Source organism: Streptosporangium sp. NPDC002607 (assembly GCF_053592655.1).
In genome coordinates, this window is sequence record NZ_JBSFWD010000014.1 from 1 (window position 1) to 112540 (window position 112540).

109 protein-coding genes, 1 tRNA gene and 1 pseudogene (1 of these 111 cut by a window edge) are annotated in these 112540 nt (G+C 69.8%); 47 read left to right on the plus strand and 64 right to left on the minus strand.

Translation table 11 applies throughout. The features are described 5' to 3' along the window. Positions 1–475: 475 nt before the first annotated feature. A complete protein-coding gene (locus tag ACWD3H_RS17655; RefSeq protein ID WP_451955715.1) occupies positions 476–2422 on the minus strand; it encodes an HsdM family class I SAM-dependent methyltransferase in 1947 nt (648 codons plus the stop codon). Positions 2423–2576: 154 nt separating this feature from the next. Between ACWD3H_RS17655 and ACWD3H_RS17660 the strand changes: the two genes are divergently transcribed. The 3 genes from ACWD3H_RS17660 to ACWD3H_RS17670 all read left to right on the plus strand — a co-directional run bounded on the left by ACWD3H_RS17660 (position 2577) and on the right by ACWD3H_RS17670 (position 7215). After that, positions 2577–2798 (plus strand): hypothetical protein, encoded by a 222-nt coding sequence (locus tag ACWD3H_RS17660; protein ID WP_451955716.1) that lies wholly within the window; start codon positions 2577–2579, stop codon positions 2796–2798. A gap of 148 nt (positions 2799–2946) precedes the next feature. Beyond that, a complete protein-coding gene (locus ACWD3H_RS17665; protein WP_451955717.1) occupies positions 2947–5187 on the plus strand; it encodes a family 2 encapsulin nanocompartment cargo protein terpene cyclase in 2241 nt (746 codons plus the stop codon). Positions 5188–5430: 243 nt separating this feature from the next. Beyond that, positions 5431–7215, plus strand: a complete 1785-nt coding sequence (locus ACWD3H_RS17670; protein ID WP_451955718.1) for an adenylyl cyclase — start codon at positions 5431–5433, stop codon at positions 7213–7215. Here the strand turns inward: ACWD3H_RS17670 and ACWD3H_RS17675 are convergent. Then, positions 7202–7705: a CbtA family protein gene (locus tag ACWD3H_RS17675; RefSeq protein ID WP_451955719.1), complete on the minus strand. Its 504-nt coding sequence runs from the start codon at positions 7703–7705 to the stop codon at positions 7202–7204. The genes ACWD3H_RS17670 and ACWD3H_RS17675 overlap by 14 nt on opposite strands. Positions 7706–7724: 19 nt before the next feature. Continuing rightward, positions 7725–7862 carry a CbtB domain-containing protein gene (locus tag ACWD3H_RS17680; protein WP_451955807.1) on the minus strand — a complete coding sequence of 46 codons (138 nt, stop codon included), beginning with the start codon at positions 7860–7862 and terminating at the stop codon, positions 7725–7727. Positions 7863–8177: 315 nt separating this feature from the next. Between ACWD3H_RS17680 and ACWD3H_RS17685 the strand changes: the two genes are divergently transcribed. Together ACWD3H_RS17685 and ACWD3H_RS17690 are read left to right on the plus strand one after the other, a co-directional pair. Next, positions 8178–8753, plus strand: coding sequence for a histidine phosphatase family protein (locus tag ACWD3H_RS17685; RefSeq protein ID WP_355566745.1), 576 nt, complete (start codon positions 8178–8180; stop codon positions 8751–8753). A gap of 376 nt (positions 8754–9129) precedes the next feature. Further along, the gene (locus ACWD3H_RS17690) at positions 9130–9804 is read left to right on the plus strand and encodes a YoaK family protein (RefSeq protein WP_350921345.1); all 675 of its coding nucleotides are present in this window, start codon (positions 9130–9132) and stop codon (positions 9802–9804) included. Between the two features lie 122 nt (positions 9805–9926). On the opposite strand, the gene ACWD3H_RS17695 is transcribed toward ACWD3H_RS17690, so the two are convergent. From ACWD3H_RS17695 to ACWD3H_RS17705, 3 genes are all read right to left on the minus strand, one after another. After that, positions 9927–10490 carry a hypothetical protein gene (locus tag ACWD3H_RS17695; protein WP_451955720.1) on the minus strand — a complete coding sequence of 188 codons (564 nt, stop codon included), beginning with the start codon at positions 10488–10490 and terminating at the stop codon, positions 9927–9929. 168 nt (positions 10491–10658) lie between these two features. Continuing rightward, entirely contained in the window at positions 10659–11120 is a 462-nt protein-coding gene (locus tag ACWD3H_RS17700) for a DUF5990 family protein (protein WP_451955721.1), read from the minus strand. A 94-nt stretch (positions 11121–11214) separates the two neighbouring features. Next, positions 11215–12708 (minus strand): alpha/beta fold hydrolase, encoded by a 1494-nt coding sequence (locus ACWD3H_RS17705; RefSeq protein WP_451955722.1) that lies wholly within the window; start codon positions 12706–12708, stop codon positions 11215–11217. Between the two features lie 467 nt (positions 12709–13175). Here ACWD3H_RS17705 and ACWD3H_RS17710 point away from each other — a divergent pair, with 467 nt between their 5' ends. After that, positions 13176–13565, plus strand: coding sequence for a hypothetical protein (locus ACWD3H_RS17710; RefSeq protein WP_451955723.1), 390 nt, complete (start codon positions 13176–13178; stop codon positions 13563–13565). Between the two features lie 433 nt (positions 13566–13998). Here the strand turns inward: ACWD3H_RS17710 and ACWD3H_RS17715 are convergent, their stop codons facing one another. Further along, positions 13999–15375 (minus strand): polysaccharide biosynthesis tyrosine autokinase, encoded by a 1377-nt coding sequence (locus ACWD3H_RS17715; protein WP_451955724.1) that lies wholly within the window; start codon positions 15373–15375, stop codon positions 13999–14001. A 382-nt stretch (positions 15376–15757) separates the two neighbouring features. Between ACWD3H_RS17715 and ACWD3H_RS17720 the strand changes: the two genes are divergently transcribed. Together ACWD3H_RS17720 and ACWD3H_RS17725 are read left to right on the plus strand one after the other, a co-directional pair. After that, the gene (locus ACWD3H_RS17720) at positions 15758–16963 is read left to right on the plus strand and encodes an O-antigen ligase family protein (RefSeq protein ID WP_451955725.1); all 1206 of its coding nucleotides are present in this window, start codon (positions 15758–15760) and stop codon (positions 16961–16963) included. Positions 16964–16976: 13 nt separating this feature from the next. Continuing rightward, positions 16977–17894, plus strand: a complete 918-nt coding sequence (locus ACWD3H_RS17725) for a class I SAM-dependent methyltransferase (protein ID WP_451955726.1) — start codon at positions 16977–16979, stop codon at positions 17892–17894. Here ACWD3H_RS17725 and ACWD3H_RS17730 read toward each other — a convergent pair. Genes ACWD3H_RS17730 through ACWD3H_RS17740 form a run of 3 tightly spaced genes read right to left on the minus strand, consistent with a single transcriptional unit; the run spans position 17802 to position 22209 of the window. Then, a complete protein-coding gene (locus tag ACWD3H_RS17730; RefSeq protein ID WP_451955727.1) occupies positions 17802–19130 on the minus strand; it encodes a lipopolysaccharide biosynthesis protein in 1329 nt (442 codons plus the stop codon). The genes ACWD3H_RS17725 and ACWD3H_RS17730 overlap by 93 nt on opposite strands. Beyond that, entirely contained in the window at positions 19127–21049 is a 1923-nt protein-coding gene (asnB, locus tag ACWD3H_RS17735; RefSeq protein ID WP_451955728.1) for an asparagine synthase (glutamine-hydrolyzing), read from the minus strand. The genes ACWD3H_RS17730 and asnB overlap by 4 nt, the downstream gene beginning before the upstream one ends. Further along, positions 21037–22209 carry a glycosyltransferase gene (locus ACWD3H_RS17740; protein WP_451955729.1) on the minus strand — a complete coding sequence of 391 codons (1173 nt, stop codon included), beginning with the start codon at positions 22207–22209 and terminating at the stop codon, positions 21037–21039. Before ACWD3H_RS17740 ends, asnB begins: the two co-directional genes overlap by 13 nt. A gap of 416 nt (positions 22210–22625) precedes the next feature. On the opposite strand from ACWD3H_RS17740, the gene ACWD3H_RS17745 reads away from it, so the two are divergent. Continuing rightward, positions 22626–23426, plus strand: coding sequence for a methyltransferase domain-containing protein (locus ACWD3H_RS17745; protein WP_451955730.1), 801 nt, complete (start codon positions 22626–22628; stop codon positions 23424–23426). Between the two features lie 39 nt (positions 23427–23465). Here the strand turns inward: ACWD3H_RS17745 and ACWD3H_RS17750 are convergent, their stop codons facing one another. The 4 genes from ACWD3H_RS17750 to ACWD3H_RS17765 all read right to left on the minus strand — a co-directional run bounded on the left by ACWD3H_RS17750 (position 23466) and on the right by ACWD3H_RS17765 (position 26873). Beyond that, positions 23466–23693 (minus strand): hypothetical protein, encoded by a 228-nt coding sequence (locus ACWD3H_RS17750; protein WP_451955731.1) that lies wholly within the window; start codon positions 23691–23693, stop codon positions 23466–23468. Between the two features lie 585 nt (positions 23694–24278). Further along, complete coding sequence (locus tag ACWD3H_RS17755; RefSeq protein ID WP_350921417.1) at positions 24279–24467, minus strand: hypothetical protein; 189 nt, start codon at positions 24465–24467, stop codon at positions 24279–24281. A 770-nt stretch (positions 24468–25237) separates the two neighbouring features. Then, on the minus strand, positions 25238–26098 hold the full coding sequence (lgt, locus tag ACWD3H_RS17760; RefSeq protein WP_451955732.1) for a prolipoprotein diacylglyceryl transferase: 861 nt from the start codon (positions 26096–26098) through the stop codon (positions 25238–25240). Positions 26099–26483: 385 nt separating this feature from the next. Further along, complete coding sequence (locus tag ACWD3H_RS17765) at positions 26484–26873, minus strand: GntR family transcriptional regulator (RefSeq protein ID WP_451955733.1); 390 nt, start codon at positions 26871–26873, stop codon at positions 26484–26486. Between the two features lie 351 nt (positions 26874–27224). Here ACWD3H_RS17765 and ACWD3H_RS17770 point away from each other — a divergent pair, with 351 nt between their 5' ends. Next, on the plus strand, positions 27225–29339 hold the full coding sequence (locus ACWD3H_RS17770) for a TerD family protein (RefSeq protein ID WP_451955734.1): 2115 nt from the start codon (positions 27225–27227) through the stop codon (positions 29337–29339). A gap of 180 nt (positions 29340–29519) precedes the next feature. On the opposite strand, the gene ACWD3H_RS17775 is transcribed toward ACWD3H_RS17770, so the two are convergent. The 7 genes from ACWD3H_RS17775 to ACWD3H_RS17805 form a co-directional block, all read right to left on the minus strand. Beyond that, positions 29520–29804: a hypothetical protein gene (locus ACWD3H_RS17775; protein ID WP_451955735.1), complete on the minus strand. Its 285-nt coding sequence runs from the start codon at positions 29802–29804 to the stop codon at positions 29520–29522. Between the two features lie 31 nt (positions 29805–29835). Continuing rightward, complete coding sequence (locus ACWD3H_RS17780) at positions 29836–30255, minus strand: phosphatase domain-containing protein (protein WP_350921428.1); 420 nt, start codon at positions 30253–30255, stop codon at positions 29836–29838. After that, a complete protein-coding gene (locus tag ACWD3H_RS17785) occupies positions 30252–30428 on the minus strand; it encodes a hypothetical protein (RefSeq protein ID WP_355560368.1) in 177 nt (58 codons plus the stop codon). The genes ACWD3H_RS17780 and ACWD3H_RS17785 overlap by 4 nt, the downstream gene beginning before the upstream one ends. A 56-nt stretch (positions 30429–30484) precedes the next feature. Then, positions 30485–30661: a hypothetical protein gene (locus ACWD3H_RS17790; protein WP_355560365.1), complete on the minus strand. Its 177-nt coding sequence runs from the start codon at positions 30659–30661 to the stop codon at positions 30485–30487. A 51-nt stretch (positions 30662–30712) separates the two neighbouring features. Next, positions 30713–32155 carry a serine hydrolase domain-containing protein gene (locus tag ACWD3H_RS17795; protein ID WP_451955736.1) on the minus strand — a complete coding sequence of 481 codons (1443 nt, stop codon included), beginning with the start codon at positions 32153–32155 and terminating at the stop codon, positions 30713–30715. A 108-nt stretch (positions 32156–32263) separates the two neighbouring features. Beyond that, positions 32264–32926, minus strand: coding sequence for a response regulator (locus tag ACWD3H_RS17800; RefSeq protein WP_451955737.1), 663 nt, complete (start codon positions 32924–32926; stop codon positions 32264–32266). A 51-nt stretch (positions 32927–32977) separates the two neighbouring features. Next, positions 32978–34165 carry a sensor histidine kinase gene (locus tag ACWD3H_RS17805; RefSeq protein WP_451955738.1) on the minus strand — a complete coding sequence of 396 codons (1188 nt, stop codon included), beginning with the start codon at positions 34163–34165 and terminating at the stop codon, positions 32978–32980. Between the two features lie 537 nt (positions 34166–34702). On the opposite strand from ACWD3H_RS17805, the gene ACWD3H_RS17810 reads away from it, so the two are divergent. Both ACWD3H_RS17810 and ACWD3H_RS17815 read left to right on the plus strand, forming a co-directional pair. Next, the gene (locus ACWD3H_RS17810; protein ID WP_451955739.1) at positions 34703–35716 is read left to right on the plus strand and encodes an RNA polymerase subunit sigma-70; all 1014 of its coding nucleotides are present in this window, start codon (positions 34703–34705) and stop codon (positions 35714–35716) included. Between the two features lie 62 nt (positions 35717–35778). Continuing rightward, complete coding sequence (locus tag ACWD3H_RS17815) at positions 35779–36342, plus strand: dihydrofolate reductase family protein (RefSeq protein WP_355560350.1); 564 nt, start codon at positions 35779–35781, stop codon at positions 36340–36342. Here ACWD3H_RS17815 and ACWD3H_RS17820 read toward each other — a convergent pair. Next, positions 36332–36565 (minus strand): hypothetical protein, encoded by a 234-nt coding sequence (locus tag ACWD3H_RS17820; protein ID WP_451955740.1) that lies wholly within the window; start codon positions 36563–36565, stop codon positions 36332–36334. The genes ACWD3H_RS17815 and ACWD3H_RS17820 overlap by 11 nt on opposite strands. Positions 36566–36821: 256 nt before the next feature. On the opposite strand from ACWD3H_RS17820, the gene ACWD3H_RS17825 reads away from it, so the two are divergent. After that, positions 36822–37007 (plus strand): hypothetical protein, encoded by a 186-nt coding sequence (locus ACWD3H_RS17825; protein WP_451955741.1) that lies wholly within the window; start codon positions 36822–36824, stop codon positions 37005–37007. Between the two features lie 512 nt (positions 37008–37519). On the opposite strand, the gene ACWD3H_RS17830 is transcribed toward ACWD3H_RS17825, so the two are convergent. Together ACWD3H_RS17830 and ACWD3H_RS17835 are read right to left on the minus strand one after the other, a co-directional pair. Next, complete coding sequence (locus ACWD3H_RS17830) at positions 37520–37675, minus strand: hypothetical protein (RefSeq protein ID WP_451955742.1); 156 nt, start codon at positions 37673–37675, stop codon at positions 37520–37522. A 328-nt stretch (positions 37676–38003) separates the two neighbouring features. Continuing rightward, complete coding sequence (locus tag ACWD3H_RS17835; protein ID WP_355560339.1) at positions 38004–38450, minus strand: hypothetical protein; 447 nt, start codon at positions 38448–38450, stop codon at positions 38004–38006. 528 nt (positions 38451–38978) lie between these two features. Between ACWD3H_RS17835 and ACWD3H_RS17840 the strand changes: the two genes are divergently transcribed. Both ACWD3H_RS17840 and ACWD3H_RS17845 read left to right on the plus strand, forming a co-directional pair. After that, on the plus strand, positions 38979–39710 hold the full coding sequence (locus tag ACWD3H_RS17840) for a hypothetical protein (RefSeq protein WP_451955743.1): 732 nt from the start codon (positions 38979–38981) through the stop codon (positions 39708–39710). Between the two features lie 541 nt (positions 39711–40251). Next, entirely contained in the window at positions 40252–40587 is a 336-nt protein-coding gene (locus ACWD3H_RS17845) for an NUDIX hydrolase (protein WP_451955744.1), read from the plus strand. A gap of 210 nt (positions 40588–40797) precedes the next feature. Here the strand turns inward: ACWD3H_RS17845 and ACWD3H_RS17850 are convergent, their stop codons facing one another. Further along, entirely contained in the window at positions 40798–41109 is a 312-nt protein-coding gene (locus ACWD3H_RS17850; protein ID WP_355560327.1) for a hypothetical protein, read from the minus strand. A gap of 253 nt (positions 41110–41362) precedes the next feature. Between ACWD3H_RS17850 and ACWD3H_RS17855 the strand changes: the two genes are divergently transcribed. After that, on the plus strand, positions 41363–41929 hold the full coding sequence (locus ACWD3H_RS17855; protein WP_451955745.1) for a hypothetical protein: 567 nt from the start codon (positions 41363–41365) through the stop codon (positions 41927–41929). A 762-nt stretch (positions 41930–42691) separates the two neighbouring features. Here ACWD3H_RS17855 and ACWD3H_RS17860 read toward each other — a convergent pair. Further along, positions 42692–42765 (minus strand) — tRNA-Arg (locus ACWD3H_RS17860). Between the two features lie 326 nt (positions 42766–43091). Here ACWD3H_RS17860 and ACWD3H_RS17865 point away from each other — a divergent pair. The 4 genes from ACWD3H_RS17865 (at position 43092) to ACWD3H_RS17880 (ending at position 46721) form a co-directional block, all read left to right on the plus strand. Continuing rightward, positions 43092–43892 (plus strand): phosphotransferase, encoded by an 801-nt coding sequence (locus tag ACWD3H_RS17865; RefSeq protein ID WP_451955746.1) that lies wholly within the window; start codon positions 43092–43094, stop codon positions 43890–43892. A 49-nt stretch (positions 43893–43941) separates the two neighbouring features. Continuing rightward, a complete protein-coding gene (locus ACWD3H_RS17870; protein ID WP_451955747.1) occupies positions 43942–44865 on the plus strand; it encodes a cobalamin biosynthesis protein in 924 nt (307 codons plus the stop codon). Further along, a complete protein-coding gene (locus ACWD3H_RS17875) occupies positions 44862–46385 on the plus strand; it encodes a cobyric acid synthase (protein WP_355555886.1) in 1524 nt (507 codons plus the stop codon). Before ACWD3H_RS17870 ends, ACWD3H_RS17875 begins: the two co-directional genes overlap by 4 nt. Before the next feature lie 129 nt (positions 46386–46514). Further along, a complete protein-coding gene (locus tag ACWD3H_RS17880) occupies positions 46515–46721 on the plus strand; it encodes an SHOCT domain-containing protein (protein ID WP_350957082.1) in 207 nt (68 codons plus the stop codon). 18 nt (positions 46722–46739) lie between these two features. On the opposite strand, the gene ACWD3H_RS17885 is transcribed toward ACWD3H_RS17880, so the two are convergent. Continuing rightward, a complete protein-coding gene (locus tag ACWD3H_RS17885) occupies positions 46740–47774 on the minus strand; it encodes a 1-acyl-sn-glycerol-3-phosphate acyltransferase (RefSeq protein ID WP_451955748.1) in 1035 nt (344 codons plus the stop codon). A gap of 135 nt (positions 47775–47909) precedes the next feature. Beyond that, complete coding sequence (locus tag ACWD3H_RS17890) at positions 47910–48743, minus strand: patatin-like phospholipase family protein (RefSeq protein WP_451955749.1); 834 nt, start codon at positions 48741–48743, stop codon at positions 47910–47912. Between the two features lie 200 nt (positions 48744–48943). On the opposite strand from ACWD3H_RS17890, the gene ACWD3H_RS17895 reads away from it, so the two are divergent. From ACWD3H_RS17895 to ACWD3H_RS17905, 3 genes are read left to right on the plus strand one after another with little or no spacing between them, the layout of a single operon-like run. Continuing rightward, a complete protein-coding gene (locus tag ACWD3H_RS17895) occupies positions 48944–49864 on the plus strand; it encodes an ATP-binding cassette domain-containing protein (protein WP_451955750.1) in 921 nt (306 codons plus the stop codon). Then, the gene (locus tag ACWD3H_RS17900; protein WP_451955751.1) at positions 49833–50636 is read left to right on the plus strand and encodes an ABC transporter permease subunit; all 804 of its coding nucleotides are present in this window, start codon (positions 49833–49835) and stop codon (positions 50634–50636) included. Before ACWD3H_RS17895 ends, ACWD3H_RS17900 begins: the two co-directional genes overlap by 32 nt. Further along, entirely contained in the window at positions 50636–51673 is a 1038-nt protein-coding gene (locus tag ACWD3H_RS17905; protein WP_451955752.1) for a PucR family transcriptional regulator, read from the plus strand. The genes ACWD3H_RS17900 and ACWD3H_RS17905 overlap by 1 nt, the downstream gene beginning before the upstream one ends. Positions 51674–51790: 117 nt before the next feature. Here the strand turns inward: ACWD3H_RS17905 and ACWD3H_RS17910 are convergent, their stop codons facing one another. Genes ACWD3H_RS17910 through ACWD3H_RS17940 form a run of 7 tightly spaced genes read right to left on the minus strand, consistent with a single transcriptional unit; the run spans position 51791 to position 59321 of the window. Then, a complete protein-coding gene (locus tag ACWD3H_RS17910) occupies positions 51791–52753 on the minus strand; it encodes a quinone oxidoreductase family protein (RefSeq protein ID WP_355555899.1) in 963 nt (320 codons plus the stop codon). Between the two features lie 59 nt (positions 52754–52812). Continuing rightward, on the minus strand, positions 52813–54597 hold the full coding sequence (locus tag ACWD3H_RS17915) for a serine/threonine-protein kinase (RefSeq protein WP_451955753.1): 1785 nt from the start codon (positions 54595–54597) through the stop codon (positions 52813–52815). Between the two features lie 37 nt (positions 54598–54634). Further along, positions 54635–55330, minus strand: coding sequence for an HAD family hydrolase (locus tag ACWD3H_RS17920; RefSeq protein ID WP_355555903.1), 696 nt, complete (start codon positions 55328–55330; stop codon positions 54635–54637). Beyond that, a complete protein-coding gene (locus ACWD3H_RS17925; RefSeq protein WP_451955754.1) occupies positions 55320–56435 on the minus strand; it encodes an ABC transporter ATP-binding protein in 1116 nt (371 codons plus the stop codon). The genes ACWD3H_RS17920 and ACWD3H_RS17925 overlap by 11 nt, the downstream gene beginning before the upstream one ends. Beyond that, positions 56432–57289 carry an ABC transporter permease gene (locus ACWD3H_RS17930; RefSeq protein WP_451955755.1) on the minus strand — a complete coding sequence of 286 codons (858 nt, stop codon included), beginning with the start codon at positions 57287–57289 and terminating at the stop codon, positions 56432–56434. The genes ACWD3H_RS17925 and ACWD3H_RS17930 overlap by 4 nt, the downstream gene beginning before the upstream one ends. Then, a complete protein-coding gene (locus ACWD3H_RS17935; protein ID WP_451955756.1) occupies positions 57277–58155 on the minus strand; it encodes an ABC transporter permease in 879 nt (292 codons plus the stop codon). Before ACWD3H_RS17935 ends, ACWD3H_RS17930 begins: the two co-directional genes overlap by 13 nt. After that, on the minus strand, positions 58152–59321 hold the full coding sequence (locus ACWD3H_RS17940) for an ABC transporter substrate-binding protein (protein WP_350957099.1): 1170 nt from the start codon (positions 59319–59321) through the stop codon (positions 58152–58154). The genes ACWD3H_RS17935 and ACWD3H_RS17940 overlap by 4 nt, the downstream gene beginning before the upstream one ends. A gap of 429 nt (positions 59322–59750) precedes the next feature. On the opposite strand from ACWD3H_RS17940, the gene ACWD3H_RS17945 reads away from it, so the two are divergent. After that, positions 59751–60506 (plus strand): GntR family transcriptional regulator, encoded by a 756-nt coding sequence (locus tag ACWD3H_RS17945; RefSeq protein ID WP_451955757.1) that lies wholly within the window; start codon positions 59751–59753, stop codon positions 60504–60506. 6 nt (positions 60507–60512) lie between these two features. Beyond that, positions 60513–60845, plus strand: a complete 333-nt coding sequence (locus ACWD3H_RS17950) for a DUF6504 family protein (RefSeq protein ID WP_355555958.1) — start codon at positions 60513–60515, stop codon at positions 60843–60845. Between the two features lie 129 nt (positions 60846–60974). Here the strand turns inward: ACWD3H_RS17950 and ACWD3H_RS17955 are convergent. Continuing rightward, positions 60975–61553 (minus strand): annotated as a pseudogene (locus ACWD3H_RS17955) (DUF4328 domain-containing protein); the annotation flags it as partial. 110 nt (positions 61554–61663) lie between these two features. Further along, complete coding sequence (locus tag ACWD3H_RS17960) at positions 61664–62314, minus strand: response regulator transcription factor (protein WP_350921515.1); 651 nt, start codon at positions 62312–62314, stop codon at positions 61664–61666. Positions 62315–62518: 204 nt separating this feature from the next. Here ACWD3H_RS17960 and ACWD3H_RS17965 point away from each other — a divergent pair, with 204 nt between their 5' ends. Together ACWD3H_RS17965 and ACWD3H_RS17970 are read left to right on the plus strand one after the other, a co-directional pair. After that, entirely contained in the window at positions 62519–63085 is a 567-nt protein-coding gene (locus tag ACWD3H_RS17965; RefSeq protein WP_355555916.1) for an RNA polymerase sigma factor, read from the plus strand. Beyond that, positions 63072–64160 (plus strand): hypothetical protein, encoded by a 1089-nt coding sequence (locus tag ACWD3H_RS17970; protein ID WP_451955758.1) that lies wholly within the window; start codon positions 63072–63074, stop codon positions 64158–64160. Before ACWD3H_RS17965 ends, ACWD3H_RS17970 begins: the two co-directional genes overlap by 14 nt. 74 nt (positions 64161–64234) lie before the next feature. Here the strand turns inward: ACWD3H_RS17970 and ACWD3H_RS17975 are convergent, their stop codons facing one another. Continuing rightward, a complete protein-coding gene (locus tag ACWD3H_RS17975; protein WP_355555920.1) occupies positions 64235–65254 on the minus strand; it encodes an LLM class F420-dependent oxidoreductase in 1020 nt (339 codons plus the stop codon). A 110-nt stretch (positions 65255–65364) separates the two neighbouring features. Between ACWD3H_RS17975 and ACWD3H_RS17980 the strand changes: the two genes are divergently transcribed. Next, positions 65365–66855, plus strand: a complete 1491-nt coding sequence (locus tag ACWD3H_RS17980; RefSeq protein WP_451955759.1) for a sulfatase family protein — start codon at positions 65365–65367, stop codon at positions 66853–66855. On the opposite strand, the gene ACWD3H_RS17985 is transcribed toward ACWD3H_RS17980, so the two are convergent. Continuing rightward, a complete protein-coding gene (locus ACWD3H_RS17985; protein ID WP_350957109.1) occupies positions 66787–67539 on the minus strand; it encodes a FadR/GntR family transcriptional regulator in 753 nt (250 codons plus the stop codon). The genes ACWD3H_RS17980 and ACWD3H_RS17985 overlap by 69 nt on opposite strands. Positions 67540–67611: 72 nt before the next feature. Between ACWD3H_RS17985 and ACWD3H_RS17990 the strand changes: the two genes are divergently transcribed. From ACWD3H_RS17990 to ACWD3H_RS18045, 12 genes are all read left to right on the plus strand, one after another. Further along, positions 67612–68400 (plus strand): (Fe-S)-binding protein, encoded by a 789-nt coding sequence (locus ACWD3H_RS17990; RefSeq protein ID WP_355555925.1) that lies wholly within the window; start codon positions 67612–67614, stop codon positions 68398–68400. Further along, the gene (locus tag ACWD3H_RS17995; protein WP_355555927.1) at positions 68397–69809 is read left to right on the plus strand and encodes a lactate utilization protein B; all 1413 of its coding nucleotides are present in this window, start codon (positions 68397–68399) and stop codon (positions 69807–69809) included. The genes ACWD3H_RS17990 and ACWD3H_RS17995 overlap by 4 nt, the downstream gene beginning before the upstream one ends. Beyond that, on the plus strand, positions 69806–70426 hold the full coding sequence (locus tag ACWD3H_RS18000) for a LutC/YkgG family protein (protein ID WP_355555930.1): 621 nt from the start codon (positions 69806–69808) through the stop codon (positions 70424–70426). Before ACWD3H_RS17995 ends, ACWD3H_RS18000 begins: the two co-directional genes overlap by 4 nt. A gap of 279 nt (positions 70427–70705) precedes the next feature. Next, positions 70706–71533 (plus strand): sirohydrochlorin chelatase, encoded by an 828-nt coding sequence (locus ACWD3H_RS18005; protein ID WP_350921536.1) that lies wholly within the window; start codon positions 70706–70708, stop codon positions 71531–71533. Positions 71534–71587: 54 nt separating this feature from the next. Beyond that, complete coding sequence (gene cobT / locus ACWD3H_RS18010; RefSeq protein WP_451955760.1) at positions 71588–72670, plus strand: nicotinate-nucleotide--dimethylbenzimidazole phosphoribosyltransferase; 1083 nt, start codon at positions 71588–71590, stop codon at positions 72668–72670. 155 nt (positions 72671–72825) lie between these two features. Further along, entirely contained in the window at positions 72826–74058 is a 1233-nt protein-coding gene (cobA, locus tag ACWD3H_RS18015) for a uroporphyrinogen-III C-methyltransferase (protein ID WP_451955808.1), read from the plus strand. A 1076-nt stretch (positions 74059–75134) separates the two neighbouring features. Beyond that, on the plus strand, positions 75135–77240 hold the full coding sequence (locus ACWD3H_RS18020) for a dynamin family protein (RefSeq protein WP_451955761.1): 2106 nt from the start codon (positions 75135–75137) through the stop codon (positions 77238–77240). Then, positions 77237–78877: a GTP-binding protein gene (locus ACWD3H_RS18025; RefSeq protein WP_355555940.1), complete on the plus strand. Its 1641-nt coding sequence runs from the start codon at positions 77237–77239 to the stop codon at positions 78875–78877. The genes ACWD3H_RS18020 and ACWD3H_RS18025 overlap by 4 nt, the downstream gene beginning before the upstream one ends. A 138-nt stretch (positions 78878–79015) precedes the next feature. Further along, positions 79016–79822: a single-stranded DNA-binding protein gene (locus tag ACWD3H_RS18030; protein WP_451955762.1), complete on the plus strand. Its 807-nt coding sequence runs from the start codon at positions 79016–79018 to the stop codon at positions 79820–79822. 621 nt (positions 79823–80443) lie between these two features. Then, a complete protein-coding gene (locus ACWD3H_RS18035) occupies positions 80444–81742 on the plus strand; it encodes a GGDEF domain-containing protein (RefSeq protein WP_355555946.1) in 1299 nt (432 codons plus the stop codon). Positions 81743–81767: 25 nt separating this feature from the next. Then, positions 81768–83432 (plus strand): energy-dependent translational throttle protein EttA, encoded by a 1665-nt coding sequence (ettA, locus tag ACWD3H_RS18040; RefSeq protein WP_355555949.1) that lies wholly within the window; start codon positions 81768–81770, stop codon positions 83430–83432. A 127-nt stretch (positions 83433–83559) separates the two neighbouring features. Then, positions 83560–84000 carry an acyl-CoA thioesterase gene (locus tag ACWD3H_RS18045; RefSeq protein WP_451955763.1) on the plus strand — a complete coding sequence of 147 codons (441 nt, stop codon included), beginning with the start codon at positions 83560–83562 and terminating at the stop codon, positions 83998–84000. 96 nt (positions 84001–84096) lie between these two features. Here ACWD3H_RS18045 and ACWD3H_RS18050 read toward each other — a convergent pair whose 3' ends face one another. The 4 genes from ACWD3H_RS18050 to ACWD3H_RS18065 all read right to left on the minus strand — a co-directional run bounded on the left by ACWD3H_RS18050 (position 84097) and on the right by ACWD3H_RS18065 (position 87949). Further along, positions 84097–85632, minus strand: a complete 1536-nt coding sequence (locus tag ACWD3H_RS18050; protein ID WP_451955764.1) for a glycoside hydrolase family 13 protein — start codon at positions 85630–85632, stop codon at positions 84097–84099. 30 nt (positions 85633–85662) lie between these two features. After that, on the minus strand, positions 85663–86061 hold the full coding sequence (locus ACWD3H_RS18055) for a globin (protein ID WP_030917961.1): 399 nt from the start codon (positions 86059–86061) through the stop codon (positions 85663–85665). A 19-nt stretch (positions 86062–86080) separates the two neighbouring features. Continuing rightward, positions 86081–87130, minus strand: a complete 1050-nt coding sequence (locus ACWD3H_RS18060) for a mechanosensitive ion channel family protein (protein WP_355563310.1) — start codon at positions 87128–87130, stop codon at positions 86081–86083. Positions 87131–87664: 534 nt separating this feature from the next. After that, complete coding sequence (locus ACWD3H_RS18065; protein WP_350921562.1) at positions 87665–87949, minus strand: hypothetical protein; 285 nt, start codon at positions 87947–87949, stop codon at positions 87665–87667. Between the two features lie 341 nt (positions 87950–88290). Here ACWD3H_RS18065 and ACWD3H_RS18070 point away from each other — a divergent pair, with 341 nt between their 5' ends. Both ACWD3H_RS18070 and ACWD3H_RS18075 read left to right on the plus strand, forming a co-directional pair. Then, positions 88291–89862 carry an XRE family transcriptional regulator gene (locus ACWD3H_RS18070; RefSeq protein WP_433363749.1) on the plus strand — a complete coding sequence of 524 codons (1572 nt, stop codon included), beginning with the start codon at positions 88291–88293 and terminating at the stop codon, positions 89860–89862. Further along, positions 89859–90353 carry a GNAT family N-acetyltransferase gene (locus ACWD3H_RS18075; protein ID WP_350921566.1) on the plus strand — a complete coding sequence of 165 codons (495 nt, stop codon included), beginning with the start codon at positions 89859–89861 and terminating at the stop codon, positions 90351–90353. Before ACWD3H_RS18070 ends, ACWD3H_RS18075 begins: the two co-directional genes overlap by 4 nt. 274 nt (positions 90354–90627) lie before the next feature. On the opposite strand, the gene ACWD3H_RS18080 is transcribed toward ACWD3H_RS18075, so the two are convergent. Beyond that, entirely contained in the window at positions 90628–91086 is a 459-nt protein-coding gene (locus ACWD3H_RS18080) for an NUDIX hydrolase (protein ID WP_350921569.1), read from the minus strand. Between the two features lie 165 nt (positions 91087–91251). On the opposite strand from ACWD3H_RS18080, the gene purU reads away from it, so the two are divergent. Further along, complete coding sequence (purU, locus tag ACWD3H_RS18085) at positions 91252–92106, plus strand: formyltetrahydrofolate deformylase (protein WP_343983517.1); 855 nt, start codon at positions 91252–91254, stop codon at positions 92104–92106. A gap of 200 nt (positions 92107–92306) precedes the next feature. Here the strand turns inward: purU and ACWD3H_RS18090 are convergent, their stop codons facing one another. From ACWD3H_RS18090 to ACWD3H_RS18165, 16 genes are all read right to left on the minus strand, one after another. After that, complete coding sequence (locus ACWD3H_RS18090) at positions 92307–92696, minus strand: hypothetical protein (RefSeq protein WP_451955765.1); 390 nt, start codon at positions 92694–92696, stop codon at positions 92307–92309. A gap of 29 nt (positions 92697–92725) precedes the next feature. Continuing rightward, complete coding sequence (gene hypE / locus ACWD3H_RS18095; protein ID WP_451955766.1) at positions 92726–93865, minus strand: hydrogenase expression/formation protein HypE; 1140 nt, start codon at positions 93863–93865, stop codon at positions 92726–92728. After that, positions 93862–94989 (minus strand): hydrogenase formation protein HypD, encoded by a 1128-nt coding sequence (gene hypD / locus ACWD3H_RS18100; RefSeq protein WP_350921578.1) that lies wholly within the window; start codon positions 94987–94989, stop codon positions 93862–93864. Before hypD ends, hypE begins: the two co-directional genes overlap by 4 nt. A gap of 6 nt (positions 94990–94995) precedes the next feature. Further along, the gene (locus tag ACWD3H_RS18105; RefSeq protein WP_350921581.1) at positions 94996–95247 is read right to left on the minus strand and encodes a HypC/HybG/HupF family hydrogenase formation chaperone; all 252 of its coding nucleotides are present in this window, start codon (positions 95245–95247) and stop codon (positions 94996–94998) included. Next, the gene (locus tag ACWD3H_RS18110) at positions 95222–95614 is read right to left on the minus strand and encodes a hydrogenase maturation nickel metallochaperone HypA/HybF (protein ID WP_355563289.1); all 393 of its coding nucleotides are present in this window, start codon (positions 95612–95614) and stop codon (positions 95222–95224) included. Before ACWD3H_RS18110 ends, ACWD3H_RS18105 begins: the two co-directional genes overlap by 26 nt. Before the next feature lie 46 nt (positions 95615–95660). Beyond that, positions 95661–95765 (minus strand): DUF6893 family small protein, encoded by a 105-nt coding sequence (locus ACWD3H_RS18115; RefSeq protein WP_451955767.1) that lies wholly within the window; start codon positions 95763–95765, stop codon positions 95661–95663. Continuing rightward, positions 95759–96262 (minus strand): hydrogenase maturation protease, encoded by a 504-nt coding sequence (locus ACWD3H_RS18120; RefSeq protein WP_451955768.1) that lies wholly within the window; start codon positions 96260–96262, stop codon positions 95759–95761. Before ACWD3H_RS18120 ends, ACWD3H_RS18115 begins: the two co-directional genes overlap by 7 nt. Next, a complete protein-coding gene (locus ACWD3H_RS18125) occupies positions 96259–97731 on the minus strand; it encodes a hypothetical protein (protein ID WP_451955769.1) in 1473 nt (490 codons plus the stop codon). The genes ACWD3H_RS18120 and ACWD3H_RS18125 overlap by 4 nt, the downstream gene beginning before the upstream one ends. Next, a complete protein-coding gene (locus ACWD3H_RS18130; protein ID WP_451955770.1) occupies positions 97728–98360 on the minus strand; it encodes a DUF6084 family protein in 633 nt (210 codons plus the stop codon). Before ACWD3H_RS18130 ends, ACWD3H_RS18125 begins: the two co-directional genes overlap by 4 nt. Then, a complete protein-coding gene (locus ACWD3H_RS18135; protein WP_451955771.1) occupies positions 98353–99027 on the minus strand; it encodes a DUF5947 family protein in 675 nt (224 codons plus the stop codon). The genes ACWD3H_RS18130 and ACWD3H_RS18135 overlap by 8 nt, the downstream gene beginning before the upstream one ends. Continuing rightward, positions 99024–99614 (minus strand): NifU family protein, encoded by a 591-nt coding sequence (locus tag ACWD3H_RS18140; RefSeq protein ID WP_355563274.1) that lies wholly within the window; start codon positions 99612–99614, stop codon positions 99024–99026. Before ACWD3H_RS18140 ends, ACWD3H_RS18135 begins: the two co-directional genes overlap by 4 nt. 57 nt (positions 99615–99671) lie before the next feature. Further along, positions 99672–101453: a nickel-dependent hydrogenase large subunit gene (locus ACWD3H_RS18145; protein WP_451955772.1), complete on the minus strand. Its 1782-nt coding sequence runs from the start codon at positions 101451–101453 to the stop codon at positions 99672–99674. Position 101454: 1 nt separating this feature from the next. After that, on the minus strand, positions 101455–102531 hold the full coding sequence (locus ACWD3H_RS18150; protein ID WP_350921599.1) for an NADH-quinone oxidoreductase subunit B family protein: 1077 nt from the start codon (positions 102529–102531) through the stop codon (positions 101455–101457). Positions 102532–102596: 65 nt separating this feature from the next. Continuing rightward, entirely contained in the window at positions 102597–103322 is a 726-nt protein-coding gene (locus ACWD3H_RS18155; protein WP_451955773.1) for a D-sedoheptulose-7-phosphate isomerase, read from the minus strand. Beyond that, positions 103309–103557, minus strand: coding sequence for a HypC/HybG/HupF family hydrogenase formation chaperone (locus ACWD3H_RS18160; RefSeq protein ID WP_355563265.1), 249 nt, complete (start codon positions 103555–103557; stop codon positions 103309–103311). The genes ACWD3H_RS18155 and ACWD3H_RS18160 overlap by 14 nt, the downstream gene beginning before the upstream one ends. Further along, positions 103554–104210, minus strand: coding sequence for an SIS domain-containing protein (locus ACWD3H_RS18165; protein WP_451955774.1), 657 nt, complete (start codon positions 104208–104210; stop codon positions 103554–103556). Before ACWD3H_RS18165 ends, ACWD3H_RS18160 begins: the two co-directional genes overlap by 4 nt. 169 nt (positions 104211–104379) lie before the next feature. On the opposite strand from ACWD3H_RS18165, the gene hypF reads away from it, so the two are divergent. Next, the gene (hypF, locus tag ACWD3H_RS18170; protein WP_451955775.1) at positions 104380–106686 is read left to right on the plus strand and encodes a carbamoyltransferase HypF; all 2307 of its coding nucleotides are present in this window, start codon (positions 104380–104382) and stop codon (positions 106684–106686) included. A gap of 17 nt (positions 106687–106703) precedes the next feature. Here hypF and ACWD3H_RS18175 read toward each other — a convergent pair whose 3' ends face one another. From ACWD3H_RS18175 to ACWD3H_RS18185, 3 genes are all read right to left on the minus strand, one after another. Beyond that, the gene (locus ACWD3H_RS18175; RefSeq protein WP_451955776.1) at positions 106704–107051 is read right to left on the minus strand and encodes a VOC family protein; all 348 of its coding nucleotides are present in this window, start codon (positions 107049–107051) and stop codon (positions 106704–106706) included. A gap of 74 nt (positions 107052–107125) precedes the next feature. Further along, complete coding sequence (locus ACWD3H_RS18180; RefSeq protein WP_451955777.1) at positions 107126–107932, minus strand: helix-turn-helix domain-containing protein; 807 nt, start codon at positions 107930–107932, stop codon at positions 107126–107128. A gap of 85 nt (positions 107933–108017) precedes the next feature. Beyond that, positions 108018–110090 carry a prolyl oligopeptidase family serine peptidase gene (locus ACWD3H_RS18185; protein ID WP_451955778.1) on the minus strand — a complete coding sequence of 691 codons (2073 nt, stop codon included), beginning with the start codon at positions 110088–110090 and terminating at the stop codon, positions 108018–108020. A 318-nt stretch (positions 110091–110408) separates the two neighbouring features. Between ACWD3H_RS18185 and ACWD3H_RS18190 the strand changes: the two genes are divergently transcribed. The 3 genes from ACWD3H_RS18190 to ACWD3H_RS18200 all read left to right on the plus strand — a co-directional run bounded on the left by ACWD3H_RS18190 (position 110409) and on the right by ACWD3H_RS18200 (position 112159). Continuing rightward, positions 110409–110918, plus strand: coding sequence for an HNH endonuclease (locus ACWD3H_RS18190; RefSeq protein ID WP_030917850.1), 510 nt, complete (start codon positions 110409–110411; stop codon positions 110916–110918). An 89-nt stretch (positions 110919–111007) separates the two neighbouring features. After that, positions 111008–111829 (plus strand): GNAT family N-acetyltransferase, encoded by an 822-nt coding sequence (locus ACWD3H_RS18195; RefSeq protein ID WP_355554703.1) that lies wholly within the window; start codon positions 111008–111010, stop codon positions 111827–111829. 105 nt (positions 111830–111934) lie between these two features. Beyond that, positions 111935–112159: an FmdB family zinc ribbon protein gene (locus tag ACWD3H_RS18200; protein WP_355554701.1), complete on the plus strand. Its 225-nt coding sequence runs from the start codon at positions 111935–111937 to the stop codon at positions 112157–112159. A 77-nt stretch (positions 112160–112236) separates the two neighbouring features. Here the strand turns inward: ACWD3H_RS18200 and ACWD3H_RS18205 are convergent, their stop codons facing one another. Beyond that, on the minus strand, positions 112237–112540 hold the 3' portion of the coding sequence (locus ACWD3H_RS18205; protein WP_350929730.1) for a helix-turn-helix transcriptional regulator. Its footprint extends 179 nt past the window's final position; 304 of the gene's 483 nt are visible here — the last part of the coding sequence; its start codon lies beyond the right edge, outside the window — the gene reads right to left on this strand; its stop codon occupies positions 112237–112239.

A 112540-nucleotide genomic window follows, 5' to 3' on the forward strand; every position in this document is an offset into this window, starting at 1 on the left:
CGAAAGGAGCAGGTGATGTCCCCCCTCACCGACGACAGGCCGCAAGGCACGGTCGAACTCTCGATCGGTGGCATGACCTGCGCGTCCTGCGCCAATGCGTCCTCCTCCCACGGCGATCACAACCACTGTCTGTCTGGCGATCTACGCTCGAAGCATGACGACGCGCCAGTTCCGTGCCCAGCCCCGCGAACTCACCGTCAATGGGAGAAAGACACTCCGTCGCCCCCTTCGATATGGGGAGCGTCGGCATGCCAGGGCTCCGGCAAAGTCGGTTGAGGATTGTTGATCACATGAGGCCGAGGACGGCCAGGGTTCGGGCGGCGTCTCGAGAGGTGCCGGACGGCCTGGGCGATCGACGGGTGATCTCCTCCATGGTCGGCGTCGGCAACGCGCCGGCCTCGGCGGGGTCGACCCCGCAGCTATCAGCCATCGACCGGGCAGGGCCAGGTCGTGCCCGCCCGTACGGAAGGACACCTCAGGCCGGGGGAGCGAGGGTTCCGGCGGCGAGGGCGTGGGTCAGGGCGGTGGCGGCGGTCTGGCCCGAGGCGGTCAGCTCCCGGAGTTCGGCCTCGAAGGTGAAGATCCCGCGGAAGGTGTCGCCGTACCTTCGCTGCTCCTCGACCGAGAGGCGCGGCACCTGGGCGCGGCGCGGGTCGAAGCGGGTGGAGCCCGACTGGGTGCCGGTCGTGGCGCCCGGGGAGAGCGCCCGGACGAAGCCCGCGAGGAAGAACGGGTCCAGCCGGTCGGGGTCGGGGCGCAGCAGGACGAGCCGGGGGCCGAGCAGCAGGCCGGTCTCCTCGATCACCCGGGTGGCCAGGCCGCCGGTCCCGATGGCGGCGACCACGTCTCCGGGCTCGATCCTGACCCGGCCCTCGGGGCGGGTGCGCGTCTCCACCGCGCCCCCGTCCAGGACGTGCCGGTCGGTCAGCACCGGATCGCCCGAGCCGTCGATCTCGAAGCGCCCCGCCTGCCAGACGGCCAGCGCCCCGATCCGCTCCAGTTCCGCCAGCGTGACGGACGGCAACTCCTGACCGGTGCCGGGGACGGCCTCGGGGACGAGGGTGGCCAGCCGCCCGAGCCGCTCGGCCAGGCGCTCGCGGAGCAGGAGATAACCCTCCGCGGAGACCTGCTCCTCGGTGCCGAGATACCGGGAAGGGGTGACGTCGACGTCCTCGTCGACCAGCTCGATGATCGGGACCGTCCGGCTCTCGCCCGGCCTGTCGACGTCGAGGTCGGGGTCCGCGCGGAACTCGTGCCACCGCTCGGCCACCGCGTCGAGGTTTCCCAGGTCGGCCTCGGCCATCAGGACGCGGGAGGGGGTGCGGTCGTCGGCGGTGGGCTTGCGCAGCACCCAGATGTGCACGGGCAGCGCGGTGCCACCCGACGCGACCTTCGGGGGGAGGCCGATGACGGCCCGCAGGGTCCCGCGCCGCAGCAGGTTGCTGCGGATGCGGCGGCCCGAGCGGCGGTTGGCGGCGATCGCGGGCATCAGCAGCACCGCGACGCCACCCGGCGCCAGGTGGGCGAGCGCGTGCTGGACCCAGGCCAGCTCCGACTCCATCTTGGGCGGCAGCCCGTACTCCCAGCGCGGGTCGCTCGTCAGCTCGTCGTATCCCCAGTGGCGCTCGTTGAACGGGGGATGGCACACCACGGCGTCGACGGTCAGGTCGGGCCAGGCGTCATGGCGCAGCGAGTCGCCCGTCCTGACCTCGCCACCGGTCTCCGGCGCACCGCCCGCCTTCGCCCTGCCGCCCGCCCGCTTCCGGCCGGCCGCCGGCGTCTCGTCACCCGCTCCGGCCAGCGCCAGGCGTGACTGCGCCAGCCGGGCGAGGGAGTCGTCGTACTCCTGCCCGTACGCGCGCCGCCCCGGGGCCGCCGCGGCGAGGAGGACGCCGAGACCGCAGGCGGGGTCGAGGACGGATTGGGCGTGGGGCCCCGCCAGGTGGGCCATGAAGTCCGCGATCTCGGCGGGCGTCTCGGCCAGGCGGCGCGAGTGGACGTCGGCGTAGCGGTCCAGCAGGAAGCGGATGGCCCGGGGACCGCCCTCCTCCTCGGCGTACCGCCTGATCAGCTCCCATACGGGGGCCGGGACGGTGCGGGGCCGGCCCTGGCCGAGCAGGAGCTCGGCGGCCTCGGCGACGACCTCGCCGAGCCTGAGGTCGTCGCCGGCGGCGCGGACCTGCTGCCAGACGCGCTCGCGTAGCGGGAGCTCGGCCACCTTGCCCTGCTGGAGCAGCCACGCCTCGACGGCGCCGAGTGAGAAGGTCGGGCTGGTCGCCGTCCCGCCCACGGGCTCGGGGAAGTCCTCGTGCCGTCGCCGCCAGTTGCTCACGGCCGCGCGGCCGACGCCCGCCATCCGTGCGATGTCGGCGGCGGTGACGCTCGCCTCGTCCCCTGCCATCGCCAGCCTCCGTTTTCCCACGTCAGCTCATTCGACATGTGGACGACAACTTATCTCACAGCGTTGACGGGCGTCGATCGGCGGCATCGGGTACGTGTATTTGGTTCACGCGACGAGGGGGCCGGCGTAAAAGGACCTGCGAATTGTCGGTGGGGCAGGCAAGGATGACCCCATCATGGTTATCCACCCGTCTCTCCCGTTCACCGCCACGACGTCCCCGAGCGGGGACATCGTGGTCTTCTACGTCGGCACCGAGCCCCGGATGACACCGGAGCAGGCGCTCGCGTTCGCCGACCAGCTCCGTGACCTCGCGGCCGGTGCGTCGCGCCCGGGTCGCCGGGAGCACCGGTCGGTGGGCACCGGATGTCCTGACCGTGCCATGGCGTATTCGCGATAATCCCTTTCACTCTCCGTGGTCATTGCGTAACGTTCTGCCTGTCGTGGCTTCCGGAAAGGGGAGCCGCCTCATCGATTCGCCGTGCTCCCGACGCCCGATGCCCAGGGCGCTCCCGAGGACGTCGAAGTCGGATACGGAAGGACGGAACATGCAACCCTTCGAGCTCCCTGACTTCTACCTGCCGTATCCGGCCAGGCTGAACCCCCACGTGGAGACCGCGCGCGAGCACACCAGGGCCTGGGCGCACGACATGGGCATCCTCGATCCCGACCTCGGCATCTGGGACGAGGACAGGCTGGAGGCGATGGACTACGGCCTGCTCTGCGCCTACACCCACCCCGACGCGCCCGCCGGTGAGCTCGACCTCATCACCGACTGGTACGTGTGGGTGTTCTTCTTCGACGACCACTTCCTGGAGGCCTTCAAGCGCAGCGGTGACCTGGCCGGGGCCAAGGAATACCTCGACCGGCTGGCGGCCTTCATGCCGGTGCACCCCACCGGGCCCGCTCCCGATCCGGAGAACCCGGTGGAGCGCGGCCTGGCCGACCTGTGGGCCCGCACCATCCCGGCCATGTCCGCCGACTGGCGGGCCCGGTTCGTCGAGAGCACCAGGAACCTCCTCGACGAGTCCCTCTGGGAGCTCGCCAACATCAACGCCGGACGCGTCGCCAACCCGATCGAGTACATCGAGATGCGGCGTAAGGTCGGCGGTGCCCCCTGGTCGGCCAACCTGGTGGAGCACGCCGCGGGCGCGGAGGTCCCGGCCGCCGTCGCCGCCAGCAGGCCGATGCGCGTGCTGAGGGACACCTTCGCCGACGGGGTGCACCTGCGCAACGACCTCTTCTCCTACGAGCGGGAGGTCGGCGACGAGGGCGAGCTCAGCAACGGGGTGCTGGTCTTCGAGCGCTTCCTGGGCTACGACACCCAGCAGGCGGCCGACGCGGTCAACGACCTGATCACCTCCAGGCTGCACCAGTTCGAGAACACCGCCCTCACCGAGTTGCCGGCCCTCTTCGAGGAGCACGGCCTGGACCTGAAGTCCCGCATCGACGTCCTCGCGTACGTCAAGGGGCTCCAGGACTGGCAGTCGGGGGGCCATGAGTGGCACATGCGCTCCAGCCGCTACATGAACGGCGCCTCGCAGACCTCCCCGGTCGCCCCGGCCCTCCTCGGCGGTCCCGCCGGCCTGGGCACCTCGGCGGCGCGCATCAGGCTGGCGCCCGGCATCACCGGCCCGGGTGGGATCAGGAGTCACCTCCACGTCCCCCTGCAGAAGGTGGGGCCGGTGCCGCTGCCCGAGATCTACATGCCGTACCCGGCCAGGATGAACCCCAACCTGGACAGCGCCCGCCGCCACGCGGTGGAGTGGGCGCGCGAGATGGGAATGTTCGAGCAGCTACCCGGCTTCCCCGGGCTGGCCATCTGGACCGAGCGCAAACTCGACGGCTACGACTTCGCCATCTGTGCCGGGGCGATCAACCCGGACGCGCCCGGCCCCGAGCTGGACATCTCGACGTTCTGGCTCACCTGGGGGACCTACGCCGACGACTACTTCCCGGTGGTGTTCGGACCCCGGCGTGACATGCTCGGCGCGAAGGTGTTCAACGAGCGGCTGTCGGCGTTCATGCCGCTCGACCTCTCCGCCACCCCGCCGCCGGCCAACCCGATCGAGCGTGGCCTGGCCGACCTGTGGTTCCGTACGGCGACCCCCATGTCGGAGAGCGCGCGTGCCGAGTTCCGCCGGGCCGTCGAGGACATGACGGAGAGCTGGCTGTGGGAGCTGGCCAACCACATCCAGAACCGGGTTCCCGACCCGGTCGACTACATCGAGATGCGCCGCAAGACCTTCGGCTCCGACCTCACCATGAGCCTGTCCCGGCTGGCCCACGGCCGGTCGGTGCCGCCCGAGGTCTACAACACCCGGACGATGCGCGGGCTGGACGACTCGGCCGCCGACTACGCCTGCCTGGTCAACGACCTCTGCTCCTACCAGAAGGAGATCCAGTTCGAAGGCGAGCTGCACAACTGCGTGCTGGTCGTGCAGGACTTCCTCAACTGCGACCTGCGACAGGCGGTCGACATCGTCAACGACCTGATGACGTCTCGAATGCGGCAGTTCGAGCACACCGTCGCCACCGAGATCCCGGCGCTGTTCGACGACTTCGACCTCGACGGGGAGGCTCGGGAAACACTCAACGGATACGTGGCGGAGCTGCAGGACTGGATGGCGGGCGTCCTGCTCTGGCACATGAAGACCCGCCGCTACGACGAGTCCGAGCTGCGCCACCCACCCGCGACGACACGGCCCCTCGGCGCCCCCGCCGGGCTCGGCACCGCGGCCGCTCACCTTGGGGCGTCCGCGCACCGATACCTCGCGACGGGTCTTTGAACATCGATCTGGCCGAGCGTGCCCTGTGCTCTCGCAGGGCCGCTTCCGGGTGGGCGGACAAAGGTGCCGCGCTGCCGTAGCGCGAGGCGGCGTTGACCGGATAGAAATACGTCAACCCTTCATTTAAGGCTTGACGTAAGCATGGCGGCACTGAGAGAGCGCTCTCTCAGTGCCTCGGCGTCGTCATGCCGCCCGTGCTCGATAGGCAGGTCGATGAGAACAGCCCGCGACCAGGACGTGCGTGTGACCTCGCGTACACGCAGAGGCATCTCCCTAATCCGTCTCCTCGCGCTGGCCGCCTCGGCGGCGGCGCTCGCCGCCACCGGCCTGGTGTCCGTGGCGGGCCCCGCCGCCGCGCACCCGGGCGGGGAGCCGGACTTCGGGCCCAACGTCTTCGTGTACGACCCGTCGACGCCCGCCCCCCAGATCCAGGCCAAGCTCGACGAGATCTTCACCCGGCAGGAGAACAACGAGATGGGCACGGACCGCTACGCCGTGCTCTTCAAGCCCGGCCGCTACGACGTCAACGCGAAGCTCGGCTACTACACGACCGTCGCCGGCCTCGGCCAGTCGCCGGACGACGTCGACATCCACGGCGCGGTACGGGTCGTCGGCCAGCCCGATCCGACCTCGGCGGCGGGCATCTCCGCGCTCACCAACTTCTGGCGCTCCGCCGAGAACCTGTCCGTGACGCCGACCGACTGGTCGAACCAGTGGGCGGTGTCGCAGGCGTCACCGATGCGACGGGTCCACATTCGCGGCACCCTCTGGCTGGAGCCGGGGAACGGCGGATTCTCCAGCGGCGGGTACATCGCCGATTCGAAGGTCGACGGGGTCACGATCAACGGCTCGCAGCAGCAGTGGCTGACGCGCGACAGCGTGCTCGGCGACGTCTGGACCAACGGGGTCTGGAACCAGGTGTTCTCCGGCGTGGTGGGTGCCCCCGAGGGAGGCTTCCCCAACCCGCCCTACACGACGCTGCCCACCAGTCCGGTGACGCGTGAGAAGCCCTTCCTGTACGTCGACGGCTCGGGCGCCTACCGGGTCTTCGTCCCGGCCCTGCGCCGCGACACCTCGGGCACGACGTGGGCCGACGGCCGGCAGCAGGGCTCGTCGCTGCCGATCCGTGACTTCTTCATCGCCAAGCCGACCGACAGCGCGCGGAAGATCAACCAGGAGCTGTCGCGCGGCAGGCACCTGCTGCTCACCCCGGGCGTCTACCACCTCGACCGGGCCCTGCGCGTCAAGCACAAGGACACCGTGGTGCTCGGCCTCGGCATGCCGAGCCTGGCCCCCGACACCGGTGACGCGGCACTGCGCGTCGAGGACGTCGACGGCGTCCGGATCGCGGGTGTGCTCGTCGACGCCGGGCGGCGCGAGTCCGACACGCTCGTCGAGGTCGGCGACCGCAACAGCCACCGGGACCACTCCAGGAACCCGATCTCGCTGCAGGACGTCTTCTTCCGCATCGGCGGACCGTGGGTGGGCAGGGCGAAGACGAGCCTCGTGGTCAACAGCGACGACACCATCATCGACAACATCTGGGCCTGGCGCGGCGACCACGGCAACGGGATCGGCTGGACCCAGAACACGGCGGACACGGGCGTCGTGATCAACGGCGACGACGTGACGGCGTACGGCCTGTTCGTCGAGCACTACCAGAAGTACCAGACGATCTGGAACGGGGAGAGGGGCCGGACGATCTTCTACCAGAGCGAGCTTCCCTACGACCCGCCGAGCCAGGCGGCCTGGACCAGCCCGACCGGTAAGGGCTGGGCGTCGTACAAGGTCGGCCGCGGGGTGCGGACCCACGAGGCGTGGGGCCTGGGTGTCTACTCCTACTTCAACCAGGGAGTGGACATCCGCACGGACCGGGCGATCGAGGTGCCCAAGACCCGGGACGTTCGCTTCCACAACATGGTCACGGTCTTCCTCAACGGCAGCGGCGGCATCGAACGGACCATCAACGAGGCGGGCACCCCCGTCGTGGGCTCCTACGGGACGAGCAACGTGGTCAGCTACCCCTGACCCGATCCGGCCGGTGAACGGCGCCGCCCAAGGAGGACCGTGGTGCGCGGGCCTCCTTGGGCGGTGTCCAACGGACGTGTTCCCGCACCGGCGGGGGCACGTCCCGCTCCGGCCCGCGCAGCAGCGACGGGAACGACGCCTGGACCGGCAGTGGCCTCGGGGTGACGAATCCGCCGCCGGCCACCAACACCGAGGTGGCGCGGACGCCGAACCCGCCGATCCGTCCGTAGGCGAGGGCGAACGCCACGGCGAACAACCCGCCGATCGCCACTCCGAACAGGCCGATCGCGACGGCCAGACCTGAGGTCTGCTGAACGATACGTGAGACTGTTTCCGGCTCGGCGGCCGCTGCCTCGTGCGCGTGATGTCCCTCGAACGCGATGGCCAGGCTCACCTGGGGCTCGCCGAAGATCCAGGCGAACACCAGGGCGAGGGCGGCCGATACGAGCCCGACGAGCATTCCGCGCAGCAGCAGTGCGCGCATCGTCATAGCACGTCCCGTCTGCTGGTCAGTGACAGGGGAAGCCGAGGAGATGCCGGCCGTCGTGGACGAACTCGTGGACGAACTGACCGCCGAACACGGAGAACACCCCCTGCTCGGCTCCGACGAAGTAGAGGAGAAGGAGCGACAGCACCGCACCGAAGATCGCCCAGGGGAGGACTTAGCGGAGGGGGATCTGGAGGGGCTGGGGGATGGGTACGGCAGCCTGTGCCATGGAATCGTCTCCTTCGGGAATGCCACGCCCCGATCGTTGGGAGGCTACGACGATGCGCAGCCGTGGTCCAGAAGGCCGCAACGGTACGTTCACAGTGGCATGCCGGCTCAGATCCGACCGATTCCGCTCGCCGTCGTAGTCAGGTTGATGACAACGTACGATGCGAGTCCGGCTCCGTCCATGGGCCGGAAGGAAACCAGAGGCATCCGCAGACGCCGTCCCCCGCTCACCATTCGGAGCCGCCACGTGACGATCCGTTTGATCTTGGTCTGTCATGGTCCCACCGTCGCGCTCTCCCGGGCGTCCTTCCCGGCCGACGAACCGCTCACCGAACGAGGCGGACACGCGGCAGGGAACGGGTGGGAGTCCGCGGCGACGGCCTGGTGCAGCCCCGCCGCCGCGGCCAGGGAGACCGCGGCGGCGCTCGGACTGGACCCGTCGATCGAGCCCGCGCTGCGCGACTGCGACTACGGGCGCTGGCGCGGCCGCGGGCTCGCCGAGGTTCAGGCCGCCGAACCCGAGGCGATCCAGGACTGGCTCACCGATCCCGCCGCCAGGCCGCACGGCGGGGAGTCGATCGTGGATCTGATCGAGCGGACCGGCGACTGGCTGGCGGGCCTGTGGCGGGATTCCTTCCACGGTCGCGCGGTCGCGGTGACGCACGCCGCGGTCATCCGGGCCGCGCTGGTGAACGTGCTCGCCGCGCCTCCCGCCTCGTTCTGGCGCGTCGACGTCCCGCCGCTGGCCCGGGTTCAGCTCACCGCCCACCACGGCCGCTGGCAGCTGCGCGCGACCGGGCCTGACGGGCCGCCGCCGGCCTGACGGAGAGTCACGACCTCAAGCACGCCGGGCGGCGCGGTGATGAGATTTCCCTCCCTGCGCCTCAGCATCAAAAACTCATGAGAAAAGCCCATGTGGCCGTATATTGCTTTTCGGGGGCACTCGAAAATGCTTGTCAAAATGCGGCGAGCCCGGGTTTCGGTACGGCCATCCTTCTCCACCTCTGGTGAAGAGTGTCTGCTCAGAGGCATCTGACGCGGGTACCTGTAACGAGAGGTTCGACTATGCCGTCCAGGGGAGGTCACACCCGGCCGCGGGTGGGCACCGTGACAGGGATCGCCGACGCCTCGGGCCCGGCCCCTTCGACGCGTGGCCTCGGAGTCCACGGACTCACCACCGGGCTGACCCGCCATCCGCCGTGCCAGAGGTGAAGAACGACCGGCCATCCGACGTGCCGCTGGCCGGTCTGACCGTCATCAGCGGACTCGTGGACGCGATCAGCTACGTGGGCATCGGCCAGGTGTTCATGGCGAACATGACCGGAAACCTGCTCATTCTCGGCTTCGCCGCGGGCGACCCGTCCAAGTTCCCGCTCGTCGCGACGGCCATCGCCGTCATGGGATTCTTCCTCGGGGCCGGGCTGGCCGGGCAGCTGGTCGAGAGGGTTCCGAACGTCCGCCGCAGGCTGATCCTCGCCATGGCCATGGAGACCAGCCTGTTCGGCATCACCACGGTGGGCTCGTTCCTCCTGCCCACCACCCAGGCCGGCCGCTACCCGCTGATCGTCGCCCTGGGAGTCGCCATGGGCGGGCGGAACACCGTCGTGCGCCGTCTCAAGATCCCCGACATCAGTACGACCGTGGTGACCGGCACGTTGGCCAATTTGGCGGCCGATTCGGTTCTCGGCACCGGCAGGCACACGCGTGCCCGCCGTCGCGCCGGGGAGATCGTCGCGCTCGTCCTCGGTGCCTGGGCCGGCGTCCTGCTGCTGCGGAACTTCGGGTTCAACGCCACACTGGTGGTGCTGACCGTCCTGATGGCCCTGACAACCGTCCTCTACATCTGGCGCACGTCACCGGCGCGCGCCCGCTGACCTGTTACCGGTCGCGGAAGCAGAGCAGCTGGAAGGAGCGCGGCGGGGCATCTGTTTGGTGAGACGGAAAGGGCCGCCGCGCCATGCCCGCGCTCCTACCCCGACGCGGGACGGCTTCACGATCAGCTCTCAAATTTGACGTCAACGACGAAGTTCACCTCGGTGGCGCCGAGCGAGCCGGTGACCAGCCAGCAGCCTGGATGGGGGAAACCCACGGTGCTTGCCTGAAAGCCGCGTGTCCCGTAGCCGGATGAGAGTTCCTCCGTCACGGTCTCGCCGGTCCGGAGAGAGGTGGCACCCAGTTTCAACCGGCCGTCGAACGCTCGCCACCATCCCATCTTCAGATGGTGTTTGCCGTCCGGCCAGCGGATGGCGCGCGAGTCGGAGGTGGGCAACGCCACCCACAGGCCGCCACCACCGTAGAGGCCGTCGTTTCCGGAGTTCCAGCGAATCGCCTCGGGAGGTGGCGGGGCGGGGCGGTCGGCGGGTCTGGTGACCGGGCACGGCAGGTCTTTTCGCAGAGTGCCCGGCTGCGGCCCGATCCTGGTCGGCGCGGGTGTCGGCCCGGTGGACGCCGACCCCGTGGGTGGTCTCCGTACGTCCGAGGCGCAGGCGGACGCCGCGGCGGCAAGGATGATGCCAAGCAGCGGGATCAACGCTCTCAGGTCACCTCTGGTGCAGGTCATGGCGGACTCCTGGGGTCCGGGGGAGAACAGGGCTGTGCGTCATTGATACGTACGAGCGCGATGTCACGGTCCCGCGAGGTGGCCGACGGGAGGCTGTGACCTGGTCACCCGGACCCGAGTGGAGGGCCGGCACGGAGCCACATGATGCTCTGCGGCCGCGGCGGGAGATCAACGTGCTTGCCCGGCGATCCATTCGACGAGCGGTGGCCTGACCGCGGCACACAGCGGCTGGTTCTTGGCATCGGTGAGGCGAAGACGGGCCAGCAGCAGCCCGGAGCGCGTGGCGGCCTTGGCGGTGGTCGGGTCGACGGCGTCGAGCATCAGCTTGGCTCGCCGGAACAGGGTGAAGGTGCCGGCCTCCTCCACGGTGCCCCATGACAGGTAGATGAACCGGCCTTCGGGGCGGCCCTGGATATGGGGACCTTTGAGATCGATGCCGGACGGGGTGGTGGTCGCGGTGCACTCCAGCGTCCAGGTCGCCGACGCGGCGTCGCCGGGCTGCGGGTCGAGCAGCTCTTCTCGCTGGTTTCGGCGTTGGACCGCGACGTGGATGTCGGTGTAGCCGGGGAAGCCAGGGGCGGTGGCGCAGGTGCGGCCTGGCAGGTCGAAGGCCTCGATCCGGATCTGCATGGGATCATCTTCTCGCAAAAGGCGGGGGCCGTCAGCGGCGGTGGAGTGTGGCGGTCCCGGCTGGATGCGGGCGCCTTTTCTGCCGTGGCATCGACTACCGGGGCGAGCAGAGAGTGCCTGCGGGGGCCAACGTCAGCTTCGTCAGATACCGGTCGGCGTACCCCGTCACGCACGGGTCCTTCGCCCGCAGGTAGACGACGTGAACGGGGCCGTCATAGCGGACGGCGACCGAGCCTGGGATCCTGCTCACCAGGAGCTCGGTGACCGGAAAGTCACGATCGCCGCCGAGTCCCAGTACCGAAGGCAGTCCGGCCGGCAAGGGGCGCGGCGGGTTCACCGGCCGGTGCCGCCAACCGGAGCAGGCCAGGGCCTCCAGCCCGGTGCCCACCCCGCCGCCGAAGTCGCGGGAGATCCGCTCGCTGTAACGGCGGTCGCTGACGAGCGCCTCGTACCCCAGTCCGACCAGGCCGTCCGGGCACCGGGTCGCCGCCGCGCCCGGCGAGCTCCAGCTCGCGGAGACGCCCAGGATCTGCTCGCCGAACCAGGCGAAGTCGCCCTTACTCGCCTTGAGCAGCGCGCCGGCGAACTCCGGTGACCTCTCCGGAACGGGGAGGACCATCCGGGCCAGCGCCTTGAGGTGCAAATCGGTCAGTCTGATCTCGCCCAGCCGGGCGGAGGCATACGTGACGGGCCTGCGGCCGGTGCTCTTGATCAGCTCGCGCCAGAGCTTACGCACGTTCCGCCCCCGCAGGGCGCACGCGTCGTCACCGGCACACCAGGTGGTGAAGCGCTTGAACGCCGCCTCGGTGGTGCGCAGTCGCACACGTTCCATACCGCGCCAGCCCACCGTCGCGTCGGGCGTGCTGTCGAAAACCACTGCTCGGACGTGCCCAGGGTAAAGCCGCGCGTACGCGGCGGCCGGAACCCCGCCGTAGGAGAAGGCCAGCATGTTGAGCCTGTCCTGGCCGAGGGCGATGCGGATCGCCTCCATGTCCCTGGCCACCGAGTCCGAGTCCAGGTGGTCGGCCAGACCAGTCGTGTCGTCCTGGCGGCACCGATCGACCAGGCGTTCCAGGGCGGCAGCCTGGGCCTCGTACGCGGCGCGGTCACGCGGGTCGTTGAGTGGCAGCCCGGGAACCCCGCACGAGGGCGGCAGATAGCGCCCTGCCGCGCTGGTGCGCGGGTTGTAGCCGACGACATCAAAGTGCCGGCGCAACTTCGTGAACGACTCCGGGGCCGAGGAAAGGACGCCTTGGATCCCCGGACCGCCGTCGGGCACGACGAGAACGCTGCCGAGGCGGAGCGACGGCTCGGTGGCGGGCAGCCGAGCGAGGTCCAGCTTGATTGTGGCCTTACCCGGCGCGGACCAGTCCACCGGCACCTCGATCGCGGTGCATTCCATCTCCGCCGGGCCCTGGCCGGAAGGGCAGGCCCTCCAGGTGAGGGCTGGAGCGGCGTGGGCCGCTACCGGCAGTACAGCCAGGCCCAGGAGCGCGGACAGGGCCGACAGGGCGACCGGCAAGGTCTTCACCCGATATGCGGAGCGGACCGGCGCTGGTCTGACCGGCCGTTTCGTTCGGTTCGTCATGCGCTCACGGTAGAGATCACGACTGGCCCGGTGACATGGCCGAGGCGCCCCAAAACAAGGTGAGGCACACCCCACCTTCGCACGTGCGCCCAGCCCCCCTGGAACCCCGAGGCTGCGGCAGAAGAACGGCAAGCTCAAGGGCAAGCAGCCCAAGCTGCCCGAGCCGGCGCCGCTACGCCGAGGGCGAGGTCTCCCTGGCGGACCTCGCCACCGAGTACAGCGTCGGATGCTCCACCATCCACCGCATCATCCGCGGCCCGCCAGACAGCCAGAACTGGTGATCATCGCGGTTTGCGCCTGCTGCACCTGCTGATCTGCGGGAACGTCGCAGATGGTGGCCGGTGGCGTCGACCCGAGTGGAGGGCCTTCAAGAAGCGATGCGGCAGCGCATATGTTTGTGGACGACCGTCGCCGACGAAAGCGTGGAGATCGTGGCGGAAGATGGCGTCCCCCCTGCCCGTGGCAGTGTGACCACTGCCTGGATCGGCGTGGCTCTGGCCGCGGCGTCTCTGCTGAACTACCTCGTCTGGCTGGGGTGGGACCGGGAACGGGTCGTCGAGCCGGACGGGAGTCTCAGCGGCCCCTATGAGCCGTGGCAGGTGGTCGGCCTGGTGGTCTGCCTGGGAATCCTCGCCGTCCTGGCCGGCGGGCTCGGCCTCCCGAAGATCGGCACGATCAGTGTCGTGGGCGTGATGTGGCTGTGCTGGTCGATCGACGCCGCGATGTCGGACGACAGCGGTCTGTGGGCCGTGGGCGCGGTGATGTTGCTGCCCGCCGTCCTTCTCGGTGTCGGTCTGGTCGCGTTCCTCGCGGCTTCCCGCAAAGCCACGGGTCGGGAAACTCGGCCCGACGAGTGACCAACGCGTGCCGGGCGGTTGCCCGGGCTGTCGGCACTCGCCGGTGCGGGTCTCTGGTCGACGGCTCCGGTGCCGTGACGCGGCCGGGGTCTCCGTATGGGCCTGCCGGTGGCCCTGGCGCCGGCCCGGTCGCTCGGCCGTACGGCTGCGAGCCCCGGCTCTCCGTATCCGTTCAGTCGCGCGGTGGCGGTGGAGGAGACGGTGGCAGGCCCTGCCATGGAGGCGGACCCGTCGGTGGTGGAGCCGGTCGTCCGGAAGGTTGCGCGTATGGCGGAGGTCGCCGATACCCCTGGTGCCCTCCGGCGAGCGCGGCCCGCTCGCCGTGGCGGTGAAGGGAGCCGCGTACACGATCGTCAACCGCAACACACCGCCGGTGGATCCACCGCCGACGGCACCGACATCGCGCAGTGGTCGTGTTGACTCAGACGTCTCCTCAGAGTGGGCCGACGGTCAGCCCGGGTTCCACAGGGGAACGGGAGGCGTAGCCGAGCGCGTCACCGCGCCGGTCGGGGGCGAAGTTCAGCACGGTCCCCACCAGGTGAGCGCCGACGGAGGAGAGCAGGTCCAGTGCCCGTGCCATGTCCTGCCGGTGCGACCTGCCGCACCTGGCCACGAGGAGCACTCCGTCACAGCCTGCCGCGAGCGTCGCCGCGTCGGTGACCGGCAGGAGCGGCGGAGTGTCGATGAGCACGATGTCGCAGGCGTCGACAAGTTCGTCGATCAGCAGGCGCATCCGCTGGGAGCCGAGCAGCACGCTCGGATTGGCCGGCAGCGGCCCGCTGGGCAGTACGGACAGCCGGCCCGCCGACACGTCCCGCTGCCGCAGCACCGCGGACACCTCGGCCCGGCCGGTCAGCACGTCGGTCAGCCCGGGGCCATCGCCGATCTTCAGGTACTCGGCGATGCTCGGCCGCCTCAGGTCTCCGTCGACGAGAGTCACCCGCAGGCCGGCCTCGGCCAGGACGATGGCGAGGTTGCTGCAGACCAGGGACACGCCCTCGCCGGACAGACAACTGGTGATCACCAGTGATCTGGGTTTGTGCTCGGTGTTCATGAACTGCAGGTTCGTGCGCAACGTGTTGAAGGCCTCGACCCGGCTGGAGGGGCCGCCTCGTTCGGCGATCAGCGGGTGCCGCCGGGCGCTGTGCTCGTAGCCGATCTCGCCCAGCACCGGCACCGCGGTGGCCTGCTTCAGTGCCTGAGGAGTCCGGATCGTCGTGTCCAGCTGATCCTTCACGATGATCGCGCCCCCGATGAGCGTCAGACCGACCGCCGCGCCCAGCGCCAGGTTGATCGACAGCCGCGGTGCGATCGGCGCGGACGGCACCTGCGCCTGGTCGACCACCGAGACGCTCACCTTCGCTCCCTCCGAGGGCTGAGCGGGGTGTTCGAGCTTGTCGATCAGTTCCGCGAAGGCCCGGCCGAGGGAGTTGGCCAGCCGTGCCGCGCGGTGCGGATCACCGTCGGTGACGGTGGCGCGCAGCAGTACGGTATCGGGCACGGCCTCGGCCTCGACGTTCGCCCGCAGTCTGTCCACATCCTCGCCTTCGGCGATGGCCTGAATCACCCTCCTGCTGGTGAGCAGGTTCGCGTACGACTGCATGCGTTGCTGGGAGAGCAGGGCGGCCTGGTAGGCGGTGATCGTGCCGCCCTCCTGGTTGCTGGCCGAGACCAGCATGGAGATGTTCGCGGCATAGGTCGGAGGCGTGCCGGCGGTCAGCGCCAGTGCCGTCACCACCGACAGCGCCAGCGACCCGGCGATGAGCGGCCAGTTCTTCCACAGAAGCCACAGACAGGAGAGCAGGTTCACCGCGGGACTCCGTCTTTCGCGATACTTGTCGGCGGAAGAGGTGGCTGTACTGGATTTACCGCAACCCATTCCGCCAATACTGGACATTAAGCGTTTACTGCTTTTTGGACGTACGTTTTCGATTAATCGCCCGGCCGTACCGGCGCTGCATTCTTCGTATGATCGGTCGATTACGATAAGTTATAGTCGCTGTTTTGAGGACTTCGGGTAACACGCTGTGCGTGCGCACACTCTTTGCGGCGAGATTAGCGTGAGTGGGCGAGAAAATCAGCAAGGCGCTGAGGGGGCCGCTGCGATGGCAGGGGTAATGCTGCTGAAACGGCCTTCGTCGGACCATGTCATCGCATCGGCGATATTCGCGACGCCTTTCCTTATCACCGCGATGGTGTGGTATTCGTGGTCGACCGCCCTGCTGGCCCTCGGGGTTTGCGGGCTCGCGCTGGTGCGGCGCCCGTGGCGAGGCGGCCTGCTCATGGTGCCGCTGGCCGTCGTCGGCGGCGTGGCGGGGCTGCCTTGGTGGTGCGCCCCGCTGCTGGCGCTGGTGACGGCCGTCATGTGCCTGGCCTTCTCCCCACAGGTCAGGGTCGGCTCCGAGCACGCGATCGTGGTGTTGCTGGTTCTGCTGCTGGTGGCCAGCTGGGTATCGCCCGGGGGGCAGGGTAGTCCGGGCCATCAGGCCCTGCACGACATGGCGCAGGTGACGGCCGGACTGATGATCCTGGCCGTCTGCGCCGCCGCACCGCCTTCCGCGGAGCGATTGCCGATGGTGGTCGTGCTCTCGGGGACGGCTGCCGCGGTGGCGGCCCTGCTTGTCGGGGATGCTCAGGCCGGGCCCCGGCTGGAGGGGTTCGGACTGAACTCGAACTATCTGGGGAGCCTGCTGGTCCTGCCCACGGTGATGTCCTTCGCCATGGCCTGGCTCCGGCGTGCCCCGCTGTGGGCGGTTCCCGGGGCGGTCGCGCTGGTCGCGCTGGTCGCCACCCAGTCGAGGGCCGCGCTGTTCGCGGTTCTGGCCGGTATGGCGACCGTCGCGCTGTTGCGCGGCTCGCACGCGGCCCGACTGCCGCTCACATCGGCGATCGCGGTCGTGGCGGTGCTGGTCGCCGCCGCGCCCGGCGTGATTGATGTGAGCGGCGGTGCCCGCGGCATCGACGAACTGGAGCGTAGCAACGAAGTCAGGGCGCAGTCGGCCATCCTGGCAGCCAGGATGGCCGCCGATCACCCGCTGCGCGGGACGGGGTACGGCACCTTCGCCGAGCAGGCCGCTCGCTCCCCCCAGCTGGGCATTTTCATCAACACCCATAACGACTACCTGCGGCTGGCCGCCGAGACGGGCATCGTCCCGGCGCTGCTGCTGCTGTTGCTCGTCTACCGGGCGGTCCGGCGGGCCACGGGCACGTACGAGCACGTCCTGGCCAGCGCGGTCACGGCCTACGCGGTCGTGCTGCTGTTCGGCAACACGCTGTCGAACCTGATGGCCAGTGTGCCCTTCTGGGTCTGCCTGGGAACGCTGCTCGGGGCTCGGCATCTCGAAACGGCCTACGTGACGACTCACCGAACATCGCCGCGCGCGGCGCCAGGCACATGACAGGAGCACGGTAATGGACGACAATCTTCTGCAGATCCGGCGGGGCGACAGGTTCGCCTTCGGCCGCAACTGGAAGGCCTTCGCCAACCTCGTCGACGAACGTCGCATCCAGAACGCGATCGGCTCGCTGCGGGAGGCCCTGGACGTCGAGCACCTCGCCGGGCGCACCTTCCTCGACGTGGGGTGCGGCAGCGGCCTGTTCTCCCTCGCCGCGCATCGCCTCGGAGCCCGCGTGCACTCCTTCGACTTCGACGCCGAGGCGGTGGAGTCCGCTTCGCGGCTGCGGCACGCCTTCGCCCCTGACGCCTCCTGGACGATCGAGCAGGGGTCGATCCTGGACGGCGACCACCTCGCGCGGCTGGGGACCTTCGACGTGGTCTACATCTGGGGAGTCCTGCACCACACCGGGGACATGTGGCAGGCCTTCGACAACGCCGTCGAACTCGTCGCCCCCGGCGGACTGCTGTTCGTCTCGCTCTACAACGACCAGGGCTGGGAAAGCCGGATCTGGACGGTGGTGAAGCGACACTACAACCGGTCGGGACCGGTGACCCGGGGCGCTCTGATCGCCGGCAGCTCGGCCTATATCCACCGGGCCTGGCCCCTGTTCCAAATCGGGCGGCTGCTCGCCGGGCGGCCCCGTCCCGCGGCCGCCCGGCCGCGGGGCATGTCGCGCTGGCACGACATGCTCGACTGGGTGGGCGGCTACCCGTTCGAGGTCTCCAAGCCCGAGCAGGTCCTCGCCCGCGCACGTACGCACGATCTCAGCCTCCTGCGGCTCAGGACATGCGGGGGCGGACTCGGCTGCAACCAGTATCTGCTCCGGCGGCCGGGTGGGTCAGCCGCCGTGCAGGAGCTTGCGGATTCGATGGACGATCTCGCGTATCTCAGCGGCACCCGGGACCAAGCACCGCAGGGGCACTCCCGTTGAGCGCACGAACCAGCCTGTCTGGGCGGCGGCGAGCGCGGTATAGGCGACCGTGGAGGCCAGCGCACACCCCGTGACGCCCATCCCGGGGATCAGCAGGACGTTCAGGGCGAGGTTCGTCAGCAGTGCCGCGCCGTACATCAGCGAGGTGAGCAACGGCAGGTTGAGCCGGAGCAGATAGGCCGCGGCCGGGCGCGCCGCCGCGGCGGCCGCGACGCCCGGTGCGAGCACCAGCATCGGCACGGCGCACCCCGCGAAAGCCTGGCCGGCGGCCGCGATGACCAGAAACGGTCCCGCCAGGCAGAAAAGGATGATCGACAGGACGGCGAGGAGCACGGTGATCCGGATCGTCCGTGCCGTGTACGTCGCAGCCGTCTCCTGGCTCGACTCCATCTGCCGGGGCAGGGCGATCTGAACCACCGCGTCGGTCATGGCCCGCAGCAGCTCGGCCGGCGTCACCGCCATGGAGTAGATCCCCACCGCCGCCGGCGTGCTCATGGCGTTCAGGATCAGGACGTCGAGCCGCAGCAGCAGAAAGTGACAGACGGAGCCAAGGTGGTAGCGCAACCCGCACGACAGCGTGCGGGCGGCCAGCCGCCATTCGCGCGGCCGGCGTACGGGCAGGGACGGCAGGAGCAACAGGAGGTGCACCGCGGCGGAGACGGCCCATATGATCAGCACCCACTCGACGGTGAGTCGCCCGAGCAACCCCAGGGCCGCCAGCGCGGAGCACTGGAAGGCGGCGCCGGCCAGCGAACCCCGATTGACGACCCCGGTACGGCCGTGCAGAACGTACACGTTGTTGAGGTAGACGACCGCCATCATGACGGGCACCGCGGCCAGTCCCCAGATCAGCATGGATCGATCCGCCGCGTGCTCCATTCCGGCGCCGGTATGCAGCACGGCGGCGAAGGCGGCTCCCGCGGCCGTCACGCCTACGGCAAGTCCCAGCCACAGGGCGTTCGCCGTGATCGCAGGCCGGTTGCCCTCCTGTGCCCACAGGGCCGTCTGGGACTTCTCCACCGACAGGTTTCCCACGGCTGTCGCCGTGGTCGCAATGGTGATGATCACCCAGTAGGCGCCGCGGTCGCCCGGCCCCAGGGCGCGGGCCACGATGATGCTGGTGAGGCCACCGGCCACGACGAGCGCCAGGCGGGTCAGGAGAAGGTGGGCCAGGCGAGTGGCGATCGCGTCTCGGTGGCGCTCGGGCGCGGCCGAGGGGAGTGCCGGGGCGTTCACATGGACCGCAGTCGCCGCTGACCGTCCACCACTGGTCGCACGGCCGGTTGTGCGGGCAGGTGGGTTCGATGCCAGAGCTCGAACTGCATCAAAGTCCAGATGCGGTTGGAGTGGTCTCGCCCGCGGGCGTGCTCGGAGAGCAGGCGGGCGACGGCCCGTGGATCGAAGATCCCCCGGTTACGGGCGGTGGCGTCGGTGAGCAGATCGTGTGCCAGGGGGCGCAGCCCGGTCCTGAGCCAGGAGGCCAGCGGCACCCCGAACCCCATCTTCTGGCGCTGCAGCAGATGCGCGGGCAGCCAGTCCGCCAGAGCGCGCTTGAGGAGGTACTTCGACGTCCCCCCGCGGATCTTCAACTCGCCGGGCAGGCCTGCGGCCCACTCCATCAGGACATGGTCCAGGAAGGGGGAGCGCGCCTCCAGCGAGTTGGCCATCGTGCTGATGTCGACCTTCACCAACAGGTCGCCGGGCAGGTAGGTGTTGACGTCGATGTCCATGATCCGGGTGAGATCGCAGCCGGCGAACGACTCCTCGAAGGCCCGCTCGATGATGGCTCCGCTGCGGACGCCCGCTACCCGGCCGCATTGCCACGGAGTGTAGATCTCCCGTTTCTGTCTCTCGGTGAAGTAGGACATCAGACGCGTGTACCTGTCGGCGGTCGGCAGCCCCGCCAGCTCCAGGCCCCACCCCACCCTGCGGAGCAGCGACCCCCGACGCGACAGGGACCGCAGGCTCCTGCCCGCCGCGTCCAGCAACGGTGCGGCCGCCGGCGGCACCCGCAGCCGGGAGGCCCGCTGCAACAGCGCGTAGCGGCGGTAGCCGCCGAAGATCTCGTCCGCACCGTCCCCGTTGAGCACCACCGTCACCTCCCGGCTGCTCATCTTGGCCACCAGGAAGGTGGGAATCGCCGAGGAGTCGGCGAACGGCTCGTCGAAGTGCCAGGCCAGGGTGGACAGCACATCCAGCGGGGAGGCGGAGAGGAGCAGCTCCGAGTGGTCGGTGCCGTAGCGGGCGGCGACCTCTCTGGCGTGCTCCCGCTCGTCGAAACCGGTTTCCTCGAAGCCGACGCAGAACGTGCGGACCGGCTGTGGTGACTGCCGTGCCATCGCCGCGACGACCGCGGAGGAGTCGACTCCCCCCGACAGGAAGGCACCGATCGGGCGTTCACCGATCATCCGCAGCCGGGTGGCCTCCAGCAGCAGCTCACGCAGCCGCTCGGCCTCCTCGGCCTCCACGACGGGACCCAGGCGGGGAGTGGCATCCAGCCGCCAGTAGCGGTCGACGCGCACCTGGCCGTCCTGCCACACCAGAGTCGAGCCCGGCGGGAGCTTGCCGATGCCCTCGAAGATCGACCAGGGAGCCGGAACGTACTGGAACGTCAGGTAGTGGTGGAGGGCGACCGGGTCGACCTCGCCGCGCCACCGCGGGTCGTCGATCAGGGCCTTCAGCTCGGAGGCGAAACGCAGCGAGCCGGACCGCATCCCCCAGTAGAGCGGCTTCTTGCCCACCCGGTCGCGGGCCAGCAGCAGCCTGCGCCTGCGCCCATCCCACAGGGCGAAGGCGAACATGCCGCGCAGACGATGTACGAAGGCGTCCCCGTGTTCCTCGTACAGGTGAACCAGGCACTCGGAGTCGCCGCTCGCGGCCAGGCGGTGTCCTCTGTCCAGCAGTTCGGCGCGCAGCTCGGCGAAGTTGTAGATCTCACCGTTGAACACCGCGACGATCGTGCCGTCCTCGCTGTAGACGGGCTGGTCACCACCGGCCACATCGACGACGGCCAGGCGACGCATCCCGAGCACGGCCGAGGGCTCCACATGCAGGCCACTCCCGTCAGGACCGCGGTGCGTGATCGTCCCACACATGCCGCGGACCGTCTCCGGATCCACCCCGCTGGAGCAGACGGCACCCGCTATTCCGCACATCGCTCCTCCAGAAGCCGTCGGTACAGAACCAGGTGCTGGTCGATCATGGAATCCAGGTTGAGGTTGTCCAGCGCCCAGGCGCGCGCGGCGGAGCCAAGGGACGCGCCCAGGCGGGGGTCACGTAACACGCGCTCCAAGGCGTCGGCCAGTGCCCGAGGGTCCGCCGGGGGGACCAGCAGGCCGCGCCCGCTCAGCAGTTCGCAGGTCCCGCCCACCGCGGTGGCGACGATCGGCTTGCCCGCCGCCATCGCCTCCATGACGGCGTTGCTCATCCCCTCGTGGAGCGAGGCGAGCACCATCACCGACGCCCGGCGCATCAGGGCCTCGACGTCCCGGCGAAGGCCCAGCAGGCGCAGGTCCACGCCGGAGCTCTCCGCCTGCCGCAGCAGGACATCGCGCTCGGGCCCTTCGCCCGCGAGCACCAGGGTGCACGGCATACCCCGGGCGGCCAGCAGCGCGACGGCCTCGATGAGGAAACGGTGCCCCTTGTGCGTCTTCAGGTTGGCCACACTGCACACGATTGGCAGGTCAGTGATGATCTGAGCCGGTGTGGCGGGCAGGAAGGCCGACTCGGGCAGGCCGTTGTAGATCACGCTGAGCTTCTCGGGTGGGAGTTTTTCCACCCTTCTGGCATCCTCCGCCACGGCCACGGCGTTGGCCACCACGTGCCGGGTCAGCCGGGTGGCGACGCGTTCCAACGTGTAACTCCCGTACCGGACCCGCTTGAAGACACTCAGGCTGCGCCGCCCCGCCACCACGACAGGCACCCGGGCAAGCCAGGCGATCGGCGCGCCGACCACATAGGCGTGGTACAGAAAGGCGTGCAGCACGTCAGGTCTGAGCCGCCGTATCAGCCTGATGAGGCGTGCCGCCGCGAGCAGGTTGCGAGGAAATGCCATGGGCCCCGTCGACAGCCCGGTGAATCTGGCGTTGTGCACGGTGATGCCCTCGCGTTCGAGCGCGTCACGGTAGGGCCCGTCCGAGTGCAACGTCACCACGTCGACCGCCACACCGCTGCGGATCAGTCCCGTGGCCAGAAGGAAGATCTGTTTTTCGGTGCCGCCGACCTGGAGTTGCCCGACCAGCAACACAACCTGGCGGGGTTCGCCGGGTGTCGCTTCCAGAGACGAGATCACCCCGCGGCTACCTTTCGCTTCCATGTTCTTACCTTGGGTGATCGGCGTCGGCATGTGGGGGACTGTCCATGGCCGACGAGCGTGTCGCGGAAAGGAATTTCGACTGCGTTTACGCGGTCCGGACCGTCTCAGGACGATCTCTCAGGTCAGATCGCCTGCCGGAACCGTACGTAACAGCCTTCCGTTACGCGCCGGACCCAAACCGGTATGGATCGCGTCGACCCCTGCCGTGAGAGATCACCCTGCCGGCAGGTCCCGCCTTCGACCGCGCGGAGAGATCGACGATCGGCAGACGGCGGTGTCCCGGTTCCGGGGCCAGGCACTCAGGCTTGTCCGCCCGGTGCGGGCATACGAACGAACACGCTGGATGAAGCGGCCTGATCACCGGCTTGCTCTTGGAATCAGATGCTGATCTGCGGGGGGCGGATTAACCTTCGAGCATGGCCAAGAGCGATCGGGAAAGGTTGCGCGAGACCTTCACCGAGGACGCCGAACTGTACGACCGGGCTCGTCCGGGCTATCCGGCCGAGCTGTTCGACGATCTGGCCGATCTGGCCGGGGCCCGTGCGGGATGCCGGGTGTTGGAGATCGGTTGTGGCACGGGGCAGGCCACCGTGCCGCTGGCCGAGCGGGGAAGTCAGATCATCGCGGTGGAGCTCGGTGCGTCGATGGCCGCCGTCGCCAGCCGCAATCTGGCGCGTTTCCCGCTGGTCGCCGTCGAGAACTCGGCATTCGAGGATTGGCCGCTGCCGCGACAGCCGTTCGACGTCGTGGTCTCGGCGACGGCGTTTCACTGGATCGACCCGGCGGTGCGGGTGGAGAAGGCGGCCGACGCCCTGCGCGTCGGGGGTGCGCTGGCCACGATCAGCACGCATCATGTCGCCGGTGGCAGCCAGGACTTCTTCCGTGAGGTGCAGGACTGTTATGAGCGCTTCGACCCGTCGACCCCGCCGGGGCTGCGCCTGCGCACCTCAGCGGAGATCCCCGCGGACAGCGCGGAGCTGGACCGGTCGGCACGGTTCGGGCCGGCCGTCTTCCGCCGCTACGAACGGGAACTGTCCTACTCGACCGCGCGGTATCTGGACGTGCTGCGCACCTACTCCGGTCATCGAGCGCTGGAGAGTGGAGCGCGGGCTGATCTCCTTAGCTGTATCGGGTCTCTGATCGACGAGCGTCACGGTGGCCGGATCAGCAAGCGCTATCTGACCGAGTTACGAGTCGCGCATCGTCGTACGTGCTGAAAAGCGCGTGCTGTGTGCTTCCCCGGCGGCGCAGTGGGCTCAGAGTTTGTACAGCTTCTTGAACGGTGCCGTGACGCGTTCCTGTCGCGATCCGAAATCGACGACCACGGCGATCTCGTCTTCTACGCCGGTGACGATGCCAAGACCATATCGATCATGGGTCACCCGGTCGTTCACGCTGAACCGCTCGACAGGCGGGGCCGGGGGCGGGGGTTTGAAGGGACTTGTGGGCAGGTGACGACGGGGTACGCCGTTGGCTGGCTTCATCCTCTCCAGTATGTGCCGCCTGTGAGAACGCTCGCGACGGAGGATCGACAAGCTCCGCCAGAACGATCAAGGATTGGGTGAGGATTTGGCCTCTGACCTGGGCCTTAATGGTTGGAGTAGGTGACGGGAGTCGAGTCTTCCCGTTGCGGGTCCTTCGGGTCGGCCTGGGAGAAAGTGGTGTGTGGTCCAGGTGATTCGCTCGGACATCTGACCACCTCCCGTACCGCAGCGTGGAAGGCAGCGGTCTCGCGCCGCGCACCTCGCCTGCCTGTGCGCCCTGAGGATGTCCCGCCGCGCGGGGTTCTGACCGTGTGGCGGGCTCGGGGCGGGCCCGCTTCCCGCAGAGGGGGGATCGAGGCCCGGGTTGGGATGTGCTGCGAGCGGGGGACGGGAATCGAACCCGCGCTGTCGGCTTGGGAATCGCATGGATGCGGCCATCGCGCCCTCCGTCGCCGGACGCTCCGCCGTCGGCCGCCGGCGAGGACGCCGTGGACGGGCGACCGGGCGGCGGTGCCGTCCCGCGGTGACGGCCTCGTTCTGGAGGGGAACGAGGCCGCCGGCATTTCCAGACCTGTGCGGTTACTCCTAGAGGATGCCGATGTTGCCGTAGTCGAGGAGCATCCCGGTCCCGATTCCGTTCCCGAGTCCGATCCCGAGTCCGTCCCACGGGTCGGAGGGGGAGGCCGTCGCGTGAGCCGGACCGGCGGCTAGCGCGGGCGCGGCCAGGACGGCGCCGAGAGTGATCAGCCCAGCGGCGATCGTGGTGCGGTTCATCGCGGTCTTCTCCTTTGGGCGAGGGTGGCCCGCCTGTCGCGGGCCACCTCTCCGTTGCTGTGCGCACTCATACGACTACCTGGAGAGAGCCGGTTCAACTTGGGACGACATCCGGACAGCCGTTGGAGTTCGGGGCACTCCCGCAGCTGTCCGGCCTGCGCCGCGAAGAGAAGGGGCATCCTCTATGTATCGAACACGCGTCCCCGTTCGGGCCACCTCTCCGGGGAGAAACCGGTCCGACACCGGAGGGTGCGGGTGGTCCGGCCGGTGGTGCCGTTAGCCGCCCATCTCGTCCCACCGGTCAGAAGACCTGGAGGCCCAACTTTTTTGCGTACGGCCGGTTCCGGTGCTCGGCCGGGGCCGCACCGGTTCACCACCGAACCATGGGGGGAGACGGCGAATTCCAGGCCCGGGAACCGGCGCGCCGGCTGGAAGGCCGGTTACGAGCGAGCAACGGCCTGGGCGGAGGTGCGGGCCGTGCCCGAAGCTCATCTGGGCGTCACAGGTCGATCTCGTGGGTGTCGGGAAAAACGGCGCCGTCCTGCCCGCAGCGTCCACGCTCCCCGTCACCGGAACCGGCACCGCGCAGGCCTCTGCCCCAGGCGTCTGCGCGCCGGCCTGGCACGTCGCCCTTACCTCCGCCACGGCCGGCGACTGCAAGTGGATCGGGAACGCGGGCTTGGCCCGCTTCTCCCGTACCAGGCCATCAGGATGAAAAAGCCTCAGTGACGGCAAGGCCCGCCGTATCCAGGTGGCGCCATCGCGTGGGGTCACTTCACCTCGGCGGGAACCCGTTCATCGCCCAGAGACTCCTTGGACCTCTTGTTTCGGGTCAGGTAGACATAGGCCATCGCGCCCAGGAACAGAGCGATCGACGTCCACTGGTTCAGCCGCATCCCGAGGATCTCGTTGGCCGGGTCGACGCGCAGGCCCTCGATCCAGAACCGGCCCGCGGTATAGCCCGCCACATACAAGGCGAAGAGCCGGCCGTGCCGCAGCGCGAAGCGACCGCCGATCCAGATCAGTGCCAGCGCCAGGCCCAGGCTCCACAGCGACTCGTAGAGGAACGTGGGGTGATAGGTGGTGACGCCCGGCACGGTCCCCGGACGGCCCGCATCGATCTCCAACCCCCAGGGCAGGTCGGTCGGGCCGCCGAACAGCTCCTGGTTGAAATAGTTGCACCATCGGCCGATGGCCTGGCCGATGGCGACGGCCGGGGCCACGGTGTCGGCGACCGCGCTCAAGGCGATGCCCCGGCGGCGGCAAGCGATCCACACGCCCACCCCACCCAGGGCGACGGCGCCCCAGACACCCAGGCCGCGCCAGCCCGGTCCGGAGTCGCTCCAGATCAGGATCGCGTCGATCGGCCGGTAGGGGGCATCAGGCCCGAAGTACAGCTGCCAGTCGGTGATGACGTGGTACAGCCGCGCACCCACGATGCCGAACGGGACCCCCCACGTCGCCAGGTCCAGCATGGTTCCCGGCGTCCCACCGCGATTCCGCCAGCGGTGCTCGGCGACGACGACGGCCACCACGACACCGAGAATGATGCAGATCGTGTAACCACGGATGGGCAACGGCCCCAAATACCAGACCCCTTCGGAGGGACTGGGAATGCTGGCAAGCGACATGGCAGGCAATCTAGTGCAGCCCGCCGCGATCACACATCCCGCCGGAGTCCATATTCGCATGCCTTTACCGCCCTGGCGGCAGGCGTACGACGAGTGATCCTGTTCATCGCCTCGAAGACCACGACTGCAGGTCAGATGGTAGGGCGCCTGGGACTCGAACCCGGAACCTATGGATTAAAAGATCGATTTTACGCTGTTCTGGATCGTTCAATTTGACGGCGGTGGTTGCGGAAGGTCCTGGTCGTGCGCCGGGGGGCGTCAGAAAGTCTTGACGGGATGGGGGCGTCCGGCGGGGTTGCCTTGTCTGCTGGGCCTTCAGCGGGGGGGCATGCTCGGACAGTACGCGCGGAATGTCGTCACGTCACGGGATGCGTACGAGGGCCGGCTACTGGACGCGGATCTCGGAGGAGTCCGCGGGCAGCACCTCGACTTGGTCACCGCGCTCGACGACCAGGACGGGCACCAGCTCCTCGCATTCGACCTCGGTCGGCATCCGGGCGGTGATGCGCATGCCCGGCTCCGGAGCGATCACGGTGACCTCCGGCGCCCGAACGTAGGTTCCACGGCCGGGAACCGTGCGTACCAGGCCGAGCGAGGTGAGGTGGCTGATCGCTTTTCGGACCGTGTCGCGGGCCACTCCGAAACGCTGCTGCAGGTGAATCTCAGAGGGTAGGGGGCGGTGCGGCCGGAACTGGCCGGTCTGGATGTCCCGCCGGATGGCGTCAGCGACCTGGCGGTACACGGGCGTCTCGGCATCATGATCAATCTCGCGCACGGTCTGACGGTAGGGGTGCGGCCCTCTGCCTCCATAATGCCCTGGAGTGGCGCGTGAAGTAGCTGGACACGCGAGATCCCCGGCACCGAGCTTTCCTTCTAGCGGTCGTCGCAACACCCCGGCTCGGGGAGTGCGATGGACTTCGAGATCCGCAAGATCCGGTCACCTCAGGGGCGTATGAAGCTGACCCGTGAGCGGGAGGCCGCCTTTCGCGTTTCAGCGTTCAGACACCAGAGGTCATTCCAGGGATGCGTTATTGAATTGCCCGCCTTTAGCCGAGACCGGATGGTTGATTGTGCAGGCCCAGAAAACCCGCAGAACATAGACGCGTCTCGGCTATAAGGTGCATTCGTGGACACTCTGGAAAGCCTCGTCATTGCCCGGCGGCTGTGCGTCCCCATCGGCGACGCTCCCGCCGGTTCCCACCCGGGCTGGGGAGAGGTGGCCGCCCGCCAGCTCGACGCCGCGCTGTTGAGCGTCGGCTTCAAGTGCTCGGCGGCCCTGCTCGACCGTCTGGCGAGGCTGCGTGGCGAAAGCGTGGTCGATCTCGGCGTGCGGGTCCTGGCGGCCGTCCGCCACCTGGTCGGTGACCACGTGCAGCACAACGCGTACTTCCTCAACTTCCCCAAGAACGTCCCCGACACCATCGAGTTCTGGGTCGGGCTCCTGCGGGAGGTGCTGCTCGACCCGGTCGCCGTCACGCGCGTCCAGCCGGTGACGCTCAACCTGCTCGCGTTGCCCGGCTACGGCCACTACCAGCACGCCTACGCCGACCTGCTGGCCGCTCACGCCGAGCTGATTCCGCTGGCCGGTGACCGGGTGACCATGCTGGAGTTGGGCGGAAGTCTGGAGTCGGAGGCGCGCGAGCTGTACTTCTCGCTGGCGGGCTCGGAAGTGCCGCTGTCCGCCGAGGACCTGACAGCGCTCCGCACACTGGCCGCGTTCTGCGCCGACGAGCCCGAACGCATCCCGGTGCGCGAGAACCGCGCCATCGTCAACGAGGTGCGCCTGGCCGCGGGGCGCCCGCTGCTCGTGGACACGGTGACCGACGTGCTCCGGCTCGCCTGCGGCTGCTCCGGCGGTGACGTCACGCTGTCCGAGCGGACGCGCTTCCGCTCGTTCCGCCGGGCCGAGCGCCGCGCTCTCCTGCAGGCCCTGGACGCGGTCGCGACGCCGGCCAAGCTCGGCGACGTGCCCCGCTACCAGGAGCAGTGGAAGCGGCTCGGCGAGCGCCTGCACCCGCACGAGTACCCGCACCTTCCGCGCGCCGTCCAGGTCTTCGAGGTCGCCCGCGGCGTCCGTCCGGCGCGCAGCTTCGACAGCCGCGTCGAGGCGGCCCTGTCGGCCGGCCGTACCGGCGACGCGGTCGAGCTGCTGGGGAAGGCACCCGGCGCGCTGCTGCGCCGCCTCGATCACCTGCTGCGAACCGGCTCTTCAGCCTCGGCTGTGCTGGACGCCGCGGAGAAGGCCGCGGCGGTCGCCTCCGGCCGGGTGCTGCTGTCGTTGCGCGAGCACCTGCAGAACCGGCTCGCGCCGGCCGCCGGGCGTGTCTTCGCCAACCGGCACGGCCGGGCATGGGCGACGGCCGATGCCCGCCCCCCGATCGAGGAGAGCGTCGTGTCGCGGGCGGCGGCCATCCTGGACGAGGAGATCACCCGGCGGCTTCCCGACCTCGGCGAGCTGATCGTCGATCCCGAGGTGCTCGACGTCGCCCTGCCGCTGTCCGGCAAGGCCGTCGCGCCCGGGCTTGGCATGCTGCCGCGCGGCTCGCTGTCGGCGGTGGACGGGGAGCTGCTGCGGTTCTTCGTCTACTGGCGGCAGGCCGAGCGGCGCACCGACTACGACCTGTCGGCCCTGATGTTGGACGCCTCCTACGGCAATCCTGAGCACATCTCGTGGACGAGCTACCGCAACGGCTTCGCTGAATACTCCGGCGACCTCACCGACGCCGCTGACGGTGCGAGCGAGTTCATCAACATCCGCCTTGCCCAGGCGACCCGGTCGATCATCATTCCGCAGGTGAACATCTACAGTGGCGAAGCGTTCGACGAAGCCGCCGAGGCGTTCTTCGGCTTCATGAGCAGGGACGCCGAGCAGGAGGGCCTGCCGTTCGAGCCGCGCACGGTACGGATGAAGTCCGACCTGCGTGGCGCAGGCCGCGTCGCCCTCCCACTTGTCTTCCTGCGCGGTGACGACGGCGCCTGGCGGGCGAAGTGGCTGCACCTCTACCTGAAGGGCCACCCCGGCTTCAACCAGGTGGAAGGTAACCGCGTCACGGCCTCTCTCCTGGTGCGCTCAATCGTCGAACGCGACCACCTGCGGGTCCGATACCTGGCCGACCTGCTGCGGCAGAAGGGCTCGTCGGGTGAGCACGCCACCTACATCGGCTTGCAGGCGCCGGCCGATCTACCGAAGGGCGCGCGGGTGTACACGCCTGGGACGCTGCACGAGCTGATCCCCGCCTGATAGCGTGGAGATCGCGAGGCCATGGGAGGGCTTCCTTCTCACCTTTTTTGGAAAAGTATCCAGCCTTCCCGCTTTCCTCGTGTTCCGGTCGTGAGGCCATTCGAGGGCTTCCTTCTATCCTGGTTCGATTCCAGGTAGACCCCAGTGGGTCTACTGGCATATCTAGTTCTCGGGCTTTCCTCACGACCGGTCGGCTACGCACTGCTTGCATGGCTTTTTGCCTGCTGCGCGGGCGTCCGCCTCGCTCGTTTCCAGGATGTCGTGGAGCGTGTATCCGGCCTGTTCGCTGCCGTGGCGACCTGCCTGGAACCCTGGACACTCGGTCAGGTGGTAGTAGTCGCCGGCTTTGGTTGTGATGAACAACGTCATTCCCGGCTCCTGGAAAGGTTTGTCCGCTGCGGCGCGGGCCGTGGCGAGTCTCGCCTCCACCTCACGGCGGAGCAAGGACAGCATGTCCTTGCTCAACGGTCCTCCTCGGTGATGCCGCGGGCGCTCATCAGTAGTTTCCTTCGGCGACTTGCAGGACAGTCAGGCCCAGTGAACGCCACATCTTGACCACGCCCGCGCGGTCGTCAATGACCCCAGCGATCTTTCTGAGGGTGAAGTTCCGCTGGTAGATGTCGCGTTTCACCTTCACATCGGGCCGGTTGTCGTGGTCGTCGCGCATCCACAGGCCCTCGGCGTCGTCGAGATGGCCGACGTTGGCGGCCAGCCACATCTCCGTTTGGCGGCGGCACTGTTCCTTGCGTCCGGACACGTAGGCGATCGGATGTCCGGCGAGGATCAGCGCTTGAACGACAGCGACGACGGGCGGGTTTGGTGTGTCCTCCCCTACCCGGTGCCAGTCGTAGGGGTTCCGGTCTCCTCGGAGGGCTAGGGTGCCGTCGAGGTCGACGATCCACAGAGCTTTACTCATGGCTTCAGCCACTCCTGCATCCAGCACTTGGCGTATGCCTCCACCATCCATTGGTTGACCCGCTTCATGTCCGGCTGGTCGGGCAGGTCGGAGGTGACGGTGAGACGTTCAAGTATCGTCAACGTGTCAGCGATGGCCTGGAACTCGGGGGTGGAGTGCTTGGTCCAGCTCACATGTCCTCCCGGGGGTCTGGCTGCCAGCCTGCCACCTCGCGGGCGGCGGTCAACGGTCAGACCTCCTTCACGGGCAGGAACCGTTCGGCTGGCCAGTGGCCTGTGATGGCCTCGGTGTCGTGTTTACCGCATTGGCGTCGGCGCAAGATCAGGGTGACCTGGCCGCCGCCGATGGTGTAAGTGTCGTGTCTGACGTCCACGGCCTGCATGCGGTGCCGATGAAACCAGGTCACGGCGTCTCCTCGGGGGTGGCGATGGCGGCTCCGGCCAGGTTCCCGCCCAGGTCAGCTGTCCGCCGTGGCCGGCCGTACCGGTGCGAAGGTCGCCTGACCGGCGCGGCGGAAGCACCAGAGGCGGCGGCCGAGTGCGACCGCCCCGAGCACGCAGCAGATGAGGCAGAAAAGCGCCAGCAGCGGCAGCAGCCAGGCGGTGACGATCCAGTACTGGAAGCTGAACGCCCCCCAGATCAGCGTCGGCAGCACCGCGCCCAGCACCGTCACCAGGGCAAGGGGCACGAGCCGCAGAACCAGCCTCGGCCGGCGCGCCGCGCGGCGCCGCGAGGCCCAGCGGCGCGCTCGGACGACCGCGGTGACCAGCAGTGCGGCCATCCCCACCGTGAGCCCGAGCAGGACCGCGTTCACGACGGTGAGCGGGTTGCTCATCGGCGTTGCCGGGGCTCCGATCCGTTCGGCGAGAAGGTTGGTCGAGAGCAGGCTGGGATCGCCGCCGCTGTTGGTGAGGACGAGGGCGGCCACACCGGTCTTGGGCGAGAAGACCATGTCCCCGGTCCACGTCGCCAGTGTTCCGCCGTGGCCGATCACCGACGGCGGGGCGTCTGCCGCGACGGGGCGGGACTGCCAGCCGAGGGCGTAGTCGCCGGCCTTCGGCTGGACGGTGTGCAACTCGGCCAGGGAGCCGGCACTCAGCAGGTCCGCCCCGAAGGTTCCCTGGTTGAACCGCAGCCACCGCACCATGTCGTCCAGGGTCGAGATCACCCCGCCGTTGCCGACGCAGATCCCCGGCATCTCCGGTGCCGCGACGGCAACCCCGAGAACGACCTCGTACCCGGACGGCAGGCCCTCGGCACGATCGGAACACCCCAGCGTCGAGCTGGTGCCGGTCATGCCCAGCGGCGTGAACAGCTCGGTGTGGAGGAAGGCGTCGAAGGACTTCCCCGACACCACTTCGACGATCCTCGCCGCGATCGAGTAGTTGGTGTTGTGGTACTCCGAGCGGGTGCCCGGATCGGCGGCCAGGGTCTTGTCGGCCAGCCCGGCCACGATTTCCTGCGCGCTGCGCGGAGGCGGGAACACGTACTCGTTGTTCGTGCTGTTCGACAGCCCCGAGGTATGGCTGAGGACCTGGCGCACGGTGATCCCGGTGAAGCGCGGATCGGCCATCCTGAAGTCGGGCAGGACCTTGACGACCGGGTCGTCCAGGGAGACGCGGTCACGGTCGACCAGCAGCATGATCGCCGCCGCCGTCATCGACTTGCTCATCGACGCGATCCGGAACCGAGTCCGCGCCGTCACCGCGTCGCCGTCCCCGTCCCGGCCGCGGACGATCGTCTCGACCGACGACCCGTCGATCACGGCCGCCGCGACACCCGGCGTGCCGTAGACGGAGCGGTAGTCGTCGACCAGCCGTTCGCCGGTGGCATGGGCCGGCGCCGTCCAGCCGAGCAACAGGGCGACGAGCACACCGCCGAGGACGATGAGGGAGGTCACACGCGAAAAGCGCAGATGTAGGAAATGCACGACGTCGAACCTAGGCCGGGCGTCACCGGCCGACATCACCCGAAGAGGTGAGACGGCACCACCCGGCAGGATGGAATCTCAGTCAGGCAGATCGTTGCGACCCACAAGCCCGTTCTCATACGCGTGGATCACCGCGTGCACGCGGTCGCGCAGGTTCAGTTTCTGCAGGACGGCCCGGACGTGCGACTTCACCGTGTTCTCGCTCAGCACCAGTTCCGCGCAGATCTCGCCGTTGGACCTGCCGCGGGCGAGCAGGCCGAAGATCTCGACCTCGCGTGGGGTGAGGCCGTCCAGGGCTGCCGTCCTCCGCATCGGCACCTGCCGTACGAGATCGAGGATCGTCGCGGCCACCCCCGGGGCCAGCGCCGACGTCCCGGAGGCGACATCACACACGGCCTGGGCCAGGGCTGCGGGCCGGACGTCCTTGGTCAGGTAGCCGCTCGCGCCGGCCCGGATGGCGGCCACGACCAGTTCGTCATCATCGAACGTCGTCAGCATGAGCACCCGGGTCGCCGGTGCGATCCTGACGATCTCCGCCGTGGCGGCGACCCCGTCCATGCGCGGCATGCGGATGTCCATCAGTACCACCTCCAGGCGGTGCCGCCGGACGACCTCGATCGCGTCGCTGCCGTTCGCGACGTCGTGGGTGACCTCGATGCGTTCGTCGGCCGACAGCACCGTACGGAGCGAGGCCCGCAGCAACTCCTGATCATCGACGAGCATGACACGGATCCCGGTCACGAGACCTCCTTCGTCGGCCTCATGACCAAGGTGTTGTGCTTGCTGATTCCCTCACTTCGTTCGGTCATTCCCCTCCTTCGTGGGGAGCCGCGCCCGCAGCACCCACCCCTCGTCCCCGTCGTCGATCGACAGGGTGCCGCCTGCGGTACGCACACGTTCCTCGATCCCCATCAAGCCGGTCCCCTGGCTGCCGACGTCGCGAAGCGCCTTGCCGCCATCGTCGCGCACCTCCACCACCGCCTCGGCCGGGGTCCAGTGCAGGCGAACGGTCACCTCGACCGGTGGTTCGAGGTGGCGCAGCGCGTTGGTGATGCCCTCCTGCACGGTCCGGACCGCCGCGACCTCGGCACTCAGGCTCAGCGGCCGTCGCTCACCCACCTCCGCGAACGTCACCGCATGGAGCGGGCTCGCCGCCGAGGCCACGAGGTCAGGGAGGGCATCGAGCGAGATCGGGAGCTGTCTGGGCCGGGAATCGGCGCGCGGCGCCACGGTGGCCGGGCCCAAGGTGGCCAGCATCGCTCGCAGACCTTGGTGGGCGTCCCGGCCGGCCTCGGCGATGTCGCCGAGTTCGCGGCGGGTCGCCGGATCCGCCGTCGTCACCGCCGCGGCCTCGATCCGCGCGACCATGACGGTGACCGTGTGGGCGATCACATCGTGCAGGTCGCGGCGGATGCCGGCCCGTTCGTCCGCGACCGCCGCGGCCAGTCGTTCGCTCTCGGCTCGTCGGCCGGCCTCGTGCCTGCGACGTACCAGCAGGGCCGCAAGCCACACACCGCCGACCACGAGCATCAGCAGCCCGCCCTCGACCAGGCGGGCCCACCCAGGGATGTCAGGGGGCAGCCGGGCCCACGCCACCAGCTCGGTGAGGACGATCCCGAGCGCGGCGACGGCCAACGCAACCACCGAGGACCTGACCGAGACCAGGCTGGTCAGCCGCCACAACGTCAGGGGGAAGCACACAGCCGAGGGCAGCATGTTCGGTGACCAACCCAGGAAGGGCATCGTCACCAGGACGAGCATTGCCAGCGCGCCGATCACGTACCCCACCCACGGCCGTCGATGGGCCACCACCGCTCCCACATGGAGCAGGACGGCAGCACCCGCCGCGGCGAGGATCTGCCACAGGTCCGCGCCGAGGTGCCAGACGCCCGCCAGGATGATCACCGTCAGGAGAGCCAGGACCACGTGCGCCACCACCGTCGTCGCCGGCCATGTGCTCCGGCGCTGGGAGGCTGTCACGGTCGTCGCCTTCCGGTGAGCTCGTGGTGGGGAGCCCTGCCTGGCTCGACGTGCCACAGGATAGCCAGCAGCGGGCAGGCCGATTCTGGCGCCCCGCCACGAACCCGCCGGCGAAGCCCGTCGATGAGCTGCCTCATCGAACGCCGAGCCGTCGAAGCGGCCGGCGTCCCAGAAGACTGCGCGCGCGGGCAGGCGCTGTCCTGAGCTGTGGTCAAGCGGCGTGGTGGTATTCGCTGATCACGCTTGTGACGACGGGTCTTCGGCCATCACCAGGTTGCGGGCCTGCACCGTCCGGGGTGCGCAGTCATGCCGGCGCGGGATCGCCCACACCGTTGAGGCCGCGATGATGTCGCCCAACCGGGCCAATTCGCCTTGGATTCTCCAATGTCCCTATATGGGTTCTTCCGTGTCATCCGGATAGTCGGTGCCGTAGTTTCCAGCGAAAAACAACGCTAAGGATCCAGGAATTGATCTTGGTTTGGCCGCCCCGTACCCTATCGTCCGTTTGGTGACGGTCGATGGCTGGGTGGTGGGTTCGTGGCGACTCGGGATGTGTTCTCCGAGGAAGAGATGATGCGGCTGCGGGGCCGCCCGGTGACCGACTTCGCCGAACGTGCCGAGCGGCACCGGGGTGAGCTGCGGGTGCACTGCTACCGGATGCTCGGGTCGTTCGACGAGGCGGAGGACCTGGTCCAGGAGGTGTTCCTGCGGGCGTGGCGCGGCCGGGACGGCTTCGAGGGCCGTTCCTCACTGCGCGCCTGGTTGTACCGGATCGCCACCAACGCCTGCCTGGACTTCCTCGACGGCCGGAGCCGCCGGACGCTGCCCGACCAGGCCGATTCGCCGGCCGGCCCGTGGTTGCAGCCGTTCCCCGGCCACCTGTGGGAGCCGGTGGCACCGAGCGCCGACGACCCGGAGGCCGCGGTGGTCGCGAAGGAGACCCTGGAGCTGGCGTTCCTGGCCGCCATCCAGCACCTGCCGCCGAGGCAGCGCGCCGCGACGATCCTGTGCGACGTGCTGGGCTGGCCGGTCCGCCAGACGGCCGAGGCCCTCGACGGCAGTGTCGCCTCGGTCAACAGCGCACTGCAGCGGGCCAGAGCCACCCTGCGCACCCACCTGCCGCCCGGCCGGTCGGACTGGGCCCCGTCAGCCCCGCCCACCGACGAGGACCGCAGGATCCTGCGCCGCTACATGTCCGCGGTGGAGCGTGGCGACCTGACCGAGGTCGCCGAGCTGCTGGCGCGGGACGTGCGGGCGACGATGCCGCCGTACCCGGAGTGGTTCGCCGACCGCGACGGCGTGCTGGCAGCGCTGTCGGCGAGCTGGGACGCCGGCTCACCCGACTACATCGGAACGCTGCGCATGCTGCCGGCGAGCGCCAACGGCCAGTTGGCCGCGGCGACCTACCGGTGTCCGCCGGGCGGGCACGCGTACGAGCCGTTCGGCATCGGCGTGCTGCGGGTCCGCGACGGCCGGATAACCGAGATCGTCGCGTTCCACGAGCCGGCCCTGTTCCCGTCGTTCAACCTCCCACCCACCCCGGACCGATGAGGTTCCGCGGTGGATGCCGTCTCAATACCGCACGAGGCAATCAGCCGGCAGAGGAGACAGCAGTGAACGACATCGAACCGCAGACTGCGAACGGCAAGGTGCTCTGGCACTTCACCATGTCCCTGGACGGGTTCGTGGCCGGGCCGAACCACGAGATGGACTGGATGATGACCGGCATCTCGCCCCAGCCGGGCCTGATCGAGGAGTACGTCGCGACCACCGGCGCGATCCTGGGCGGCCGGCGCGGCTGGGACCACTTCCCGGATCCCCGCATCGTCTACGGCGGCGCCTGGAGCGGACCCATCTTTGTGCTCACCCACCATCCGGAGGACGCCAAGCCCGCCGACGGCGTCACATTCCTGGACTGTGACGTGGCCGAGGCGGTACGGATCGCGCTGGCCGCGGCCGGCGGCAGGAACGTCGAGGTGCATTCGCCGACGATCGGTGGCCAGCTTCTCGAACGCGGGCTGCTCGACGAGATCAACCTGCACATCGCGCCCGTGCTGCTCGGCGAGGGCATCCGGCTGCTGGACCTCCCCGGTGGCCGGCCGCACTACCTCCACCGGGTCGGCGCCGGCGACCCCACGGCCGAGCTGAGTGTGCGGTACCGGCCGGTCAGGCCGTGACCGCGAGCGTCACCACGGCGACGGCGAGCGCCCCCAGCAGGGTGCCGATCGCCAGACCCCCGGCCCAGGTGCGGGTGGTTCGGTCGAAGGAACGGACGAGGGCGAGCACAAGCACCCCGGGCGCCAGGAACACCTCGAGGTAGGCGGGCAGGGCACTCGCGCCCCTGGCCTCGGCGGTGTCGGCCGACGCGAACAGGATCCAGGCGGCCTGAGCAGGGCGCAAGGCAAGACGAGTCCGGCCTCCGGGGGAACCTCCCTCGGGGGCCGTTTCCTGTGCTCGACCTGTTGCAGCCGACGGCCCCGCGCCCGCACGATCGCCGTCCCAGCACCCGCGGTTCTGGCCATCTGCCCCTGGTGCGTCACCCGCCGGCCCGGCCCCGCCGCTTAGCGTTGTTTTTTCGCTGGAAACTACGGGCGGCCCCTGACCGGCAGGATGAGGACACGGATCGAGCGGACCGTGGGCGGGCGCCCACGCCGTCTTGGCCGGCAGATTCGTCGAGCTGTACGCCGTGCCCGGCATCGGGCACCTGCGGCTCGCCGCGCTGCGGGAGACCCACCTGGACGACCTGTATGAGGCGCTCGGGCAGATCAACAACCTGGCCGAGGGAGAGAAGCCGAGCGAGATGTTGCGGCGGCTGCTGGCCATGCGGGCGACCGCCGAGTGACGAGGCGGGGGCCCGCACTCCTCTCGGCCGCTGTCGGCAGCGCGGATTCATCTCGTGCACCGGGTGCTGTCGTCGGCGCTGTCGTACGCGATGCGTACGCGGCGGATCAGCCATGACCCGTCCAAGCACGTCGAGCCGCCGCGGGTGGTGCGGCCCAAGCCACTGATGGTGTGGACCCCTCGGCAGGCGGGAGTGTTCCTTGACTGGTGCGAGGAGCACCAGGAGCGGCTGTATCCGCTCTTCCACCCTGTGTCCACGCGGGGGATGCGCGGCGGATGGATTGGCCGGACATCGATCTGGAGGCGGGCACTCTCAGCGTGGTGCAGCTGGCCGACGGGTCGGGCCCGAGACCGATGCGGGCCTGCGCACGATCACACTCGATGAGGAAAACGTGCGGCTGCTCAAGGCGTGGCGGGTGCGCCAGAGCAAGGAGCGGCCACGGCGCCGACTGGGTGGACTCCGAGGCGGTGTTCACCCGGCGCAATGGTGAGGTGCTGCGCGAGGAGTACGCCTCACAGCGATTCGAGATCCTCATCCGGCGAGCCGGGCTGCCGCCAATCCGTTTCCATGATCTGAGGCACTGCGACGTTCGGTCTGGCGGCCGGGGTGGACATGAAGGTCATCTCGGAGACGCTCGGACATTCGCGGCACAGCTTCACCGCGGACACCTACACGTCGGTACTGCCTGAGCTTGCCCAGGCGGCGGCGGAGGCGACAGTGGCGATCATCCCTCGCCGCTCCCGCCGGGCGTCCGGTTGACACGATGGTCTGGCAATGGTCTACCAGGCCACTTGTGGATCATTGTCGTACCTAGCGCACCCTGCAGGATTCGAACCTGCGACCGTCGGACTAGAAGTGGAACGCTGCTTCTTGGCTTGGCGGCACGTTGACCTGCCGGCAAATCAGGTGACCTTCATTGGAGAGGGGAGGCCAATCCGCACATGTTCCGGATCTTGAAAAGCGCTTTTCGCGAGATCAACGGCAGGTGGCCTCCGTTCAAGGTCGGCGGAAGTACAGGCCGATGCCGGTCCACCTCATCACGAACCACCATTTGATGCTCTGTAGTCTCTGTCGCCTGCTCAACCAAGCCGGCAGACGGGGATGCGGGACGAAGATCCACACATCGGCGACGATGCTGCCCGCATGTTCGCGAACCACAGGGTTCAGGTCGTGCAGAAGCGGCCGGAGAGTCTCCAGCGTCACGTCATCGATCTCACCGGTACGGCGGACCATGTGTGACACGGCGGTCAACCCCTGGCAGCGAAGCTGCTGTTCGCCGGAGGCGATGGCTCTACGAGCCCGGGGAGCGATGACCTCGGCATCGTCATGACACAGGGACAACCCGATCACGGCCACCCCGACCAGGGGATCGCCTCGATCAAAGGCGGCGTCGACCTGGTCGGCACACCCCGCCGGGTCATGCTGAATGCTTCCCCAATCCACCCGGTCTCCCAATTACGCACTCTTCGCCCGCACCCGTCGTGTGTGAAATCACAGTCTTCTAGGCGCAGAAGACAATGTCACCTACTGAAAACTTGATGTCGAGCCACTGCCTCGCGATAAAGGACCATGCCGCGTCCACCAGTCCCCGACCAAGCCCGCAAGGGCAAACGGACTCACAGACCTACCAATGAACCGCTCTGACCTGTAGTTCTGCTGCTGCAAGCCGTGGGCTGGAAAACGCGTGAGGAGTGATCAGCCGTAGATAGTCGCTGGCGTTCGAGCGCAATCGAATACGATACAAGAGGTCTCCGCCGGCGGCCTAGCGGTTTTCAAGAGGGCTGCGTTTCAGGCGGTGGCAATGCCTCTCACCAGGGTGAAAGTCTCTCCCCGGACCTCGACCACCGAAGATCATCCCGCACATATCCCGCAACGGCCGACGATCATAAGGGGCTGCCACAGTACGCATTGCAGCATCCCGAAGTCACCGACAGAGTGATCCGTACATGTGAAGTAGATGGAGGCCAGGGCGTGACCGAACGTGAGCGTGTCAGGGATCTGTTATCCGTCGCGATCGCCGTCGGAGTCCTGGCCTGGGGTGCCATCGGCGCGTGGACGGCCATCACGGTCGGAAACTACCCGTGGAACAAATGGATACCGTTTGCTAACGGGGCCAGTAAGGGTGTGGTACTCGGCATACTAGCCGCCGTCGCCGTTGTCATCGTTTCGGCGAAGGGTTTCCGGACCGGGGGGCGATGGGTTGTGTTCATCAGCGCCTTCATCGGCGGCGGCCTGCTGGGCACACTCCGGGATCTTCGCGGCGCACCGACTCCTGTGCTCTACTTCGCGGAGCCGCTTTCGGATGAGCGGTGGTACGGGACGACGATGTTGCTGCACTGGGCGGGCAAAGTGGCTCTGCCTGCCGTCGTATGTGCCGTGCCCCTGACCCTGCTGGCGGCTCGCCCCTATCGGCGGGGGCAGTCGATCGCATCCAGCACAGCACTCGTCCTCGCAGGTATCGCACTGCTTCTGCTTCCGGTGATCGCCTCGAATCTCGCGCCCGAGACACAGGGCAATGGCGAGCACGTCAACTCGGACGTCTGGGCGTTCTTACGTTGCTGGATCGTCGGGATACCGGCGTTAGCAGTCGGGCTGCTCCGAATGCTCTCGCTCCTCATCAGTCGAAGTGAGTCGCCGTCGGTCCCCTCCCCTGGAAACACTCTTCCAGCGTCAGCTTCTCGGAACCACCAGCCTGGTTTCTGAGGAGCGGCGGACTAGGAGGTGCTCATACGGAGCTCATCTGACGTGAGGAAACTCGGATCAGAGGGCATGCGCGGTCCACTTTGAACGGTTCTGGAGCGCCCTGGGCTGCAACTGGCCTTCTGATTCGTAGGTCCCCAAACGATCTTTATGGGCGTTCGTAGGCGTCCGCCACCTCGTCTGGCGACATCCTCATCGTACGTCGCCGTTCGCCGCAGTTCATGATCGTCCGTTCCGGTGGCTTCCAGGGTGGCTCCCAGAAAGCTCGGTGAATCACCTGCTCGCCAATCGGTCAGCCGCACCAAGCAGGCGTTGGCCTCGCGCTCCAGTGGCTTGTCCAGGTCGATGGCCGTCCTCATTTCACGGCGCCACGCCATCTAGCTGGGGAAACTCATACACCACCTCCGTGGACGCAACCCCGGTGGATCCGGCCGGGTCTGGTTGATGTTGCGATCCCGGATGGGGAGCGGTTCGAGCATCATGTGGTGCATCTGGATCGGGCGGCTATCGCGGTGGTGGTCGATGACAGAACCGGGTGCTTCTGATGTGGCGGCACCGGTTCCTGGCGGATCGGTGGGGGTGGGAGCTGCCTGGCGGGCTGGTCGATGCGGGTGAGGACGCCATGACGACGGCCGCTCGTGAGGTGGAGGAGGAGACGGGGTATCGGCCCAAGGAGATCGAGCATCTGATCACCTATCAGCCGATGGCCGGCATGGTCGACTCAGAGCACAATCTGTTCCTGGTGCGTGGTGCCGAGTTGGTCGGGAGTCCGACGGGGGAGATCGAGGCCGATCTCATCGAGTGGGTGCCGATGTCGGAGATCCCGGCGATGATCGCCCGCGGTGACATCTGGACGTCGGGGACGTTGATCGGTCTGTAGACGGCGAGAGAGCGGCTCAGCAGCGGGCGAGGGGCTTAGAGCACCTAACAGAATGAGGCGGTTCTCTTTCGGCGCCGGTGCGCTGAGAACCTTCACCCAGGTAGGCGGCGCCCATGGACAGTGCAGACGCGACCACACCTCATTTTGATAGGAGCTCTTCGCCGGAAGCACCGCAGCCGGCCACGCCCCAGCGGTACCGCCGTACCCGCGTTAGGAGAGCGGGCGCACGTCCATGCCGTAGCTCAGGCGGTCGATCCACCATGGTCCGCAGCTCGCTATGCTCCACTGACCGCTGTTGGTCGTCACCCAGCCGCCGTCCCTACGGCCGTTGATGCACTGGACCCACGCGCGGAACTCGTAGGCAGGACCGTTCGTCGCGCATCGGGCGGAAAACGAGTTCTGACCGAAGGTGTAGTCACAGTCATTGACTTCTGCCGACGCCGGGCTCAGCGCACTCGACCCGACGGTAACGGCTCCCACCGCGAGCACGGTCGCGGCGAGGACGCGCAGGGTTCTTCTCATACCCTCTCCTAGTACTGGTGACAGATGGCCGTTTCACGTTCCGTACACCCCGGTTCGCGCCTTACTTCGGGGATGTGCAACAGAGGGGATTCTTAGGAAACTTTCCTAAATGAAAGATACGTGCAAACCGGAGCGCGTCAACCCTGCGCGTACCGACAACCTCATCCGCCCAGCGGGTGCCGGAAGAAGACCGCTTCATTCTGTTAGGCGCTCTTAACGCAGTGAGCGCTTGACCGCTCGGGCGAGTTCTGCGATGCGCTTGCGCTGGCGGCGGGAGCCGGTCAGAGCCTCCATCAATCCCGGCGCGGTTCACTGTCACCTTCCGGCGTCCGGCTGGGGAGTGCTCACCCTGGAGAAGACCAAGCCGCAGAGCAACAAGCGGTTCACCGACTCGGGGGAGACCCATGACGATCGTGGTCTCAAGCACCGAGCCGAGAAGGAGATGCGGTCGGTGCCGATCTCACCGGAACTGGTGGCCATTCTGCGCGGCCACCTCGACACTCACGGCGCCGGAGATGACGGCCGGCTCTTCCGGATCCGTACGGGCGGGCTGATCTCCGGGTCGGCGTACGCCAAGGTCTGGAAGGAGGCTCGGACGTACGCCTTCACCCCCGACCAGGTCGCCTCACCGCTGGCGGGCAGGCCGTACGACCTGCGGCACGCGGCGGTCTCCCTCTGGCTCAACACCGGGGTGCACGCGCCGGAAGCGGCGGAGCGGGCGGGGCACGGGGTGGACGTGCTGCTCAAGGTCTACGCCAAGTGCATCGACGGCCAACGAGACGTGGCCAACCAGCGCATCCTGGTCGCGCTCACTGTGTGAGGCATCGTAAGAACACCATGACGACGAAGGGTCCCGGCTCACACCGGGACCCTTCGCCGTGTCGGAAGGTGATCATTATTCGTGAATGCGGTGATGCCACCATCCGCCGAAGCGCCATGGGTAATAACGCGCCCAGGGGTCTGGGATGGTCCGGCGGTAGAACTCCTCGTCCAGCCGCGTCACGATTTGTGAAAGCTCTGCCTTGGCTGAAGATCGAAGGCGTCGCAGGGCGTATTCCAGCGTGTTCCGAGCCTCTGCCGGGTCGCAGCAAGGACAGTTCGCTTCGGGCAGATAGAGGTAGCGGCCGGGCTGCCGGAGGAACCGCTCGTATTCGGCGAAGGCACCGACGATGGCTCCAGGTCCTAGACGCTGGAGCTCGATTCGTGCGATGGCTGCACAGGTCCGGCTGGAGACGCCGGGAATCTTGGGAGCTGGGCGGTAGCGTCGGCGATTCGCCCACACTTGCGCACGGAGGATGCTCGGCCGTCTACGCGGCATCGGCCTTTCGGGTCGTCATGAAGCGCATCGTGCCACACCTCGACATCACGAACCACCCCGCGGCGTGGCTCAGAGGGCTCGGAATCCTTCCGCGAGCCTCCGGAACCGCCGGTCCCACCTGGGGAAACGGGGCCGGGTCCATTCCGCGTATGTTCCGCGACCGGTGGCATACGGCTGCTTCCGGCTACCTGCGGCTGCCTGAGGGGCACGGGCCGCGGACAAGCAAAAGACCAGGTCAGTGGCTAGATGACCTGGTCTTGATCGCGCACCCTGCAGGATTCGAACCTGCGACCGTCGGATTAGAAGTCCGGTGCTCTATCCAGCTGAGCTAAGGGTGCTCCCGCTCAATTGTGCATGATCCGGGGAGTGCTCATGTATCGGTTTCGGGGCTGTGTCGCGAGGATCACTCTGCGGCGTCTCGCGCCCTCGGAGGGAACGGTCGTCAGGGCGCCTCGACCCGGGTGGGCGGTGGCCGGATTCTGGCTGTTCGGGACGGGGAAACCGGGCTGGACGGGGCGGGTACCTCCCCGGTGACCTGCCGCTCTCCTGCCGGGCGGGGCAGCGGATGTCCGATGGGCGGACGACTTCCGGATGTTCCATCCGACAGGGGATGTCTGCCCGAATCGTCCCCGCGGGAAGGCCGAGCGGTCTACGCTCGGGTGGCATGTTCGCCGTCACGACCCAACAGGAGATCCCCCTTCTGGGCGGTGATGTCACCGACGGGGTGGTGCGGGTCGGGGACACCGTCCGCCGGCCCAGCCGGGCCTCCACCGCTTCGGTGCACGCGCTCCTGCGGCACCTGGAGCGTTCCGGCTTCGAGGGGGCGCCCCGGGCGTTGGGTGTGGACGAGCGGGGCCGGGAGGTACTGAGCTACGTCGAGGGCGGTTCCGCGGCCAGGCCGTTGCCCGGGTACGCGCTCAGCGGGGAGTCGCTGGCCGCGCTGGCGCGGCTGCTGCGCCGCTTCCACGACGCGGCCGAGAGGTTCGTCCCGCCGCAGGGAACCGTCTGGGAGGGCGGGTCCAACGACGACGCGGCCCCGAAGCTGATCGGGCACTGCGACGTCAACCTGGACAACGTGATCTTCCGCGACGGGCTGCCGGTCGCGCTGATCGACTTCGACATGGCCCGGCCGACGACCCGGCTCTTCGACGTGGTGACCACGCTGCGGCACTGGGCGCCGATCGCCGATCCCATCGATCTGGAGCCGCTCCAGCGCCGCCTTGAGGTCGGGCCCCGGCTCCGCCTGTTCTGCGACGCGTACGGCCTGGCGCCTCGCGACCGCAGACGTCTGCTGGATCTGGCCCGGCTCCGCTTCGACCGCTCGTACCAGGTGATGCGTGGCAGGGCCGAGGCCGGGGGCGGCGGATGGGCCCGGATGTGGGCCGGTGGGGCGGGGGTGCGCATCCGGCGGGCCCGGGTGTGGCTGGAGACCCACCAGGATGAACTCCATGAACATCTCATTTAGTCGACTAATCGCCAAAGTGGGACTAAGGGGACCTGGGGTAGCCGAAGGGGTGGGGATGCTCGCCGGGGTCGTGATCGACGCCGTGCTCGCCGACCCCCGGCGCGGGCATCCGGTCGCGCTGTTCGGCACCGCCGCCGCCGCGGTGGAGAAGCGGGTGTACGGCGACGGCCGGGCAAGGGGCGTGCTCCACGTCGCGCTGTGCGTGGTTCCGGTGGCGTTGCTCGGCCACGCCGCGACCCGGCCGCGCGATCCCATGGTGCGGGCCGCGCTGAGCGCGGCGGCGACCTGGGCCGTCCTCGGCGGCACCACGCTGGGCCGCGAGGGGGCGGCGATGGCCGAGCTCCTGGAGGACGGCGACCTGGCCGGGGCCCGGGAGAGGCTGCCTCATCTGTGCGGGCGGGATCCTTCCGGGTTGGCAGCGTCTGGGCTGGCGAGGGCCACCGTGGAGTCGATCGCGGAGAACACCTCCGACGCGGTGGTGGCGCCACTGTTCTGGGGGGCGGTCGCCGGGGTGCCCGGCCTGCTCGCCTACCGGGCGGTCAACACGCTGGACGCGATGGTCGGCCACCGTAACGAGCGCTACGAGCGCTTCGGCTGGGCCGCGGCCCGCCTCGACGACGTGGCCAACTTCGTACCCGCCAGGATCACCGGGCTGCTCGCCGCGCTCGGCGCCCCCCTGGTTGGCGGTTCGACGCGGCGGGCGGCGGCGGTGCTGCGCAGGGACGGCCACCGCCACCCCAGTCCCAACGCGGGCCGTTGCGAGGCGGCTTTCGCGGGCGCGCTGGACCGCACGCTCGGCGGGGTGAACGTGTACGGCACCCGGGTGGAGCACCGGCCGAGGATGGGCGAAGGGCCCGAGCCCTCGGTCGCCGACATCCGCAGGTCCGTACGGCTGGCGCGGGCGGTCGGCCTGGCCGCGGCGGGGCTCGCCGTCCTGGCCGCCGTACGCGGATCGCGCGGGAGGAAGGGGTGAAGGGGGCGCTGCTGGTCGCCGGGACCACTTCCGACGCGGGCAAGAGCGTCGTCACCGCCGGGATCTGCCGCTGGCTGGCCCGCCAGGGGGTGCGGGTCGCGCCGTACAAGGCGCAGAACATGTCGTTGAACTCCTTCGTCACCGCCGACGGCGCCGAGATCGGCCGGGCCCAGGCGATGCAGGCCGCCGCGTGCGGGCTGGAGCCCGGCGCGGACATGAACCCGATCCTGCTCAAGCCGGGCAGTGACCGGCGCAGCCAGGTCGTGGTGATGGGCAGGCCGATGACCGAGGTCGACGCGATGGAGTACTGGGACGTCAAGGAGCGGCTCCGTCAGGTCGCGGTGGACGCGCTGGAGCGGCTGCGGGCCTCCTACGACGTGGTGGTCTGCGAGGGGGCGGGCAGCCCGGCGGAGATCAACCTGCGTGCGGGCGACATCGCCAACATGGGCCTGGCCCGTGCCGCGAACCTACCGGTCGTCGTGGTCGGCGACATCGACAGGGGCGGGGTCTTCGCCTCGCTGTACGGGACCGTGGCGCTGCTGGAGCCCGCCGACCAGGCGCTGATCGCCGGGTTCGTGATCAACAAGTTCCGGGGGGCGCCCGAGCTCCTCGAACCGGGCCTGGACATGATCAGGGAGCTGACCGGCCGCGAGGTGTACGGGGTGCTGCCCTGGCTGGACGGCCTCTGGATGGACGTCGAGGACTCCCTGGCCCTGGACAACCGGCCCGCGCTCGGGGCGCGCGCCCCGTACGGCAGACAGAGTCTGCGGGTGGCGGTGGTACGGCTGCCGAGGATCTCCAACTTCACGGACGTGGACGCGCTGGCCTCCGAGCCCGGAGTGACGGTCCGCTACGTGACCTCGCCGGGCGAGCTGGACGACGCCGATCTGGTGGTGCTGCCCGGCTCCCGGGCCACGGTCTCCGACCTGGCCTGGCTCCGCGCCACCGGCCTGGCCGAGGCCCTGCGGGGACGGGCCGTGCTGGGCATCTGCGGCGGCTACCAGATGCTCGCCAGGACCATCCGTGACGACGTCGAGTCGGGGGCCGGCCTCGTCGAGGGGCTGGGGCTGCTGCCCGCCTCGGTGGAGTTCGCCGAGGACAAGACGCTGGGCCGCCCGGTGGGCGCGGCCTACGGCTGCCGGGTCGAGGCGTACGAGATCCACCACGGCGTCGTGACGGCCGACGGCGGCGAGCCCTTCCTGGACGGCTGCCGGTACGGCTCGGTGTGGGGCACCACCTGGCACGGCGCTCTGGAGAACGACGATTTCCGCCGGGCGTTCCTGGCCGACGTGGCCGCCGTCTCCGGCCGCGACTTCACCCCGGCCCCTGACGTGTCGTTCGCCGCCCTGCGCGAGGAGCGGCTGGACGCGCTCGGCGACCTGGTCGAGCGGAACGTCGACACCGGGGCACTGCTCCGGCTGATGGAGGGCGGGGCACCTTCGGGCCTGCCGTCGCTTCCGCCCGGCGCCACCCGGCGCGAGGCCCCGTACCTCTCCCGGGGTGGATCCTCCGCCGGCTGACCGGTGGCGGGGACGGTCCGGCGAGGGGGCGTCCCCATTCTTTTCCAGCGCGACGGGGAAGAAGGGGCCATAGCCTAGTAAAATTGGTATTTCCCCTGCCAGATCCGATGGGGGAAGTCTGGGAGGTCGATGATGGTCCGCATCATCGTGTTGCTTTTTGTCATCGCCGTGATCGCCATGATGGTTCTCGGCATGGCCCGGATGATCCGCTCCTTCTCGGCTCCCAAACCCGCCGTCGACAGCCCCCGCGAGATCCTCAGACGTCGTTACGCGGCCGGTGAGATCGACGAGGACGAGTACCTCCGCCGGATGTCGGGTCTCTCCCAGGAGTGGTAGGCCCGTTTCCGCGGCCTGTCAGGCGGCGGGGGCGGAGGTGGGCTGGTTCGCGGTGATCCAGGCGTCGATCTCCTCCCACTGGTCGAAGAGCCACCGGATCTGGCTCTCGCGGTCGCGCGGCACGTCGGCGGCCTGGACCCGCCACCATTTGGCCTTGATCTCGGCGCTCACCGGCAGGCGGCGCCAGATGTCTCCGAGGGTGACCAGGTCGTCGAGGCCGGTGTGCGCGACGAAGATCACGTCCGCCTCGGGGCAGGCCTCGATGGCGGTGATGGCCCCGTTGGGGCGGGGCGCCATCAGGTGTTCCAGCCCGCGGGCCCGCGCGGCCTCCTCGGACAGGCCCTTGCGCTCCAGCCGGAGGATGGCCCGCCAGCGACGCCTGGGGGTGAAGTTGCCGCCCTCCGGGAAGATCACCAGGGCGTCGTCGGCGTCCATGCCCGAGGCCAGGCGGCGGATCTCGCCGAGAACGCCGTTCTCGGAGGTCTTGCGCGGGACGAAGGCGTTGGGGAGGCGGTTGATCATCACGTCCAGTGAGGGGTCGAGTTGCAGGGCGGCCTTCATCACGATCCTCGGGCGCCTGCCGTACCGGGCGAGAAGGTGGTGGACGAGCAGGAACGAGTCGCCGGGACCCGCGTGCCGGGACAGCACGATGACGGGGCGGGTGAGGCGCCGGGAGAGTTCGTCGGAGGTGAGGGTCGGCTCGTCGATCTCGACGCTCAGCCGGAAGATCCGCACGGCCACTCCGTACACCTTGGACAGGAGCCACCGGATCAGCGCGTAGTGCCGCTCCTGGTGCTCGTCGCGGTGGAGCCATCCGCCGAATCCGCTCGCCACCCAGAGGCCCAGGCAGGCGACCAGCGCCATCGACTCCAATGTCAGCCACGCCACCGCGAACCAGACCAGCCGGGTGCCGCGCCGCTGCGGGGGCGGCAGGCGCAGCGAGGCCGCGGCCACCACCAGCAGCCAGATCGGGAGCGTGACCACCGCGACCACGGTGAGCACGATGACGAGCGGGGCCAGGATCAGACGGCGGATGATGCGAGGAGGCAGCATGAGCGGCTCCTGCCTGGGGGTGATATGCGGTGCGGGTGTCTGGCTCTGACGGGTTGATGGTCGGTATGGAGGGGAGTGCCGGTTCCCCCGGGGGAGCCGGTGTGTGCGGCCGCTGGGGGCCTCGGGGTGGGGAACTCAGGTGGACGAGTTACGGGCCAGGTAGTCGGACGAGGCCTGGTACGCCCGTTCTATGTATCCAGATATATTCGATATATCCCGATAACGCAGCTGGGCCAGATCCATTCCCGGGCGTGCCTCGCCACCCGACGGCATGACGTGGACCTCGATGTCGCCCGGCAGGGTGGCCATCTCCTCGGCGAAGCGGTGCCGCCTGGCGATCTCGAAGGCGGTCATCCCGACCTCCCACGGGCGCCGCGGCACCAGCAGGGGACGCTCGATCCTGCCCACGTGCAGCACGTAGACCCGGCGGGCGCCCAGCGCGACCGCGCGGCCGACCGGGATGCTGTGCACCAGCCCGCCGTCGAGGAAGTGCTCGCCGCCGATGCGGACCGGGGGCAGCAGCCCGGGGACGGCGCAGGAGGCCAGCACCGCCTCGACCAGGGGGCCCTCGGTGAACCAGTGCGCGGTGGCGCGCTCGACCGAGGCGGCCACGCACTGGAACGGCACCGCCAGGTCCTCGATCCGGGAGACGGAGAGCGTCCGGGTCAGCAGGTCGCGCAGCGGCTGGCCGGAGTGCAGGTGGGTGCCGGTCCTGGCGAGGGTGGACAGCCGGGTCACCCACGACCCCGCGAACGCGGTACGGACCACGTTCGAGCCCCACAGCGTGGTCAGGCGCGCGACCGCGTCACCGGGGGAGGCGGCGAGCACGACGCCGTTCAGCGCGCCCACGGACGTGCCGACGATCACATCGGGCTTGATACCCGCCTCGTCGAGTGCCCGCAGCATGCCCACCTCGTAAGCGCCGAGGACCCCTCCGCCGCCGAGGACGAAGGCGGTGTCCACGCTCATCGCTCCTCCGTAGGTTGCCAGGCGGCCCGGTGCCGCGCGATTCGTCAACGACCTCACGATAGACCGCGCCGGGGATCGGTACGGCCCCCGGTGTCACGACGGGTCGGCGGGGCGGGGTCCGGATTCGGGCAAGGAAAAGGCGGCCAACTGTCGGGATCCGGCCATGGCCCCCGCACCGGTGGGCGGGCACGATCGGGTGCATGACAGCGGTGGCGGAAACCGAGGGGCTCACCAAGTTCTACGGCGGGCGCCGGGGACTTGAGGATCTCGACCTGGAGATCCGGCCCGGGGAGGTGTTCGGGTACCTCGGCCCGAACGGCGCGGGAAAGACGACCACGATCCGGCTGCTCCTGGACGTGATCCGCCCCACCAGGGGCCGGATGACGGTCCTCGGCAGCGATCCCCGCGAGGCGGGCGTGCGGAGCCGGATCGGTTACCTGCCCGGCGAGCTGGCCCTGGAGGGCAGGGAACGGGCGGGAGACTACCTCGCCTTTCTCGGCGCGGTACGCGGCGGCGTGCCCAGAGGCCGGATCACGGAGCTGGCCGAGCGGCTGGAGGCCGACCTGGCGGTGCCGATGGGCAAGCTCTCCAAGGGCAACAAGCAGAAGGTCGGGCTCATCCAGGCGTTCATGCACGAGCCGGAGTTCCTGATCCTCGACGAGCCGACCAGCGGCCTGGACCCGCTGGTGCAGCAGGAGTTCCTGGCGATGATCCGCGAGGTCCGCGCCTCCGGCCGTACCGTGCTGATGTCCTCGCACGTGCTGGCCGAGGTCGAGCACGTCTCCGACCGGGTCGGCATCGTACGAGCCGGCAGGCTGGTCGCGGTGGAGGACGTCGCCGCGCTCCGCGAGAAGGCGGTGCGCCAGGTGGAGTTCCACTTCGACGCGCCGGTGCCCCGCGAGGCGTTCGAGAACCTGCCCGGCGTGCGGGACCTGCGGGTGGAGGGCGCCGGGGTGCGCTGCACCATCGACGGCCGCCCGGACGCGCTGGTCAAGGCGGCGGCGCGGTTCACCGTGGTGCACATGGTCAGCGCCGAGCCCGACCTCGAAGAGATCTTCCTGACCTACTACAGCGATGAGGAGGCGCGTCATGCCCGCGCTGGTGTCGAAGAGCCTGCGTGACTACCGGCGGGCGCTGCTCGGCTGGACGATCGGGATCAGCGCGTTCTTCGGGCTGTACCTGGCGTACTACCCGACCATCGTGAGCAACCCCGAGCTCTACGGGCAGGTGGCGCTGACCAAGTTCCCCGGGGCGATGCGCGACCTCATGGGCGGTCTGGAGGACGGCTTCGCCAGCGGCCCCGGCTACCTGCAGACGCTGGTCTACCAGCTGTTCGGGCCGATGCTGTTCATCATGTGCGCCGCGGTGATCGGTAACCGGGCGATCGCCCAGCCCGAGGAGACGGGCACCCTGGAGCTGACCCTCACCCTCCCGATCACCCGCAGGCGGCTGGTCCTGGAGCGCTTCGCCGCCCTCGCCCTCGCCCTGCTCGGCGTGACGGCGGTCACCTTCCTCGTCGTGCTCGGCCTGGCCTCGGCCGTCGGTATGGACGTTCCGGCCGACCGGATCCTGGCCGGTCACACCGGCGTCTTCCTGCTCGCCCTCTTCTTCGGCACGCTCTGTCTGACCGTCGGCGCGTTGACGGGACGCAGGGGGGTCGCCCTGGCGGTGGTCGGGGTGGTCGCGGTGGCCGGCTACGTGGTCGAGACGATGGGCAGGGACGTGGACGGGGTGTCCTGGCTGCGCTGGATCTCGCCGTTCCACTACTACCTCGACGGACGGCCGATCCAGCAGGGATTTCCCGCGTGGGAGTATCTCGTGCTGGTAGGGGCGATCGTCGCGCTGGTGCTGACCGCGATACCGGCCTTCGACAGGCGTGACGTGGGAGTCTGATGGACGAGCTGCTCGGCGGCCATCTCCGGACGTTGAGGGAGGCGGCCGCCACCGGCAGGCCGCCGGGCAGAGCCGAGCTCGACGACTGCCGCGCCGCCGGTGCGCTGGCCGCGGAGCGGGGCGTGTCCGTCCGTGCCCTGGTCGAGGCGGCACTGGCCATGGCCGAGTCGGTGAGCCCCGCCCCGCTTCCGGCCCTGCGGCGTACGGTCTCCGCGCTGATGGAGGGGTACGAGGACGCCCAGCGGTCCGCGCTGCGCCAGGAGGAGCTCGCGCGCCGGGAGTTCGTCGACGACCTGCTCCAGGGGCGCGTCCACCGGCTCGCCGAGCGGGCCGAGCACTTCGGCCTCCGCCTGGCCGAGAGCTACGCGGTCGCCGTCGCCCGCCCCGCCGCCCACGTCGGCGGCGGGGCGGACGGCGGGCTCGCCGAGGGGACGGCCCGGCGGATCGAGGACGCGCTGATCGCCCGGTTCGGCTCGCACAACGTGCTGGTCGCGGTCCGGGACGGGATGCTCGTCTGCGTGGCGCCGGGCGGCCTCGCCGCCGCGACCGGCGAGTTCACCCACCACGTCCGCCGGCTGTTCGCGCCCGGCTGGCGGGTCGGTCTTGGCAGGGCACACCGAGGCCCCGGCGGGGTGGTCGCCTCCTATCGCGAGGGTGCCAACGCCATCGAGCTCGGCGACCGGCTGGGGTTGCGCGCCCCCGTGCTGAAAGCCGCCGACCTGCTGGTCTTCCCGGTGCTGCTGCGGGACCGGGCGGCCATCGAGGACCTGGTGACGACGGTGCTCAGCCCGCTGCTCGAGGCGCGGGGCGGTCCCGAGCCGCTGCTCGCCACGCTGGAGGCGGTCTTCGCCTCCCAGGGCAACCAGACCGCCGCCGCGCGCAGGCTCGGCGTCAGCACCCGGGCGGTGACCTACCGGCTGGAGCGGATCCGCCGCCTCACCGGGTTCTCACCGGACGATTCCACCCAGCGTTTCACCTTGGAGACGGCGGTCCTGGGCGCCCGGCTGCTGGACTGGCCCGCCCAGCCGCTGCGCTGACCGCCCCCGCCGTACGCGGAGCCCCGGTGGCCCGTCACCGAAGAACAGGGCGACGGGCCCGGGTCGACACCGGACGCGGCACCCTTTGACGCGCCTCCGCGCGTTCCCGCACGCCCGTCAGGGGATCAGCAGCACCTTGCCGGTCGTACGGCGGGATTCGAGGTCCGAGTGGGCGCGGGCGGCCTCCGCCAGCGGGTAGCGGTTGGAGATGTGCACCCGGATCCGCCCGTCGGCCACCCAGCCGTAGATCTCGGAGGCCCGCCAGACGAGCTCGTCGCGGGTGGCGATGTAGGCGTTCAGGCTGGGGCGGGTCAGGAACAGGGAGCCGTTCCTGGCGAGGATCTGCGGGTCGACGGGTGGGACCGGGCCGCTGGCCTGGCCGTACAGCGCCATCATGCCGCGCGGGCGCAGCGAGACGATGCTCTCGTCGAAGGTGGCCGCGCCCACGCCGTCGTAGACGACGTGCACGCCGGAGCCGGTCAGCTTGCGGACCGCGTCGGGGAAGTTCCGGTAGCGGAGCACCTCGTCGGCGCCCGCCTGGCGGGCCAGGGCCTCCTTCTCCTCGGTGGAGACCGTGCCGATCACCCGGGCGCCGCGCAGCTTGGCGATCTGGGTGAGCAACAGGCCCATGCCACCGGCGGCGGCGTGCACCAGCACGTCGTCACCGGCCTTCACCGCGTAGGTGGAGTGGGTCAGGTAGTGCGCGGTCAGTCCCTGGAGCGTGATGGCCGCCGCGGCCTCGGGCGCGACCCCCTCGGGCACCGAGAGCAGCTTGGAAGCGGGCACCGCGACCCTGGAGGCGTAACTGCGCGGCACGGACGCCCAGGCGACGGTGTCGCCGACGGCGACGTCGTGGACGTCCTCGCCGACCGCGACGACGGTGCCCGCGCCCTCCTCACCGGGGATGAAGGGCAGGGAGAGCGGGTAACGGCCCATCCGGTGGTAGATGTCGATGAAGTTCACGCCGGAGGCGGCGACGTCGACCAGGACCTCCCCGGGGTTCACCTCGGGGTCCGGATGGTCGTCGACATAGGTGAGAACCTCGGGGCCGCCGGTGGCGGAGACGGCTATGGCGTGCATCGTGCTGAACTCCTTCGATCTGTCAGTGTCCCGATCGTCCCCGACACCGGGCGGATCACTCAGGGCTGCCCGGTGGCTGCGGGGCCGTGCAGTGTGAAGTTGTCGAACGCGGTCCTGAGCACGGCGTCGCTGTTCTCGCCGACCCGGGCGATCACGCCCACCAGGCCGTTGGGCAGCGGGTTGGTGTCGAGGAAGGACTGCGCCCGATCGCCGTTGACCCACATGTTGAGCTGCACGCCCCCGTCGACCCCGGTGCACTCGGCTTGAAGGCGGGCGGTCTTCCCCTTGGGCAGGTCGACCTTGACGGGTTTGGTGAGCTCGCCCCCGGCGCTCTTGACGGTCTTGCGGATGCGGGCGTTCCCCGCGGTGTCGAGCAGGAACTCGTACCGGGTCGCCTTGTTGTCGTCCTCGCCCCGGCAGAACAGCCCGTACTCGCCCATGCCGATGCTGCCGGAGCGGATCGTGATGTCGGTGCCGAGCAGGATCCGGCTCGGCGTGATCGGTGTGGGGCTCGCTGTGGGGTCGGGGGTGGCGGGGGGTGTGGGCACGAAGGGGATCGGGGCCTGCTCCCGCTTGATGGGGGAGTAGCCGCTGACGTCGATGGCGTAGTAGCCGTCGGGGGCGTAGCCGTAGCCGTAGGTGTCAGCGAGCGGATTGTAGGCGCCGCCGCTCCAGCCGGTGCCGCTCTGGGTGAAGTCGTCCTGGTAGAGCAGGGTGAGGTTCTCCGGGGGGCCGCCGGGGGATAGGACCAGACTCAGGCCGAACGCGCCGGCCACCACCAGGGCCGCCGCGGCCGCTCCGATGACCAGCTTGCGGCGCTTGGCCGACTGTTCGCGCGGAAAGATCCCGAGATCGCTCTGCGGGCCCAGGAGCGTGTGGCCGGGGCCCGTCTGCGGGTTGCCGGAGATCGTGTAGCCGGGCTGGGAGGACATCGAGGTGGGGGTCCACCGGAGGTCGTCGGTCCCCGGGGCGTTCGCGGGTCCTGCCGGCTGCCCCTGCCAGGAGGCCTGAACCGAGTGGGCGGTCTGCTCGGGCGCGGCGGAGCGGCCCACCAGGTGGTCGAGGAGCTGCTGGGAGGTGGGCCGGTGCCGCGGGTCCTTGGCCAGGGCGTGGCCGACCAGCTCGCGCAGCGCGGGCTCCATGCCCTCCAGGGTGGGCTCGGTGTTGAGCACCTGGTACAGCACCGCGGGCAGTGCCTCGCCGCCGAACGGAGCTCGCCCGCTCGCGGCGAAGGCCATCAGGCAGCCCCACGAGAACACGTCGCAGGCGGCCGAGACCGGCTCGCCGCGGAGCACCTCGGGCGCCATGTAGCGGGGGGTGCCGAGGATCTCCCCGGTCCCGGTCATCCCGCTGAGCGTGTCCAGCGCGCGGGCGATGCCGAAGTCGATCACGCGGGGGCCGACCGGGGAGAGCAGCACGTTGGAGGGCTTGAGGTCGCGGTGCACCACCCCGGCGGCGTGGATGGCGGTCAGCGCGGTCGCCACCCCGACGGCCAGCGCGTCCAGGCTGGAGCCGTGCAGCGGTCCGCCGGACTCCACCGCCTCCTCCAGGTTGGGGCCGGTGACGTACTCGGTGACGACGTAGAGCTGGTCGCCGTCGAGCGCCGCCTCGATGACCGCGGCCGTGCAGAACCTGCGGACCCGCTGCGCGGCGTCGGCCTCCCTGCGGAACCGCATCCGGAACCGCTCGTGCTGGCTGTACTCCGAGTTGATGACCTTGATGGCGACCTGTTGCCCGTCAGGGGACTCGCCGAGATAGACCGTGCCCATCCCGCCGCGGCCCAGCCTGCTGAGCAAGCGGTATCGGCCTATCTGTAGTGGTTCGTCGGGACTGAGGTTGTTCACCTTTGTACCTAACCGCGTACGCCATCACATGAGTGGTTCAGCCTATCGATCTCTGGCCGCTCGCCAGCTGTCGCAACAGCGGAAGGTCCACTTTTTCCAGGCCGTCCACGGCCAGCACGCCCTCCCGCGCCATGCCGCCCGTGACCGACACCACCCGGCATCCGGCCGCGCGGGCCGCCGCGAGCCCGGTCGGGCTGTCCTCCACCGCCACGCACTCGCCGGGGTCGACGCCCAGCTCGGCGGCCGCCCGCAGGTAGGGGTCCGGCAGCGGTTTGCCGCGCGCGGTGTCCTCGGCGGCCACGACCAGGGTGAACCGCTCGGCCCCGACGGTCTGGAGCACCATGTCCACGATGCGCCGGGGGGAGGCGCTGACCAGCGCCGCGGGTACGCCACCCGCGCCCAGGTCGTCCAGCAGCCGGATCGCGCCGGGCAGCGGCGTCACCCCGCCCGCGATCCGCTCGGCGAAGGCGTCGGTGAGCCGCGCCCCCACCCGTTCGACGGTGTCCGCTCCACCGGGGGGCGCGGACGCGCCGGAAGCGGTGGACGACGCGCGCCTTACCAGGTGGGCGGCCACGTACTCGACCGGACGGCCGAGCACGTGGCCGGTGTCGGCCTCGGCCAGTTCCAGACCCGACTCCGCGGCGACCGCCGCGCACGCCTGCCACCACATTCCCTCGGTGTCCACGAGCGTGCCGTCCATGTCGAACAGGACGGCGCGGAGCTCACCCGACACCCGCGGGATCCTCCGACGCCTCGGACGCATCCGGCCCCGAGGGCTCCGAGAACCCCGAGGGCTCCGGGAGAGCGGGGGCGGTGCGCGCCGCGACGAGGACGGGCCGCTGCACGAGGGCGACGTCCACCCGCGTGCCCGGCGCCAGTCGCACCGCGTCGTGTCCCGGTACGTCGCTGAGGATCTCCAGCTCGCCCAGCCGCACCCGCAGCCGCGCGACCGAGCCGCGGAAGGAGGAGGCCACGATCGTGGCACTTCCCTCGGGGGAGGGCGTGACCAGCACCGCCTCGGGACGGACCAGCACGTCGACGTCGGAGGCGGAGGGCAGCGGGCCGTCCACCGGCATGAGCCGGCCCAGGACCGTGACCTCCTGACCGGACAGGTGGCCGGGGACGTGGTTCATCGCGCCGACGAACTCCGCGACGAACGGGGTGGCGGGCCGGTCGTAGACCTCGGCCGGGGGACCGCACTGCTCCAGCCGCCCGGCGCGCAGCACCGCGACCCGGTCGGCGACCGACAGGGCCTCTTCCTGGTCGTGGGTGACGAAGATGGTGGTGATGCCCAGTTCGAGCTGGAGCCGGCGGATCTCCTCGCGGAGCGTGACACGGACCTTGGCGTCCAGCGCGGACAGCGGCTCGTCGAGCAGCAGCACGCGCGGCTCCAGCGCCAGCGCCCTGGCCAGGGCGACGCGCTGCTGCTGGCCGCCGGAGAGCTCGTGCGGGTAGCGCTGGGCGTGCGCCGGCAGGCCGACCAGCTCCAGCAACTCGGCCGCCCGCGCGTGCCGTCTGGCGGTGGGCACCTTGCGGACCCGGAGCCCGAAGGCCACGTTGTCCCTGGCGTTGAGGTTGGGGAACAGGCTGTAGGACTGGAAGACCATGCCCGCGTCCCGCCGGTTGGCGGGGACCCGGGTGATGTCCTTGCCGTCCACCAGCACCGCCCCGGCGTCGGGGTGCTCGAACCCGGCGACGCAGCGCAGCGCCGTGGTCTTCCCACAGCCCGACGGGCCGAGCAGGGCCATCAGCTCGCCCTGCTCCACGGTGAGGTCCAGGCCGTCCAGCGCGACCGTACGGCCGAACGCGCGGCGCAGTCCTCGGAACTCGACGGTCACGAACGCTTCCTTCCCGCACCCGAGAGGGTGAGCAGCAGCAGCCAGATGAGGAGCAGGCTGATGATCGACAGTGCCACGGAGAGCTGCCCGTCGTTCCCGGAGATGGTGACGATCCAGACCGGGAAGGTCTGGTAACCGAGCAGGGCGGCGACCGTGTACTCGCCGAGCACCAGCGCGAGGGTGAGGAACGAGGCGCTGGCGATGGCGGAGCGGATGTTGGGGATGATCACCCGGAACAGCACGTACGGCCACGAGGCGCCCAGGTTGCGGGCCGCCTCCACCAGGGTCCGCACGTCGATCGCGCGCAGCCCGGCGTCCAGCGACCGGTAGGCGAACGGCAGCGTCAGCACCACGTACGCCAGCACCAGGACGATCGGGAACCGCTCGTCCTGGACGGCGATCAGCGTCGCCCAGAGCGGTGTGGCGGCCAGCGCGTCGATGCCGCCGCGCAGTGCCGTGCTGATGCCGACCACGTAGGTGATCGGCGGCACGACCAGCGGGAGCGTGGCGATCAGCTCCAGCACCGGCCCCAGCCTCGACGCGCCGAGCCGTACGGCCAGCATCGCCGGAAGGGTCAGCAGCAGCACCGCGACGATGGTGGCGGCGGCCAGCCCGAGGGAGAGCAGCAGGCTGGACAGGAAGCCGGGCGCCGACAGGATCCGGCCGTAGGCGGCGAGCGAGAAGCCCTGCCCCTCGGAGTAGACGGTGAACCAGAACGACACGGCCATCGGCACGACGAAGTAGAGCGCCGCGACGACCAGCACGACCCCCCGCCAGGCCCGTCGCTGCCCGGGGCGGGCGGTGGGGCCCGGGCCGCCGGGAGTGACGTCGGGCAGGGCGGCTACCGCAACCATCGGGAACTCCTCCTCTGCAGCGGCAGGTAGACCGCCATCACCAGCAGCGCGATGACGATCATGTCGAGGCTCAGGGCGAGCGCGATGTTCTCGTAGCCGATGAGGACGTCACCGGTGAGCGCGTCGGCGATCTGCAGGGTGACCAGCGGGACCGTGCTGCCGACCATGGCGGCGGCGGTGGCGTAGGCGGCGAACGCGCCGCCGAACAGCAGGACGACGCCGCCGAGCAGCGCGGGGGTCAGCACCGGGATGCCGACGTGGCGCCAGAACTGCCAGGTGGTGGCGCCGCTGTTCTGCGCCGCCTCCCGCCACTGCGGGCGCAGGCCGTCCAGCGCCGGGGTCACCACGAGCACCATCAGCGGCACCGAGAAGTACAGGTAGACCAGGGCCAGGCCCCAGAAGTTGTACAGCGCGCCGGGGCCGATGCCCAGCGCGGTGGTGAGCACCCCCGAGTTGCCCAGGGTGGCGATCCAGATGAAGGCCAGCGGCACGCCGCCGAAGTTGGCCAGCACGCCGGAGAAGGTCAGCACCGCCTCGCGCAGCGCCGTGAAGCGAGAGGTGATCACGGCCTGGGCCAGGAACGTCCCGAGGACCGCGGCGACCACCGCCACCACCGCCGACAGCTGCACGCTGCTGAGCAGGGCGTTGAGGTAGGCGCCCTGCAGGCTCCTGGACAGGTTGGCGGTGCCGATGGACGACACCCTGGTCGCCGGGTCCCTGACGGTGAACGCCCCGACGAGCAGGGTGACCGCCGGAATGCCGAACGCCACGGTCACCACGACCAGCAGCGGCAGGGCGCCCAGCCAGTTCTTGGATCGGCCGCGGCCGCCGCGCGGGGCGGCGGCCGTGACCGTGCGGGCCGTCATCCCGAGACCGCGGCGCCCCAGCCGTTCGCCAGGACCTCCTTGGCCTTGTTGACCTGCGCCTCCGACGGGAAGGTGGGCTCGCCGTCGACCGGCGGGAGGTTGGCCTCGGCGGCCTTGTCGACCGAACCGTCGGCCTGCATGGCGGGCAGCAGGACCGGGCGGGCGAAGCCCCCGAGGTAGAGGTTCTGGCCTTCAGTGCTGTAGAGGAACTCCTGCCACAGGCGCGCGGCGGCCGGGTGCGGGGCGTCCTTGTTGATGGCCTGGGCGTACAGCTGGAAGTACTTGCCGTCGCTGGGGATGACGGTCTTCCAGTCGATGCCCTTCTCGGCCATCTTGGGGGCGTAGGCGGCGTTGTTGTAGTCCCAGTCGATGCTGATCTGGGTCTCGCCCTTCTCGATGGTGGCCGGGGTGGTCTCCACCGGGTTGAAGTTCCCGCTCTCCTTGAGCTTCTTGAAGAAGTCCAGGCCGGGCTGGATGTCGTCGAAGGAGCCGCCGTTCGCGAGGGCCGCCGCGTACACGCCCGCGAACGCCGAGCCGGACTTGGTCGGGTTGCCGTTCAGGGCGATCTTGCCCTTGTACTCGGGCTTGAGCAGGTCGGCGTAGGTCTCCGGGCACTTGTCGATCTTCTTGGCGTCGCAGCCGATGGAGATGTAGCCGCCGTAGTCGTTGAACCAGAGGCCGGAGGGCTCCTTCTGGTTCTCGGGGATCTTGTCCCACGTCTGGACCTTGTACGGCGCGAACAGGCCCTCGGCGGCGCCGCTGATCGCGAAGGACTGGCCGATGTCGAGAACGTCGGGGGCGCGGTCCTGGCCCTTGCGGGTCTTCACCGCGTTGATCTCGTCGGCGCTGGCGGCGTCGGGCGTCTCGCTCTCGATCTCGATGCCGTACTTCGCCTTGAACGCCTCGATGATCTTTCCGTAGTTGGCCCAGTCTGGCGGCAGGGCGATGACGTGGAGCTTGCCCTCCTTCTTGGCGGCCTCGACGAGCTTGTCCAGCCCGCCGAAATCGGCCGCGGAGGTGGCGGTTCTGGCGTCCACGCCGGCCGCGGAGCCTCCGTCGGAGGCGGCTCCCGACGGGGTCGACGTGCCGGGGGCGGCCCCGCACGCGGTGGCTCCCACCAGGAGGAAAGCGGCCAGACCTGCAAGGCGAACTCGGGATGCGATCACTGTGTCTCCCAAGGGGGTGTCGCGCAATATTTCATGAAAGTAGACGAACTTGTACAAACAAGCTAGACCTCGTATGCCGTGAATAAGTTGCTGTTTGGTGAACGCATGGAGTACATGGGTGAAATGCGAAAATCGCAGCTGTGTGGGTGATTCAGGGGTGTTTAGGGTGGAGGTCGGTCTCGTCGGTCGGTGCGCGCAGCCAAGCGGCGCGCCATCGCGCCCACCGTCGGGGACAGGCGTGGGAACAGGAGCGGGAACCGCGGTGGGAACAGAGTCGGATGTCGGGCCGAATGCGAGGGCGGTTCTGAGAGGCGAGGCGGGATTGCGCGGTCGCCGGACGTTCGCGGGTGTCCTGAAGGGGGCGCGGGTGTTGGAAGGCACACGGGAAGGAATCCCGTCGTTCGGGGGCTCGGGAGAAAGGAGCCGGGTGTGACCCCCCGTTACCTGGGCATCGCGGAGAGGCTGCGCGACGCGATCATGCGAGGCGAGTACGCCGTGGGGGCCCAGCTGCCCTCGGAGGCCGATCTGGCCACCCGCTTCGCGGCCTCCCGGGGCACGATCCGCCAGGCCGTCGCGGTGCTCGCCACCGAGGGCCTGGTCGGCTCCCGGCAGGGGGCCAGGCGCATCGTGCTCGGCCGCGAGCGCAGCCAGAGCTTCGCTGAGCTGCACAGCTTCGCCCAGTGGGCGCGGGCGATGGGCTACCGGGTCAGCGGGCAGGTGCTGCAACAGCGTCGCAGGGGCGCCGACGCCACCGAGGCGGCCCGGCTGGCGCTCCAGCCGGGCGAACCGGTGCTGTCGGTGCTGCGGCTTCGTTCCCTGGAAGGCGAGCCGGTGATGCTGGAGCGCACGACCTACGCCGGGTGGATCGCCCCGGCCGTCGAGCGGATCGAACCCGGCTGCGAGTCGATCACCCGGGCCCTCTACGACAGCGTCGGCCTCGTCTTCGCCTACGGCGAGCACCTCATCGACGCGGTGGCCGCCGGCGTGCAGGACTCCAGGCTGCTGGCCGTGCGCAGGGGCAGCCCGCTGCTGCGTCAGCGCCGGGTCACCACCACCCACGAGGGCCGGCCCGTCGAGTGGTCCGACGACCGCTACCGCACGGGCAGCGTGACCTTCAGCATCCGCAACTCGGTGGACGCCAACCCGCTGGTACGGCAGATGGGTGACTTGCGCCCGGCTCGATGAGAACGTATGTTCGATACGGCAGGCCCGCCTTCCCCCGGGCACTCATCCGAAGCCGCGGGGAGAAGAGGCGTCTTGAACCGACTCTACGGCGACCCTGTCGAGGTGTGGACTCGCGAGGGACGGCCCGTCCAGTTCGTCTGGCGAGACCAGCTCTACACGGTCCACCGGATTCTCGACCACTGGGTTGTCGCGCGCGAGTGGTGGAAGGTCTCCGACAGAGATCCGGGCGAGCGCCGGTTCTGGCGAGCCGAGGCCGCCACCGGTGGCCAGGTCGGCACCTACGAGCTCCGGTTCGACACCGCGGGCGAGGGCTGGCTGCTGATCAGGGCCTGGGACTGACTCCCCGCCCCAGGCCGCGGCCACGCTCCAGGATCCGATCCCGCCCCGGCGTCCGGCACGCTCCGGACGGTGCACCGGGATCCGGCGCCGGTGCCTGGCGCCCGCGGTCTGGATCCCGGTGATCTGCCGGACCGTCGCCGCGCAGAGCAGTGCGGCGACCGTGACGGCGGTCAGCTCGGGCGGGCCGAAACCGGTCAGGCCGGTGCCCGCCTGGGACACGCCCGGCCAGAGCCGTACCAGCACCAGCGTGAGCGCGACCAGCCAGCTCAGCCACCAGGCGGCGAGCAGCACCCGCCAGCGCGGGCGGCGGTCGGCCGGCGGACGGGAGGCCCGCCACAGCCGGTCGACCAGCACGACGGGGGCGACGAGGTTGACCACCGGCACGAACCAGCTCGCCAGGACGGTGGCCACCGCGGGCCGGTCGGCGCACTGCCGGGCACGGAGCAGCCAGTTCAGGTACGCGACGACGGCGGCGATCGCGGCCGTGGCGAAGAAAATGATCAGGATGGCGAAGACCGTCACCGCGCCGAAGATCGCGTCGGCACCGGGGGCGTGGGGGTCGCCGCCGAGTTTCGAGATCTCCAGGACGAGGCGCCGGCCACGGGCCTGTTCGAACACCGCCAGGGCGGCGGTCGCGACCACCAGGGTGGTAAGGGTGAAGTAGACGGCCGAAGCCGACCTTTTCTGTAGAGATGGGATAGAGCGCATGTATATCTCCCCCCGCCATGCGCTGAGGACCTGCCCTTTTTCTATCCCGTCAGCCCTTTCGCTAATCAGCCCACTCGGACCACTCTGTCCACTTGGCCAACTCGGCTCGCTCAGCTCACGGTGCCCGACTCCCAGGCCCACGCGGCGATCTCCACCCGGTTCCTGGCGCCGAGCTTCGTCTGGATGCTTCCCAGGTGCGTCTTCACCGTCGACAGCGACACGAACAGCTCGGCGGCGACCTCCTGGTTGGTCCGTCCCCTGGCCACCAGGCGTACGACGTCCAGCTCGCGCTCGGTGAGGGGCTCGCGGGGCGGCCGGCGGGCACCGGCCCGCGGGTGGGCCAGGTGTTCGAGCAGGCGTACGGTCACCGAGGGCGACACCAGCGCGTCCCCCGCCGCCGCGGCCCGGATCGCCTCGATGAGCAGGGTCGGCCCGCTGTCCTTGAGCAGGAAACCGGTCGCTCCGGCGCGCAGCGCTCCGTAGACGTACTCGTCCAGGTCGAAGGTCGTGACGATGACCACCTTCATCGGGTTGGGCACCCCCGGTCCCGCCAGGAGGCGGGTGGCCTCCAGGCCGTCCAGCTTGGGCATCCGGATGTCCAGCAGGCAGACGTCGGGCCGCAGCCGCCGCGCCAGCTCGACGGCCTCGGCTCCGTTGGCGGCCGTCGCCAGGACCTCCATGTCCTCCTGGGCGTCCAGAATCATCTGGAACCCGGTCCGCACCAGTTCCTGGTCGTCAGCGATGAGCACCCGAATCGTCACCCGATGGATTCTGCCAGCCCGGCGCCGGGCAACGGTTCGGCATTCACCGACAAACCCAGCCGGAGGTGGGCAGGCCCGGCTTTCAGCACAGGGCGCCCGCGTCCAGCCCGTGGGCGAACCCGCGCGAGCATCATGGGGATCGGACGCGCCGAATGTTTTTTCGTTCCGCCGGTGATCGGGGCGCGTGGAAAGGCACTACTGGGTGTGGATGATCCAGAAGCGCGATTCACCGCGCTGTACGACCGGCACTATCGCAGCGTGCTCGGCTACGCGCTGCTCCGTGCCGAGCGGCAGGAGGCCGAGGACGTCGCCAGCGAGACGTTCCTGATCGCCTGGCGGCAGCTGGAACGCCTGCCCGAGTCTCCACTGCCGTGGTTGCTCGGCACCGCCCGCAACCTGCTGCGCGCGCAGCGGCGTTCCGGGCTGCGGAAGCGGGCGCTGGCCGACCGGCTGGCCGAACTGGCCCCGGCGGGCGACGTGGCCGATCAGGTCGCCGAGCGCGAGGCCGCGCTGGCGGCGCTCGCCGACCTGTCCGAGCAGGACGTCGAGGCCGTGGTCCTGGCCAGCTGGTACGGCCTCGCCCCGGCCGATGCCGCCCGGCTCGCCGGATGCTCGGCCCGTGCGTTCACGGTCCGCCTGTACCGCGCCCGCCGCCGCCTGTCCCAGGCGCTCGACCTCACCTCACCAATCCCCTGCGGCACCGCGCCGCGTCCCACCCCGGGCTCCAGGCCCGGGGTCCCCGAACTGGAGGTATCCGATGAACGACGTTGACGAGCGGGTCCGCGCGCTACGCCCGGACGCCCTCGCCGAGGACGCCTACCGACGCCGCCGCGAGGCGGACCTCGCCCGCGCCTTCGCTGAGGCCAGGCCCCGGCCCCGGTCCGTGTTCCGCCCCACCTTCCGTCCGGGGTTCCGTCTCACCCCGAGGGTCGCACTGGTCGGCGCCCTCGTCGGGCTGGCCGCGGCGGTGACGGTGCCGGCCGTCGTGACGGGGACGATCGGGTTGCGGGGACCGGGTGGCGGCCGGACCGTCGAGCTCACCTACCCGGACCAGACCTCCGCCGGATCCACCGCCGCGACGCCCGGCACACCGGTGGTCACGCTTGACGCCCGGTCGTTCCTGCTGGCCGGCGCGGAGACGGCGGCGCGTGAGACCGCCCCGAAGGGCAGGTACTGGTTCGACCGCACCCGGACCTTCGAGCCCGTCGGGTCCGGCGCGGTCGTCGCCCACACCGACGAATCCTGGTCCGACGGCAAGGACGGGCGGCTCTCCTCCAACCAGGACGTCCAGGTCACCTTCGAGACCGACTCCGATGAGGCGGCCTGGAAGGCCAAGGGATCCCCGTCCCTGTGGCCCGCCCCGCGTACCGAGGACTTCTCCATGGTCCTGGGAATGCAGATCGGTGCCAAGACGCTGACCCTGGGCAAGGAGCAGAAGCTGCCCGGCGACGTCGAGGGACTGGAGCGCTGGCTCCGCTCGGCGCACCGCGAGGGATCGTTCGCGGACTTCGCCTTCGAGGGGGCGCGTCACCTGCTGTCCATGCCGACGAGCGCGGCCACGCGCGCCTCGATGCTGCGCATCCTGGCCGCCCAGCCGGGACTCGTCCTGAAGCAGGGCGTCCTCGACCCGCTCGGCCGCACGGGAACCGCGGTCACCACGGCCAACGGCCACCACACCCTGGTCATCGACGAGTCGGGGGCGCGCCTGCTGGCCTTCCGCTACGACGGCCCGGACGAGAAGCCCCGAGCCACCGACTCCCGCACCGCGTTCATCCCCGCCCGTAAGGGGCTCAAGGTCGCGTACGAGAGCTTCGGCTGGGTCAACGAACTCGGCGCCCGGAAGTGATCTCCCGCCCCGCCGTCCCGGAGGGGGCGGCGGGGCATCCGGCGGGTCCGCCACCCCGGCGGGGGCGGGGTGGCTCAGCCGAGGACCAGGTCCCGGATCGTCTTCAGGGAGGTCTCGTCGCGGGGGCCCATCACCAGGAGGTTGCTCACCGGGCTCTTGCGCCACAGCTCCAGGCGTTCGCGGATGCGGCCCACCGGGCCGACCAGGGAGATGCCGTCGGCCAGCTCGTCGGGGATCGCGTTGAACGCCTCGTCCCTGCGCCCGGCCAGGTAGAGCGCCTGGATCTCCTCGGCGGCCTCGGCGTAGCCCATCCTGCCGATGATGTCGGCGTGGAAGTTGCGGCTCTTGGCACCCATGCCGCCGATGTAGAGGGTCAGCATCATCTTCACCCCGTCCAGCGCCGCCCTGACGTCGTCGGTGATCAGTGTCATGACCATGGCGGCGATGTCGAAGTCAGGCCCGGCGCCGGCGAGCGAGGGGCCGTACATCCGCTCGATCTTCTCGGGGAACACGAAGAGCGGCAGCCAGCCGTCGGCGATCTCGGTGGCGAGCGCGACGTTTTTCGGGCCCTCCGCGCCGAGATAGAGGGGGATCTCGCCGCGGAGCGGGCGGGTGATCAGCTTCAGCGGCTTGCCGAGGTTCGCGCCGCCCGGGTAGGGCAGGGGGTAGTGCTCGCCGTCGCTGGTCACCGGCTCCTCGCGGCGCCAGACCTTGCGCATGATCTCGACGTACTCGCGGGTGCGGGCGAGCGGCTTGGGGAACGGACGGCCGTACCAGCCCTCGACCACCTGGGGGCCGGACGCGCCGATGCCGAGCAGCAGCCGCCCGCCGGTGAGGTGATCGAGGGTCATCGCGGTCATCGCGGTCGCCGCCGGGGTCCTGGCGGAGATCTGCACCACCGATGTGCCCAGTTTGATGCGGGACGTCCGCGCGCCGTACCAGGCCAGCGGGGTGAAGGCGTCGCTACCGTAGGCTTCCGCGGTCCAGACGGACTCGTACCCCAGCCGTTCCGCGGCCTGGACGAGTTCGGTGGCGTCGTCGGCGTCGCGCTGCCAGTAGCCGAGGTTCAGGCCGAGTTTCAGGTCGGTACTCACCGGGTCTCCTCGCAACGTAAGGCCGGACACGCTCCGCAATTAGAACACGTTCTACATTGGTCGGTCGAGTGTGAGGTGTCGAAATTCGGTCTCCCGGGAAGCGTCCATCTGTGCTCTATGCAGCTCGCAAGCTCCTCTCCCTGATCTTTCTCCTTGCCCTCGCCGTCGCGGGAGCGATCCCGGCCGTGGCGCACGCGGCGGGGCGGCCCAACATCGTGCTGGTCCTCGTTGACGACCTGGATGCGGGGGATCTCCAGAAATTTCCCAACATCTCAAACCTCCTTGCCAGGGGTGGCACCAGCTTCGACCGGTTCTTCGTGCCGAACTCCTGGTGCTGCCCGTCACGAGCGTCGATCATGCGCTCCCAGTACGTGCACAGCCACGGGGTGCTGACCAACACCGCTCCCGAGGGCGGCTTCACCAAGTACTACACAACCGGCCTGGAACGTTCCACGCTCGGGACCTGGATGAAGTCGGCCGGATACCGCACCGGCCTGATGGGCAAGTACCTCAACCACTACCCCGGCGGCGCCACCGCCGCCACCTACGTGCCGCCCGGCTGGGACGAGTGGGACGTGCCGGTGCGCAGGCTCTACGAGGAGTACGGCTACACGCTCAACGAGAACGGCGCGCTGCGGGCCTACGGCTTCGCGCCGGAGGACTACCTGGCCGACGTGCTCAGTGCGAAGGCGGGGGCGTTCGTCTCCCAGCCGGGCGACGACCCGTTCTTCCTCTACCTCGCCCCGATCGCCCCGCACAACCCGGCCAACTACGCCCCCCGGCACGAGGCCGCCTTCGCCGGAGCGGTGGCCCCGCGCACCCCGTCCTTCAACCAGCCGGATGTCAGTGCCGAGCCACTCTGGCTCAGGTCGCTCCCGCAGTTCGACGCCAGGAAGGTCCAGAAGATCGACCGGCACTACCGCGACCGGCTCCGGGCGATGCTCGGCGTGGACGACATGGTGGGTGCCCTGATCGAGTCCCTCAGGGTCTCCGGCAAGCTGGATGAAACGTATATCTTTTTCGCCTCCGATAACGGGTTCCACCTGGGCCAGCACCGGCTCGCCCAGGGCAAGACCACCCCCTTCGACGAGTCGATCAAGGTGCCGCTCCTGGTCCGCGGCCCCGGTGTGCCGGCGGGCCGCGTCATCGGCGACATGGCCTCCACGGTGGACCTGGCCCCGACGTTCGCCCAGCTGGCCGGTGTCACGCTCCCCGACTTCGTCGAGGGCCGCTCCCTGCTGCCGCTCCTGCAGGGCCGCACGCCGCCCTCGTGGCGCCAGAACGTGCTGCTGGAGTTCAACCGCCCGACGGACCCGGGCTCGGCCCGCCAGACTCCGGTCCCGGCCTACCAGGGCATGCGGACCGCCTGGCACACCTTCGTCCGCTACTCCACCGGCGAGTACCAGCTCTACGACCTCGTCGCGGATCCTTACCAGCTCCGCAACATCGCCGCCGAGACCCCGCTCTCCGTGATCGCCCAGTTCAACCAGCAGCTCGACGCACTGGTCTCCTGCTCGGGCGCCACCTGCAGGTCAGCCGACTCGGTCAAGCCGCCCGTGCTGCCCGTCAGGCCCCTCTTCCTCGGTCCGTGGGGACCGTGAGATGCCGGGGTAGGCCCGCAGCAGGTGGGCCTCGACGGCGGCGGCGGCCCCCGCCGCGTCCCCGGCGACGATGGCCCGGTGGATCCGATGATGATCGGCCATCAGCCCCGCCGTGTCGCCGAGGCGCTCGACCGCGCCGACCGCGTAGCGGCGGAGCGAGTCACGCAGCGAGAGCATCATGGCGGTGGTCAGCCTGTTGCCCGACGCCTCGGCGATGGCCACGTGGAAGGCCGTGTCGTGCTCGACGAACTCCTCCGCGGTCGTCGAGGCGTCCATCCTCTCCAGCGCGGCGGTCAGGGCCGACAGGTCCGCCCCGTGTGCCGCGGCGTGCGCGGCGGACCACTTTTCGATCATCAGCCGGGCGTCGACGACCTCCGCCAGCGACAGGTTCGACAGCCCGAGGTGGAGTCTGAGCAGGTCGCTCAGGGCGTCCGCGGGTCTGGAGATGAGGCAGGCCCCCGCGTCCGGCCCCCGCCCGACCTGCGACGACACCACGCCCAGCGTCTCCAGAACCCGCATCGCCTCGCGTACGGACGACCGGCTCACCCGCAGTTGCTCGGCGAGTTGCCGCTCGCCGGGCAGGCGGTCGCCGACCGTGAGCCCGTCGTCCGCGATGCGCCGCTCGATCTGGGCGATCACGTCCTCGAACGCCCGGGTGCGCCGGACCGGCTGCCAACCGCTCAAGGGGGCCTCCTCTTGTGAGGGAATATGGTCAGACCATACTATGGTCATACCATATGAGCGTAAAGGAGTGCCGTGCGCGTCGCCCTGTTCATCACCTGCGTGAACGACACGCTCTTTCCCGGCACCGGGCGAGCGGTCGTCACGCTGCTGCGCCGCCTCGGATGTGACGTCGAGTTCCCACGGGCGCAGACCTGCTGTGGCCAGATGCACGTCAACACGGGGTACCCCGAGGAGGGCAGGCGGCTCGCGCGGCACTTCGTGGACGTCTTCGCCGAGTACGACGCGGTCGTCGCGCCGTCCGGGTCGTGCGCCGCGATGGTCCGCGAGCAGTACCCGCGTCTCGCCCGCACCCCGGCCGCCGCCGGGGCCCCCGCGGGGGAGAGACCCCCGCCCGGCTCGTTCGCCGCGGAGGTGGCCGAGACGGTGCCGAAGGTCTACGAGCTCTCGGAGTTCCTCGTCGACGTCCTCGGCGTCACCGACGTCGGCGCCTACTTCCCGCACCGGGTGACCTACCACCCGACCTGCCACTCGCTGCGCGGCCTCCACTTGGGAGACCGGCCCACCCGCCTGCTTGAGCAGGTCAGGGGCCTGGAGCTGGTCCCGCTCCCCGGAGCGGACGAGTGCTGTGGTTTCGGCGGCACCTTCGCGGTGAAGAACCCGGCGATCTCCGCCGCCATGTGCGCGGACAAGGTGCACAATGTCGCGACCACCGGTGCCGAGGTGCTGTGCGCCGCCGACAACTCCTGCCTGATGCACATCGGCGGCACCCTCAGACGCCAGCGCGCCGGTGTACGGATCATGCACCTCGCCGAGATCCTCGCCGCCACGGAGAGCGGCGACGGCAGGGCGGTGCGCGGATGAGCGGGGGCGCCACGTTCCTCGGCATGCCGGCCTTCCCCGCGAACGCCGCGGCCGCCGTGCGGGACTCACAGCTCAGGTACAACCTCCGCAAGGCCACCCACACGATCCGCGGCAAGCGGGCCGCCGCGGTCGGCGAGCTGCCCGACTGGGCCGAGCTCCGCCGGGCGGGCAAGGAGATCAAGGACCATACCCTGCGCAACCTGGAGCGCTACCTGGTGCGCATGGAGGAGGCGGTCACCGCGGCGGGCGGCCACGTTCACTGGGCGGCCGACGCCAAGGAGGCCAACCGGATCGTCGCCGACCTGGTCAAGGCCACCGGCGAGACCAGCGTGGTCAAGGTCAAGTCGATGGCGACCCAGGAGATCGGCCTCAACGAGGCTCTCGAACTGGAGGGCATCACCGCGTACGAGACCGACCTGGCCGAGCTGATCGTCCAGCTCGGCGACGACTGGCCCTCGCACATCCTGGTCCCGGCGATCCACCGCAACCGCGCGGAGATCCGCGAGATCTTCCGGGAGAAGATGGCCGACTGGGGGCGTGCCGCGCCGGCGGACCTGACGGACGACCCCCGCGCCCTCGCCGAGGCCGCCCGGCTCCACCTGCGCGAGCGCTTCCTTTCCACCAGGGTCGCGATCTCCGGCGCCAACTTCATGATCGCCGAGACCGGCACGCTGGTGGTGCTGGAGTCCGAGGGCAACGGGCGGATGTGCCTCACCCTGCCCGAGACGCTGATCAGCGTGGTCGGCATCGAGAAGCTGCTGCCCAGCTGGCAGGACCTGGAGGTCTTCCTCCAGCTGCTGCCCAGGAGCTCCACCGGCGAGCGGATGAACCCCTACACCTCCACCTGGACCGGCGCGGTCGAGGGGCAGGAGTTCCACCTGGTGCTGCTCGACAACGGCCGGACGAACGTGCTGGCGGACGAGATCGGCCGTCAGGCGCTGCGCTGCATCCGCTGCTCGGCCTGCCTGAACGTCTGCCCGGTCTACGAGCGGGCCGGAGGCCACGCGTACGGCTCGGTCTATCCGGGACCGATCGGGGCGATCCTCACCCCGCAGCTGCGCGGCACCGCCTCGAAGCTGGACGCGTCGCTGCCGTACGCCTCGACCCTCTGCGGCGCCTGCCTCGACGCCTGCCCGGTCGCGATCGACATTCCCGAGGTCCTGGTCCACCTGCGTGGCAAGGTCCGCCACGCGCGTGTCGAGCGCCTGGGCATGCGTGCCGCCGGATGGGTGTTCAACCGCCCCGCGCGGCTGGCACGTGCTCAACGGCTCGGCGGCCGCCTGCGCAGGTTCGTCCCCGGACGCCTGCCGGGCCCGCTGTCGGCCTGGACCGACACGCGCGACATTCCCGATATTCCTCCCGAGTCATTCCGTGACTGGTGGGACCGCACAGACGGAGGCGTTCAATGACCGCTGCGGGCAGCAGGGAGCTGATCCTGTCGCGGATCCGCTCCGCGGTGGCCGGGGCCGGCGAGGTCGAGATCACCCGCGCCTACCGCACCTCACCGGACCCGGCCCGCGCGACGGGCCTGGTGGAACTGCTCGCCGAGCGGGTGGCCGACTATCGGGCCGTCGTGCACGTGGTGGACGAGGGGGAGGCGGCCGCGACGATCGCGGCGGCGCTGGCCCGCCGGGGCGCCACCCGGCTGGTCGTCCCCGAAGGGCTGCCACCCGAGTGGGTCCCCGGAGAGCCGGTCACCGACGATCCGCCGCTGAGCGCGGCCGAGCTGGACGGGGTGGACGGTGTCGTCACCGGGTGCGCCGTGGCGATCGCGGAGACCGGCACGATCGTGCTGGACGCCGGCCCCGGGCAGGGGCGCCGGGCGCTGACCCTGGTACCGGACTACCACCTGTGCGTCGTGCGCGCCGGGCAGATCGTGGCCGGCGTTCCCGAGGCCGTCGGCAGGCTCGACCCGTCCAGGCCGCTGACCTGGATCAGCGGTCCCTCCGCGACCAGCGACATCGAGCTGAACCGGGTGGAGGGCGTGCACGGCCCGCGCGCGCTGGAGGTCGTCGTCATCCGCTGATCCGGCAGGGGGAGGCGCGTCGGGCGCGAAACACGGATGTGGCCGTGCTGGACGTCTACGGCATGCCCGGCTAGCGTGCCATGGCGTGTGATCCACAGGGCTCGGCCGGCGGACGGTTGTCGCCCGCCGTGGTCGATCCGATCCTCGCCGTCCATCTGGTCCGCAGGAGAAAAGGCGGAATTTACCGATCCGTTACCTGCCCACGTGGTGTCATTATCGGATATTGTCGCGAGTCGTTACTGCGTAACCCCAGGTCAAGGTCATTGGAGTCCTGTTTCCATGAAACCGCCGCTGCTGCTCATCGGGCAGGGCTCGCACGACGACAACGGATCCGCTGAATTCGGTAGGTTCATCCACCGGCTCCGCTGTCGCCTGGACCAGACGGCGGCCGACGTCTCCGGCGGCTACATCGCCAAGGCCAGGCCACGCCTCAGTGACTCCGTCGCATCGCTGGTCGCGCGCGGGCACCACCGGATGGTGGCCCAGCCCATGAGTCTCACCGGCGGTACGTGGCTCGGCACGGACATCCCCTCCGCGATAGCCCGCGAGCGGGAGAGACATCCCATGCTCACCTGCGACTACGGCCGTTCCCTGGGCTCCGACCCCCGTATTCTCGCGCTGCTCGCCGAGCGTCTGGCCGACGCCGCCGCCGAGGTCGCCAGCCTCCGGCTGGTCCCCGCCGCCGCCGGGCCGCTCGACGAGGAACCCGAGCACATCGAGATCGGCGAGACCGCCGTCGTGCTGGTCGGTGACGGCTCCACCAGCCCCGAGACCAACGCCGACGTGCACCGGGTCTCCCGGCTCTTCTGGGAGACCCACGCCCACGAGTACATGACCGTGGAGACGGCGTTCGTCTCCCTCACCCCGCCCGGCGTCCCCGGGGGCATCGAGCGCTGCCGCCGCCTCGGTGCCAAGCGCGTGATCGTCGTGCCCTACCTGCTCTTCGCCGGCGGCCTGCTCGACCGCGTCTGGGCTCAGGCCATGGCCTACGCCGCAGGCCACTCGAACCTGGACGTCCGCTGCGCCGACGTCATCGGCGACTGCGAGGGCCTGGCCGACGTGGTCATCGAGCGCTACGAGGAGGCGCTCAGCGGCATCGCCTGGTGATCCCGTGATGGTTTTGGTGTTTTTCCGGCTGGTTTCTGGAGGAGACTGAAGCGCATGACCATCCTCGAAGAGATCATCGCGGCGATCCGTCCCGCCGACCCGGCGGCCGTCGCCGAGGCCCGAGCCCACCAGGACCGCCTGACCAAGCCCAGGGGCGCGCTGGGCGCGCTGGAGGACGTGGCGATACGGCTGGCCGGGGCCGCGGCGGTCAGCCCGCCACCACTCCCGGTTCCCGCGGCTCTGGCGATCTTCGCCGCCGACCATGGTGTCCACGCCAGGGGCGTGACCCCGTGGCCGCAGGAGGTCACCCTGCAGATGGTCGGCAACTTCCTCGCGGGCGGCGCCGTGGCCAACGCCTTCGCCGCCCAGGTGGGTGCCTCGGTGACGGTCGTCGACGTCGGTGTGGCCGCCGACCTCGACCCCGCGCCAGGACTGACGATCAGTAAGGTCGCGTACGGTACGGCCGACCTGTCCCGCGGACCGGCGATGACCCCCGAGCAGGCGGTCGCGGCCCTGGAGGCCGGGATCGCCCATGCCCGCGAGCTCGTCGACGGAGGCGCCCGCTGCCTGATCACCGGAGACATGGGCATCGCCAACACCACCGCCTCGGCCGCGTTGATCTGCGCGTTCACCGGGCACGAAGCGGCGGCCGTGACCGGCAGGGGCACCGGTATCGACGGCGAGACCCTGGAACGCAAGGTCGAGGTGGTCCGCGAGGCACTCCGGGTGAACGGCCTGGAGCGCGAGCCGGGTGCCGCCTCCTCGGTGTCCGCGCTGGAGACGCTGGCCGCGGTCGGCGGCCTGGAACACGCGGCGATCGCCGGATTCGTCCTCGCCGGGGCCGCTCTGCGGGTGCCGGTCATCCTGGACGGTGTCATCGCGGGGGCGGCGGCACTGGCGGCGGCGGCGATGGCGCCCGACGTCGTCGACCACTGCGTGGCCGGGCACCGCTCGGCCGAACCCGGTCACGCCGCGGCCCTGGATCACCTGGGCCTGCGCCCCCTGGTGGAGTTGGAACTCCGGCTCGGCGAGGGCACCGGCGGCCTGCTCGCCCACCCGCTCGTCTGCGCCGCGGCCAGGGTGATGCACGAGGTCGCGACCTTCGATTCCGCCGGTGTGACAGACAAGGAAGCCTGACCTGCGGAAGTCTTGAAGCCGACCGGTTGACAACAGTCAGCCGTCTCTTGACACCTGTTAACACAGGTGCAGCAAAGAGAGCGTCGTTAGCCGGTAGGTTTACCTCTTAAGCACGTCATGATTCACAATTCCTCGTGAACGGGAGATCGGTCGCCATGTCGCCCTACCTGCTCGGCTTGCGCCTCTCCGGGCGGCGGGTACTCGTCGTGGGCGGTGGGCGCGTCGCCCAGCGGCGTGTGCCGGCGCTGCTCGACGCGGGCGCACTGGTCACCATCGTCTCGACGAGCGTCACGCACGCCCTCGACGATCTCATCGCGACAGGCCGCGTGACCTGGGAGGCCAGGCGCTACCAGGCCGGCGACGTCGACGGGGCCTGGCTGGTGCAGGCCTGCACGGACAACCCCGAGGTGAACGCCGCCGTGGCCGAGGAGGCCGAGGCGAAGCGGATCTGGTGCGTGCGCGCCGACGACAAGGACGCCTCCGCGGCCTGGACCCCCGCCAGCGGCAAGGTGGACGAGATCAGTGTGGCGATCACCGCCGGAGGCGATCCCCGGCGTGCCGCCGGGATCAGGGACGCCGTGGTGGGCGCTCTCAGGGACGGTACGGTCGACGCCCGGCGCAACCGTACCAAGCTCGTGGGCGTCGCCCTGGTCGGTGGCGGTCCCGGCGACCCCGGCCTGATCACGGTCCGTGGACGGCAGTTGCTGGCCCAGGCCGACGTGGTCGTCGCCGACCGTCTCGCCCCGCAGGCCCTGCTCGACGAGCTCTCCCCGGACGTCGAGCTGATCGACGCCGCGAAGATCCCCTACGGTCGCTACATGGCCCAGGAGAGGATCAACGAGCTGCTGATCGAGCACGCCAGGCAGGGCAAGTTCGTGGTCCGGCTCAAGGGAGGCGACCCGTTCGTCTTCGGCCGCGGTGGCGAGGAGTTGCTCGCCTGCGCCCGCGCGGGCATCCCGGTGGTCGTGGTCCCCGGCATCACCAGCCCGGTCGCGGTACCGGCCGCCGCCAACGTGCCCGTGACGCATCGCGGCGTCAGCCAGGAACTCCATGTGATCTCCGTACACGTCCCGCCGGGCGACGAGAGATCCACGGTCGACTGGCCCAATCTGGCCAGATCCGGCGGCACGCTGGTGCTTATGATGGCGGTCGAACGGATCGGGGTGATCGCCGAAACGCTGCTCCATAACGGACGTTCGCCGGAAACTCCCGTAATGGTGGTACAGGACGGTACCCTTCCGACCCAGCGCGCTCTTTACGCCACGCTCTCCACCGTGGCGGAGCGCGTAAGCGCGGCTGAGATTCGGCCCCCTGCGATCGTGATCGTCGGTGATGTCGTGAAGGTCGGCCAGGAGGTCGAGATGGTTCGAGCGGAGCGAGTACCGTGAAATCGGCTTCCAACAGGCCTCCCCATTCGGGTGGTGGCCGTGACCCTCGCCTCGCCGGCACCCCCCAGGAGCCATCTGGCGGCCCCCCGCCGGATGACCAGGAATCCCCCGGCGAGCAGACGGTGACCTTCGGCGCCATCCGTCCAGACGATGACGCCGCCTCCATCCGCGCCCGCACCCGGCCCGCCGCCGGGGCGGCCGGTCCCGCCGCGCCCCCCGGCAGAACAGCGGGTCCCGCCACGCCTCCGGGCAGGAGGGCCGGTCCAGCCGCCCCGGGCGGGGCGGCCGATCCAGCCGCCCCACCCGCTTCGAAGGAGGCGATGGCGGCCTTCCACGCCGCCGCGGCCGCCGCCCAGGCCACGATCGCCGCCATCACCACCTCCCGGGAGGTGGCCAAGCCCACCTCCGCCGACGCCCCGGGCAGCCGTCCTCCGGGTGCCTCCCGCAGCGGTCCCGCCACGGCCTCGCCCGGTGCGGTCTCCGGTCCGAACGCCTCCCCGGCCGCTTCCCGCGGCGGTGCCCCCGCCCCGCAGAGGGCCCCCCGTGGTGGTGGCCCCGCCTCGCCGGGTGCTCCCAGTGGAGGCGCTCCCGCCCCGCCGGGGGCGGCCCCGGGCCGGGGTGTCCCTCCTTCCCCCGGCGCTTCGCGTGGTGGTGGCCCTGCCACCACTCCTCCCGGTGCCCCTCCGAGGCCGGGTGCTCCCGCCTCCCAGGGGGGTTTTGCGGGAGCTTCTCGCGGGGACGGCCCCGCCGAGGGCTCTCGCGGTGCGACTTTCCGTCCAGGGCCCGCTTTCCCGAGCGCTCCCCGTGCCGGCGGTGGCCCCGTCACACCTTCTCCCCAGGCCGGTCCCGGTGCGCTCTTTCGCCCAGGTGCCCCCGTTCCCCCGAGCGCTCCCCGCGGCGGTGCCCCCGCCCCTCCCGCACCCGGCGCTTTCGGGGGTGGCGCCTCCGGTTCCGCCCCTGGAGAAGGTGCCGCAGGCTCCTCCCGTACGGCCAACGAGGGCTTCTCCCCCCGGGCCGAGGGGGGCGGGCCCGCGCCCGGAGTTCCCGGCGCCGAGGCCGCCGCTCCGCCCCTTCGGGTGAACAGACCCCAGGAGAAGCAGGAGGAGCCCGGGAAGGGCGCCGAGTCCGACGAGGTCGTCGTCCTCCTCGCGGATGACGGTGAGATCGGGGACGCGCGGCGGGAGGGGCGTCGCGAGGGGCCGGAAAACGAAGCGGAGAGCGACGCCGGGATGCCTGGCGCCGGCGGAGCCGAGGATGGCGGCGAGGCCGGAGAGCGGGCCCTGGCCGGCGACGGGACTCAGCGCGACGCCGAGCCCGCCGAGATCGATGAGCAGGCTCCGCGGGAGGACGAGACCGATGAGAGCGGCGAAGAGACCCGGCGCGACGGCGAGGCCGGTGCCGAGGTCCTGGACGGGGCCGGCGACGCGGACGGGAACGACGGGAACGAGAAGGCCGGAGGCGAGGAGGACGCGGGGTCGCCGGGCGACCGGATGCGGGAGACGCCGCTTCCCGACGCCGTCTCCGAAGCCCTGAGCAGCGCGCTCACCGCCGTACGCACCGGTGTCACCGACCTCGGTTTCGGCCTGGACATCCCCGGGGCCGAGGAGGCCAGGCGGGTCCAGAGTGAGATCCTGGCCCAGCTCGACGACTACGTGATCCCCCGCGTCCACACGAGCACCGCGCCCGCCCTCGTCGTGGTCGCGGGCTCCACCGGCGCGGGCAAGTCCACGCTCCTCAACACGCTGGCCAACGCCAGGGTCAGCGCGACCGGCGTGCGCCGTCCGACGACCGGAACGCCTGTCCTGGCCTGCCACCCCGACGATCACGAGTGGTTCGCCAAGGGCGACCTGCTCGGTAGCCTCCGGCGGCTCAGCGAGCCCGACCCCGAGGCGGCCTCCGACGGCCTTGTGCTCGTCTCCACCGAGCGCCTACCTCCCGGTGTGGCACTGCTCGACACCCCCGACATCGACTCGGTGGTCGAGGAGCACCACGAGATCGCGCATCGCATGCTCGACGCGGCCGATCTGTGGATCTTCGTCACCACCGCCGCCCGCTACGCCGACGCCCCGGCCTGGCGGCTGCTCCGCCTGGCCAAGGAGCGCGGAGCCAAGCTGGCCATCGTGCTCTCCAGGGTGCCGCCCAAGTCCAGAGAAGTGATCACCAAGCACTTCGTCAGGATGCTCACCGAGTACGGTCTCGGCGAGGTCGACCGGTTCGTCGTCAACGAGGGCAAGGTCACCGACGGCATGCTCCCCGACCACGAGGTGAGCGAGCTGCGCCTCTGGCTGACCGAGCTGTCGGTTGACGAGCGGCGTCGCGAGCAGGCCGTGCGGGCCACCCTGGACGGGGTGCTGAACAGCTTCCGCACTCGTGTCCCCGCCCTGGCCAAGCAGCTGGAGATCCAGGTCGCCTTCCGCAGAGACCTCCGCGCCGACGTGGAGAGCGCCTATGCCCAGGCACTGGTCGAGATCGACGAGAGCACCGGCGACGGCTCGCTGCTCCGGGGTGAGGTCCTCGCCCGCTGGCAGGACTTCGCCGGTTCCGGCGATCTCATGCGTACCCTCCAGCTGCGCAAGCCCGGCCGTCTCGCGGGCAAGGCGAGCCATCAGGCACCCGAGCGGCTCAGCGCGCTGAGATCCGCGCTGCGGACGGGGTTGGAGTCGGTGGTCGTCTCGGCGGCGCAACGGGCCGCGGAGGAGGCCGCCTCGCGCTGGTTGAACCGTCCGGGCGCGCAGGAGGTCCTGGCGACGGCCGCCGAGCTCGGGCACGCGTCCGACGATCTCCCGCGCAGGGCCGGCCGGACCATCGCGGCCTGGCAGGAGCACATCACCGAGCTGATCCGCACCGAGGGGGTGACCAAGCGATCGGTGGCCAGGGTGATCTCGTTCGACGTCGAGTCCCTGTCGCTGATCCTGACCATCGGGCTGCTCGGTTACGGCGCCTCGGAGGCGCGGAACGGCACCGGTGCGTTGCCGCAACGGCTGGTACACGCGCTGCTCGGCGCGGAGTCGCTGCGCAACATCGGGGTGAAGGCCCGAAGCGATCTCCGCGCCCGGATCGGCATGCTCTTCGACGACGAGACGGCGCGTTACATCCAGGCTCTCGATGGCGCCGGCATACCGGATGAATCCGCCGCCACCCGCCTTTACCAGGCAACGTACAACCTTGAGGTCGCCCGATGAGTGTTGGCACCACCCAGTCACGCCAAGGGCTCGGCAGCCGGCTCGCCGCGCTGGCTCGGATCGTGGAGCTGGGGCCGGGCAGGGTCGAGCCCAAGCTCCTCACCGAGTCGGGGCAGCTGCTGCTGCGTGCCGGTGACAGGCTCAAGCTCTCCTCCGACCACACGGTGGTCGCGCTCGCGGGGGGCACGGGCAGCGGCAAGTCGACGCTGTTCAACTCGATCTCCGGCCTGGAGCTGTCGCCGACGGGAGTACGCCGCCCGACCACGGCCCGCACCCACGCCTGCGTCTGGGGCCTGGACGGCGCAGGCCCGCTGCTCGACTGGCTGCAGATCCAGTGGCGCCACCGCTTCGCGCGGGCCAGTGCCCTGGACCGCGGGGAGAGCCGGCTGCACGGGCTGATCCTGCTCGACCTGCCCGACCACGACTCCATCCGGGCGCTGACCGACACCGAGGCCGACCGGCTGATCCAGGTCGCGGACCTCGTCGTGTGGGTGCTCGACCCGCAGAAGTACGCCGACGCCTCCACGCACCGGCGCTACGTGACCGACCTGGCCGGGCATGAGGCGGTGACGGTCTTCGTGCTCAACCAGTCCGACCGGCTCGACGAGGAGGAGCTGGCCGAGTGCGTCGCGGACCTGGAGGACCTGCTCCACCGCGAGGGGGTCGAGCACCCCGTGGTCGTCACCACCTCGGCGATCACGGGTACGGGCGTGGACGACCTCAAGGCGGTCCTCGCCGAGACCGTGTCCAGGCGCAGGGCCGCCACCCAGCGCCTGGAGGCCGACCTCGACCGGCTGACGCTCCGCCTGGCGAAGGTCATGCCCGCCGACGGCACCCCGGCGCCGCCCTCCTCCATTGACGACGCCCGCCGGATCGGTCTCACCGACGCCCTCTGCGACGCGGCCGGAGTCCCCGCCGTCGGCGAGGCGATGGAGAACGTCTACGCCGCGAGGTCCGGTGAGTGGGTCGGCTGGCCCTACACCCGCTGGGCGGCCAAGCTCCGTCCTGATCCGCTGAACAGCCTGCGCCTGGGCGATCTGCGAGACGAGATCCGCGGCCTGACCGGTGGCTCGGTCAGCGCGCAGCCGGCCGAGGTGGACACCGCCGTCCACGCCCTGGCCGACGGCCTGACCTCCGGCATGCACGAGGCGTGGCAGAGCGGGATCAGGGACGCCGCGCGCTCCCGCTCGGCACAGTTGCCCCAGGTGCTGTCGGAGGAGCTCTCAGAGGTCGCACCGCGCCTGGACAGGGTGCCCGGCTGGTGGCGGCTGCTTCTCGCCTGGCAGTACCTGCTGGTCCTGCTCTTCGTCGCGGGCCTCGCCTGGGTCGGTACGGCTCTGGTCTACGGCGTGTTCGGCACCGGGAAGCCGCCGGCGGGGCTGGAGGTGTTCGGCGACGCCGCCTCGCTGCCGTGGGTGGGGCTGATGATGCTCTCGGTACTCGGGCTCGGGTTGCTCACCGCGGTGGCCAGCCGCAACTTCATCGTGCTCGGCGCGGGCAACGAGCGTGACGCGCTGGAGCGCGAGATGCGCCGCAGGGTCGCCGGGCTCGCGGAGAGCATGGTGATCGAGCCGGTGGAGCGCGAGCTGACCCGCTACAACGAGTTCTACTCGGCCATGCGGAGCCTGCGAGGCTGATTCCCGGGGTTGTCCACAGCCTGGTCGAGTGTCCGGCGGTTGTCCCCAGAGCGCGATTCGGTGACTCGCGAGGGGTACGGCTCGGACCATCGTGTCTTTCACGCCGCCGGCACTCGGCCGGCTCTCATGGGAGGCACGATGAACGACATCTACGTCACGCTGACCGGTAACGTCGCGGCCACGCCGCGCCAGCACACCTTCCCCGACGGCTCCCGGGTCACCTCGCTCAAGATCGCCTCGACGAGTCGTTACTTCGATCGGGAGAACCAGCAGTGGCGCAACGGTGAGACGACCTACTTCGGAGTCCGCTGCTTCCGCGGGCTCGCCGACAACGTCGCCCAGTCGGTCCAGCTGGGCCAGCCAGTCGTCGTTCAGGGACGGTTGCGGATCCGCGAGTTCACCCACGAGGGTGAGCGCCGATTCATGCCCGAGGTGGAGGCCAACTCGCTCGGACACGACCTGCGCTGGGGGCTGGGGAGTTTCAGCAAGCCACAGCGCGGCGGCCCGGTCGCGGCCCTGGGCAGCGCGGAGCGGATCGAGCTCGATCGCGAGACGTCCGACTGGGCCATGAGCGGCGGTGCCCCCGTCGAGGCGGGGGCACCCGGCGCGCTGCCTCCGCTGCGGGCCGGGCTCGACGACGAGCGGGTCGCGCCGGGCGGCGGGCCGGCCGAGGGGGGTGCGATTCACGGAGAGGCCGCAGAGGCCGCCTCGCGTGCGGTGGATCACGGCTCCGCCGGGGAGGAGTCGGCGGTGGGAGAGGCCGTGACCAGGAGAAGGAAGGCGGCGAAGGGCACGACGAGGCGGGTGCAGGCGGTGGATGCGGACGACCCGGCCGCGGGGGTCACCGGGGAGGAAACGGCCGGGGCCGTGCCGGGCGCGGTGAAGATCCACCCAGATGTGAGCGATGAGGCGCCCTGGCCGACACGGGAGCGCGTGGCGGCCTGAGCCGCCTCCCGTTGGGAGGCCCGGGCCGCAGGCCTCCCAACCCGATCGGCTGTTCGGAACCGGAGAGGTGGGTGGAGGAATCGTTCGAGGTGGGCAGGGAGTCGAATTCGGGCAGGGGGATGGGTGCGGGTCCGCGCAGGGGAAGAACGCGGACAGCGGGATGGGGCGGATTCGAACACAAGACTTGGAACGGAAGATTCAGCGGAGAAGATTTCGGACGGGAGATGAGGACGGGCAGGCTTCCGATGAAGTGCGGACTTCGCAGGGGCGGGATGTCTGACGGAAGTGCAAGGCCTCGCACGGTAATAGGGCCTGGTTCGGGCGGAGTGAGGGGGCATCGGCCGGACGCGGTCGGTGTCTCACCACGGAAGCGCGGGGACGCCGAGATAACCAGCCGATGGTCTTGCCCGTGTCAGATGCCCAGGACACCTGTTTAGGTCCAGGTCACGCCCCGCAGCATGGCTTGCTCCTTTCCCACACGGCCCGCTCGCGAGGGAGCGGTTTCCAAAACGTAGGTCAACCGGTGGGCTGGCCCACTCCGTCAAAGGTAGCGGTTCCCATCGCGCGTCGCACACTCCGCAACTATTGTGTTACACATCGTTAGTCGGAGAGGGGGACGACATGGCGGCTCCCAGCCACACCTCGGTCAAACCGCGCGACGGCATGACACCCTTGGCCGATCGCTGGCCCCTGCTTGGACAGCGTCGCCCGCTGGTCGGCTACCTCTGCGGGGTAGTAGCGCTGGATCTCGCCGCGATCGTGTTCTTCCTGGCATCCGGGGTCTTCCGCTGGTCCGATGTGCTGACCTTCACCGCGCTGATGGCGTGTGGAGCCGTGTGCATCGAGGCGACCCGGAGGCTCGGCATGCCGGCCGGTGTCCACCGGGACCTGCTCTCCGCCTGGTGGCTGCCCGCCGCGCTGCTGCTCCCGCCGCTCTACGCGCTTCTGGCGCCCATTCCGCTCCAGTTCCTGCTGCAGAGGCGGGTGCGCGCGACGGTCGTCTACCGGCGGGTCTTCAGCTCGGCGGCGATCGGCCTGGCCGGATGTGCGGCCTCCCTGCTCTTCCATGCCGCGGTCGGTGACCTGAACGCGCTGACCAGGGGCGAGGGCGGGCCGATCCTGGTGGCCGTCGGCTGTGCGGTCCTGTTCACGGTGATCAACACCGCGCTGATCGCCATCGCGGCGCACACCGCCGACCCCGACAGCCGCTGGCGGGAGGTCCTGTGGAACCGGGAGAACCTGCTCCTCGACGTCGTCGAGCTCTGCCTCGGCGTCATCATCTCCATCACCTGCGGGCTCAATCCGGCTCTGCTGGTCCTGGCGCTGCCCCCGGTGGTGCTGCTCCAGCGCAGCCTGCTTCACGCCCAGCTTCAGGCCGCGGCCCGCACCGACCTCAAGACCGGCCTGCTGAACGCCGCGGCCTGGCAGCGAGAGGCCGACACCGAGATCGTCAGAGCGCGTCGCACGGGGGAGACGCTCGCGCTGCTGATCGTCGACATCGACCACTTCAAGCGGGTCAACGACACCTACGGTCACCTGATCGGCGACCAGGTCCTCGTCGGGGTGGCCGACACCATCCGCAGCCAGCTGCGCGACTACGACGTGGTGGGCCGGTTCGGCGGTGAGGAGTTCGTCGTCCTGCTGCCCAGGGCCGACGTGACAGAGGCCCGCAGGGTTGCCGAGCGGCTGCGCTCCCGGGTGGGACGGATGGCGGTCCCGGCCGATGACAACATGATCACCGTGACCATCTCGGTCGGTGTCGCGATCATGAGTGTGCACGGGGACGACCTGATCGAACTGCTCGCCGCGGCCGACCTCGCCCTCTACCGTGCCAAGGAGCTCGGCCGCGACCGGATCTGCCTGTCGGCCACCATCGTGCCTCCGGCCCGCAGGCCCGGATCCGAGGCCGCCCCTAGCTGAACTTTCCAGGCCCTAAACTAAAGGCATGCCGGAGTACATCTACACACTGCAGCGCGTGCGCAAGGCGCACGGCGACAAGGTCGTCCTCGACGACGTGACGCTGTCGTTCCTGCCGGGCGCCAAGATCGGTGTCCTGGGTCCCAACGGCACCGGAAAGTCGACGCTGCTGAAGATGATGGCGGGCCTGGAGCAGCCGTCCAACGGCGACGCCCGGCTCATGCCCGGCTTCACCGTCGGCATGCTCCAGCAGGAGCCCCCCCTCAACGAATCCAAGACCGTCCTCGGCAACGTCGAAGAGGGCGTCGCCGAGACCAAGGCGATGCTCGACCGCTTCAACGAGATCGCCGAGCTGATGGCCACCGACTACAGCGACGAACTGCTCGACGAGATGGGCAAGCTCCAGGACGCCCTCGACCACCGCAACGGCTGGGATCTCGACAGCCAGCTGGAGCAGGCGATGGACGCCCTCCGCTGCCCCCCGCCGGACGCCGAGGTGACTCAGCTCTCCGGTGGAGAGCGCCGCCGGGTCGCCCTCTGCAAGCTGCTCCTGGAGCAGCCCGACCTGCTCCTGCTCGACGAGCCCACCAACCATCTCGACGCCGAGAGTGTCCAGTGGCTCGAGTCCCACCTGGAGAAGTACCCGGGCACCGTCCTGGCCGTCACCCACGACCGCTACTTCCTGGACAACGTGGCCAACTGGATCCTGGAGCTCGACCGCGGCCGTTGCCACGCGTACGAGGGGAACTACTCCACCTACCTGGAGGCCAAGACCGCGCGGCTCAGGCTCGAAGGTCAGAAGGACGCCAAGCGCAAGAAGCGCCTGGAGGAGGAGCTGGAGTGGGTCCGCTCCAACGCCAGGGCCCGCCAGACCAAGAGCCGGGCGCGCCTGCAGCGCTACGAGGAGATGGCCACCGAGGCCGACAAGTACCGCAAGCTCGACTTCGAGGAGATCCAGATCCCGCCGGGCCCGCGTCTGGGCACCACGGTGATCCGGGCCGAGAAGCTCACCAAGGGCTTCGAGGAGCGCGTCCTGATGGAGAGCCTCTCCTTCGACCTGCCGCGCAACGGCCTCGTCGGCATCATCGGTCCGAACGGTGTCGGCAAGACCACCCTGTTCCGGATGATCACCGGTAGCGAGACGCCGGACAGCGGTGAGATCATCGTCGGTGACACCGTCAAGATCTCTTATGCCGACCAGAGCCGGGGCGGGATCGACCCGACGAAGAACGTCTGGGAGGTCGTCTCCGACGGGCTCGACTACATCAAGGTCGGCCAGGTCGAGATGCCGTCGCGCGCCTACATCGCCGCGTTCGGGTTCAAGGGCCCGGACCAGCAGAAGAAGGCGGGCATCCTGTCCGGCGGAGAGCGCAACCGGCTCAACCTGGCGCTCACCCTCAAGCAGGGCGGCAACGTGCTCCTGCTCGACGAGCCCACCAACGACCTCGACACCGAGACACTCTCCAGCCTGGAGAACGCGCTGCTGGAGTTCCCCGGCTGCGCGGTCATCACCTCGCACGACCGGTGGTTCCTGGACCGCATCGCGACCCACATCCTGGCCTGGGAAGAGGGCTCGAACTGGTTCTGGTTCGAGGGCAACTACGCCGACTACGAGAAGAACAAGATCGAGCGTCTGGGTGCCGACGCGGCCCGGCCGCACCGCGTCACCTATCGCAAGCTCACCCGCGACTGACCCCGGTTTCCGGGACGGGCAGGGGCACCTGGCACGGGCCGTGTCAGGTGCTCTCCCGGTCGCGACCGAACGAGCCTCCGGTGCCCCGCCGTACGACGGGCAGCGGGGGCTCGCTACGGTTCTGGGTGTGTTTGGACAGAGCGTCGCGGACGAGGTCGGCCATGGCCACCGACATGTGTTCCCCAGGACTGTCAGGTTCGCCGACATCGACTCGCTGGGTCACGTCAACAACGTGCGGTTCCTCGACTATCTGGAGGACGCGCGGATGGGGATGTTCCACATCGACCCCCATCACGAGGGGAACGCCCCTTTCGCCGGGCTGGTGATCGCCCGGCATGAGATCGACTACCGGCGCCCCCTCACCTTCCGTCCCGACCCGGTCCGGGTGGAGTCGTGGGTGACGGAGATCCGTCCGGTACGGTTCACCCTCGCGTACGAGATCCGCGACGATGACGAAATCTTCGTCAAGGCCCGCTCGGTGATCGTGGCCTATGACGTGGAGAGTGCCTCCCCTCGGCGGCTGAGCCAGGACGAGATCGCCTACCTGCGCAGGTTCGCGGCGGACTGAGGCCTTTCCCCGGGCGAGGCGGGCCTTGTCCGGCCTCGGCAACCCGTACACGGATCGGCGGGCGGTGAACGGCCGTCCACCGTCCGCCGAAAGCCGTCAGACCTCGGGGGCGTACAGCCAGACCGCGCTGTCCGGCAGAAGCAGGTGGCCCTCCACCGGGGCGCTGCCGATCAGGACGCGGTCGTGCGGGGGCAGTCGCACCGGTTGGGAACCGCAGTTGACGGCGCAGATCAGGGAACCCCGGTTGAAGATGAGGGCGTCCTCGGCGCTCTCCTGCCAGATGATCTCTTCGGGCAACGTGCCGCGGAGGCCGCGGCGGACCCGCAGGACCTCCTGGTAGAAGCTCAGCGTTGAGCCGGGGTCGCTCGACTGGCGCTCGGCGGAGAGCACGGCCCACTCGACGGGCTGGGGCAGCCAGGACCGTGTTCCATCGGGCGAGAAGCCGTACGGTTCGGCCATGCCGGACCAGGGGATGGGAACCCGGCAGCCGTCGCGGCCGGGCAGCTCTCCCTTGGAACGGGCGAAGATGGGGTCCTGACGGGCCTGTGGGGGAAGATTCTTCACCTCGGGGAGGCCCAGTTCCTCCCCCTGGTAGAGATATGCGGAGCCCGGTAGGGCGAGCATGGTGAGCAGCGCCGCGCGGGCGCGGGCCAGGCCCGTGGTGGAGTTGGTCAGGCCGTCGCCGTACCGGGTCACATGGCGGACCACGTCGTGGTTGGAGAGCACCCAGGTGGGAGCGGTCACCGCGGCCAGTGTGTCATCGATGATCTTCTTGAACGCGGGTCCGGACCAGGGGGCCTCCAGCCAGGCGAAGTTGAAGCTCTGGTGGAGCTCGTCGGGGCGGAGGTAGAGCGCGAGATCCTCGACGGAGTCGGTCCAGACCTCGCCGACCGCCACCCGCTCGCCGTCGTAGGAGTCGAGCACCTTGCGCCAGGCGCGGTAGACCTCGTGCACCTCGGGTCGTCCCCAGATCGGCGACTCGGCCTTGAACGCCTGATCCTGCGGCGGGGTGTCCGGCAGGTCCTCGGCCTTGTACAGGCCCATCGCCACGTCGATCCTGAACCCGTCCACCCCCCGGTCGAGCCAGAACCGCAGCACGTCGAGGAACTCGGCGTGCACCTCGGGGTTGCGCCAGTTGAAGTCAGGTTGTTCCGCGGCGAAAAGGTGCAGGTACCACTGTCCCTCGGGGGTCCTGGTCCAGGCCGGGCCGCTGAAGGTCGACTGCCAGTTGTTGGGAGGCAGATCACCGCCGTCACGGAAGATGTAGCGATCGCGTCCCTCACCGCGCAGCGCGGCCTGGAACCACTCGTGAGCCGAGGAGCTGTGATTCGGGACGATGTCCACGATCACCCGGAGACCGAGCCGATGCGCCTCGGCGACGAGCTCGTCGAAGTCGGCGAGCGTGCCGAAGAGGGGGTCGACGTCACGATAGTCGGCCACGTCGTAGCCGCCGTCGGCCATGGGGGAGCGGTAGAAGGGGGTCAGCCAGATCGCGTCCACACCGAGTTCTGCGAGGTACGGCAGGCGCTGCCGGATGCCGGGCAGATCGCCGACGCCGTCTCCGGAGGCGTCGGCGAAGCTGCGAACGTAGATCTCGTAGACGACGGCATCACGCCACCAGGGGGATTCCATGTGCTTTGGACTGCCCCCGCTTGACGATGTTTATGCGTCAGGGGCGTTGATCATGCTGCTCGCCGCGTACACGAGATAGTCCCAGAGACGTTTCTCCAAGTCCTCGGGGAGCTTCAGGGAGAGCACCGCGTCGTGCATGTGCCTGAGCCAGGCGTCGTGCTCGACCGAGCGGATGACGAACGGGTTGTGCCGCATCCGCAGGCGCGGGTGGCCCCGCTGCGCGCTGTAGGTGCTGGGACCGCCCCAGTACTGGATGAGGAACAGGCGCAGCCGCTCTTCGGCCCCGTCGAGATCATCTTCGGGATAAAGCGGCCGTAGCACCGGATCGGCCGCCACTCCCTGGTAGAAGTGGTGCACGAGACGCCTGAAGGTCTCTTCACCGCCGACGGCGTCGTAGAAGGACTGGGATTCCCCGGGGGTAACGGACACGCCTCCAGCCTAATTGACGTCAGCCGGCGATCGGGATTTCGGCTCGGTCGAGGGCGGACTTGACCCGGATACGGAGCTCACGGGCGACCTCCGCCTGCCGGGAGGGGATGGTCTTGACACTGATCCTGAAGATGACGGCGGTGTCGGAGATCTGCTCGATACCCCAGACCTGCGGCTCCTCGACGATGATGGAGTCGCGGAAGGCGAGGTCGGTCCATATCTCGTCCGCGACCTGCTTGAGCAGGTCGCGGACCGCGGGGATGTCGGAGGCGTAGGCCACGGGCACGTCGACGGTGGCGCGGGACCAACCCTGGGACTCGTTGCCGACGCGGGTGATGGTGCCGTTACGGATGTACCAGACCCGGCCGTCGCTGTCGCGCAGGCGGGTGATGCGCAGGGTGACGGCCTCCACGGTGCCGATCGCGGTGCCCGTGTCGATCACGTCGCCCACGCCGTACTGGTCCTCCAAAAGCATGAACATGCCCGCGATGAAGTCCTTGACGAGTTCCTGGGCGCCGAAGCCGACCGCCACGCCCAGAATGCCCACGCTGGTCAGCAGGGGGGCGATGGGGACGGAGAGCCGCTCCAGGACGGTCAGCGCGGCGGTGCCCAGGATGATGATCGAGGCGACCGGCTTGAGCACGGAACCGATGGTCTCGGCCCGCTGTCTGCGCCGCTCGGCCACGATCGCGTCGAGGCCCTCCGGGGTCACCGCCTCCCTGCCGCGCAGCCGCCCCGCCAGGGACGCGCGCTCGGAGGAGGCCTTCCGCACCACCCGGCTGATCAGCCGGTGCGCCACGTTGCGCAGAAGCAGCGCGATGACCACGACCAGCGCGATGGCGATCATGCCTGCGATCGCGGGAGCCGCCCAGCTCACGGGGATGATCATCTGCACGAAGTCGCAGATCACTCCTCCGCCGTCCCCGCATCCCTTTGTCAGACCTGCGCTCATGTCGAGAAGCTCCTCAACCACGACTCCGGGGTCGGGGGTCGAGGTGACGCCGGGGGTCATGCTGGGAGTCAAGCTGGGGGTGGGGCTGGGGACGGGCGTGGGGGAAAGCAGGAACACGGAGTGGATCCCTCTCGGATCGGATCGACGAGTCAGATGGGCGAGTCATGCGACCTACCCATATTGCCGATCGAACCGGCCTCCGTCACATCACGCCGGGGAAGACGGGGACATCCGGATCTGGGGCCGCGGAGGCGGACCCGGATGCCCCGGTGACGGGCGGCCCGGACGGGACACGCACCCGGAAGCGTGTCCCGTGCCGTTCCCGAGGGGGATCCCTCCGGTCACCGCCCGGACGAGAGACCAGGCGGCAGCCTTTGCCTTACGGCAGTTCGTGGGCTTCGGCTCGCGAGAGCCTCCGCGGTTTCACCGTTGGGAGTCCGCGCCTGCCCGGCCGGCGGTCCCTCATGGAGCGCGGCACGGCCGGGCGGTCCGCTGATCCGGTTCGTGCGGACCGGTCCGGCCGGTCCGACGATTCGGAGCCGACGGGGTGACCAGCGTCCGAGGACGCTCCGCACCGGTCATCCCGTCGGCTCCGCCGGGCCGTGGTAGGTACGGCGCATCGGGCGGGTGAAGCCCTCCGCACCGCTCACCTCATTCCCCTACCGCGGCGAGTACGCGTGCGACCTTGGTCGCGGCACCGGCTGGGTCTTCCACCGTGTGCATCCGTTCACCCCAGGACCACCAGTAGTACCAATCCCGGTGGCTGGGGGTGGCGTGTGCTCGGCAGGTGACGTTCTCCGCGAGGCTGGTCGCCTTCGGGTTGATCACACGCACGAACGCACGACCGGAGTGGGTCCGCACCACACGGGCGTGCAGCCCGCGGCAGTCAAGCTCCGTCACCAGTCGTTCCAGGTGCCGGAAATCGTCTTCACCCACCTCGCCCCTCCTCGTGGTTTCGGTTTGCCGGCACCGAATCGTGTTCGCTCGATCACGCCTTCGGTGCTGCCCGCCAAAGATGACTCACGGCGGCCCTGTGGGTCAATTCAGGGAAAACCCAGTTCAGGGTGGGCGTTGTGCCAAGTAGGTTGAAAGAAACAGTCCGCCGGAGGACGATTCTTAGCCGATGGCTTTATTAGCGCGTTCCGGATGAGTCAAACGTGGTCCATCATTCTCGGTAGGCACAGTGCGACGAAGAGATCACAGTGTGTCAAGGGAGAGAGGACCGGTCGGGACTAAGTGTGCCAGCCAGCCCAGCTGGTCACGAGAGAGGGGCCGGTATGTCCGGCAGGCAGCACAGGGAGACAGAACTAGCACGGCAGGTCCGGGCCCGTGGCCTGGCCGCCGGGAAGTCCTCGGCGCAGATAGCCGAGGAAATCTACGAGAAATGCAATTCACAATTTGGGACTACACGGGTTAAAGGTCACCGCCTGGCACATGGTGTCGCCCTCGCGGACGTCATCGAACAGATACGGGCGCTGTTCGAACGCGACGGCAAGTCGGCCCCCGGCATCGGTGAGACGCTCCTGTCCGCGTACGAGAGCGGGCTGAAGCGGCCCGGTCCCGAGTATCTGCACTACCTGTGCTCCGCCTACCGAGTCGAGCCGGCCTCCCTCGGGTACGACGGCCCGTGCATCTGCGGCCACGGCCACAGGATGCCCGGTGTCGTCCGAGGCGATCTCCAGGACGGAAGACCCGACACATCCCCTGATCCGCGCGAGCTGTTGATCCAGCCGATCGGTTTGGACCTTTCCGCGGACGGGGGCGAGGAGGACGAGAACGTGTTACGGAGGACACTCTTACAACTCCTGGCCGGCAGCGGCATCGTGCTGGACGGACAGGTGCTTGGATCGGTGGAGAGCATCCGCAGAAGGATGGACGACACGCTGGTTTCGGCCACCGTCTCGCCCGCGATGCTCGACCAGTGGGAGGAATCCACCATCGGCTTCGGCCGCCAGTACATGAACACTCCCCCGCTCAGGCTGCTGTGCGACGTGATGCTGGAGTTCAGCGCGGTGCGCAAGGCCATGGAACGGCGCCAGCCGGTCGACCTGCAGGAACGGTTGTGCCGCATGGCGGCCCAGCTGGCCGGCCTGAGCGGCATGATCATGGTCAATCTCGGCGACCACAGGCTCGCCCGATCCTTCTTCAGGACCGGCAGGACCGCCGCGGACGAGACCGGCGACCGCGCGCTGCGGGCGTGGGTCACGGCCAGGGAGGCTCTGGTCCCGCTCTACTACGGTGACCCGCGTGAGGCGCTCAACCTCGCGAAGAAGAGCCGGGACCTGGCAGGGCAGACGCCCTGCGCGGCCCAGGCCATGGCCCCGGTGGTCGAGGCCCGTGCACTGGCGATGATGTCGGGCGCGGGCAAGAAGGACGTGGTCGATCAGGCGAAGCGGGCGCTGTCCCGGGCCAGGGCGGCCTTCTCCCAGATGACCGCCGCGGACCAGGACGACGCGACCTTCGGTTACACCGAGCGCCAGCTCTACTTTCACCAGGGAGACGCGCTGGTCAAGCTCGGGCAGGCGATGGAGGCCGACCTCATCCTGGAACAGGCGCTCACCAAGTACGGCCCGACCGACTGGCTCGACCCGACCTTCATCAAGTTCGACCGTGCCCAGTGCAAGATCCTTGAGGGCGATGTGGACGAGGCGCTGGAGATCGCCCAGAGTACGATCTCGGGTCTCGACGAGGCGTGCAGGCCCGACATCCTCATGCAGCGCGCCCACGAGGTGGGCAGGCAGGCCGAGGTGAAGGCTCCCGGGCATCCCAAGCTCAAGGTCTACCTGGAATCGCTGCGCGGTCGCAGCGCGTGGACGGACGACGCGGTGGCCGACGGGGGTGGCAGTTGAGGCCGAGGCTTCGGCGTTATCGCTGGTCCGACATCGAATCCGTCTGGGCGCTCCACCAGATATGTCTCGCCCAGGTCGGTCTCGCGCCGGGAGACGGCGTCTACTACGAGGACGACTTCCCCAGGATCCACGAGATCTACCTCGCCGATCGGGGAGAGTTCCTCGTGGGTGAGACGCCTGACGGACGTATCGTCACGATGGGCGGGCTCCGTCGTGTTGACGATCAGACCGCCGAGATGTGCCGCATGCGGGTTCATCCGGAGTTCCAGCGTCGCGGGTTCGGTGCCCAGATGGTCGTCGCGCTGGAGACGCGGGCGATTGAACTCGGCTACGTAAGGCTCCGTGGGGATACCACTCTGAGCCAGCCCGCGGCGATGGAGCTCTATCGCAAGTTCGGGTGGCGCGAGATCCGCAGGGAAGAGCGAGGGGGGTCTGTGGTGGTTTATGGAGAAAAAGAGCTAATAGTCGCTATGTCCACACTAATGCAGTGACTCGAATTTAGACCAATTTGCTATTTGGCATTGCCAATTTCGGAAATATCCGAATACTTGTTCTTCGTGGCTATCGCCGTCCTCGGGTGAGTGCGATGAAAAAGATCATTGTTCACAAATTTGGCGTGTCCAGGCTCGGTGGCATTGCCGGCGCCATCCACAAGGGGTGAGATTCTCCCCGCTCGGAAGAATCGTTCCCTGCCGACCGCGGCCCTCGATCTTCGAGATCGAGGGCCGTGCCGCACGGGATTCCCGGGCGTGCTCGATGGCCGGCTCACCCCAGTCGGGTGACGCGGGAGACGACCTCCGGCAGGTCCGGGGGCTCCAGGTGGTCAGGCAGGTCGGCCATCTCCTCCGTTGAGAACCAGCCGGAGCCTAGGTAGGTGGTGTTCTCTTCGGCGCTGAACGACCCCGGGCCCACCTCGGGAGTACTCTCGAACCTGGCCAGGTAGAACCGTTCGGTCTTGGCGTAGTGGACGCCGAGCCAGTGGAAATCGCGACGTACCGGCACCCAGTGGTCCATGACCGCCTCGCCGGGCAGGCCCGTCTCCTCCGTCAGCTCCCGCCGTGCCGCGTCAAGGGGGGTCTCGCCCGGGTCAATGCCGCCGCCCGGCGGCTCCCACAGGCTCTGGCCGCTGACGGTGTCACGCCAGTGCATGAGAAGCACCCGGCCCAAGGAGTCCACACAGATCACCCGGGCGGCGGGGCGGTCGTTCGGCTGAGGGGCGTTCATAGATCAGGGACGCTATCACCGCCGGATCCGGGGCCGGGCGGCTCTCCGTACCTCCTGGCTCGCCGCGTGCCGAGCGACTGGGTGTGGCGCCGGGATTCGCTGTACTCTGCCCAGGTCAGGTGGAAGTACCTTACGATCCGACCTCTCCAGCTCAAGGGTGAAGGCATGAGTTCCAGGGCCGAGTTTGTGTTGACGCTGTCCTGCCCGGACCGTCCTGGCGTGGTGGCGGCGGTCTCCGGTCTCCTGGCCGGACGGGGCTGCAACATCATCGAGAGCCAGCAGTTCGGTGATGCCGTGACCGAGCGGTTCTTCATGCGGGTGCAGTTCGCCTCTCCGCTGCCCGACGGGGAACTGCGCGAGGCCTTCGCGGCGCTCGCCCCCGAGTTCGGCATGGATTTCAAGCTGCGGGAGGCGTCCGTCAAGCCGCGCGTGCTGGTGATGGTCAGCAAGTTCGGCCACTGCCTGAACGACCTGCTCTACCGGACGCGTTCGGGCCTGCTCGACATCGAGATCGTCGCGGTCGTCTCCAACCATCCGGATCTGCGGCCGCTGACCCAGTCGTACGGCATCGACTACCACCACCTGCCGGTCACTCCCGAGACCAAGGCCAGGCAGGAGGCGGAGGTGCTGACCCTCGTCGATCACTACCGGGCCGACCTGGTGGTGCTCGCCCGCTACATGCAGGTGCTCTCCGAGGACCTCTGCGTCAAGCTCGCGGGCAACGTGATCAATATCCACCACTCGTTCCTGCCGTCGTTCAAGGGCGCCAAGCCCTACCACCAGGCGCACTCCCGCGGCGTGAAGCTGATCGGCGCGACCGCGCACTACGTGACCGCCGACCTCGACGAAGGGCCGATCATCGAGCAGGAGGTCGCCCGGGTCAACCACACCCACTCCGCGGACGACCTCGCCGCCATCGGCCGTGACGTCGAGTGCCAGGCCCTGGCCCGCGCCGTCCGCTGGCACACCGAGCAGCGCGTCCTGCTCGACGGCCACAAGACGATCGTCTTCCCTCGCTAGCGCGGTGACCGCGAGCCCTCGCCGGGTCGACGGCCGGCCCGGCCAGAGCACGCGCGAGCGAGGGGGCTGCCGGGCTTACCCGGCAGGCGAATCGCCTCCTGCCGTGGTTTCCGGGTTCGAAACGGTCAGGGCCTGGCCGTCGCCCACCTCGGCCGAGGTGGGCGAGAGGCCGCTCCCACCGGGGAGCGGAGGAGTCATGGCTAGGGCTTGTCCTTCGTGGTTTTCTGGGGGTTGACCCCGGTGGCGTCCTCGGGATGGGAGACGCCGTAGGGGCGTCCCTTCTCGTCGGTGCCGACCTTCTCGCGGCCCTTCTCGCCTTTGCGGGCGGCGATCTCCTCGGCGCCGCGCTGCTCGCCGGCGCCGACACCGCGGGCGGACCGGGCCTCGGTGTCGGTGGCGGGGACGCCCTCGCGTTCCTCGTCGGAGACCAGGCGCCCGGGCCCCCTGTCGTCCGGCGGGTGTCCGAAGGCCAGGTTGCCGGATCGCACCACCTCCTCGCTCGCGTGGCTCACGCCGGGGGAGCGGCCGCGCTCCCCAGACGTGTCCTTGTTCTGCCCGCTCGGGTGTTCGGGTTTGTTTTTCTTGCTCATGTCGTGAAACCTCATGGATTCGCTGGTGTTCAGCAGATTCTCGGTAGCGGGTCGCCGACCAGCAGGTCGACGATCCGGGTGCCCCCGAAGGAGGTCCTCAGCAGGACCAGCCCCGGCGGGTCGTCGTTGATCCGTCCGATGATCGCCGCCTCGGAGCCGAGCGGGTGGGAGCGGAGGGCGGCCAGTGCCGCGTCGGCGAACTCCCCGGCCACCACCGCGACCATCCGGCCCTCGCAGGCGACGTAGAGCGGGTCGATCCCCAGCAACTCGCACGCCCCTCGCACCGCCGGGCGGACCGGTACGGCCTCCTCGTCAAGCACGACGGCGACCTGCGAGGCACCGGCTATCTCGTTGACGATCGTCGCCACCCCGCCGCGGGTCGCGTCGCGCAGGCACCGCACCGCGCCGTCCTCGCAGGCGTCCAGCAGCAGGTCGGTGAGGGCGTTGAGCGGTGCGGTGTCGGAGCGCAGGTCGGCTTCGATGTCGAGCTCTCCCCGGGCCAGCATGACGGTGATCCCGTGCTCGCCGATCGGCCCGGACACGATGACCGCGTCACCCGGCCGCGCGGCGGCGGCGCTCAGCCGGATGGGCCGCTCCAGCGTCCCGATGCCGGAGGTGGTCACGTAGCAGCCGTCGGCCTTGCCCCGCTGCACGACCTTGGTGTCGCCGGTGACGATCCACACACCCGCCGCCCGCGCCGCCTGGGCCATCGAGGCGGTGATGCGTCGCAGGTCGGCGACGGGGAAGCCCTCTTCCAGGATGAATCCGGCCGACAGGTAGCGGGGGCGGGCCCCGCACATGGCCAGGTCGTTGACCGTGCCGTTCACCGCGAGGTCGCCGATGTCGCCCCCGGGGAAGAACAGCGGCGTCACCACGAACGAGTCGGTGGTGAAGGCGAGCCCGTCGGCGACCGCGCCGTCCTCCAGGGGCTCCAGCATCGGGTTGCGGAACGATTCCAGGAACACCGCCTCGATCAGGGTGTGTGTGGCCTTGCCGCCCGCGCCGTGCGCCAGGGTGATGCGGTCCTCCCGGACGCGCGCCTTGCGGCGCCGCACCCGCTCGATCCGGTCCAGGACCTGCCGCTCCCGGTCGGATGTGTCCGGGCCGCCCGCCTCTCTCGTCCGTTCCAGGACCCGCTGCTCCCCGGTGTGACCCTCCCCGTCGTTCACCTCCGGGTCGCCTCCCTGACGCGCTCGCGCGAGAACCGGCCGAAGTTGTAGTACGCCGCGCAGGCGCCCTCGGACGAGACCATGCACGTGCCGATCGGTGTCTCCGGGGTGCACGCGGTGCCGAACACCTTGCACTCCCAGGGCTTGAGCACTCCCTTGAGCACCTCGCCGCACTGGCACGCCTTCGGGTCGGCCACCCGCCCGCCGGGAATCTGGAAGATCCGCTCGGCGTCGAAGGCGGCGTACCGTTCGGTGACCCTGAGGGCCGACTGGGAGATGAACCCCAGCCCGCGCCACTCAAAGTACGGTCGCAGCTCCATCACCTGGTTGATGACGTGCAGAGCCTTTGGGTTACCGTCCCACGGGACCACCCGGGAGTACTGGTTCTCCACCTCGGAGCGTCCCTCGGCCAGTTGCGCGAGGAGGCGGTAGACCGTGTGCAACAGGTCCAGCGGCTCGAAACCGGCCACCACCAAGGGCTTGCCGTAGCCACGCGAGATGAACCCGTACGGCCGGCAGCCGATCACGGTGGAGACGTGGCCGGGGCCGATGAACCCGTCCAGACGCAGGTCGGGGGAGTCCAGGATCGCCTTGATCGCGGGGATGATCGTCACGTGGTTGCAGAAGATCGAAAAGTTCTCGATCCCCTCGGCCTCGGCGCGCAGGACGGTCATCGCCGTCGAGGGCGCCGTGGTCTCGAACCCGATGGCCATGAAGACCACGCGCCTGCCGGGGTTCTGCCGGGCGATCTTCAGCGCGTCCAGCGGGGAGTAGACCAGCCGGATGTCGGCGCCCCGCGCCTTGGCGTCGAGGAAGGAGCCGTTTCCGCCGGGTACCCGCATCATGTCGCCGAACGACGTCATGATCACATCTGGCTGCTCGGCGATGTGGATGGCGTCGTCCATCCGTCCCATGGGGATGACGCAGACCGGGCAGCCGGGGCCGTGCACCAGCGTGACGGCCTCGGGCAGGTAGTCCTCCAGGCCGTGCTTGTAGATCGTGTGGGTGTGCCCGCCGCACACCTCCATGAACTTGTAGTCGCGGCCCGGCTCGCAGAGTGCGGCGATCCGCGCGGCGAGCATCCGGGCCTTCTCCGCGTCGCGGTACTCGTCGACGAAACGCATCAACCCTCACCCTTCTTCGATCATGGATTCTCGGAGGGCCGCGATCTCGTCCTCGTACGCCTGGCCGATGCTCTCCAGGAAGTCGAGCGCGGCCCTGGCCTCCACCTCGTCGATCTTCGACAGCGCGAACCCGACGTGGATGAGGATCCAGTCGCCGGGTACCACGAACTCGCCCTCCAGCAGGCCGATGTTGATGGCGCGCTTGACGCCGCTGACGTCGACCATGGCCAGATCAGGACGGTCGGACAGGATCTCCACGATCTCCCCGGGAATTCCCAGGCACATGAGCGGCCTCCGCCATCTGGATGGATTCGAGGACGAGGTCGTCGCCGCCCTCGGTGTCGATATCGGTGCCGCCGCACCCCGCGCAGACGGCGAAGGGGTCGACGGAGGTGGACGTGCTCCCGCAGGAGCGGCAGGTCATCCGCACCGGGACGATGACCAGGTCCACCTGGGCGCCCTCGGCCACGGACCCGTCGGCGATCGCGGAGAACGCCTGGTTGATCACCGGTTCGGTGACGCGGAGCAGGGCACCGGCGTGCACTCGCGCCCGCCGCACCCTCCTGCCGTCCGCCCGTTTCTCCACAGCGGTGAGGATCGCCTCGGCGATCCCGAATTCGTGCACGGCTGTTCCCTCTCGTTCGAGCTCGATGTCCCAGTGGCTGGATGTGTCACATGCTGCGCATCCTCAGATAGCGCTTGATATCGGGAAGTGTCAGGTAGAGCAGTACGGCCGCTCCCGCCAGCACCGACCCGGCCAGAAGGCGTTTCAGCATGTTCGTTCCTCCTCGTGACCCGCGGTGGCGAGTGCCATCGCGATCTGTTGCCCGGCCAGCTCGACGACCAGGTCCGCCGCCCTGCCGACGGCGTCCGCGACCGGCGCGCTGAGCTCCATGCCCGGCGAGGTGTCGGCGGGCTGGCAGCCGACGAGCAGGACGCGGCCTGCTCCGCCACCGAGCGTGTTCACCAGCGACAGCACGGTCTCGGGTGTCATCGAGTGCGCGTCGGCGAAGGAGCCCGGCCTCTCGCCCGCCGCCGGTTCGAGGACGTACAGGGTGCCGGGCGGGCCGTCGCGGGATACCGCGTCGATGAGGATCGTGCTGTCGTACCCGCCGCCGGTCAGCTCGTAGGCCAGGTGGATTCCCCGGATGCCGAAATCCCGCAGCTCGATCTCGTCGGGCAGGTCGATGTCCGCCAGGTGCCTGGCCACCGCGACCCCGAAGCCGTCGTCGCCGAGGAAGACGTTCCCCACACCGGCCACCAGGATCCTCATGCGCCGGCCTCCCCGTCGAGCGATCCCTCCGAGGCCGGCCCGCCCGAGGCCGGCCCACCCGGGGCCGAGCCGCCGGTGAGCGAGTCGTCCGGGAGCGGCTCGACCTCGTCGGGGGCGAAGTAGAGGAAGCGGCCGTGTGATCGGTGCAGGTCGGCGCCCGGGTCCTCGTCGAGGGTGACGGCCAGGTGGTGGGCGCCGTCGAGATCGATGAGCACCGCCTCGACGCGTGCGGTCCTGCCGGCCAGGAACATGTCATGGGCGTCGGCGCGCCGCCTGCCGGGAACCAGCCGGACCCTGCTGCCCCTGGAGACGGCCACCCCGCAGACCGTCACGCTGTCGGTCTCCGGCGAGACCGTGGCATCGCCCGCGGGGTCCCACCAGGGCGTGGGAACCTCCGGCCGGTTCTGGAAGTCCCCCTCCTGCCGCGGAGGCTCACCGGGCCGCGGGTCCGTGGTCGCGTCCACCGAGCGGATCGCGCCGTGCAGCCGCTCCACCAGCTCGGGCGGCATGCCGCTGACCATGTCGATGAGCTCGGCCACCCGGGGGTCGGTCGCCCGAGCCTCCCGCGTCTCCTCGTCGGTGAGGGTGAGTGTGCGGAGGTGGAGCATCTCGTCGATCTCCGTGGAGTCGAACAGGGTGCCGGGGCTCTCCGGAGCGATGTCCGGGTGGTCGTAGAGAATGATCGGCGAGGAGAGCATCACGTCCCGGTGACCGGGCTCGCCCACGAGTACGGGCCAGGTGTGCTCGTTGCGGCAGGTCTCCACGGCCGGCCGTGCCCATTCCGGCGGGTCGAGCAGGGAGACGAAGGCCCCGGCGGTCACCGCGATGAGCAGGTGCGCCGAGATCAGCGAGTGCCGCAGCGCCTGCTCGCGTGGCGCGCCCAGCGGTTTCCAGTCGTCGGTGTTCGCCACCCGGGCGCGCAGCTTGACCAGGTCGTAGGGGCCGGGCACCAGTTCGGCGGAGACCCTGAGCTCGGCGTGGAGCGGCAGGTGTTCGGAGACGACGCGCCCCACGACCTCTCCGGACGATGCCACGATCGGCTCGATCACGCGGTCCCCGGGAATCCGTACCTCGATCACCCGCTCGGGGGCGTCGAGCAGGCCGGCGATGGGGAGCACCGTCTCCACCTCCCGCTCGGTCGCCTCGTCGAAGCTGAGGTAGGTCCGCTGGCCGTTCCGCAGCTGCTGGACCGGCCAGTAGCCGTCGTCCTCGGCGCGCTCGACGCTGCGCGTTCTGAGGTGGAGGAAGCGCAGGCTCAGGTGCGCCACGGCGTATGTGGCCCCCTCCAGGAGGCATTCGGTCACGCTGGCCGGGTGCTCGGCGGTCGCGGTGAACCCCGGCGGGACGAGTACCCCGAACTGCCAGCGCACCTGGTTCTTGGCCGCCGAGGCGCGGTAGGGATAGAGCAGGTAGCCCTCGTACAGCACCGCGTCCGCCACCCGCCGGGCGATGTCCATCGGCACGCTCATCGTCGCGCCTCCTTGAGCAGTAGTTCCAGGGTCTCGTCCCAGGTGGCCAGGGCGCGGGTGGACTTGAAGCGGCTGAGTTCCCGAAGCGTGTCGCGCCGCAGCCGCAGCCACCCGGAATCCGGGAAGTAGCGGTCCATGAGCTCCCGCCACACCGCCACCGGCAGCCGGCAGCGGGCCTCGTGGTGCCAGGGCACCTGGCTCACCGAGAAGCCGCCCGGCGTCCTGGCGAACACGGTCCCGCTGAAGAGCATGAGCATCGGGATCTCGCCCTCGTCCAGCGCGGCGAAGTACCTGCCCGCGGCCACCTCCAGGTCGTAGCCGCAGGGCACCGGCAGGTCGACCTCGGTACTTCCGGTGAACGCCGGGACCATGACCGAGACGTTGGCGAACTGCAGGGGCTTCAGCGTGTCGCCCCACCGGGCCGGGTCACCGAACAGGTCGCCGAGCAGCTCCGCCTCGGCATCGCCGTAGCGCCTCAGATGCGGCTCCACCCGGATCTGGCAGCGGAGCGCGATGGTGTGCACCCCGTCGGGGGAGGGGTCGGTGACGCGCAGCCGGAAGACGAGCGTCGGGAAGGCGGCGTACGCCTCCGCCCGGACGCCCACGCAGTCGAACGCGAGCTCAGCCACGGCCGTCACAGCCCCTTGGCCGAGAAGTACCGGACGCCTCGGGCGTGGGCGGTACGGTGCGACTGCGGCCGCGCAGGTCGGCGAAGAAGCCCTCCATGGCCTCCCGCGCCTCCTGGCCGCCGTCGAAGCCCTTCCAGTGCAACCGCACCAGGCCGACCAGCTCGTAGCAGGTGTCGATCGGCACCAGGTGGCAGGCGAAGCCGCCGTCGGGGCGGCGGTCCACCAGGAGCGCCTCCACATCGGGCTGGACGTCGGCCATCGCCGGGTTGGCCGTCAGGACGCGTTCCCACGTCTCCAGCGGCAGCAGCGACTCGGTGGCGCCCGCCGGGCTCGGGTAGAACGCGACCGTCCTGCCCAGTACGGAGTTGTGGAAGAAGAACGCCGTGCGGACCGGGATCTGCATCTCGTCCCAGTCGGCCGAGCTCAGCGGGAACCGCGGGTCGTGAAGGTAGCGTCGAGGGATGGCCCGGTAGCGTGCCCGGCCCCCCGTGCCGTGGCTGAACAGCAGGTGGCAGGCCCGGCAGGCGCACAGCAGTCCCCGGGTCTCGACGTTCACGACGTGGCCGTGGTCCTCGCCGGCAGGCTCCGCGCACAGCTCGCAGAGCGGCACCGGCGGACCGCCCCTTCTGGGCGGCTCGCGGAACCTGCGCAGCCCGGTGGCCGTCACGACACCGGCCCCGAGACCGGTTCCGGCGCAGGCGTCCGCTCCGGCACCGGGCACGGGCCGGGCGCGCGGCGCTGGATCTGCAACAGTTCCGAGCGGTCGTCGGTCACCCCCTCGACCTCCACCCCGGACACCTCGGGAGCGGCCTGGCCGATGGCCCGCTCGATGGCGTCGGTCACGGTGAGCCGCGAGGACGGGCAGCCGTGGCAGGTGCCCTCCAGGCGGAGCCGCACGATCCCGTCCTCGCCCACGCCGAGCAGTTCCACGCCGCCCTCGTGCGACCCCAGATAGGGCCGTACGCCGTCCAGCGCCTCGCGAACGCGCTCGGCCGTGCTCAGCGGGTGCAGGTCGTGCAGCACCAGCAGGCCGGACACGAGCGGGTCGCCGACCAGGCGGCGCAGCACCTCGGCCGCCTCGGTCTCGGTGACGATCTCGACGACGCGCTCCAGACCGGCGCCGTACAGCTCGACGAGGGCCCGTACCAGGTCCTCGGCCTTGGCGCGGGTCACGGCGTCGCTCAGCGTGCCGAGGTCGGCGATCAGCGCCTCGACGCGATCGCCGGTCACCCGGATGTCATGGGCTTGCGGCATCTGCCCAGGCCCCCTTCCCGGTGCCGGGGAACGGTCGGCCCCCCGGCGGCCGCTGGATCAGGTGGTGTCGAAGGCGTGCGGGGTGTGCAGCCTGCGGAGCTCCTCGCCGCCGCCGAGGTACATGTGCACCCCGCACGGCAGGCACGGATCGAAGCTCCGTACGGTGCGCATGATGTCGATGCCCTTGAAGTCCGCGGGCGGGTTCTCCTCGAAGATCGGTGTGTTCTGCACCGCGTCCTCGTAGGGTCCCGGCGTGCCGTGTACGTCGCGGACGCTGGCGTTCCAGGGTGTCGGTGGATACGGGTGGTAGTTGGCGATCTTCCCGTCCCTGATCACCATGTGGTGGGACAGCACGCCCCGCACGGCCTCGGTGAAGCCGCAGCTGATCGTCTCGTCGGGAACCGTGAACGGCGCCCAGGTCTGGGTGTGGCCCGCGCGCACCTCGGCCAGGCCCTGCTCGACGAAGTACAGCGCGCACGCCGCCGCGTAGGCCTGGAAGTAGGTGCGGGCCCGGTTGCGCTCCAGGGCGTTGGACAGCGGCTGGCCTTTGTACTCGGGGATCTTCCACTCGAACGTCTTCTCCGGTTTCAGCGCCGTCCGTGGCAGGTTGATCTCCACGCTGTGACCGGTGGACCTGACATAGCCGATGTCGACCTTGCCGGCCAGCGCCGTCGCCCAGAGCCTGGCGATGGGGCCGCCGCCGGTGTCGAGCGCGAGCGTGTTCTCCCCGTCGAACCAGCGGGGCGACATGACCCAGCTGTACTTGTCGCTGAAGTCGCGTTTCTGTGGGTGCGGAATGGTGTGCTGGTTCCACGGGTGCCGGATGTCGACCGGGTTGCCCAGCGGGTCGTGGGTGACGAACGGCTCCTGCCCCTGCCAGTCGTCGTAGTAGGAGCTGCCCAGCAGGATCCGGATGCCGAGGTTGATGTCGACCAGGTCGTTGGTGACGAGCCTGCCGTCGACGATCACTCCCGGCGTGACGAACATCTCGCGACCCCAGTCGCTCATGTTGAGGTAGCTGTAGTCGCAGTGCGCGGGGTTCTGGAAGCTTCCCCAGCACCCCAGCAGCACGCGCCTGCGGCCGACCTCCTCGTAGCCGGGCAGCGCCTGGTAGAAGAAGTCGAACAGGTCGTCGTGCATGGGCACGACCCGCTTCATGAACTCCACGTAGCGCATCAGCCGGGTCAGGTAGTCGGTGAACAACTGCACCGTCGCGACCGTGCCGACCCCGCCGGGGTAGAGCGTGGAGGGGTGCACGTGCCTGCCCTCCATGAGGCAGAACATCTCCCGGGTGGTGCGGCTCACCGCCAGCGCCTCGCGGTAGAACTCGCCCTCCAGTGGGTTCAGCGAGCGCATGATGTCGGCGATGGTCCGGTAGCCGTGATCGCCCGCGTGCGGCGCCTCGGTGCGCTCGGCCATCGCCAGCACGCCGGGGTTGGTCTCGCGGACCATCTTCTCGCAGTAGTCGACCCCCACCAGGTTCTCCTGGTAGATGTTGTGGTCGAACATGTACTCGGCGGCCTCGCCGAGGTTGACGATCCACTCGCCCAGGGCCGGAGGCCGCACCCCGTAGGCCATGTTCTGCGCGTAGACCGAGCAGGTCGCGTGGTTGTCGCCGCAGATCCCGCAGATGCGGCTGGTGATGAAGTGGGCGTCGCGCGGGTCCTTGCCCTTCATGAAGATGCTGTAGCCGCGGAAGATCGACGAGGTGCTGTAGCACTCGGCGACCTGCCGGTTCTTGAAATCGATCTTGCAGTAGATGCCGAGGCTCCCGACGATCCTGGTGATGGGGTCCCAGGCCATCTCCACGAGTTCCGGGTTCTGCTCCGATGTCGTCATGTCAGCTCCAGGGCGCCTTGTAGCCGGTCAGCAGCTCGCGCCCCTTGTGGCGCCATTTCGGTTCCTTCTCGACGGTCTTGGAGGTGATGCCGCGCAGGGTCCGGATGACCGTCCCGTACGCGCCGCTCACCGTCGAGGAGATGAGGGCGCCGGGAGGCTCGTCCATGAACGGCATGAACTTGTCGGGGAAGCCCGGCATCGTGCAGGCGATGCAGATGCCTCCCACGTTCGGGCAGCCGCCGATCCCGTTCATCCAGCCGCGCTTGGGGACGTTGCACCGGACGACCGGCCCCCAGCAGCCGATCTTCACCAGGCACTTCGGCGAGCCGTACTCGGTGGCGAACTGGCCCTGCTCGTAGTAGCCGCCGCGGTCGCAGCCCTCGTGGACGGTCTGGCCGAACAGCCACGTCGGCCGCAGCGCCTCGTCCAGCGGGATCATCGGCGCCTGCCCGGCGACCTGGTAGAGCAGGTAGAGGAGCGTCTCGGAGAGGTTGTCCGGCTGGATCGGGCAGCCGGGCACGTTGACGATCGGCAGGCCCGCCTTGGACCTCCAGTCCCAGCCCAGGTAGTCGGCGACGCCCATCGCCCCCGTCGGGTTCCCGGCCATCGCGTGGATGCCGCCGTACGCCGAGCAGGTGCCCGCGCACACGATCGCGGTCGCCTTGGGGGCGAGCCGGTCCAGCCACTCGCTGGTCGTCATGGGCTGGCCGGTGTCGGGGTTGTTGCCGAAACCGCACCAGTAACCCTCCTGCTTGATCGCCTCGTTCGGGATCGAGCCCTCGACGACCAGCACGAACGGATCCAGTTCGCCGCGGTAGGCCTTGAAGAACCACTCGATGAAGACGTCCGCGCCCTGCATCGGCCCGGACTCGAAGTCGATCAGAGGCCAGTGCACGGCCACCTTGGGGAGCCCGGGAAGCGCGCCGAGCACGATCTCCTCGATGCTCGGCTGCGTCGCCGCGGTGAGCGCGACGGAGTCACCGTCGCAACTCATCCCGGCGTTGATCCACAGTATGTGGACGGTCGGTTCCTGCTGCTCCGGAGAGCTGCTACTTGCCGCGTCTGTCGGCGCTGCCATGACGTCTCCCCACTCCTGGTGGATGTCTTCTGTGGAACGTGAAGGGGGAGGGGGAACGCCGGCTCTCAGCCGGGGTCGTGCGCCCGCGGGATCGGTGCCGGTCCGAGCGCGTGCTGGGTGAGCTCCCACAGGACGTGGTAGAGGGTGGTCTGCGCCTCCTGGATCCGGTGCACCGAGGAGGAGGGGACGACGAACAGGTGGGCCAGAACGCCCAGCTCGGACAGTTCGGTCAGCCTGCCGCCCCCTCCGCCGGCCAGCCCGACGGTGAGCATGTCCCGGCGGGCCGCCTCCTCGAACGCCCGGACGACGTTGGCGGAGCCGCCACTCGTGGACAGGCCGACGGCGATGTCCCCAGGCTGGCCAAGCGCCGCGAGCTGCCTGGAGAAGACCACCTCGAACCCGACGTCGTTGGAGAGCGCGGTGACCACGGCGACGTCACCGGTCAGGGAGAGCGCGGGCAGGGCCGGGCCGCGGTGGGGGTGCAGGAAGGCGGCGGCGACCTCCTGGGCGTCGGTGCTGCTCCCGCCGTTGCCGAAGCTGAACAGCCGGCCGCCGGAGGCGAACCTCGCCGCCATCTCCCCGGCGCACGCCGCCAGCTCCGCCGCCGACTCCGCACCCACCCACCGGCGCAGCCGCACGATCTCGCCGGTCTTCTCCACCGCCGACCGCCTGGCCTCGGTCTCCGCCTCCGCCGTGTCCGGAATCTGGTCCACGTGCTCGTGCTCGTACTCGTCGAGGAAGGGGTACAGCCCTCGGGTGCCCTCCGCGGGCGTTCCGTCAAGCGTGCTCATCGTCGTCTCCCCGCCCTTCGTTCCCGTGCGCGATCACGGCGATGGCCTCCCTGGCGTGTACGAGGACGGTGTCGCCCACCGCCGGGTCGATCAGTGCCACGCTCACCTCTTCGAGGACCCCGCCGGCGTCGACGATCGCCAGCTCTCCCTCCAGCAGCCTGACCACCCGCACCGGCAGTGCCTGGTCGGAGCAGGTGATGCAGACACCGGCGGTACAGTCCTCGGGCCCGTTCACCTGGACGCCCCTTGCGCGGGTGGGCCGAGCCGGTCGAAGAACACATGGACCAGCTCCCACAGCAGGTGGTAGGCGGTGACGTGGACCTCCTTGACCACGGCAGGGTCGTCGGACGCGGCGACCAGGACGTGGTCGGCCACCTCGCCTCCGTGCCCGTCCCCACGGCCTGCGCCGCCGGTCAGGGCGATGGTCAGCAGGCCCAGTTCCCCAGCGGTCCGCAAGCCTCGCGGGACGCTCACGCACCGGTCGTCACGGGAGATTCCCAGGGCTATGTCGGAGGCGTCCGCCCAGTGGCGCACCTGGTGGGCGAAGACCTCGGCGGCGTCCCCGCCGACCTCGCCGTCCCGGCCGGCCGTCGTCGCGTCGTTGCTCAGTGCCACCGCCGCGAGCGCCCTCTTGCCCACGATGACCGGGTGCATGAACTCGACCGCGACGTGTGCCGCGTCCGAGCCCGCGCCGCCGTCGCCGAAAACGATCAGCTTGCCGCCGAGGTGGAACCTGGCGGCCATGGCCCGGGCGGCACGCGCGATGCGCTCCACGTCTCCCGCCAGGGCGCGCCCGGCGTGCTCCCGCCGCGCGAAGGCCGCGATGACCTCCGCCTCCGTGACCGGGGTGACGGCGGACGGTGCTTGGGTACTCGGTGTGACAGGCATGTCAACGCTCCGTATTTTTCACGGTAGTCGCTACGTTACGGTTGGCCGTTTCAGGGCCGACACCCTTGGCTCGACAATCAACGGCAAAGCTCTGATCATCGACGTAACCTTCCCGTCCAGATCATGCGAGCCCTGAGGCGTTCCCGCCGGGCGCGGGAAGGATGGCGGGATGGGCACGGGGCGGGCGCGGGTCCGCGTCAGGATCAGGGTCGAGGGGATCGTGCAGGGGGTGGGCTTCCGCCCCCATGTCCACTCCCTGGCCCGGCGGCTGGAGCTGTCGGGATGGGTGGGCAACGACGGCCACGGCGTTTTCATCGAGGCCGAGGGGGTGCCCGGCGACGTCGCGCGGTTCCAGGAGGACCTGCGAGGTCAGGCCCCGCCGCTGGCGGCGATCCACCGCATGACGGCCACCGCGATACCGGCGCGTGGAGAGCGCGGATTCCGCATCGCGGCCAGCCGGGACGGAGATCAGCGGGTCACTCTTATCTCACCTGATGTCGCGACATGTGATGACTGTCTGGGCGAGCTGTTCGACCCCGCCGACCGGCGATACCGCCACCCTTTCGTCAACTGCACCAACTGCGGGCCGAGGTTCACCATCATCCGAGACCTCCCCTACGACCGGCCCGCCACCACGATGGCCGGATTCGCCATGTGCGGGGAGTGCGAGAGGGAGTATCTCGACCCGTCGGACCGCAGGTTCCACGCCCAGCCGATCTGCTGCCCGGCCTGCGGTCCGGTCCTGCGCCTGCTGGACGGCGGCGCTCCCCGCGGCGGCGGTGACGATCCGATCGTGGCGGCGGCGGAGGTGTTGCGGGCGGGCGGCGTCCTGGCGGTCAAGGGGCTCGGCGGGTACCACCTGGCGGTCGACGCGGCGGACGAGGAGGCCGCCAGGACCCTCCGCGCTCGCAAGCGCCGCGAGGACAGACCGTTCGCGATCATGGTTCCCGACCTGCGCGCCGCCCACGCGCTCTGCGAACTGGACGACGAGAGCGAGCGGCTGCTCACCGGCCCGCGGCGTCCGATCGTGCTGCTGCCCCGCCGCTCCGGTGCCGCGCCGGCCGGAGCCGTGGCGCCGGGCGACCGCACCCTCGGCCTCATGCTGCCGTACACGCCGGTGCACCATCTGCTCGCCGCCGAGTTCACCCGGCCGTACGTGCTCACCAGCGGGAACCTTTCCGATGAGCCCATCGCCCACCGCGACGGCGACGCGCTCGTCAGGCTCGCCGGGATCGCGGACGCCTTCCTGACCCACGACCGGCCGATCCACATCCGTGCCGACGACTCCGTGGTCCTCGTCGCGCGAGGGCGGGCGCTACCGCTGCGCAGGTCCCGGGGATACGCCCCGGAGCCACTGCGGCTCTCACCGCCCGCCCGGCGGCCCGTGCTCGCCTGCGGTGCCGAGCTGAAGAGCACGTTCTGCCTCGCGAGGCGGGGGTACGCCTTCGTCTCCCAGCACATGGGCGACCTGGAGAACTACGAGACGCTGCGCTCCTTCACGGAGGGGATCGAACACCTCGGGCGCCTGCTCGGCATCACCCCCGGTCTCGTCGCGCACGACCTCCATCCCGAGTACCTGTCCACCAAGTACGCCCTCGATCTGGAGTCGGTGGACCTGACCGGGGTGCAGCACCACCACGCGCACATCGCCTCCTGCCTGGCCGACAACGCCGAGAGCGGCCCGGTCATCGGGGTGGCCTTCGACGGTCTCGGTTACGGCACCGACGGCACGATCTGGGGTGGCGAGCTCCTGGTGGCCGACCTCGTCGGCTTCACCCGTGCCGGCCGCCTGGCGCCGGTGCCGATGCCCGGCGGTACCGCGGCCATCAGGCAGCCCTGGCGGATGGCGGCCGCCCACCTGGACGCGGCGTACGGTGCCGCGCTCCCCGAGGACCTGCCGGTCAGGACGCGCCACGGCACACGCTGGGACGAGGTGCTCGCCGTGGCCAGAGCGGGGACGAACTCCCCGCTCACCTCCAGCGCAGGTCGCCTGTTCGACGCGGTGGCGGCGATCCTCGGGCTCCGCGACACCGCCGGATACGAGGGACAGGCCGCGATCGCCCTGGAGCAGCGGGCCGACCCCGCCGAGGGCGGCGCCTATCCGGCGCGGATCCTCGACGAGGGGTCGCTCGTGACGATCCAGGTCGCGGATCTGGTCCGTGCGGTCGTCGAGGAGACCCGCGCCGGGGTGGTCCCGGCGCTCGTCTCCGCCCGCTTCCACAACGGGCTCGCCGCCGTCACCGCCGCGGCGTGCGCCAGGATCCGCGAGGGCACCGGGATCGGCACGGTCGCCCTGTCCGGCGGGGTCTTCCAGAACCGCCTGTTGCTTGACCGCCTCGCCGGCGCCCTCGGGTTCGGCGGCTTCCGGGTCCTGACCCACCGCGCCGTACCCCCCAACGACGGCGGCATCAGCTTCGGCCAGGCCGCCGTGGCGGCGGCGCGCGACGTCCTGGGCCGTCCCCGCCCCGGGTCCTGACCAGGGACGCCGCGGAGTCAGGGCCGGTACGTCCCGAAGTACCAGAGGTTGCCCTCCGGGTCCTTGCAGGCGTAATCGCGCGAGCCGTAGTCCTTGTCGGCCAGCCCGCTGGTGACCTCGGCTCCGGCCGCGACGGCCCTGTCGTGGTGGGCGTCGGGGTCGTCCACGGCGATGTAGATCCCCGGGCCGCCGGGCTCGCCCCTACCAGTCATGATCATTCCGGTGCCGACGATCAGCTCACCATGGCCGACGCCCCCGTCGTCGGCCGTGACGAGCTCGTGAACCTCGAATCCGAATGCCTGGACCAGCCAGTCGACGGCCTTGGCGGGGTCGTGGTAGCGGACCAGCGGATACACGGTTCGCATGTTTCCTCCTCCTGTTCGGTGACCACCACGATGTCACCGGCGGGAGGGGCCGGGCTTGGAAAAATCTGACCTGATCATCCGGGGGTGCGCGGCGGCGCGGCCAGCTCGCGGGGGGTGACCCCGGCCATGGCCCTGAAGTCGCGGTTCATGTGGGCCTGGTCGTAGTAGCCGCAGACGGCCGCGGTGTCGGCCAGGGACATGCCGGACCTCAGCCGGCCGGTGGCGTGCTCGAAGCGCAGCACCCTGGCCGCGGCCTTCGGCGCCAGCCCGACCTGGTCGTGGAAGCGGGAGACCAGATGCCGGTGGCTCCACCCCAGCTCGGCGGCCATCGAGGCCACGGACACCGCGCCACGGGTGGCGACCAGGCGGCTCCACGCCCAGCCGACGCGGCGGTCGGGGACCGGCGCGGAGTCGATCCGCTCGCTGAGCGCCTCGTCCAGCAGCGCGAGCCGGGCGGCCCGGCCGGAAGCCTGTGCCAACCGCTCGACCGTGGTCGTGGCCCACGGCCCGAGCACCTCCTCCAGCGACACCACCCGGTTGGTCAGCTCCCGCATGGGCACCCCGAGCAGCCGTCTGGCCCCGAGCGGTGTGAGGTTGACCTGCACCCCCTCGGCGGTTCCGGCCGTGGTGGTGTCGACGTAGGTGTCGTGCAGGCCGCCCGCGAACGACGCCAGCCGCCGGCCTCCCCGCGGCCCGCTCAGCGCGAGCGGCGCGCCGAAACCGAAGATCATCACGACACCGGCGAACGGCGGTTGCCGCCGGGGCACGGGCTCGGCGTAACGCTCGGTGTAGGCCGACAGGTGCGTGACGTACGACCGAAGGAAGGCGCCGGGCTCGCCCTCGACGAAGGTCAGGCCCTCGGCCACCGCTGCGTCGTTCACCCCCCGACCATAACCGCCGCCCACGACAATCCGGCGTCGCGGCCGTGCTGGGAGAGGACGCCCCAGGAGGTGCCCTCTCCGCTTTTCAGGAGGTCAGCCCGGTGTGGTAGGCGAGGAAGGTCAGCTGGTCGGCGGCGAGCTCGATGGTCTTGCTCACCGAACGGGCCCCGTGGCCGGCCTCGATCTCGTTGCGGAGCAGGATCGGCCGGTCACAGGCCTGGGCGTGCTGCAGGGCCGCGCACATCTTCCAGGCGTGCAGCGGATGGACCCGGGTGTCGGACTGGAAGACCGTGAACAACGTCGCCGGGTAGCACTCCCCCTCGCGCACATGGTGGTAGGGGGAGTAGGAGTGCAGCCAGGCGAACTCGTCGGGCTTCTCGGCGGAGCCGTACTCGACGTTCCACGTCGCGCCCAGGCCGAACAGCTCGTAGCGGATCATGTCGAGCAGCGGCGCCGAGCAGACCACCGCGGCGTACAGCTCCGGGCGCTGGGTCAGGGCCGCGCCGACCAGGAGGCCGCCGTTCGAGCCGCCGGAGATGGCCAGTTGCGAGGACGTGGTCACGCCGGTGGCGATCAGGTACTCGGCCGCCGCGTGCAGGTCGTCGAAGACGTTCTGCTTGTGGGAGAGCATCCCGGCCCGGTGCCACTCCTCGCCCTGCTCGCCGCCGCCGCGCAGCTGGGCGATGGCGTACGTGCCGCCCGCCTCGACCCAGCTCAGGATGGACGCCGAGTAGCCGGGGGTCATCGAGAGCCCGAAACCGCCGTAGCCGTACAGGACCGTGGGGCGCGGGCCCTCGGTGCCGGGGCGGGAGATCACCAGCATGTGGACCTCGCTGCCGTCGGCGGAGCGGTAGGTCACCTGCTCGGTGTTGACGGCGGGCACCTCGACGGCACCGGGGGAGGCCGCCCAGAGCGTCGTCTCGCCGGTGCGGGCGTCGTAGCGCTGGATGCTCGGCGGCGTGGTGTTGTCGGTGTAGCCGAACCACGCCTCGTGACCGCCCTCCGGGCGCTCGCTGATGCCGCCGATGGTGCCCAGGCCGGGCGTCGGCACATCTCCGACGCGCTCACCGGTGGCCAGGTCGTGTACCGAGATCTCGCTGATCGCGTGGCGGGTCCAGCCGACGAGCATGACCGGCCGGTCGAGCTCGTCGAGGATCGCGAAGTCCGTCAGCACGGCCTCGGGGTCCTGCGGGATGAGGTCACGCCAGTTCTCGAACCGAGGGTCGGACGGGTCGGTCACGCAGACACGGGCGCGCGGGGCGTCGCGGTCCGTGAAGACGTACAGGCGGCCGTCGCGGCCGAAGTGCAGGGCCGTCTGGGCGTCGACGTCCTGCTGGACGACGACCAGGTCGGGGGAGGAGGGGGAGGAGGTCTCCAGGTCGGCCACCCACAGGTCGTTGCGCGGCGCCGTGCCGCGGGAGGCGGAGATCTGCAGCCAGCGGCCGTCGCGGGAGACCGCCACGCCGTAGTAGTTGGTCTTCTCCAGGCCCTCACCGAAGATCAGGACATCCTCCTCGGTGGAGGTGCCGACCCTGTGCAGGTAGACCCGGCGGTGGAACTGCTCCTCCCCCTCGGGCACCTCGGTGGCGGGCAGTCTGCGCACGTAGTAGAAGGCCTCGCCGCCGGGCAGCCACGCCACGGGGGAGTAGCGGCACCGGTCGATCGGTCCCTCGATGCGGTCGCCGAACGCGACGTCCATCAGGTAGAGGCTCGACTCCTCGTCGCCGCCCACCGAGACCTGGTAGGCGAGCAGGCGGCCCTCCTTGTCGGGCTGCCAGGAGTCGAGGGTGGTCAGCCCGGTCGAGTCGAGCGCCATCGGGTCGAGCAGCGCCCGCTCGGTGCCGCCGGGATCGACGGTGTAGAGCACGGCGTGCTCCTGCTCCGGGGTGCGCCTCATGAAGAACCGCCGCTCCCCGCGCCACGTCGGCGCGCCGACCGAACCGGACCTGAGCAGCTCCGTGATCCGCGCCTTGAAACCCTCGCGCCCGGGGAGGATGTCCAGCTCGGTCTCCAGCAGCCTCTCCTGCCCCACCAGCCAGTCCTTCGTCGCCGGATCGTCCGAATCCTCCAGCCAGCGGTAGGGGTCGGAAACAGGCACTCCGTGGAGCTCCTCGACGAGCTCAACACGGCTGGCTGGAGGATATGGCTGTCGCGTCATGGCAGGAACCCTACGACCTCGGCAGGGCAGAACGCGGGCATTGCGCGACGGGCGTATCTGATCTGCGGCAGGAGGAGTTAAGAACTAGTAATGCGGGCATAAAACGTATCAGGTTTCTCTCCAGTCATTTATGGGTGGCGGGAACCGCGACGCAGAAGCCAAACTTGGTGAAGGACGGTGCCGTGGTGAGCATCCGCTGGGCCGTCCGGCGGAGGTCCTCGTGACGGAAGCGCCCGGGCCCCAGGAGGGGCCGCCAGCCGGGGCACGCGGTGGCGTGCCCCCTCAACTGACACGTCCTGCGGCGGGAGAGGCCCGCTGATGCGCCAGGTCCTGCTCTTGAACGCCACCTACGAACCCCTGACCACCCTGTCCCTGCACCGGGCCGTCGTGCTCGTGCTCAGGGAGAAGGCGGACGTCGTGCACCGTGACGGGCGGGGCGCCGTGTTCCGCTCGGCGAGCCGCACGCTCGACGTTCCTTCGGTGATCAGGCTTCGAAGATATGTCCGGATTCCCTACCGGTCGCGGATTCCGCTGACCCGAACCGCGTTGATGCGTCGGGACGACTACCGATGCGCCTACTGCGGCCAGCGGGCCGAGACCATCGACCATGTCATCCCGCGCTCGCGAGGTGGCCCCCACACCTGGGAGAACTGCGTCGCGTCGTGCACGACGTGCAACCACCGCAAGGCCGATCGCATGCTGGAGGAACTGGGGTGGACGCTCAGCGTCGCCCCGGTGGTGCCACGCGGCGTCCACTGGCGGTTGATCGGCGCGCACATCGTCGGCGACCCCCAGTGGGCGCCCTACCTCGCGGAGAGCGCGGCCTGAGAACGGCGCCGCCGTGCTCGCGCCGCACGGCGCGAGCACGGCGGCATGCCCGTTGGCGCCGGTGATCCCCGATAGGCACAATCATGGTCATGACATGGACCTTCACCTCCGACATCGAGGCATACGCGGGGATGGCGGAGCCGTGGCTGCTGCGGGATCCGGTCCGCAACACCGTCCCTCTCACGGTCCTGCGCGCCGTACGGAGCGGTCTGTGGGGCGATGACGTGCTGCTGGGCAGGCTGGAGCGCGACGACCGGATCGTGGCGACCGCGATCCAGACGCCTCCGCACCCCCTGCTGCTCCCCGATATCCCCGCCGACACCGTGCTCGGCCTCGCCACCGACCTGATCGAGAAGGAGAGGGCGATCCCCGGCGTGACCGGGCCGCTCCCGCTGGCCGAGGCGTTCGCCGCCTCCTGGTGGCGACCCGAGGCCAAGCGCCGCGCGGAACGCCTCTACCGGCTCGACGTGCTGCTTGGCCCGGACCCCGCTCCGCAAGGGGCCTCGCGTGTGGCCGTCGCCGACGACCTCGATCTCCTGGTCCGGTGGGGCGAGGAGTTCCAGGCCGAGGCCGAGGCCGTCGGCCCTGTCGACCTGACCCCGCTGGTGGCCAGCCGGATCGCCAGACGGGAACTGCTCGTGTGGGAGGCGGGCGGGCGGCCCGTCGCGTTCGCCGGGGCCTCCTCGCCCATCGGCGGGATGTCCCGGGTCGGCCCCGTCTACACGCCCGCGGAGTTTCGCCGGAAGGGCTACGGCACCGCGCTCTCGCACGCGGTGAGCGCCAAGGTGCTCACCGAGGGCGCCGAGGAGGTGCTGCTCTTCACGGACCTGTCCAACCCCACGTCCAACTCGATCTACCAGGCGATCGGCTACCGGCCGGTGGCCGACTACGCCTCCATCACCTTCGCCTGACCTTTCTCGGCGCACGTTTCCCGCCCGCCCGGGGAGGCCTCGCGCGAAGAGACAGGACGCCGGCGGCACGGGTGTGCGGCGAGCGAGCCGGGTAACCTTGGCGTCATGCCCCGATACGACTTCCGCTGCCGCGCCTGCGGGTCCACCTTTGAGATCTCCCGTCCGATGGCACGCTCCGGTGAGCCGGCGCTCTGCCCCGACGGCCACGACGACACGGTCAAGCTGCTGTCCACCGTCGCGGTGACCGGCGGCTCCGCGAGTTCCTCGGCCGCGCCCCGGCCCTCCGGCGGCGGCGGTGGCGGGTGTTGCGGCGGCGGCTGCTGCGGCTGACCACATCGGGAGTCTGCCCCCCGGACCGGCCCGGACCGGTCCGGGGTGGCAGCTCGAGATGACCTGACCGCGACCGGTTATGCGGCGCGCTTGCCCTGGAAGGGCAGGAATCCCTCGGCTCGGTGCGGGCGGGCCGGCACGAAGGTGGGTTCGGTGGCGACGATCCGGTCGAACCGGAACGCCCGGATCGCGTGGCGCATGCGGCACATGCCGACGAGATACCAGTATTCGCGGTGGACCATGCAGGTCACCGGGTCGACGTCACGGACTGTGATCCGTCCGGAGACGTCACGGTAGTGGAGGCGGATGACGAGGCCTGAGGTGATGGCGTTGGCGATCGTCCGGGCGCGGTCGGCGATCGGGGCGGGCATCGGCTCGGTG

What these genes read in the sequence shown, in the direction of transcription:
- ACWD3H_RS17755 (WP_350921417.1), bottom strand. Translation starts at nt 24,467, where the DNA reads ATGAACCGCACCACGATCGCCGCTGGGCTGATCACTCTCGGCGCCGTC.
- lgt (WP_451955732.1), bottom strand. Translation starts at nt 26,098, where the DNA reads ATGTCGCTTGCCAGCATTCCCAGTCCCTCCGAAGGGGTCTGGTATTTG.
- ACWD3H_RS17890 (WP_451955749.1), bottom strand. Translation starts at nt 48,743, where the DNA reads ATGAGCGTGGACACCGCCTTCGTCCTCGGCGGCGGAGGGGTCCTCGGC.
- cobT (WP_451955760.1), top strand. Translation starts at nt 71,588, where the DNA reads ATGACCATCCTCGAAGAGATCATCGCGGCGATCCGTCCCGCCGACCCG.
- ACWD3H_RS17725 (WP_451955726.1), top strand. Translation starts at nt 16,977, where the DNA reads ATGGACGACAATCTTCTGCAGATCCGGCGGGGCGACAGGTTCGCCTTC.
- ACWD3H_RS18140 (WP_355563274.1), bottom strand. Translation starts at nt 99,614, where the DNA reads ATGCCGCAAGCCCATGACATCCGGGTGACCGGCGATCGCGTCGAGGCG.
- ACWD3H_RS18120 (WP_451955768.1), bottom strand. Translation starts at nt 96,262, where the DNA reads ATGAGGATCCTGGTGGCCGGTGTGGGGAACGTCTTCCTCGGCGACGAC.
- ACWD3H_RS18145 (WP_451955772.1), bottom strand. Translation starts at nt 101,453, where the DNA reads ATGACGACATCGGAGCAGAACCCGGAACTCGTGGAGATGGCCTGGGAC.
- ACWD3H_RS17745 (WP_451955730.1), top strand. Translation starts at nt 22,626, where the DNA reads ATGGCCAAGAGCGATCGGGAAAGGTTGCGCGAGACCTTCACCGAGGAC.
- ACWD3H_RS17905 (WP_451955752.1), top strand. Translation starts at nt 50,636, where the DNA reads ATGGACGAGCTGCTCGGCGGCCATCTCCGGACGTTGAGGGAGGCGGCC.
- ACWD3H_RS17995 (WP_355555927.1), top strand. Translation starts at nt 68,397, where the DNA reads ATGAGCGGGGGCGCCACGTTCCTCGGCATGCCGGCCTTCCCCGCGAAC.
- ACWD3H_RS17895 (WP_451955750.1), top strand. Translation starts at nt 48,944, where the DNA reads ATGACAGCGGTGGCGGAAACCGAGGGGCTCACCAAGTTCTACGGCGGG.
- ACWD3H_RS17935 (WP_451955756.1), bottom strand. Translation starts at nt 58,155, where the DNA reads ATGACGGCCCGCACGGTCACGGCCGCCGCCCCGCGCGGCGGCCGCGGC.
- ettA (WP_355555949.1), top strand. Translation starts at nt 81,768, where the DNA reads ATGCCGGAGTACATCTACACACTGCAGCGCGTGCGCAAGGCGCACGGC.
- ACWD3H_RS17750 (WP_451955731.1), bottom strand. Translation starts at nt 23,693, where the DNA reads ATGAAGCCAGCCAACGGCGTACCCCGTCGTCACCTGCCCACAAGTCCC.
- ACWD3H_RS17845 (WP_451955744.1), top strand. Translation starts at nt 40,252, where the DNA reads ATGTGGCGGCACCGGTTCCTGGCGGATCGGTGGGGGTGGGAGCTGCCT.
- ACWD3H_RS18165 (WP_451955774.1), bottom strand. Translation starts at nt 104,210, where the DNA reads ATGCCTGTCACACCGAGTACCCAAGCACCGTCCGCCGTCACCCCGGTC.
- ACWD3H_RS18175 (WP_451955776.1), bottom strand. Translation starts at nt 107,051, where the DNA reads ATGCGAACCGTGTATCCGCTGGTCCGCTACCACGACCCCGCCAAGGCC.
- ACWD3H_RS18080 (WP_350921569.1), bottom strand. Translation starts at nt 91,086, where the DNA reads ATGAACGCCCCTCAGCCGAACGACCGCCCCGCCGCCCGGGTGATCTGT.
- ACWD3H_RS17950 (WP_355555958.1), top strand. Translation starts at nt 60,513, where the DNA reads ATGTTCGATACGGCAGGCCCGCCTTCCCCCGGGCACTCATCCGAAGCC.
- ACWD3H_RS18190 (WP_030917850.1), top strand. Translation starts at nt 110,409, where the DNA reads ATGCGCCAGGTCCTGCTCTTGAACGCCACCTACGAACCCCTGACCACC.
- ACWD3H_RS17660 (WP_451955716.1), top strand. Translation starts at nt 2,577, where the DNA reads ATGGTTATCCACCCGTCTCTCCCGTTCACCGCCACGACGTCCCCGAGC.
- ACWD3H_RS17855 (WP_451955745.1), top strand. Translation starts at nt 41,363, where the DNA reads ATGCGCTTGCGCTGGCGGCGGGAGCCGGTCAGAGCCTCCATCAATCCC.
- ACWD3H_RS17900 (WP_451955751.1), top strand. Translation starts at nt 49,833, where the DNA reads ATGCCCGCGCTGGTGTCGAAGAGCCTGCGTGACTACCGGCGGGCGCTG.
- ACWD3H_RS18030 (WP_451955762.1), top strand. Translation starts at nt 79,016, where the DNA reads ATGAACGACATCTACGTCACGCTGACCGGTAACGTCGCGGCCACGCCG.
- ACWD3H_RS18005 (WP_350921536.1), top strand. Translation starts at nt 70,706, where the DNA reads ATGAAACCGCCGCTGCTGCTCATCGGGCAGGGCTCGCACGACGACAAC.
- ACWD3H_RS18150 (WP_350921599.1), bottom strand. Translation starts at nt 102,531, where the DNA reads ATGGCAGCGCCGACAGACGCGGCAAGTAGCAGCTCTCCGGAGCAGCAG.
- ACWD3H_RS18025 (WP_355555940.1), top strand. Translation starts at nt 77,237, where the DNA reads ATGAGTGTTGGCACCACCCAGTCACGCCAAGGGCTCGGCAGCCGGCTC.
- cobA (WP_451955808.1), top strand. Translation starts at nt 72,826, where the DNA reads ATGTCGCCCTACCTGCTCGGCTTGCGCCTCTCCGGGCGGCGGGTACTC.
- ACWD3H_RS17880 (WP_350957082.1), top strand. Translation starts at nt 46,515, where the DNA reads ATGATGGTCCGCATCATCGTGTTGCTTTTTGTCATCGCCGTGATCGCC.
- ACWD3H_RS17700 (WP_451955721.1), bottom strand. Translation starts at nt 11,120, where the DNA reads ATGCAGATCCGGATCGAGGCCTTCGACCTGCCAGGCCGCACCTGCGCC.
- ACWD3H_RS18000 (WP_355555930.1), top strand. Translation starts at nt 69,806, where the DNA reads ATGACCGCTGCGGGCAGCAGGGAGCTGATCCTGTCGCGGATCCGCTCC.
- ACWD3H_RS18115 (WP_451955767.1), bottom strand. Translation starts at nt 95,765, where the DNA reads ATGCTGAAACGCCTTCTGGCCGGGTCGGTGCTGGCGGGAGCGGCCGTA.
- ACWD3H_RS17780 (WP_350921428.1), bottom strand. Translation starts at nt 30,255, where the DNA reads ATGAGTAAAGCTCTGTGGATCGTCGACCTCGACGGCACCCTAGCCCTC.
- ACWD3H_RS18200 (WP_355554701.1), top strand. Translation starts at nt 111,935, where the DNA reads ATGCCCCGATACGACTTCCGCTGCCGCGCCTGCGGGTCCACCTTTGAG.
- ACWD3H_RS18070 (WP_433363749.1), top strand. Translation starts at nt 88,291, where the DNA reads ATGTCCGGCAGGCAGCACAGGGAGACAGAACTAGCACGGCAGGTCCGG.
- ACWD3H_RS17865 (WP_451955746.1), top strand. Translation starts at nt 43,092, where the DNA reads ATGTTCGCCGTCACGACCCAACAGGAGATCCCCCTTCTGGGCGGTGAT.
- ACWD3H_RS18035 (WP_355555946.1), top strand. Translation starts at nt 80,444, where the DNA reads ATGGCGGCTCCCAGCCACACCTCGGTCAAACCGCGCGACGGCATGACA.
- ACWD3H_RS18125 (WP_451955769.1), bottom strand. Translation starts at nt 97,731, where the DNA reads ATGAGCGTGCCGATGGACATCGCCCGGCGGGTGGCGGACGCGGTGCTG.
- ACWD3H_RS17665 (WP_451955717.1), top strand. Translation starts at nt 2,947, where the DNA reads ATGCAACCCTTCGAGCTCCCTGACTTCTACCTGCCGTATCCGGCCAGG.
- purU (WP_343983517.1), top strand. Translation starts at nt 91,252, where the DNA reads ATGAGTTCCAGGGCCGAGTTTGTGTTGACGCTGTCCTGCCCGGACCGT.
- asnB (WP_451955728.1), bottom strand. Translation starts at nt 21,049, where the DNA reads ATGTGCGGAATAGCGGGTGCCGTCTGCTCCAGCGGGGTGGATCCGGAG.
- ACWD3H_RS17675 (WP_451955719.1), bottom strand. Translation starts at nt 7,705, where the DNA reads ATGACGATGCGCGCACTGCTGCTGCGCGGAATGCTCGTCGGGCTCGTA.
- ACWD3H_RS17705 (WP_451955722.1), bottom strand. Translation starts at nt 12,708, where the DNA reads ATGACGAACCGAACGAAACGGCCGGTCAGACCAGCGCCGGTCCGCTCC.
- ACWD3H_RS17970 (WP_451955758.1), top strand. Translation starts at nt 63,072, where the DNA reads ATGAACGACGTTGACGAGCGGGTCCGCGCGCTACGCCCGGACGCCCTC.
- ACWD3H_RS17695 (WP_451955720.1), bottom strand. Translation starts at nt 10,490, where the DNA reads ATGACCTGCACCAGAGGTGACCTGAGAGCGTTGATCCCGCTGCTTGGC.
- ACWD3H_RS17720 (WP_451955725.1), top strand. Translation starts at nt 15,758, where the DNA reads ATGGTGTGGTATTCGTGGTCGACCGCCCTGCTGGCCCTCGGGGTTTGC.
- ACWD3H_RS18155 (WP_451955773.1), bottom strand. Translation starts at nt 103,322, where the DNA reads ATGAGCACGCTTGACGGAACGCCCGCGGAGGGCACCCGAGGGCTGTAC.
- ACWD3H_RS18195 (WP_355554703.1), top strand. Translation starts at nt 111,008, where the DNA reads ATGACATGGACCTTCACCTCCGACATCGAGGCATACGCGGGGATGGCG.
- ACWD3H_RS17910 (WP_355555899.1), bottom strand. Translation starts at nt 52,753, where the DNA reads ATGCACGCCATAGCCGTCTCCGCCACCGGCGGCCCCGAGGTTCTCACC.
- ACWD3H_RS18050 (WP_451955764.1), bottom strand. Translation starts at nt 85,632, where the DNA reads ATGGAATCCCCCTGGTGGCGTGATGCCGTCGTCTACGAGATCTACGTT.
- ACWD3H_RS18090 (WP_451955765.1), bottom strand. Translation starts at nt 92,696, where the DNA reads ATGAGCAAGAAAAACAAACCCGAACACCCGAGCGGGCAGAACAAGGAC.
- hypD (WP_350921578.1), bottom strand. Translation starts at nt 94,989, where the DNA reads ATGCGTTTCGTCGACGAGTACCGCGACGCGGAGAAGGCCCGGATGCTC.
- ACWD3H_RS17885 (WP_451955748.1), bottom strand. Translation starts at nt 47,774, where the DNA reads ATGCTGCCTCCTCGCATCATCCGCCGTCTGATCCTGGCCCCGCTCGTC.
- ACWD3H_RS17850 (WP_355560327.1), bottom strand. Translation starts at nt 41,109, where the DNA reads ATGAGAAGAACCCTGCGCGTCCTCGCCGCGACCGTGCTCGCGGTGGGA.
- ACWD3H_RS18185 (WP_451955778.1), bottom strand. Translation starts at nt 110,090, where the DNA reads ATGACGCGACAGCCATATCCTCCAGCCAGCCGTGTTGAGCTCGTCGAG.
- hypF (WP_451955775.1), top strand. Translation starts at nt 104,380, where the DNA reads ATGGGCACGGGGCGGGCGCGGGTCCGCGTCAGGATCAGGGTCGAGGGG.
- ACWD3H_RS17740 (WP_451955729.1), bottom strand. Translation starts at nt 22,209, where the DNA reads ATGGAAGCGAAAGGTAGCCGCGGGGTGATCTCGTCTCTGGAAGCGACA.
- ACWD3H_RS17930 (WP_451955755.1), bottom strand. Translation starts at nt 57,289, where the DNA reads ATGGTTGCGGTAGCCGCCCTGCCCGACGTCACTCCCGGCGGCCCGGGC.